Origin of the sequence: Nannocystis sp. RBIL2 (genome assembly GCF_026626745.1) — a bacterium.
In the GTDB taxonomy this organism is placed as follows: domain Bacteria; phylum Myxococcota_A; class Polyangia; order Nannocystales; family Nannocystaceae; genus Nannocystis.
The window spans coordinates 2215001-2330343 of sequence record NZ_JAPNJW010000001.1 but is presented as its reverse complement, the minus strand read 5'-3'; the positions used below and the strand labels follow the sequence as shown (position 1 = coordinate 2330343).

At 71.7% G+C, this 115343-nt stretch carries 74 protein-coding genes (2 of these 74 running past the window's edge); 41 read left to right on the top strand and 33 right to left on the bottom strand.

Annotation, left to right across the window (positions count from 1 at the left end):
• On the bottom strand, nt 1-592 hold the 5' portion of the coding sequence (locus OV090_RS09055) for a non-ribosomal peptide synthetase/type I polyketide synthase (RefSeq protein ID WP_267703138.1). Its footprint begins 8825 nt before the window's first position; only the first 592 of its 9417 coding nucleotides appear in the window; it begins with the start codon at nt 590-592; the stop codon falls past the left edge of the window.
• A gap of 66 nt (nt 593-658) precedes the next feature.
• Nucleotides 659-1819 (bottom strand): zinc-binding dehydrogenase, encoded by a 1161-nt coding sequence (locus OV090_RS09050; RefSeq protein WP_267703137.1) that lies wholly within the window; start codon nt 1817-1819, stop codon nt 659-661.
• Nucleotides 1820-2189: 370 nt separating this feature from the next.
• Here OV090_RS09050 and OV090_RS09045 point away from each other — a divergent pair, with 370 nt between their 5' ends.
• Nucleotides 2190-3047: a PAS domain-containing protein gene (locus tag OV090_RS09045; protein ID WP_267703136.1), complete on the top strand. Its 858-nt coding sequence runs from the start codon at nt 2190-2192 to the stop codon at nt 3045-3047.
• Between the two features lie 158 nt (nt 3048-3205).
• On the opposite strand, the gene OV090_RS09040 is transcribed toward OV090_RS09045, so the two are convergent.
• Both OV090_RS09040 and OV090_RS09035 read right to left on the bottom strand, forming a co-directional pair.
• Nucleotides 3206-3916: a response regulator transcription factor gene (locus tag OV090_RS09040; protein ID WP_267703135.1), complete on the bottom strand. Its 711-nt coding sequence runs from the start codon at nt 3914-3916 to the stop codon at nt 3206-3208.
• A gap of 221 nt (nt 3917-4137) precedes the next feature.
• Entirely contained in the window at nt 4138-5253 is a 1116-nt protein-coding gene (locus tag OV090_RS09035; protein WP_267703134.1) for a 3-oxoacyl-[acyl-carrier-protein] synthase III C-terminal domain-containing protein, read from the bottom strand.
• Between the two features lie 366 nt (nt 5254-5619).
• Here OV090_RS09035 and OV090_RS09030 point away from each other — a divergent pair, with 366 nt between their 5' ends.
• The 7 genes from OV090_RS09030 (at nt 5620) to OV090_RS09000 (ending at nt 14329) form a co-directional block, all read left to right on the top strand.
• Entirely contained in the window at nt 5620-5880 is a 261-nt protein-coding gene (locus OV090_RS09030; RefSeq protein ID WP_267703133.1) for a helix-turn-helix domain-containing protein, read from the top strand.
• A gap of 508 nt (nt 5881-6388) precedes the next feature.
• Nucleotides 6389-7555, top strand: a complete 1167-nt coding sequence (locus tag OV090_RS09025; RefSeq protein ID WP_267703132.1) for a zinc-dependent alcohol dehydrogenase — start codon at nt 6389-6391, stop codon at nt 7553-7555.
• 158 nt (nt 7556-7713) lie between these two features.
• Nucleotides 7714-8403 carry a DJ-1/PfpI family protein gene (locus OV090_RS09020; RefSeq protein WP_267703131.1) on the top strand — a complete coding sequence of 230 codons (690 nt, stop codon included), beginning with the start codon at nt 7714-7716 and terminating at the stop codon, nt 8401-8403.
• Between the two features lie 330 nt (nt 8404-8733).
• Complete coding sequence (ggt, locus tag OV090_RS09015; protein WP_267703130.1) at nt 8734-10614, top strand: gamma-glutamyltransferase; 1881 nt, start codon at nt 8734-8736, stop codon at nt 10612-10614.
• A 33-nt stretch (nt 10615-10647) separates the two neighbouring features.
• Nucleotides 10648-11853 carry a radical SAM protein gene (locus OV090_RS09010; RefSeq protein WP_267703129.1) on the top strand — a complete coding sequence of 402 codons (1206 nt, stop codon included), beginning with the start codon at nt 10648-10650 and terminating at the stop codon, nt 11851-11853.
• 14 nt (nt 11854-11867) lie between these two features.
• Entirely contained in the window at nt 11868-13685 is a 1818-nt protein-coding gene (locus tag OV090_RS09005) for a serine/threonine-protein kinase (RefSeq protein ID WP_267703128.1), read from the top strand.
• Between the two features lie 167 nt (nt 13686-13852).
• On the top strand, nt 13853-14329 hold the full coding sequence (locus OV090_RS09000) for an AgmX/PglI C-terminal domain-containing protein (protein WP_267703127.1): 477 nt from the start codon (nt 13853-13855) through the stop codon (nt 14327-14329).
• Between the two features lie 45 nt (nt 14330-14374).
• Here the strand turns inward: OV090_RS09000 and OV090_RS08995 are convergent, their stop codons facing one another.
• On the bottom strand, nt 14375-15985 hold the full coding sequence (locus OV090_RS08995; RefSeq protein ID WP_267703126.1) for a DUF4832 domain-containing protein: 1611 nt from the start codon (nt 15983-15985) through the stop codon (nt 14375-14377).
• 432 nt (nt 15986-16417) lie between these two features.
• Between OV090_RS08995 and OV090_RS08990 the strand changes: the two genes are divergently transcribed.
• The gene (locus OV090_RS08990) at nt 16418-22795 is read left to right on the top strand and encodes an AAA family ATPase (RefSeq protein WP_267703125.1); all 6378 of its coding nucleotides are present in this window, start codon (nt 16418-16420) and stop codon (nt 22793-22795) included.
• Between the two features lie 25 nt (nt 22796-22820).
• Nucleotides 22821-23612 (top strand): response regulator, encoded by a 792-nt coding sequence (locus OV090_RS08985; RefSeq protein ID WP_267703124.1) that lies wholly within the window; start codon nt 22821-22823, stop codon nt 23610-23612.
• Between the two features lie 120 nt (nt 23613-23732).
• Here the strand turns inward: OV090_RS08985 and OV090_RS08980 are convergent, their stop codons facing one another.
• A complete protein-coding gene (locus OV090_RS08980) occupies nt 23733-24335 on the bottom strand; it encodes a TetR/AcrR family transcriptional regulator (protein WP_267703122.1) in 603 nt (200 codons plus the stop codon).
• An 86-nt stretch (nt 24336-24421) separates the two neighbouring features.
• Between OV090_RS08980 and OV090_RS08975 the strand changes: the two genes are divergently transcribed.
• From OV090_RS08975 to OV090_RS08935, 9 genes are all read left to right on the top strand, one after another.
• The gene (locus OV090_RS08975; protein ID WP_267703121.1) at nt 24422-25672 is read left to right on the top strand and encodes an FAD-dependent monooxygenase; all 1251 of its coding nucleotides are present in this window, start codon (nt 24422-24424) and stop codon (nt 25670-25672) included.
• 228 nt (nt 25673-25900) lie between these two features.
• Nucleotides 25901-27124: a response regulator gene (locus tag OV090_RS08970; protein WP_267703120.1), complete on the top strand. Its 1224-nt coding sequence runs from the start codon at nt 25901-25903 to the stop codon at nt 27122-27124.
• A 139-nt stretch (nt 27125-27263) separates the two neighbouring features.
• On the top strand, nt 27264-33353 hold the full coding sequence (locus tag OV090_RS08965) for an Ig-like domain-containing alpha-2-macroglobulin family protein (protein WP_267703119.1): 6090 nt from the start codon (nt 27264-27266) through the stop codon (nt 33351-33353).
• Between the two features lie 101 nt (nt 33354-33454).
• Nucleotides 33455-34141: a hypothetical protein gene (locus tag OV090_RS08960; RefSeq protein WP_267703118.1), complete on the top strand. Its 687-nt coding sequence runs from the start codon at nt 33455-33457 to the stop codon at nt 34139-34141.
• A 167-nt stretch (nt 34142-34308) separates the two neighbouring features.
• Nucleotides 34309-35706, top strand: a complete 1398-nt coding sequence (locus OV090_RS08955; RefSeq protein WP_267703117.1) for a hypothetical protein — start codon at nt 34309-34311, stop codon at nt 35704-35706.
• 318 nt (nt 35707-36024) lie between these two features.
• On the top strand, nt 36025-36402 hold the full coding sequence (locus tag OV090_RS08950) for a hypothetical protein (protein ID WP_267703116.1): 378 nt from the start codon (nt 36025-36027) through the stop codon (nt 36400-36402).
• A gap of 106 nt (nt 36403-36508) precedes the next feature.
• On the top strand, nt 36509-37411 hold the full coding sequence (locus OV090_RS08945; RefSeq protein ID WP_267703115.1) for a hypothetical protein: 903 nt from the start codon (nt 36509-36511) through the stop codon (nt 37409-37411).
• A 165-nt stretch (nt 37412-37576) separates the two neighbouring features.
• Complete coding sequence (locus OV090_RS08940; RefSeq protein ID WP_267703114.1) at nt 37577-39238, top strand: CocE/NonD family hydrolase; 1662 nt, start codon at nt 37577-37579, stop codon at nt 39236-39238.
• Between the two features lie 365 nt (nt 39239-39603).
• Nucleotides 39604-42738: a hypothetical protein gene (locus tag OV090_RS08935; protein WP_267703113.1), complete on the top strand. Its 3135-nt coding sequence runs from the start codon at nt 39604-39606 to the stop codon at nt 42736-42738.
• A 298-nt stretch (nt 42739-43036) separates the two neighbouring features.
• Here the strand turns inward: OV090_RS08935 and OV090_RS08930 are convergent, their stop codons facing one another.
• From OV090_RS08930 to OV090_RS08920, 3 genes are all read right to left on the bottom strand, one after another.
• The gene (locus OV090_RS08930; RefSeq protein WP_267703112.1) at nt 43037-43510 is read right to left on the bottom strand and encodes a BON domain-containing protein; all 474 of its coding nucleotides are present in this window, start codon (nt 43508-43510) and stop codon (nt 43037-43039) included.
• 135 nt (nt 43511-43645) lie between these two features.
• The gene (locus OV090_RS50575; RefSeq protein WP_267703110.1) at nt 43646-44638 is read right to left on the bottom strand and encodes a 2-oxoglutarate and iron-dependent oxygenase domain-containing protein; all 993 of its coding nucleotides are present in this window, start codon (nt 44636-44638) and stop codon (nt 43646-43648) included.
• Between the two features lie 168 nt (nt 44639-44806).
• Nucleotides 44807-45205 (bottom strand): hypothetical protein, encoded by a 399-nt coding sequence (locus OV090_RS08920; RefSeq protein ID WP_267703108.1) that lies wholly within the window; start codon nt 45203-45205, stop codon nt 44807-44809.
• A 195-nt stretch (nt 45206-45400) separates the two neighbouring features.
• Here OV090_RS08920 and OV090_RS08915 point away from each other — a divergent pair, with 195 nt between their 5' ends.
• Nucleotides 45401-46258 (top strand): serine protease, encoded by an 858-nt coding sequence (locus tag OV090_RS08915; RefSeq protein WP_267703107.1) that lies wholly within the window; start codon nt 45401-45403, stop codon nt 46256-46258.
• A 2-nt stretch (nt 46259-46260) separates the two neighbouring features.
• On the opposite strand, the gene OV090_RS08910 is transcribed toward OV090_RS08915, so the two are convergent.
• Together OV090_RS08910 and OV090_RS08905 are read right to left on the bottom strand one after the other, a co-directional pair.
• On the bottom strand, nt 46261-46638 hold the full coding sequence (locus OV090_RS08910; RefSeq protein ID WP_267703106.1) for a tetratricopeptide repeat protein: 378 nt from the start codon (nt 46636-46638) through the stop codon (nt 46261-46263).
• Nucleotides 46548-48896 carry a serine/threonine-protein kinase gene (locus OV090_RS08905; protein ID WP_267707089.1) on the bottom strand — a complete coding sequence of 783 codons (2349 nt, stop codon included), beginning with the start codon at nt 48894-48896 and terminating at the stop codon, nt 46548-46550. Before OV090_RS08905 ends, OV090_RS08910 begins: the two co-directional genes overlap by 91 nt.
• A 252-nt stretch (nt 48897-49148) precedes the next feature.
• Between OV090_RS08905 and OV090_RS08900 the strand changes: the two genes are divergently transcribed.
• Nucleotides 49149-49766: a sigma-70 family RNA polymerase sigma factor gene (locus OV090_RS08900; protein ID WP_267703105.1), complete on the top strand. Its 618-nt coding sequence runs from the start codon at nt 49149-49151 to the stop codon at nt 49764-49766.
• 12 nt (nt 49767-49778) lie between these two features.
• On the opposite strand, the gene OV090_RS08895 is transcribed toward OV090_RS08900, so the two are convergent.
• From OV090_RS08895 to OV090_RS08885, 3 genes are all read right to left on the bottom strand, one after another.
• Nucleotides 49779-50552, bottom strand: coding sequence for a hypothetical protein (locus OV090_RS08895; protein WP_267703104.1), 774 nt, complete (start codon nt 50550-50552; stop codon nt 49779-49781).
• Nucleotides 50553-50710: 158 nt separating this feature from the next.
• Nucleotides 50711-53647, bottom strand: a complete 2937-nt coding sequence (locus tag OV090_RS08890) for a serine/threonine-protein kinase (protein WP_267703103.1) — start codon at nt 53645-53647, stop codon at nt 50711-50713.
• A gap of 157 nt (nt 53648-53804) precedes the next feature.
• Nucleotides 53805-54908: a hypothetical protein gene (locus tag OV090_RS08885; RefSeq protein ID WP_267703102.1), complete on the bottom strand. Its 1104-nt coding sequence runs from the start codon at nt 54906-54908 to the stop codon at nt 53805-53807.
• Between the two features lie 305 nt (nt 54909-55213).
• On the opposite strand from OV090_RS08885, the gene OV090_RS08880 reads away from it, so the two are divergent.
• The 4 genes from OV090_RS08880 to OV090_RS08865 all read left to right on the top strand — a co-directional run bounded on the left by OV090_RS08880 (nt 55214) and on the right by OV090_RS08865 (nt 58502).
• Nucleotides 55214-55876, top strand: coding sequence for a hypothetical protein (locus tag OV090_RS08880; protein ID WP_267703101.1), 663 nt, complete (start codon nt 55214-55216; stop codon nt 55874-55876).
• The gene (locus tag OV090_RS08875) at nt 55873-56115 is read left to right on the top strand and encodes a hypothetical protein (RefSeq protein ID WP_267703100.1); all 243 of its coding nucleotides are present in this window, start codon (nt 55873-55875) and stop codon (nt 56113-56115) included. The genes OV090_RS08880 and OV090_RS08875 overlap by 4 nt, the downstream gene beginning before the upstream one ends.
• Nucleotides 56116-56151: 36 nt before the next feature.
• The gene (locus OV090_RS08870) at nt 56152-57795 is read left to right on the top strand and encodes a sigma-70 family RNA polymerase sigma factor (RefSeq protein ID WP_267703099.1); all 1644 of its coding nucleotides are present in this window, start codon (nt 56152-56154) and stop codon (nt 57793-57795) included.
• Nucleotides 57796-57857: 62 nt separating this feature from the next.
• Complete coding sequence (locus OV090_RS08865) at nt 57858-58502, top strand: hypothetical protein (protein ID WP_267703098.1); 645 nt, start codon at nt 57858-57860, stop codon at nt 58500-58502.
• A gap of 3 nt (nt 58503-58505) precedes the next feature.
• On the opposite strand, the gene OV090_RS08860 is transcribed toward OV090_RS08865, so the two are convergent.
• The 3 genes from OV090_RS08860 to OV090_RS08850 are packed head-to-tail and all read right to left on the bottom strand — an operon-like array spanning nt 58506 to nt 62035.
• Nucleotides 58506-59540: a spermidine/putrescine ABC transporter substrate-binding protein gene (locus tag OV090_RS08860; RefSeq protein WP_267703097.1), complete on the bottom strand. Its 1035-nt coding sequence runs from the start codon at nt 59538-59540 to the stop codon at nt 58506-58508.
• Between the two features lie 21 nt (nt 59541-59561).
• Complete coding sequence (locus OV090_RS08855) at nt 59562-60650, bottom strand: ABC transporter ATP-binding protein (protein ID WP_267703095.1); 1089 nt, start codon at nt 60648-60650, stop codon at nt 59562-59564.
• A complete protein-coding gene (locus tag OV090_RS08850; protein ID WP_267703093.1) occupies nt 60647-62035 on the bottom strand; it encodes a hypothetical protein in 1389 nt (462 codons plus the stop codon). The genes OV090_RS08855 and OV090_RS08850 overlap by 4 nt, the downstream gene beginning before the upstream one ends.
• A gap of 330 nt (nt 62036-62365) precedes the next feature.
• Between OV090_RS08850 and OV090_RS08845 the strand changes: the two genes are divergently transcribed.
• The 3 genes from OV090_RS08845 to OV090_RS08835 all read left to right on the top strand — a co-directional run bounded on the left by OV090_RS08845 (nt 62366) and on the right by OV090_RS08835 (nt 65111).
• The gene (locus tag OV090_RS08845) at nt 62366-63463 is read left to right on the top strand and encodes a hypothetical protein (RefSeq protein WP_267703092.1); all 1098 of its coding nucleotides are present in this window, start codon (nt 62366-62368) and stop codon (nt 63461-63463) included.
• A 52-nt stretch (nt 63464-63515) separates the two neighbouring features.
• Nucleotides 63516-63656 (top strand): hypothetical protein, encoded by a 141-nt coding sequence (locus OV090_RS08840; RefSeq protein WP_267703091.1) that lies wholly within the window; start codon nt 63516-63518, stop codon nt 63654-63656.
• A gap of 354 nt (nt 63657-64010) precedes the next feature.
• The gene (locus tag OV090_RS08835) at nt 64011-65111 is read left to right on the top strand and encodes an MYXO-CTERM sorting domain-containing protein (RefSeq protein ID WP_267703089.1); all 1101 of its coding nucleotides are present in this window, start codon (nt 64011-64013) and stop codon (nt 65109-65111) included.
• 63 nt (nt 65112-65174) lie between these two features.
• Here OV090_RS08835 and OV090_RS08830 read toward each other — a convergent pair whose 3' ends face one another.
• Complete coding sequence (locus tag OV090_RS08830; RefSeq protein WP_267703088.1) at nt 65175-65969, bottom strand: alpha/beta fold hydrolase; 795 nt, start codon at nt 65967-65969, stop codon at nt 65175-65177.
• Nucleotides 65970-65981: 12 nt separating this feature from the next.
• Nucleotides 65982-67037, bottom strand: coding sequence for a prolyl oligopeptidase family serine peptidase (locus OV090_RS08825; RefSeq protein ID WP_267703087.1), 1056 nt, complete (start codon nt 67035-67037; stop codon nt 65982-65984).
• Between the two features lie 130 nt (nt 67038-67167).
• On the opposite strand from OV090_RS08825, the gene OV090_RS08820 reads away from it, so the two are divergent.
• From OV090_RS08820 to OV090_RS08805, 4 genes are all read left to right on the top strand, one after another.
• Complete coding sequence (locus tag OV090_RS08820) at nt 67168-67962, top strand: MerR family transcriptional regulator (protein ID WP_267703086.1); 795 nt, start codon at nt 67168-67170, stop codon at nt 67960-67962.
• A 354-nt stretch (nt 67963-68316) separates the two neighbouring features.
• Nucleotides 68317-72354 carry a hypothetical protein gene (locus tag OV090_RS08815; protein WP_267703085.1) on the top strand — a complete coding sequence of 1346 codons (4038 nt, stop codon included), beginning with the start codon at nt 68317-68319 and terminating at the stop codon, nt 72352-72354.
• Between the two features lie 49 nt (nt 72355-72403).
• On the top strand, nt 72404-73021 hold the full coding sequence (locus tag OV090_RS08810; RefSeq protein WP_267703084.1) for a hypothetical protein: 618 nt from the start codon (nt 72404-72406) through the stop codon (nt 73019-73021).
• Nucleotides 73022-73634: 613 nt separating this feature from the next.
• Entirely contained in the window at nt 73635-74462 is an 828-nt protein-coding gene (locus tag OV090_RS08805; RefSeq protein WP_267703083.1) for a TetR family transcriptional regulator, read from the top strand.
• A gap of 233 nt (nt 74463-74695) precedes the next feature.
• On the opposite strand, the gene OV090_RS08800 is transcribed toward OV090_RS08805, so the two are convergent.
• The gene (locus OV090_RS08800) at nt 74696-75274 is read right to left on the bottom strand and encodes a BON domain-containing protein (RefSeq protein ID WP_267703082.1); all 579 of its coding nucleotides are present in this window, start codon (nt 75272-75274) and stop codon (nt 74696-74698) included.
• Between OV090_RS08800 and OV090_RS08795 the strand changes: the two genes are divergently transcribed.
• The 4 genes from OV090_RS08795 (at nt 75254) to OV090_RS08780 (ending at nt 78959) form a co-directional block, all read left to right on the top strand.
• Nucleotides 75254-75805: a hypothetical protein gene (locus OV090_RS08795; protein ID WP_267703081.1), complete on the top strand. Its 552-nt coding sequence runs from the start codon at nt 75254-75256 to the stop codon at nt 75803-75805. The genes OV090_RS08800 and OV090_RS08795 overlap by 21 nt on opposite strands.
• Before the next feature lie 86 nt (nt 75806-75891).
• Nucleotides 75892-76899 carry an AraC family transcriptional regulator gene (locus OV090_RS08790; protein WP_267703080.1) on the top strand — a complete coding sequence of 336 codons (1008 nt, stop codon included), beginning with the start codon at nt 75892-75894 and terminating at the stop codon, nt 76897-76899.
• A gap of 376 nt (nt 76900-77275) precedes the next feature.
• Complete coding sequence (locus tag OV090_RS08785) at nt 77276-78241, top strand: hypothetical protein (protein WP_267703079.1); 966 nt, start codon at nt 77276-77278, stop codon at nt 78239-78241.
• Between the two features lie 88 nt (nt 78242-78329).
• Nucleotides 78330-78959: a sigma-70 family RNA polymerase sigma factor gene (locus OV090_RS08780; protein ID WP_267703078.1), complete on the top strand. Its 630-nt coding sequence runs from the start codon at nt 78330-78332 to the stop codon at nt 78957-78959.
• Nucleotides 78960-79062: 103 nt separating this feature from the next.
• Here OV090_RS08780 and OV090_RS08775 read toward each other — a convergent pair whose 3' ends face one another.
• Nucleotides 79063-79791, bottom strand: coding sequence for a hypothetical protein (locus OV090_RS08775; protein WP_267703077.1), 729 nt, complete (start codon nt 79789-79791; stop codon nt 79063-79065).
• Between the two features lie 64 nt (nt 79792-79855).
• Here OV090_RS08775 and OV090_RS08770 point away from each other — a divergent pair, with 64 nt between their 5' ends.
• Nucleotides 79856-80113 carry a hypothetical protein gene (locus tag OV090_RS08770; protein WP_267703076.1) on the top strand — a complete coding sequence of 86 codons (258 nt, stop codon included), beginning with the start codon at nt 79856-79858 and terminating at the stop codon, nt 80111-80113.
• A 375-nt stretch (nt 80114-80488) separates the two neighbouring features.
• Here the strand turns inward: OV090_RS08770 and OV090_RS08765 are convergent, their stop codons facing one another.
• From OV090_RS08765 to OV090_RS08720, 10 genes are all read right to left on the bottom strand, one after another.
• Complete coding sequence (locus tag OV090_RS08765) at nt 80489-81547, bottom strand: MupA/Atu3671 family FMN-dependent luciferase-like monooxygenase (RefSeq protein WP_267703075.1); 1059 nt, start codon at nt 81545-81547, stop codon at nt 80489-80491.
• 34 nt (nt 81548-81581) lie between these two features.
• Nucleotides 81582-82418: an amino acid racemase gene (locus OV090_RS08760; RefSeq protein ID WP_267703074.1), complete on the bottom strand. Its 837-nt coding sequence runs from the start codon at nt 82416-82418 to the stop codon at nt 81582-81584.
• The gene (locus OV090_RS08755) at nt 82402-86985 is read right to left on the bottom strand and encodes a non-ribosomal peptide synthetase (protein ID WP_267703073.1); all 4584 of its coding nucleotides are present in this window, start codon (nt 86983-86985) and stop codon (nt 82402-82404) included. The genes OV090_RS08760 and OV090_RS08755 overlap by 17 nt, the downstream gene beginning before the upstream one ends.
• Entirely contained in the window at nt 86982-88058 is a 1077-nt protein-coding gene (gene sbnB, locus OV090_RS08750; RefSeq protein ID WP_267703072.1) for a 2,3-diaminopropionate biosynthesis protein SbnB, read from the bottom strand. Before sbnB ends, OV090_RS08755 begins: the two co-directional genes overlap by 4 nt.
• Nucleotides 87983-88876 (bottom strand): 2,3-diaminopropionate biosynthesis protein SbnA, encoded by an 894-nt coding sequence (gene sbnA / locus OV090_RS08745; RefSeq protein ID WP_346660359.1) that lies wholly within the window; start codon nt 88874-88876, stop codon nt 87983-87985. Before sbnA ends, sbnB begins: the two co-directional genes overlap by 76 nt.
• Before the next feature lie 186 nt (nt 88877-89062).
• A complete protein-coding gene (locus tag OV090_RS08740; RefSeq protein WP_267703071.1) occupies nt 89063-91843 on the bottom strand; it encodes a condensation domain-containing protein in 2781 nt (926 codons plus the stop codon).
• Nucleotides 91833-93149 carry an MFS transporter gene (locus tag OV090_RS08735; protein WP_267703070.1) on the bottom strand — a complete coding sequence of 439 codons (1317 nt, stop codon included), beginning with the start codon at nt 93147-93149 and terminating at the stop codon, nt 91833-91835. Before OV090_RS08735 ends, OV090_RS08740 begins: the two co-directional genes overlap by 11 nt.
• On the bottom strand, nt 93146-98497 hold the full coding sequence (locus OV090_RS08730; protein ID WP_267703069.1) for a non-ribosomal peptide synthetase: 5352 nt from the start codon (nt 98495-98497) through the stop codon (nt 93146-93148). The genes OV090_RS08735 and OV090_RS08730 overlap by 4 nt, the downstream gene beginning before the upstream one ends.
• The gene (locus OV090_RS08725; protein WP_267703067.1) at nt 98497-103389 is read right to left on the bottom strand and encodes a type I polyketide synthase; all 4893 of its coding nucleotides are present in this window, start codon (nt 103387-103389) and stop codon (nt 98497-98499) included. The genes OV090_RS08730 and OV090_RS08725 overlap by 1 nt, the downstream gene beginning before the upstream one ends.
• A 1492-nt stretch (nt 103390-104881) precedes the next feature.
• Nucleotides 104882-106189: an FAD-binding oxidoreductase gene (locus tag OV090_RS08720; protein ID WP_267703065.1), complete on the bottom strand. Its 1308-nt coding sequence runs from the start codon at nt 106187-106189 to the stop codon at nt 104882-104884.
• Nucleotides 106190-106959: 770 nt separating this feature from the next.
• Between OV090_RS08720 and OV090_RS08715 the strand changes: the two genes are divergently transcribed.
• A complete protein-coding gene (locus OV090_RS08715) occupies nt 106960-108402 on the top strand; it encodes an ethanolamine ammonia-lyase reactivating factor EutA (protein WP_267703063.1) in 1443 nt (480 codons plus the stop codon).
• Nucleotides 108399-110552 carry an ethanolamine ammonia-lyase subunit EutB gene (gene eutB, locus OV090_RS08710; RefSeq protein WP_267703062.1) on the top strand — a complete coding sequence of 718 codons (2154 nt, stop codon included), beginning with the start codon at nt 108399-108401 and terminating at the stop codon, nt 110550-110552. Before OV090_RS08715 ends, eutB begins: the two co-directional genes overlap by 4 nt.
• A 700-nt stretch (nt 110553-111252) precedes the next feature.
• Here eutB and OV090_RS08705 read toward each other — a convergent pair.
• The gene (locus OV090_RS08705) at nt 111253-113355 is read right to left on the bottom strand and encodes a serine/threonine-protein kinase (protein ID WP_267703061.1); all 2103 of its coding nucleotides are present in this window, start codon (nt 113353-113355) and stop codon (nt 111253-111255) included.
• Nucleotides 113356-114047: 692 nt separating this feature from the next.
• Nucleotides 114048-114320, bottom strand: a complete 273-nt coding sequence (locus OV090_RS08700) for a hypothetical protein (protein ID WP_267703060.1) — start codon at nt 114318-114320, stop codon at nt 114048-114050.
• Between the two features lie 12 nt (nt 114321-114332).
• Between OV090_RS08700 and OV090_RS08695 the strand changes: the two genes are divergently transcribed.
• Complete coding sequence (locus OV090_RS08695; RefSeq protein WP_267703059.1) at nt 114333-114551, top strand: hypothetical protein; 219 nt, start codon at nt 114333-114335, stop codon at nt 114549-114551.
• Nucleotides 114552-115343, top strand: partial view of a tetratricopeptide repeat protein gene (locus OV090_RS08690; RefSeq protein WP_267703058.1) — the 5' portion only. 72 nt of this gene lie beyond the right edge of the window; the window shows 792 of its 864 coding nt (coding positions 1-792); the start codon lies at nt 114552-114554; its stop codon lies beyond the right edge, outside the window.

The following is a 115343-nucleotide window of genomic DNA, read 5'->3' as shown; positions in this document are numbered from 1 at the left end:
CCGACGCGCGCAGCGAGAGCGACGTGGTACCGACATTCGCGACGAACACCAGCGCGGCTCCGCCGGCCTCGTCCTCGCCGGCGCGCGGCGGCGGATCGCCGCCCTCGTCGAGCCAGAACGCGAGCTGAAACTCCAGCTCGAGGCCGCGGGCCGCCGCGGCGCGGACGATCGCCGCCGGGTTCGCCGGGCGCTCGGCGCCGTCGCGGATCGCCTGCTGCGCGGCGCGGACGAGCTCGCGGAAGCGGAGCCCCGGCTCGACGCGGCCGCGCGCGGGCACCATCGGGCCTCCGCGGCGACAGTGGGCGAGGACCACCAGATCGGACTGACCGGTGTGGCGCGCCAGGACCAGCCACAGGCCGGCGAGCAGCAGCGCCGCCGGGGGCGCGTCGAGCGTCGTCGCCAGTTCACGCAGGGCCGCGGCGGTCTCGGCGTCGAGCGGGAGCTCGACCTCCGACTGCGCGCATTCACCGGCCTGCCACCATTCGCCCGGCAGCTCCAGCCGCGGCGGGGCGCCGGCCAGCGAGCCGGCCCAGTCGACCGCCGATTGGTGCGAGTCGGCCCGAACTTCGTCCAGGGACTGTCCCGAGCTCATGACGACACTCCTTTTTCGCAATCATCGTGGTACGACGACCACGCGCCTGACGCCGCGGTGCCCCGATCAGACCGGATTGACGCGGTAGACCGGGAAGTAAGAGCGGAGTCGCCCGGCGGCCGCGTCGCGCGCCAGGCGGCCGATCTCCTCCCAGGAATAGATCTCCGACACCTGCGGCATCCACCCCTCGCGCTCGGCGTAGTGCATGGCGGCCGGCGAGTCGGAGTGACGGATGTAGTGCGAATGCACGTGGACGTGGCGGCCGATGCACTCGATCGCGCGGTTCATCGTCATCTGCATGCCCAGCAGCCAGCCGGCGGTCGCCAGCACGCCCTGGCGGGCCAGCGCCTTGACGCTGGCGCGGAACACCGGGGCGCCGATGTAATCGAACACGATCGCCGCGCCGCGCCCACCGGTCCAGTCGCGCACCGTGGCGAGGAACGCCTGTTCGGAGGCGCGGTAGGCCTCGCGGTAGTCGGGGTCGCTGTGATAGCGGGATTCGTCGAGTTCGATGTCGGCGAAGGCCCGACGGTCGATACCGACGATCCCGCTGCGGCCGAGCTCGGCGAGCCGCCCGGGGCTGCCGGACACCATCGCAGTGCGGCTACCCGCCCGCTGGGCCAGCTCGAGCGCCGCGAGGGTCGAGCCGCCGCCCCAGCCGAGCACGAACGGGGCGGGGTCCAGGTGCTCGTCGATCTGCAGGCGATAGGCGCCGAGCGCCACGCGATAATTCGACCAAGCCGTCAAATAGCGCACCGAGAACGCGGCCCACTGCTCGAGGCGGTGCTGAGATTCGAGCGGCAGCGGCAAGAAGTTGCGCGCGGCGATCTTGGTCCGCTTGGCCAAGACGCCGACGGTGCCCGGAGCGTCGTAGCCTTGAACCAAAACTGTGTAACCGAACTCGTCCTGCACATGACCGCCATAGAGAATCCCCACCGCGCCCTCGTGGATTCCACGAACGTCGGCGCCGGCCCGCAGGACTCGCAGGACGCTGCCGTTGCCGATGACGACGCGTTGCTCGCGGCGCTGGCTGCAGATGTCGATCGGCCGCCGCTGAAGCGAATGGGTCATGTTGCCCTCCCAGCTGCCGAACAGCGGTTCGACCAGCAGTTCGTCGCTGGCGGGCGCGGGGAACGAGAATTTCTCGAGGCGAAAGTCGCCGGAATCCAGCGCGGATTGAGTGGCGCCGGACCGCTCGTAGAGCACCCAGGCTTCGGTCTCGATCATGTCAAACCCCCCGTCCTCGACGGCTCGACCCAATGGCTACACCACATGCGCAGCCATTATTCGGATCGTCTATGCCACGCCGATCCGAGCCGCGGAAGGGGGCGCGCGGAAAAGCGGGAGAATGGAGACTCACATCGGTGTTCCGGCGCCGGCTGCGCTCGCACGTGTAGGTGCCGGTCGGATGAACCGCGGGGGGCCGGTGAATTGCCGGGCCGCGAGGGCTCGAAGCTGCGCGGGCGGCCTCCGGGTCCGCCCTGCGGCGGGCGAAACCGCTCTGATATCGCCTATTTGCGGATTGCGTCCGGGGCGACGATACCGCTTCCTGCCGACGGCTCCGGCTGATAGGGTGAACCGTGGAGGACAGGGGCAGATGATGACGAATGACGAGACGGAGATCCGCCGTCTTCTCGAGCGCTACGCAATGGCGGTAGCCGTCTCCGGCGACGGGATCTGGGAGTACCCCGCCATCGATCCCGAGCAAGCGTTCCACCGCAACATCCCCGTGCATTATTCAGAGCGCTTCCCCGAGCTCCTCGGTTACCACGAGCGGGACTTCGCGCCGGTCGCCAGCAGCTGGTGGGACGCGATTCATCCGGACGACGTCGGGACGTCGTCGAAGGCGATCGCCGAGCACCTGATGACGGGAAAGCCGATCTTCGCCGAGTACCGCGTATTGAACCGTCAGCGCGAGGTCCGCTGGTGGCAGGTGTTCGGCGACTCGATGCCCGACGCCGACAACAAGGGCAAGATCCGCGCGATCGGGGTGGTCCGCGACATCACTGCGCTCAAGGTCGCCGAGGAGACCGCGCGCAATCAGCTCGAGCTGATCACGCGGCAGCAGAAGGCGATCCGCGCCCTGTCGACCCCGATCATTCAGCTGTGGGACAACATCATCACGCTGCCGCTGGTGGGCGCGATCAACTCGGAGCGGGCGTCGGAGATCATGGACCGCCTGCTGGCCGAGGTGGTGCGACTGCGGGCTCGCTACGCGATCATGGACATGACCGGCGTCGACGCCGTCGACACGACCACGGCCGAGCAGCTGTATCGCATCATCCGCGCCGTCGCGCTGCTCGGCGGGCAGGTGCGGCTGTCGGGGGTGAACCCTGCGATCGCGCAGACGATGACGAACCTCGGCGTCGACATCAGCCCGTTCATCAGCCACCGCAACCTGCAGGACGCGCTGCAGGCGTGCCTGCGGGACAGCGACCGCTTCGTCACCCACTGACCGCGCGACGCGGAGCTGCAGGCGCGAGATCTGCGGCCGCGACGCCACTGGTGTGCAGCGGCCGATCTGCCCGCGGCCGCTGTTTCGCCGGTACGAGCCCGGGGGCGCCCCCATCGCCCCTTCAGCGCGAGCCCGGGCGCGTCGCGAGCGATGCGGGATCACTCCGGGTCATTGGGGCCCTCGATGGTCTCGGCGAAGCGGTAGCCGACCCCGCGCAGCGTCTGCAGCTGGCCGGCGGCGGGTCCGAGCTTGGCGCGCAGGCGGAGCACGTGGGTGTCGACGGTGCGCGTGGTGACGCTGGGCGACAGGCCCCAGACCTCGGCCAGCAGCGCTTCGCGGGTGTGCACGCGGCCGTGGCGGGTCACGAGGAGGATCAGGAGGCGCAGCTCGAGCGCGGTGAGGGCGAGCTCGCGGTCGTCGAGCCAGGCTCGCTGGGCGCCGGCGTCGACGCGCACGCGGCCGCAGGCGACGCGCTCGGCCGCGGAGGGCGGCTGGACTCGCCGGCGCAGCACTGCGCGGATCCGGAGCACCAGCTCGCGCAGGCTGAACGGCTTCGTCACATAGTCGTCGGCCCCGACCTCGAAGCCGAGCACGCGATCGATCTCCTCTGCGCGCGCGCTCACCATCACCACAGGCAGCGCGCGGGTGATCGGGTCGGCGCGGAGCGCTTGACACACCGCGATGCCCGACATGTCCGGGAGGTTCAGGTCGAGCAGCACGAGGTCGGGCGCGGGCTCGCTGCGGGCCAGCGAGAGGCCCTGCGCGCCGGTGTCGGCGGTGCGGGGCTGGAAGCCCTCGCGCGTGAGCGCGTGACAGATCGCGGACCTTAGATCGCGCTCATCTTCGACGACGAGGATCGAGGCGGGCATGGCGAACGGGGGGCCGTCCGAGCGTACACGCGGGCCCGAAAATACGCACCGACGCGGCGCAGCGGCGAAATTCACCGCGCTGGCGCGCCGCTGTGACGTGGCTGTGATGTTGTCGGAAGGCGGAACGCAGGGGCGCGAACGCGACGTCCGGAATCATCACAGGCGTCCGCGCGCGTCGGTCGCTCGGCTCGCCCTGTGATGATTCGATCGCCGGGGCGCGCTCACAGGTGCACGAGCTGGGCCCCGAGGTGCGCGCCGGCGCCGATCGCCGCGAAGGCCACCAGGTCGCCGCTGCCGAGCGCGACGGTGCCGCGCTCGAGATCTTCGGCCAGCAGGATCAGCATGCCCGCGGAGGAGGTGTTGCCGTAGCGCGCGACGTTGGCCGCCAACTGGTCGCCTCGCAGGCCGATCGAGGCCGCGAAGTGCTCGAGCAGGCGCTGGTTGGGCTGGTGCAGGTAATAGCGAGAGACCGCGCTCGCGGCCGTGCCCGCGCGCGCCAGCACGTGCTCCAGGCTCTGCTGCATGCAGCGCATGTAGCTCTGCTGGACCAGCGCGCCGTTGACGACGTACGCCAGATCGACGGGCCGGGTGCGGTCCGCGTGCGGCGGCAAGAGCGAGCCGCCGCCGGGGCGCAGGACGAGGTCGAGGTGCTCGTTGCCGGCGATCGAGGCGACCACGCCGCGGTCCTGGTCGTCCTCGCCCTGGAGGACGATCGCGCCGGCGCCGTCGCCGAACACGTAGACCGACAGGAACGCGCCGATGCTCTTGTCGCTGCCGTCCAGCGGCACGGATTGGCTGTAGAGGTAGCGATCCACCATCGACGAGGTGAAGTTGCTGCCGACGATCGCGGCGGTCCGGATCGCGCCGGAGGCGATCATCTTGGCCACCATGTCGAATACGTACATCGTGCCGCCGCAGCCGCTGTCGAACACCAGCGCGTAGCAGTCGGCGCGGCAGTCGAGCCGGCGGTGCAGCAGCATCGCGTCCTGGCTGAAGCTCGGGCGGTCGGCGGTGCAGGTGACGACGAAGATCGCGTCGAGGCTGGCGGAGCGCAGCCCGGCCATTCGCAGCGCCTTGCGCAGGGCGATCTCGCTCATGTCGACGCCGGTGGTCGGCGCCTCGCCCGGCGTCGGCTCGATCGCCTTGCCGGTGACGTCGTCGATGTCCCACAGGTAGCGCCGTTCGTGGATGCCGGTGCGATCGGTGATGCGCTCGGGGGTCCACCCGGGGATGAGCGCGGCGATCCGCGCGGTCGACATGCGAATCTCGGGGACATAAGCGCCGGCGCCGATGATGGTCGGGCGCCGGGTTTTCAACTGCGGATAGTCGAAGGTCATAAAAACTCGCGGGAAAATCGCCGGACGGCGAGGCACACGCGGCCGCGACCCCGCACGCGCGCCGGGAGGGCTCCGGCGCCGCGGGGTCGCGGCCTCGCCACCTCGTATGCGTCCGGGCGGCGGACTTCGGATCGCGGCGCGGCAGGGCGTCCGCAGGTGGACGCGCGGAGCGGTGACACCTACCTCGCGCCGACTCGGGCCATTGTGCCGAGAATGTCGAATGGACTGATAATATGAGCAGCTCGCGCCATTCCGAGGGGGCTGACGGCCACACGTCAATGCGCGATCTCGGGCCTCCAGGCGGGCGGTGGGGGCCGCGCAGCCGTGAGTTGTCGCGGTTCGCACCTGGAGGTCGCAGGGATTATCTTGCCCGTTCCTGCGAGTACGGAACCGGAGGTTTCATTGGCCCAACTCATCCTTGACGACTTCAACCTCGAGAAGGCAGAGCGGCGTCTGTGCGCTGAGGCGCTCAGCTCGGCCGGCAACATCGTCGGCGCCGCCGCCTTGCTCGGCATCACTCGCCACGCGCTCAAGCGGCGCATCATCAAGCTGGCGATCGAATGGCCGCCGCGCAATCCGAGCCGGCCGTCCGACGCCGTGAATGCGAGCGCGGGACTCGCTCGCTAGTCCAACCAGATGACGAGTCCAGGACGACCTGGCGGCCACCGCTGCCAGGTCGTCCTCGTCACATCTCGAGCTCGTCGACGGTCGGCGGTCACGCCGAACCATGATGACGAGCGACGGCGCGCTCGATCGCAGTCGCCTGTGCGGCGGTCACGAGCTGCGCCCGCACGTCGGGCCGTGGCGACGAGGATGCAGGTCGACTCTGTCCGCGAGTCGATCTCGCTTCGCCGTTTGCGACCCGTGGTTCGATGGCGCCGCCGAGCCCGACCGCGCGAGCGACGAATCGGCCGAGCCCGCCGCGCTCGCGCGAGGGCGGTGCGCCGGTGGTGGCCGCGGTCCGCAGGTCGGCCGCGCGGAGGCGGCGAGGCCGCCGGGCGCGCGTCCTCGCGGCGGGTCGTTGCATTCGCCTGGGTTGCGACGGCCGCGCGAGCGCCCAGGCTAGCCAGGAGCGGCGACCGGCGCCGGCCGACCTGCCGAGCACGGCGAATCCGCGTCCACCGGAGGACGAGTCATGAGAGCGATCTGCTGGCACGGCCCGCGAGATGTCCGATTGGACAGGGTGCCCGACCCCACCATCCTCGACCCGGGCGACGCGATCGTCCGGGTCACTGCGACCGCGATCTGCGGCTCCGACCTCCACGTGTTCGACGGCTTCATGCCGACGATGAAGACCGGCGACGTGCTCGGGCACGAGGCGATGGGCGAGGTGGTCGAGGTCGGCAAGGCGGTCACGCGGCTGCGCCGGGGCGACCGCGTGGTCGTGCCGTTCGTGATCGCCTGCGGCTCGTGCTTCTTCTGCAAGCGCGGCGAGCAATCCGGCTGCGACGTCAGCAACCCGAACGCGCGCATGGCCCGCGAGATCATGGGCCACTCGCCGGCGGGCCTGTTCGGCTACTCGCACATGATGGGCGGGTTCTGGGGCGGACAGGCCGAGTACCTGCGGGTGCCGTTCGCCGACGTAGGTCCGCTCAAGATCGAGTCGGAGCTCACCGACGAGCAGGTGCTGTTTTTGTCCGACATCTTCCCGACCGGCTATTTCGCGGCGGACCTGTGCGGCATCGAGCCGGGTGACACCGTGGCGGTGTGGGGCTGCGGGCCGGTCGGGCAGATGACGATCCGCAGCGCCTGGATGCTGGGAGCGGGGCGGGTGGTGGCGATCGACCGCGTCCCCGAGCGCCTGCGCATGGCCGAGGCCGGCAGGACCGAGATCGTCAATTTCGAGGAGACGCCGGTCTACGACCAGTTGATGGACCTGACGCGGGGCCGCGGCCCCGACCGCTGCGTCGACGCGGTCGGCTGCGAGGCGCACGGCCTGGGCAGCGCCGACGCGGTGATGGACAAGGTGAAGACCGCTGTGATGGGGACCGACCGCGCCCACGTGCTGCGCGAGGCGATCATGTGCTGCCGCAAGTTCGGCACGGTGTCGATCCCCGGGGTGTACGTGGGCGCGGTCGACAAGCTGCCGATGGGCCCGGCGATGAACAAGGGGCTGACCTTCCGGATGGGCCAGACGCCCGTGCAGCGCTATCAGCAGCTGCTGCTGGCGAAGATCGAGGCGGGGGAGATCGATCCGTCGTTCGTCATCACCCATCGCCTGCCGCTCGAGCAGGGACCCGCGGCGTACCGGACGTTCCGCGACAAGCAGGACGGCTGCATCAAGGTCGTGCTCCGACCGTGATGGCAAAGGCGCGGCGCTCGTCGTCGTGCCGGTATGCATACCTCATGTCGGGTCGAAATGGGTGGGGTGCGACGGATCGGCGCGGCGTGGCGAGAAGTGAGCGGTGTTTGGCGTTCGCGCCACTTGTCGCGCGGCGCCGCGAGTGGGACCGTGATGGCATGAGTTCCACGCTGACCCTCCCCGGGATCGATCCGCTGTCCATCGCCATGCTGCTGTACCCTGGCTTCACGATGCTCGATTTGATCGGGCCGCAGTCGGTGCTCGCCTGGGCGGGCACCACCCATCTGGTCGCCAAGACGCTGGCGCCGGTCGAGAGCGATTCGGGCGCGCAGCTGCTGCCGACCTGCACCCTGGCAGACTGCCCGCGCGACCTCGACGTGCTGTTCGTGCCCGGCGGCTTCGGCACCTTCGCGGTGATGAAAGACCCCGAGGTGCTGGCGTTCCTGGCCGACCGCGGCGCGCGGGCCGGGAGCGTGACTTCGGTGTGCTCGGGCGCGCTGATCCTCGGGGCCGCCGGGCTGCTGCAGGGCTATCGATCGACCACGCACTGGGCGCTGCACGACGCGTTGCCGGCGCTCGGGGCCGTCCCGGTCAAGCAGCGCGTCGTCGTCGATCGCAACCGGATCTCCGGCGGCGGCGTCACTGCCGGCATCGACTTCGGCCTGACGCTGCTGGCCCAGCTGCGCGGCGAGGAGACCGCCCGGCTCGTGCAACTGATGATGGAGTACGACCCTGCTCCGCCGTTCGCCGCGGGCACGCCGGAGCAGGCCGGGCCGGCGCTGACCGAGCGCGCGCTGGCATTGATGAGCGCAGCGGCGCCGGCGGACGCGGCGCAGGCCCTGGCTTGAGGCGCGGGGCGAGGTAGGCGAGCGGTGGGCGCGGTGGCAGGGTCGCCGCGCGCCACGCTGCCGCCGGGAGATCGGCGCAGAGGTGGTCTTGCGTAGGGTCTTCGCGGACGTGCGCCGTTGTCGAGAGGCTCACGCGTTCGCGGCCGCGAATGTCGGCGGCGACCGAGCGGGCGTGGCATCCACCACACGATCGCGGCAAGTGGCGCGCGCCAGCGCTGGCACGTGCCAACTGACGCACGGTCCGCGGCGGCGACTGCGACGACGCGTGTCAAAGTTGGGCGGGCCCGCGGCGCGCGAGCCCGGCGCGCGCGGTCGCGGGAGGGACGGTGTATGTCGATACGTGCTCTCGGCCACTATGTGCATAGTCGCCGCGCCGCGCTCGCAATCGGGCTCGCGGCGGCCGGCGGGTGCGTCGGGGCGGGCGACGCCGCCGAGGCGCTGCCGGACGCCATCCTGCCCGACGACGCGAGCGCGCCGATTGCAGGTCCCAGCCCGGCGTTCCACGGCGGCGTGGTGACGACGACCGAGCGGCTGGCTGCCGAGGCCGGCGCGTCGATCCTCGCGGCTGGCGGCAACGCGATCGACGCAGCGGTGGCGGTGCATTTCGTGCTCAACGTCGTCGAGCCGCAGTCGTCGGGGCTCGGCGGCGGCGGGTTCATGATGATCCACCTGGCCGGCTGGGCGCCGGAAGAGACGGTCGTCGTCGATTTTCGCGAGACTGCGCCGGCCGGGGCGACGCCGAAGATGTTCGCCGGCGATCACTCGGCCGAGGTCAAGTCGTCGAGCGGCTACGCGGTCGGGGTGCCGGGGGCGCTGAAGGGCATGGCGTACGCGCTGCAGCGGTACGGCACGCGCAGCCTCGGTGAAATGCTCGAGCCGGCGCTCGCGGCCGCCGGCCAGGGCTTCAAGGTCAGCAAGCGCCTGGCTGAAGAGACAGGTTCGGAGCGGCTCGAGCTCGAGCTCGGCGACGCGGCCTACGACGAGGCGCGCAAGCTGTTCCGCCCGGGCGGCAACGCCCTCGCCGAGGGCGACCTGCTGGTCCAGGCGGACCTGGCGCGGACCTTCGCGCTGATCCAGCAGCACGGCCTCGCCGCGTTCTACGACTGCGATCACGCGGCGGGGATCGCCCGGGCGATCGTGGCGACCCAGCTGGCCACGCGCTCGGACAACGCCGGCGGCAAGGGCCGCATGACCTGCGCCGACCTCGAGGCCTACGAGGTACGCACGCGCAGGCCGCTCGTCCGCAGCTACCGCGGCTACGAGGTGGTGACGACGCCGCCGCCGTCTTCCGGCGGGGTGGCGGTGCTGCAGATGCTGGGGATGCTCGCGCGCTTCGAGCTCGGCGGCGAGGGGTTCGAGTTCGGCGCCACCGCGACCCTGAACGTGATGATGGAGGCGATGCGACTCGCCTTCGCCGACCGCGCCCTGTGGCTCGGCGATCCAGACCACGCGTACGTGCCCGCGGCGGGGCTCCTGGATCCGGACTACCTCGATTCGCGCTCGGCGCTGATCACCGCCGGCAGGCGACGCAAGCGCGTCTCGGCCGGCGATCCGCGGCCGTTCCAGCCGGGGCCGCCGGGGCTCGCTCAGGCGCTGACGACGCTGACGGCCAGCGCGGAGAGCGAGGGCGCCGACACCACGCACTTCACGGTGATCGACGAGGACGGCAACGCGGTCAGCGTGTCGAGCACGATCGAGCGGCTGTGGGGCACCGGCCTGATGGTCCCGGGCTTCGGCTTCATGCTCAACAATCAGCTGACGAGCTTCAACGACGAGCCGCGGGCCAGCAGCGCGCCTTACGATCCGGGGGCCAACGACGTCGCGCCGGGCAAGCGCCCGCGCGCCAGCATCTCGCCGATGATGCTGTTCCTCGACGGCGAGCTGGTGGCCGCCTACGGCTCGCCGGGCGGGACCGGCATCATCAGCGCGCTGCTGCAGGTGACGCTCAACTTGATCGATCACCGGCGCTCGCTGCAGTCGTCGATCGCGGCGCCGCGGATCGCGCTGGGCAGCGCGAGCAGCTCGGCGGACACCGAGATCGAGGCCGGCTTCACCGGGTCGGTGCGGGCGGCGCTGGAGCGCCTCGGCTACGCGTTCGTCGACGTGCGGGACATCGGCGCGGTCCAGGCGGTGGTGACGTACCCGCTGAGCGGCAATCAGTACGGCGCCGCCGACCCGCGGCGGATCGGCGGGGTCGTCGGCCTGCCGTGAGCGCGCGGCGTCGTGGTATAGGCCGGAGTTGCGATGCCCGGCGCCCGCGACCTCGAGGTCCACCTGCGCGCGCTCGTCGGCGGCCTTGCCCCCGGCGACGAGCTGGCGCCGGGGCTGCGCCTCGTCGAGGTCACCACCGAGTGCGGGCCGCGCCTGACCTTCGAGACAGGCGGGACGCGCGTCCACGTCGAGGTCGCGCGCCTGATCCCCGGCCGCCGCAGCGCGGTGCAGACGCGCCGGCTCGGGCTGTCGTACCGCTTCGACGCGGCGGTCGCGGCCGACGGGCGCGCGCTCGGGGTCGCGGTCTGCCGCGCGGTGGCGACGGCCGCGGCGGCCCGCGAGGAGGCGGTGCTGGCGGCGCTGGCCCACGACGCGGAGATGGCCGAAGAGACAGGTGACGAGCCAGGCGCGCGCGTGCGCCCGGTGACGGTCGAGCGCCTGCTCGAGCGCGCCGAGGGCGGCCGCTACTACACCGTGACGCCGTACGTGGGCTGCCTGATCGGCTGCAAGTTCTGCTACGCGCAGTCGCACGTGGCCGAGACGCGGGCGCTGCTGGGCCTTGCGCCGGCGCCGTGGGGCTCGTACGTCGACGTGCGGGTCAACGCGCCCGAGGTGCTGGCGGCCGAGCTGAAGGCGGTGCCGCCGGCGCCGATCAAGTTCTGCGCGGTGGTCAGCGACCCGTACCATGCGATCGAGCGCCGGCAGCAATTGACGCGGCGCATGCTGCTGGCGCTGCGCGACGCGCAGTGGCAGGCGGGGGTGCTGCTCTTGACCCGCGCGGCGCTGATCGAGCGCGACCTCGATATCTTGCCGGCGATCGCCAATGCGTGGGCGGGGATCTCGATCCCCACGATCGACGACGCCGCCCGGCGCCACTTCGAGCCGCGCGCGGGCAGCATCCCGGCCCGACTGGCGGCGCTCGCGGCCTGCAAGGCGGCCGGGCTGCGCACGTTTGCGATCGTGCAGCCGCTGCTGCCGGGACCGGTGGACGCGCTGGCCGACGCGCTGGCGGAGCGCGCGGGATCGGTGCGCATCGACGTGCTGCACGGGGTCGAGGGCGCGACGCAGGAGTTCGCCGACCCGCGCTGGGCGGCTGCGGGATCCGAGGCGTGGCAGCGCGAGCAGGCCGCGGCGTTGACCGCGGCGCTGCGCGAGCGCGGGGTGCCGCTGTGGTCCGGCGAGCTGCCGCCCGGGCTCGCGGATTCGCACCCAGGGCGCGAGCCGGCGGCGCCGGTCTGATAGCATCCCGGGCGATGAGCCTCGCCACTGCCCCGACCCATCCCGGCGCGCGCTTCGACGACGCGGAGCTCGCCGAGCTGGCGACGGTGCTGGGGCGCGAGTACGCCATCGAGCGCGAGCTCGGGCGCGGCGGCATGGGCGTCGTGCTGCTCGCGCGCGACCTCCGGCTCGAGCGGTCGGTCGCGATCAAGGTGCTGCCGCGCGAGCGGGCCGCCGACGCCGCGCACCGCCAACGGTTCCTCCGCGAGGCCAAGACCGCGGCCAAGCTGTCGCACCCGAACATCGTGCCGATCCTCCACGCCGACGAGGCCGGCGCGCTCGCGTACTTCACGATGACGTACGTCGACGGCGAGACGCTCGCCGAGCGCGTGCAGAGCCGCGGTCGGCCGGCGGCGCGCGAGGTCGTGCGGCTGCTCCGCGAGGTCGCGTGGGCGCTGGCCTACGCGCACGCGCGCGGCGTCGTGCACCGCGACATCAAGCCGGAGAACATCCTCGTCGAGCGCGCGACCGGCCGCGTGCTCGTCACCGACTTCGGCATCGCGTTCGAGGCTCAGGCGTCGCGCCTGACCGGCGACGACCAGATGGTCGGCACCGCCACGTACATGAGCCCCGAGCAGATCCTCGGGCGCGAGCTCGACGGGCGCAGCGACCTCTACTCGCTCGGCGTCGTCGGCTACTGGCTGCTCGCCGGCCAGCACCCGTTCGAGGGCGCGGCGGCGCCGACGGTGCTCGTCAAGCACGCGACCGAGCCGGCCCCGCCGCTGCGTACGCTCGCCCCCGAGGTCCCCGCGGACCTCGCCGCGGTGATCGATCGCTGCCTCGCCAAGGAGCCGGACGCGCGCTGGTCGTCCGCCGAGGCGCTCGCCGAGGCGCTCGCCGGCGTCGAGGGCGAGCTCGCCGGCGTCCCTGCGCGCACCGGCGGCGACCGCCTGCTCGACGAGCGCCAGGTCTCCGCGGTGCTCCAGCGCGCCGCCCAGATGCAGGCGGACGCCGCCCGCCGCGTCGAGGAGCGCTCGCGGACCGGGACCTCGCCGGCGCCGACGACCGCGAGCGCGCTGCGCGTGTCGGAGGTCCAAGCCGCCGCGGCCGAGGCGGGCATCGCCCCCGAGTTCGTGGCGATGGCCGCCGCAGAGATGCCCACCGGCGGCGCGCTCGCGGTCCCGGCGGTCCCGGCGGCCGCGGAGGGCCGCTGGGCCGTGCGCCTGTTCGGCAAGGACGTCCGCCAGCTCGTCGTCTCGCGGGTGATCCGCGCGCCGGCGAAGGCCGTGCTCGACGCGGTCGGGCAGGTGTGGCAGACGAGCCCGTACAGCCTGCGCCTGCAGGACGCCGTCGGCCCGCACCCGCTCGACGGCGGCGTGATGACCTTCCGCGTGCCGAAGTTCATCCACAGCGCCGACGGCAGCGGCTACGGCGGATTTTCCTATTACATGTACGTGCTGACGATCCGCCAGGTCCGCCTGACGATGCAGCGCCGCGGCCGGGACGCGATCGAATGCACGGTGACGGCCGAGCTGCACGAGACGATCGCGTCCGGGCGCAAGCTGTACTATCCCCTGATGGGCGGCATCACGGCGCTCGCCGGCGCCGGGGTCGGCGTGGGGATGTTCTTCTTGATGATGCCGATCCTCGCCGTGCTGGCGACCCTCGGCGCAGTCACCACGATCTACGGCGGCCTCCACAAGGTCAACCAGGTCTTCTTCTCCTACTATTTGAAGATGGGGCAGGAGCAGCTCGAGGCGCTGCTCGCCGACGTCGAGGCCAACCTGCGCGCGCAGGCGGTGTTCGGCAGCCTGCCCGCCCCGCGGCCGGCGCTGCCGCGCGAGGAGGATTGATCGGACATGTCCCTCGGGACATGTCCGAAGGTCCTCCGTCGGCGAGCCTCTGCATGGCACCGGGGCGGGAGACCACCGGCGAGCCGCGCGAAAAAGACCGCGCGCGCGGCGTGAACGGTCGTCCGCGGGCCTTCCGTCGCCCGCGAAAAGGGGAGTAGGATCCACCGATGATTTCCCCCTCGCTCCGGCTCGCGCTCGCCTCGGTCCTGCTCCTGCAAATCGGCTGCAAGAAGGAGGCGGAGTCGAGCCCGCCGGCGAGCGCCGACGCGGGCGACAAGGCAGCGCCCGCCGAGGCCGAGGCGCCCGCGGCCGCCGAGGAGGAGGAGTCGCCGTACCTCGACGTCGCCAACTTCAACCGCAACGTCGAGGCGCACGCCGGCGAGATCGTGGCCTGCTACAAGGACACTGCAGGCAAGGCCCCCGACGCGCCGACCGGGCGGGTCAAGGCGACGATCGTGGTCGACGGCGACGGCAAGGTCAAGAAGACCACCTTCGACCCGCAGCGCAGCACGCTCAAGCACGACGCGTTGTTCGCCTGCATGCAGGAGAAGATCGGCGCCTGGAAGTTCAACATCACCCTGAACGGCGCCGACTCGCCGATGCCGTACACCTTCGACCTGACGTCCGGCGCGCTGCTGCCGTGATTCTTGGCCCTGTCCGCCGGGACAGGGCCTTTCAGGCAGGTGTGATCAATCGACGGTGAAGCTCGCCTCGAACCAGTTGACGCCGTCATTCCACTCGACGCCGGTGTCGTGGGCGAGGCGGATCGCCTGGCGCGGGTCGCCCGCGAGGCTCGGGGCCGGATCGGCGAGGCGCAGGCCGATCCGGTACGTCCCGGACGGGAGGTCGGCCGGCAGGACGGCGTCGACGCACACGGTCTGCGCCTCGCCGGGCTGCAGGGTGCGCAGGTCGAAGTCGACGGCGGGGACGTCGACGCGCGTCGGGCCGTCGAACACGAGCACCAGCGGGCGCGGGTTGACGGGCGCGGCGAAGCCGTCGTTGACGAGCTCGAGCGCGACCGGCAGCGCGCCGCCGGGCACGCCGCTGCCCGACCAGCGCAGCGCGGGCACTGCGATGCGGTAGCCGAGGCGGCAGGCGATCTCGGCGTAGCAGCCGTCCTGTTGCCAGCTCTGCAGGACCTCCACCTTGTAGGCGGTATTGAGGTGCGTCCAGTGGTGGAGCGCCAGCTCGGCCAGCGCCGAGGGGCACTCCGAGCGCGGCGGATTCACGGCGCAGGTCTCGCCGCCGACCGGCACGAACGCGGAGTCGGCGACCGCGTAGTCCTTCTCGCCGGGCTCCTGGTAGGTGCCGAAGTCGTCGTCGGAGGCGAGGAAGCAGTCATTGACGTGACCGACGCGGGCCATGGCGCTGCCGTCGTGGGCGGTGTCCGCGGTCAACGGGCCGCCGTAGGCCTGCTGCTTGAACGAGGGCCGGCGCACCGAGACGGTCCGCTCGGGCGGCAACGCGGCCAGCAGGGCGTCGAGGATCTGTTTGCGCGGACCGGGCGCGTCGAGGCCGTGCATCGAGCCGTGCCACTCGCCCCACAGACCGACGAAGCCGGCCTGCAAAGTGAGGATCACGTCGGCGTGCTCCTGCAGCAGCGGCGTGAGCTGCTCGATGTGTTCGAGGATCCGCTCGAGCTCGGCGTCGGGCTCGCCCTCGCCGTTGGAGTAATGGAAGCGCGGGACGACCTTCATGCCGTGCTCGCGCACGAGGTCGAAGCTGGCGGCGATCTCGGCGAGCACGTCGGCGTCGAGCGGGGCGTCGCGATACTCGGGCAGCAGCACCTGGCCGTAGACGACCGAGAAGCCGCTGTTGCCGTGGTTCGTCAGGATGCCGCCGTCGAGGTTGCGCAGGTTGGTGAAGCCGTGGAAGCCGCGCTCGGGGTTGACGATTGCGCAGGCCGGCGAGTCCGACGGGTCGTCGCCGGCGCCGAACAGCGCCGGGGCGAGCGCGAGCTGCTGCACGCCGGGCTCGTCCCCGAGCGGGCAGGCGAGGCCGGAGGCGCCGGTGTCGCTGTCGGTCGCGGAGGGAGCGGTGCTCGTGGTCGTCGACGCGTCGGTGGTGCCGACCGAGGTCGAGGTCGTCGGGCCGGAGGTCGTGGTCGTCGAGCTCGTCGAGGTGGTGGGATCTGCGGGGCCGTCGGTCGGATCGGTGCTCGTGACGTCCGTCGCCGGCTGCGCCGTGGCGGCGGTGGCGGCTCCCGTCGATCCGTCGGTGGAGCCGTCGCCGCCCTGGCAGGCGGACGAGGTCAGGGCGCCGAGCAGGAGCAGCGAGAGCGGTCGGGGACGCGTCGACATGTCGGGCACGATAGCCGAGTGGCCGCAGCAGTGGGACGCCGGCCCGCGGTCGAGTTCGCCGGCCCACGAGCCCGAGACGCCGGTCGGCGTGGGTTCGTTCGGGTGATGCCGTATGTCCGATGAGACAGGTCGAGAGCGCGCTCGAGCGGGGTACGGCCTGATGACTGGACCGGCGCATCTGGATATGTCTTTCAGGACATGTTCTAAGATCGCCGTCGATCGGAGTGTCCGGGACGACGTCCGTCCAATCGGCGGACACCTGTTACACTCTCGCAATGACGACACCACGGCCGACCCGCGGAATGCCGGGTGCGCGTCCGGGCAGTGCGAGGATGTGGCCGCAGTCGCACCCGCGCAGGCATCGCCGGCCGGCTGAGCCTGCTGGAATGACGATTGTCGCGCTCGACTCCGCGCCGCGGCGATCCTCTGCGCGTGACGGGCACGAATGACGCGACCACGGCGGTCGCCAGGGATTATCCTCAGGGCATGTCCCGCGGCGACGAAGCGGCCGAGGCCACGCTCTTCGAGGGCGAGACCTCGAGGCTCGTGCGCGTGCAGGCCGATCGTCAGGTCCTGCGGCGCGAGTGGCGGGTCCCGGCCGAGCCCGCGCTGTTCGTCGCGCTGGCCCGCGAGGTCGAGCTGGGCCCGCGGTTGCCGGCCGGGTTCTTGAGCCCGCGGCGGATGGTCCGCGAACCCCAGCCTGGCGTCGAGTACGAGGACGTCGGCCTCGATCCGCTGCTCGTGGCGCCGCTCCCGGCGCAGACCGTCTTGCGCGTCGGACTGCGCGTCGCCGAGATCCTCGGCGAGCTGCACGCGCGCGACCTCTTGCACCTCGAGCTGCAGCCCGCGCACATCTTCACCGACGCGCGGCACGCCGACGTGCGCCTGCTCGGCGGCCCGGCGCTGCGCGAGGTCGGCGCGCTGCCGGTCGGATTGTCGGTCGCGGTCGATCACGCCGCGCCCGAGCAGCTCGGCCGCGCCGACCTGGCGATCGGCCCGCACACCGATCTGTACGCGCTCGGCGCGTGCCTCTACCAGCTGCTCACCGGCGCCGCGCCGTTCGCCAGCGCCGACCCGCTCGAGCGCGTGCACGGCCACATGGCGCGCGTCCCGGTCGCGCCCGAGCGGCTCGTCGACGACGTCCCGCCGGCGCTGTCGCAGGTCGTGCTCAAGCTGCTGGCGAAGGCGCCCGAAGCTCGCTACGCGTCCGCGGCCAGCGTCGCGCACGACCTCCGGCGGATCCTCGTCGCGCTCGACGGCGACGATCCGCTCGTCGACTTCGTCGCCGGGCGGCGCGATCGCGGCGGGCGCTTCAGCCTCCCCGAGCGGCTCTACGGCCGCGACGACGAGGTCGCGGCGCTGCGACAGGCCGCCGAGCGGGTCCGCAAGGGGGGGACCGAGGTCGTGCTGGTGCGCGGCGCCGCCGGCGTCGGCAAGACCGCCCTCGTCCACGTCCTGCAGTCGAGCATGCGAGCGCTGGGCGGTCGCTTCTACGCCGGCAAGTTCGATCAGCTGCGTCAGGCCAAGCCGTACGACGCCTTCATCCAGGCGCTGCGGCCGGCGGTGCTGCGCCTGCTGGCCCAGAGCGACGGCCACGTCGGGCGCTGGCGGGCCGAGCTGACGACCGCGCTCGGTCCGCTCGGTCAGCTCGCCGTCGACGTCTTGCCCGAGCTCGAGCTGGTGCTCGGCCCGCAGCCGCCGGTCTCGCCGCTCCCGCCGGCAGAGGGCCAGGCGCGCTTCGAGGCCGTCTTCATCCGCCTGTTGCAGGCGCTCACCTACGACGGGAAGCCGCTCGCGCTGTTCCTCGACGACCTGCAGTGGGCCGACCCTGGCTCGCTCCGCCTGCTGCGCGCGCTGGCCACCGATCCGGCCACGCATCACCTGCTGTTGCTCGGCGCCTATCGCGGCGGCGAGGTCGAGGCCGATCATCCGCTGCGCACCACCTGGTCGCAGATCGAGGCCGCCGGCGCGCGCGTCACGGCGCTCCTCGTCCGTCCGCTCGATCCGTCGCAGATGACCCGCATGGTCGCCGACGCCCTCGGCGATCAGCCCGAGCGCGTCGCCGCGCTGGCCGCCCTGTTGTGGGAGAAGACCCGCGGCAACCCCTTCTTCGCCGGGCAGCTGCTGCGCTCGTTCGCCCAGCGCGGCGCCCTGCGCTGGGACGACGACGCCGAGCGCTGGTCCTGGTACGTGGGCGCGGTCCAGCCGGTCGACATCCGCGACGACGTGGTCGCCTTCCTCGACGGCCGCCTCGACGACCTCGGCGCCGGCGAGCGCGAACTGCTGCAAGTGGCGTCCTGCCTCGGCAACCGCGTCCGCGGCGACGCCCTCGCCTGGGCCATGGGCCTCACGCGGGCCGCGCTGCGGGCCCAGCTCGCCCCGCTGATCGACGCCGGCCTGCTCGTCGGGGTCGACGACGGCGTCCGCTTCATCCACGACCGCGTCCAGCAGGCCGCGCTCGCCAGCATCCCCGCCGACGCGCGCCCGGCCCTGCACCTGCGCATCGGCCTCGCGCTGCACCGCGGCCTCGGGCCGGCCGCGCTCGACGATCGCCTGTTCGAGGTCGCCGCCCAGCTCGGCCTCGGCCTGCCCGCGCTGCCTGACCCGGCCCAGCGGCGGAGCATCGCCCACCTCGAGCTGCGGGCCGCGCTGCGGGCCGCCGCCGCTGCCGCGCACGACTCGGCCCGCGTGTACGCCGAGGCCGCGGTCGCGGCCGCGGGCGAGTCGGCCTGGGCGGATGAACCGTCGCTGGCCCTCTCTTCTCACCTCGCGGCGATCGAGGCCGGCTACGCCACCGGCGACTACGCGCGCGCCGAGTCGCTCGCCGCGGTCGCCCTCGCGCGCGCGCCCGACCTGCTCGGCCGCGTCCGCGTCGCTCGCCAGCAGATCGCGCTCTACGCGATCCAGAGCGATCAGATGCCGCGGGCGCTCGACACTGCGCTGGCGATCCTCGAGCGCCTCGGCGTCCCGCTGCCGCGCACCGCCGACGAGATCGCCGAGGAGACCGCGCGCCTGCAGCGGGAGCTCCGCTTCAGCCCCGCCGAGATCGAGGCCCTCGCCGAGCAGCCCGACCTCGTCGACCCGCGGCTGTCGGCGGTCGTCGAGGTCCTGGGCGACATCATCGGCCCGACCTACTGGACCCGCCCCGAGCTGCTGCGACCGGTCGTCCTGACCATGATCGCGGTCGCCCGCAGCCACGGCGTGTCCGCGCCGATCGCCTACGGCTGCTGCCTCAACGGCCTTTTGCTGTGCAGCGCCCTCGAGCTCGAGGCCGGCCACGCCTTCGGCCGCCTGGCCCAGCGCCTCGCCGCCCGCTTCGACGACCTGCAGATCCGCTGCCGCGTCATCAAGGTGTTCGGCTCGCACATCCAGGTGTGGAAGGAGCCGCTGCCGCGCGCGATCGAGTCGCTGCGCCGCGCCTACGAGCTCGGCCGCGAGACCGGCGCGCACGAGTACGTCGGCTACGGCGGCGCCGAGCTGTGCATCTACACCCTCCTGCGCGGCACCCCGCTGCCCGAGCTGCTCGCCACCGCGGTGCCCGTCGCCGCCGAGATCCGGAAGATCCGGCAGGACCTCGCCAACTTCTATCTCGCGCTCGCCCTGCAGACGGCCGCCAACCTGCGCGGCGAGGCCTCGGACCCGCTCCGCCTCGACGGCGCCGCCATCGACCGCGAGCGCGACCTCGCCGTGTTCGGCGCCAGCAACTACCGCATGTTGCTGTTCTGCCTGCACATGTTCGAGGCCATGCTGGCGCTCTACTTCGGCGACCCGATGGCCGCCGAGGCCAGCAGCCGCGCCGCCGACGAGTACCTCGACGGCGTCGTCGGCATCCTCTACCCGGCGGTGCACCGCTTCCACGGCGCGCTGGCCCGCCTCGGCGCGCGTGCGGCCGGTGATGGGGCCCTCGACGTCGCCGCCGAGCTGGCCGACGACGCCCCGCTGGTGCGCTGGGCCGAGTCTGCGCCCGAGACCTTCGCCCACAAGCTCGCCCTGGTGCGCGCCGAGGCGGCGCGGGTGAGCGGCGCCGACGACGAGGCCAGCCGCGGCTACGACCGCGCGATCGACCTCGCCAGCGCTCACGGCTTCGTCCACGAGGCCGGCCTCGCCAGTCGCCTGGCCGCCGCGCATCACCGGGCCGCCGGGCGTCCGCGGGTCGCCGCCGCCTACGCGCGCGAGGCCAGCGACCGCTACGCCGCCTGGGGCGCCACCGCTTTGGTCGCCGAGCTCGCCGGCGCCTGGCCGGAGCTGCGCCGGGCGTCCGCGCCGGTGGCCTCCGACTCGATCGATTTGCTCGCAGTCATCCGCGCCAGCCAGGCGATCAGCCGCGAGCTCGACGAGGCGCGGATCGTCGACGTCACCATGGCCACCGCCCTGCGGATCGCCGGCGCAGAGCACGGGTGGTTGCTCCGGCGCGAGGCCGAGGGCTGGCGGGTGTGGGCCCGCGGCGGCGCCGAGGCCGAGCACTTCATGTGCGAGCCGAGCCCGCTCGGCGGCGACCCCGGCGATCCGCCGGCGGCGATCATTCACTACACCGCGCGCACCCGGGCCCCGGTGATCGTCGCCGACGCCGCCCTCGATCCGCGGTTCGGCGACGACCCGGTCGTGCGCCTGCGCGGCACCCGGGCGGCCGCCTGCGTGCCCGTCCTCTTCCACGGCGAGCTGGCCGGCGCCCTGCACGTCGAGCACAACTCCTTGCCCGGCGCCTTCACTGCCGAGAGCGTGCGCGTGCTCGAGGTCCTCGCCGCCCAGGCCGCGATCTCGGTGCAGAACGCCCGCCTCGTCGCCGAGGCCCAGCGGCAGCGGCGCGAGCTCGAGGACTACTCGCGCACCCTCGAGGCCCGCGTCGCCGAGCGCACCCGCGAGCTCCTGCTCGCCAAGGAGCTCGCCGAGGCGGCCACCGAGGCCAAGTCGAGCTTCCTGACCACCATGAGCCACGAGATCCGCACCCCGCTCAACGGCATCCTCGGCATGGCCGGGCTGCTCGTCGCGGTGCGGGGCCTGCCGGCGCAGGCGCAGACCTACGCCCAGACGATCAAGAAGTCCGGCGACATCCTGCTCTCGCTCGTCAACGACATCCTCGACTTCTCCAAGATCGAGGCCGGCAAGCTCGAGCTCGAGCACGCCGCCTTCTCGCCGCGCGACTGCGTCGAGGAGGTCGCCGACATCGTCGCCGGCATGGCCCGCGAGAAGGCGATCGACCTCGCGGCGATCGTCGCCCACGACGTCCCCGCCGCGGTCCTCGGCGACCCGGTGCGCCTGCGCCAGATCCTCCTCAACCTCGCCACCAACGCCCTCAAGTTCACCCCGCGCGGCGGCGAAGTGGCGATTCGCTGTGAACCTGTCCCCGGGGACATATTGATATTCCGCGTCCGCGACACCGGCATCGGCATCCCCGCCGATCGGTTGCACCGCCTGTTCCACGCGTTCTCGCAGGTCGACTCGTCGACCACGCGGCGGTTCGGCGGCACCGGCCTCGGTTTGGCGATCTGCCGCCGCCTCAGCGAGGCCATGGGCGGCAGCATCGACGTGGTCAGCGAGCCCGGCCGCGGCTCCGAGTTCCGCGCCCGGCTCCCGCTGCCTCGAACCGCGACCGCCGCCTCGCTCCCGTCGCGCGCAGAGCCCGTGAGCGCCTGGCTGCAGCTGCGCAGCGCCAGCCAGCGCGAGGCCCTGCGCGAGCTGCTGCGGGCCGACGGCGTCGCGGTCCACGAGGGCGAGGATCCGCCGGTGGGTCGTGCGGTCCGCTTCGTCGACGCCGACGGCGGCCCCGCGCAGCCGGGTCTAGTCGCAGTCGATCCGTGGCTGCGCGACGACGCCGACGGCGCCCTGGCTGCGCCGCTGCGGCGGGCCCAGGTCCGGGCCGCCCTGGCGCACGCCCTGGGCGAGCCGCTACCGGCCCGCGCCGACGGCGAGGGCGGTCCTGACGAGCGCGTGCGGGCTGAACGGCGGCGGCGCAAGATCCTCGTCGTCGAGGACAACGCCTTCAATCAAATCGTCGCCACTCATCTGCTCGACCACCTCGGCTACGGCCACGAGGTCGCGGGCAGCGGCGCCGAGGCGCTCGAGAAGGCCGCCGGCACGGCCTACGACCTGATCCTCATGGACTATCAGATGCCCGAGATGGACGGCATCGAGACCACGCGGCGGATCCGCGGCGGCGCCTCGCTCAACGCCGCCACGCCGATCCTCGGCCTGACCGCGGCCGCCTCCGGGGCCGACGCCCGCCGCTGCCTCGCCGCCGGCATGGCCGAGGTGCTCACCAAGCCGTTGCCGATGCACGTGCTCGAGGAGGCGCTCGCGCGTCACCTCGAGGGCCGCGGCGACGCTCCGGCTGTCCCCGCGCCCGCGCCCGAGCCCGCTGCCGTCGCGCCGGCCGTCCCCGAAGCGACGCCCGCCGTTCCGGCGCTCGAGCTCGCCGCTGCCTCGGCTTCCGCTCCTGCGCCCGAGGTCGACGCCGACGAGCTCGCTGGCGTCCTGAGCCAGCTCCACGCCATGGCCGGCAGCGACGCCGACGAGCTGCGCGAGCTGTCGGGCCTGCTGGGCGACTCCCTGCGGCGCGCGAGCGAGGGCCTCGCGGCTGCGCTGGCCGACGCCTCGCGGTCGCAGCTGCGCCTGCACGCCCACACCCTCAAGGGCACGGCCGCCACCGCGGGCTTCGCCGCCATCGCCGAGGCGGCCGGGCGCCTCGAGGCAGCCAGCGCCAGGGCGCCCCTCGGCGATCTGCGCGCCGACATCGACCTCCTCGACACCGCAGTGCGGCGGGCGATCACGGCCCTCCGCGCGCGCTTACCGGACAGGGTCCCGCATGCGTGACAAACCAACCAGCAGGAGCTCCGCCATGCCAGCCAAGATCTTGGTCGTCGACGACGACCCCTGGATTCAGCGCGTCGTCGTGGCGGCGCTGCGCGATCAGGAGTACGCGCTGACCACCGCCAGCGACGGCACGGTCGCGCTCGCCAAGGCCATGGCCGACCCGCCGGACCTCGTCATCTCCGACGTCATGATGCCGGGCATGAGCGGCTGGACCCTCGTCGCGCGCCTGCGGGCCAGCCCGCGGCTCGCGCTGACCCCGTTCATCTTCCTCACAGCGCTCGACTCGGCCGAGGACAAGCTGCAGGGGTTCCGCCTCGGCGCCGACGACTACTTGCCCAAGCCGTTCCGCCCGGAGGAGCTGGCCGCCCGCGTCGCCAGCGTGCTGCGCCGCAGCCAGCACCTGCACGCCGAGACGCGCGACCAGATCCGCGAGGTCGGCCCTTCGAGCGCGCGCGGCTTCAACGGCAACCTCGAGGACATCGGCGTCGCCTCGCTGCTGGTCCTGCTCGAGATGGAGCGCAAGACCGGCCTTTTGGTATTGCACCACCGCGAGCCCGACGAGCGCTGCCGCCTGTTCCTGTCGCAGGGCCGGATCGTCGACGCAGTCATGGACGTGGGCCCGCAGGCGCTGCACGTCGACGCCGTCTACCACGCGCTGCGCTGGTCCGCCGGCCAGTTCGAGTTCCGCGCCCTCCCGGTCGAGATGCGCGACCAGATCGGCACCTCGACCACCGCGGTGCTGATGGAGGGCGCCCGCCGCATGGACGAGTCCAGCCGCGAGGAAGGCATCGACCTGCCCGAGGGCGATCTTCTATAAAGACCTCGGCGGGGCAAGAGATGTCTCTGGGGGCATGTCCTTCGGGTCATGTCATGCCAATCATAAACTGTCTCCGGGGACATGCGCGTTCGCACATGACTCCGGAGACAGGGCGATGCTTCAGGTCGCCCGGCGCGCGCGGCTCTTCGGCTTGACCTTGGCGACGGCGGCCGGGCGGGCAGGGGGCAGGCCGAGCGCGGCGCAGGCGGCCTCGACTGCGGCGGGCTTGATGCGCTCCATCGGCACGTCGGGGAACTCGACGGCGGTGTCGGCCATGCCGCCGATGGCGACCACTGCGCGCACGCGGGCCTCGAGCGGCGGCGCGGGGCCGATGAGCAGGGTCGTCAGGCGGTGGCGCCAGCCGAACATGCGCGTGGTCATATCGAGCTCGGCGAGGATGCTGAGGTCGCGCACCAGCATGACGATGAGGTCGCGGTGGCGCGTGAGAAGGTCGAAGTGGTCGCCGAGCAGGACCCGCGGGTCGGCCGGCGGGGCCGCCTCGAGCGCGGCGAGGTGGGCCTCCATGTCGGCGATGAGCGGCGCGAACATGCTGGCGACCAGCGCCTCGCGCGAGTCGAAGTGGTAGTAGAGCGCGGGCTTGGTGATGCCGAGCCGGTCGGCGATCTGGCGCAGGCTGGTCTGCTGCGCGCCCTGCTGCATGAACAGCTCGCGGGCGACCGCGTGGATCCGCGCCTTCGTGTCGGTGGGCCGGGCTCGCGTCACCGGACGAGGATATCGCCGGAAACGCCGCCGTCGCCTTGAAAGTGCCGGGACCGCGTGCTTACCTATCGGTAAGTAAGGGAGTCGTGATGCAGAAGATCCTGATCAGCGGCGCGAGCGTCGCCGGGCCGGTATTGGCGTATTGGCTGAGGCGCCACGGGTTCGAGCCCACGGTGGTGGAGCGGGCGCCGGGGCCCCGCAAGACCGGCGGCCACGCGGTCGACCTGTTTCGGCCGGCGATGGACATCGTCGAGAAGATGGGGGTGCTGGCGCAGATCCAGGCCCGCGAGACGGGGACCGAGCACCTGACGGTGCTGCGCGACGGGGCGAAGCGGCCGGTCGAGGTCGACGCCAAGCGGGTGATGCAAGTGCTGTCGCGCCGTCATTGCGAGATCATGCGCGACGAATTGGCGGAGGTCCTCATCGGCGCCAGCAGCGGCGAGGTGGAGTACGTCTACGGCGACTCGATCGCGTCGCTGCGCCAGGACGAGGCCGGGGTCGACGTGACGTTCGAGCGCGGCGCGCCGCGGCGCTTCGACCTGGTGGTCGGCGCCGACGGCCTGCATTCGAACGTGCGCCGGCTGGTGTTCGGCGACGAGCGGCAATTCTCGCGCCCGATCGGCGCCTACCTCGCCGTGGCGTCGATCCCGAACTACCTCGGCCTCAGCGACCGCACGATCCTCGTCAGCGGGGTCGACCGAATCGCCGGGGTCTACAGCGCCCGCCACATGGACGACGCCCGCGCGCTGTTCCTGTTCCGCAGCGCGCGCGAGCTCGAATACCATCACCGCGACGTCGCGCGGCAGAAGCAGCTGCTGACGGAGGCGTTCGCCGGCCTGGGCTGGGAGGCGCCGCGGCTGCTGGCGGAGGCCCAGCGGGCGCAGGTGTTCTACTTCGACACGATCACGCAGTTGCGGATGGACACGTGGACCCGCGGGCGGGTGACTCTGGCCGGGGACGCCGGCTATTCGCCGGGGGCGGCCGTGGGCGGCAGCACGAGCCTGGCGATCGTCGGCGCCTACGTGCTGGCAGGCGAGCTGGCGGCGGCCGGGGGCGACCACGTGAGAGGCTTCCGCAACTGTGAGGAGACGCTGCGCGAGTACGTGACGAGCAGCCGCAGCCTCGCGCTGACCGTGGCGAAAAGGCTGATCCCGGGCAGCCCGCTGGGCCTGTGGCTGTTCGCGCAATCGGCGTGGCTGTTCAACCGCGTGCCGACGTCGTGGCTGCGGGCGCTGGCCCGGCTCAGCCGCAGCTCGGTGCAAATGCACGACGCGTTCGTGCTGAAAGATTACGCGGACGTCGGCCGCCCGGCCGCGGCGGCCGCGGCCGTACACGCGTGATTTCGCGGTGTCGCCGGCGAAAGGGGCCGCCCGGAATGTGCATACCTTGATCATACCTTTCACGAATGTGATCGGACAGCTGTACGCGGACGACAGGACATAGGACATGGCCCGTGATCGTTCGGCGGCCGGCTTCGGCGAAATCAGGGATGGACAAGCACGTGGGGACCGACGATCGTCGGTTCGAGCCAACCGGTCATGAATCTCTCCGTATCGTCGCCCGCTCGTATGGCCCGTGTCCTCGTCGCCGACGACGACCCCGTCGCGCGGGCGCTGCTCGTCGGGCCGCTGGAAGACCGCGGCTACGCGGTGACCGAGGCGGAGGACGGCGCGGCGGCGTGGGACCTGCTCAACGACACGGCGCCGCCCCAGATCGTCCTGCTCGATTGGATGATGCCGCGAATGACCGGCCTCGAGGTGTGCCGCCGCCTGCGTGACGCGCCCGCGCGGGGGCCGGCCCACGTCGTGCTGGTGACCGCGAGGAACCGCCACGCCGACATGCTCGACGGATTCGCGGCCGGGGCCGACGATTTCCTCGTCAAGCCGCTGTCGAGCGTCGAGGTGCTGGCGCGCGTGCAGGCGGCCGAGCGCGCGCTGGCGCTGGCGAGCGCGACGCCCGGGCTGAGGCCGGCGCTCGCCGAGGCCCACGCCAGCCCCGGCGGCGATCTGCTGCTGCGCAGCGGCGGCGAGGTCGGGCGGGTGTTCTTCCACGCGGGCCGGGTCGCGTGGGTCCACCTGTCCTCGGAGACAGGCTCGCTGCACGACCTCCTGCGCGACCTGCCCGACGTGCGCGCCGACGACGTCAACGCGGTGCTCGAGGAGTGCTTCACCGCCGGGCGCCACTTCGCCGACGTGCTGATCGAGTGGGAGATCGTCACTGCGCCCGAGCTCGAGGCGCGGCTGCGCCGGTGGCTGGCGGCCAAGCTGCAGCGGCTGTTCGCCCGCCGCCACGACGTGGTGATGTTCGTGCCGCAGCAGCGGCGCTACACCAGCGGCATGACGTTCGCGCTGGCGGAGCTGCTGCCGACGCCGGCGGGGGGGACGATCCCGCCGGCGCCGACGAGGACGCCGGCGCCGGCGCTCGCGATCGACGCGCTGATGCGGAGCTGCCTCGACGAGGCGATGGCGCTGGAGGGCGCCCAGGCGGCCGCGCTGCTCGACAGCGAACGCGGGCACTTCCTGGCCCGCAGCGGGCACCCCCTCGACGACGGCCTGGTGCACGCGTTGACGCGGCTGGTCCACAGCGAGGAGGTCGACGATTGCGTCGACGACATCCTGGTGACCCGCGGGCCCCGGCTGCACCTGCTGCAGCGGACGCCGCGGACCGGCTGCTACCTGTTCGTCGAGCTCGATCGCGCCAGCAGCAGCATGGGCCTGGCGCGCTCGCGGCTGCAATTGCTCGCGCGCCGGCTGGTCCCCGTCGGCGCCGACGTTCGCGTCGGCGACGATTGACAGTCGAGAGTCGCCGCAATCACGCGTCGGCGCCGGGTCGTCGGGCGCCGCGAGGCGCGAGAACAGCCGCCGCCGCCTCGCCCGAAATCGCCCGGCGCCGGGCGTATCGGGGCCGCCTGCGTGCGCATACAATCCCGCGGTGCGCCTCGGCCGTCCGCTCCGAATCGTCTGCGTCTCCAACCTCTCGCTCGCGTTGCTGACGAGCTGTCCGGCGACGAAGGGCTCGGCGGTGGTGGTGCCGGTGAGCGACGAGCCGGTGGCGGCGGAGTCGGGGACGCAGGACATCGATCTGCGCAGCGCCCCGCAGGACGCGCCCGACGGGCTGGAGGTCCGGCTGCGCGCGAGCGAGGCGCAGCGGCCGATCGGCGGGGTCGGGCAGCCGCCCGTCAAGGCCGAGCCGCTGACCGAGGCGCGCGCGGCCAAGCTGCTGGCGCGGCTGCCGGCGCTGACCCAAGAGACAGGTGACAAGAAGACCTTCGCGCTGCGCGAGCAGAGCCTGCCGGCGCCGCGGCCGGGCAAGACCGTGACGCAGGCGTTCCCGCCGCCGGGCGAGGCGCCGGCGCCCGAGCGCGCGGAGGCGGGTCCGCTGGCGGTGACGCGGGCGATGCCCGAGGGCGAGGTCGAGCTGGCGCCGCACCTGTCGGTGTCGTTCTCGCAGCCGATGGTGGCGGTGACGAGCCACGCCGAGCTGGCCAAGCTGAAGGTGCCGGTCGAGCTGTCGCCGCAGCCGCCCGGCGAATGGCGGTGGGTCGGGGCCAAGACTGTGATGTTCGAGCCGGAGGGGCGGTTCCCGATGGCGACCGAATACAAGGTGCGCGTGCCGGCGCAGTCCAAGTCGAGCGTCGGCGGGGCGCTGGCCCAGGCCAAGGAGTGGAAGTTCTCGACCCCGCCGCCGAAGGCGCTGACCATGTGGCCGCAGGGCGGCCCGCACGAGCTCCAGCCGGTCATGGTGGTGCAGTTCGATCAGAAGATCGATGCGAAGGCGGTCCTCGAGGTCATCTCGGTCGAAGTCGGCGACAAGCGGGCGATCCGGCTGGCGACCGCGGCGGAGATCGAGGCCGACGAGGGCGCGCGCCAGCAGGTCACCGCGAGCGAGCCGGGGCGCTACGTCGCGTTCCGCACGGTCGAGCCGCTGCCGCGCGGGACCGGCATCAAGGTGACAGTCGGCCCGGGCACCCCCTCGGCTGAGGGGCCGCGCCGGTCGCAAAACGCCCAGATGTATCAGTTCGCCACCTTCGGGCCGATGGAGCACATCGGCGCCCAGTGCGGGTGGGGCGACGAGTGCCGGCCGCTCATGCCGCTGCAGGTCGTGTTCACCAACCCGATCGACCTCGAGCGCTTCGACCCCAAGACGGTCCACGTCGAGCCGTCGATCCCGGGCATGAACATCAGCGCGAGCGGCAACACGATCACCGTCACCGGCGAGACCGCGGGTCGCACGCTGTATTCGGTCACGGTCGACGCCGGGCTGCGCGACGTGTTCGGCCAGGCGTCCGAGAAGCGGGCGGTGTCGCAATTCACGACCACGCGCGCCGAGCCGCAGCTGCAGGGGCCGAATCGTGACTTCCTGGTGGTCGACCCGGGCGGCGGGCCGAAGCTGTCGGTGTTCTCGATCAACCGGCCGAAGCTGAAGGTCCGGCTGTACGCGGTCACGCCCGAGGACTACGGGCGCTACCTCAATTATCGCCGCGACATGGATTGCCGCGACGGGCGACCGATCCCCGCGCCTCCGGGGCGGCTGGTGTCGACTCAGACGATCAAGGTCGACGACCGGCCCGACGCGCTGGTGGAGTCTGCGATCGATCTGTCGCCGGCGCTGAAGAGCGGGCTCGGCAACGTGATCGCGTTCGTCGAGCCGCCGCGGCAGCCGCGGGACTGCTGGCAGCGGCAGTACGTGATGACGTGGGCCCAGGTCACCCGCATCGGCCTGACCGCGTTCGTCGATCACGGCGAGATGCTGGCGTGGGCGACGAACCTCGCCGACGGGGCGCCGCTCGCCGGGCTCGACGTGAAGATCGCGCCGAGCGGGGGCGCGGGCCGCAGCGGCGCCGACGGCCTGGTGACGCTGCCGCTGGCCGATCGCGGGCAGATGCTGATCGCCAGCAAGGGCGGGGACGTCGCGTTCGTCCCCGAGAACATGTACTACTATTCGCCCGACTCGTCCGGCTGGAGCGCGTACTCGCCGGGCGACGACCTGCGCTTCTACGTGGCCGAGGACCGCGGCCTTTACAAGCCGGGCGAGACGGCCAAGGTGAAGGGGTGGATCCGCAGCGTCGGCGGGGGCGAGCGCGGCGACATCGGCCCGGCGGCGGTCAAGACCGTCTATTATCAATTGTACGACCCGCGCGGCAGCGAGCTGCTGAAGGGCGAGGTGCCGGTCAACGCGGCCGGCGGGTTCGAGCTGACTCTGGCGCTGCCGGGGAATGTCAATACTGGGTCGGCGCAGCTGCGGATCGACGCGGGCGGGCGCAACTACTATCATACGCTCAAGATCGAGGAGTTCCGCCGGCCTGAGTACGAGGTGAAGGTCGAGGCCTCGCCGGGGCCGCACCTGGTCGGCACCAGCGCCGAGCTGACGTTGAGCGCCAACTACTTCTCGGGCGGCGGGCTCGCGGGCGCGGACGTCGACTGGCGGGTGCGCAGCGAGCCGGCCACGTTCACGCCGCCGGGGCTCGACGAGTACAGCTTCGGCTTCACCGAGAGCTGGTACTGGTGGCGCCGCGAGGCGCAGCCGCAGGGGCGCGAGGTCACGTTCAAGGGCCAGACCGACGCGGCCGGCGAGCACCGGATCCGCGCCGACTTCGTGTGGAGCCGGCCGGCGCGCGCGTACACGGTCACTGCCGAGGGCTCGGCGCAGGACGTGAACCGGCAGAAGTGGACCGGCCGCGCGCGCCTGGTGGTCCACCCGGCCGACCTCTACGTCGGGCTCAAGACGCCGCGGCCGTTCTACAACAAGGGCGACAAATTCAGCGTCGACGCGGTGGTCGCCGACCTCGACGGCAAGCTGGTCGAGGGCCGCGCGGCGACGGTGCTGGCCCAGCAATTCGAATGGGTGCAGGAGCGCGGGCAGTGGAAGGAGAAGATCGTCGACACCCAGTCCTGCCCGATCAGCTCGAGCAAGGGCGCCTCGCATTGCGACTTCGTGGCCCGCCGCGGCGGCACCCTGCGCCTGGAGGCGACGGTGGCTGACGCCCGCGGGCGCGCCAGCGTGACCCGCACGGACGTGTGGGTCGCGGGCGGCGACACCCCGCCGAGCCGCTCGATCGAGCAGGAGAAGGTCGGCCTGCTGACAGACAAGAAGGAGTACGGGGCCGGCGACGTCGCCGAATTGCTGGTGGTGTCGCCGTGGCCGCGCGCGGAGGGGGTGATGACGATCCGCCGCTCGGGTCTGGTGCGCAGCGAGCGGTTCAAGGTCGAGGACGGCGCGGCCAAGCTGCGGGTGCCGATCGAGGAGGGCCACGTGCCGAACCTGCACGTGCACGTCGACCTGGTCGGCGCGGCCCCGCGGACCCGCGACGACGGGACGGTCGATCCGAACCTGGCCCCGCGGCCAGCTTATGCGGCGGGCGCGGTCAACCTGCGGATCCCGCCGCGCAAGCGCACGCTGCAGCTGACCGCCAAGCCGCGCGACGAGGAGCTGCCGCCGGGCGCGGAGACCGTCGTCGACGTCGAGCTGAAGGACGCCGAGGGCAAGCCGGTCGCCGGCGGTGAGGTGGCGCTGGCGGTGGTCGACGAGGCGGTGCTGTCGTTGACGGGCTACAAGTGGCCCGACCCGGTGGCGACGTTCTACGTCGACCGCGACGGCGGGGTGCGTGAGCATCACCTGCGCGAGCTGCTGCTGCTGGCGCGGCCCGACCTCGCCTCGCTGCAGAGCGCCGGGCCGAGCGGAGGCTCGCGCGACGACGGCGGCTACGACCGCGCGGAGGCCTCGCCGAAGCGGAAGAGCAAGGCGAGCCCGGGCATGGCCGCACCGGCGCCGCCGATGGCCCCCGAGCCGGTGGTGGAGCGCGAGAACAACAAGAAGGACGAGGCCAAGCCCAGCGACGGCGACGACGACAGCGGCGCGCAGGAGGACGCCGCGATCGCGCTGCGGACCGACTTCAGCGCGCTGGCGCTGTTCGCCGCGGCTGTCCCGACGGACAGCAAGGGAAAGGCGCAGGTCAAGCTCAAGCTGCCCGACAACCTGACGCGCTACCGGGTGATGGCGGTGGCGGCCGGCGGGGTCAACGCGTTCGGCAGCGGCGAGGCGACGGTGACCGCCAGCCGGCCGCTGATGGTCCGGCCGTCGCCGCCGCGCTTCCTCAACTTCGGCGACAAGGTCGAGCTGCCGGTGGTGGTGCAGAACCAGGGCAAGAAGGCGCTGACGGTCGAGGTGGCGGTCCGCGCGGCCAATGCGAAGCTGATCGAAGGGACAGGTCGTAAGGTGCAGGTTCCGGCCGGCGACCGGGTCGAGGTGCGGTTCCCGACGACCACCGAGATGGCCGGCACCGCGCGGTTCCAGTTCGCGGTCGCCAGCGGCAAGCACTCCGACGCGGCCGAGCTGTCGCTGCCCGTGTGGACGCCGGCGACCACCGAGGCGTTCGCCACCTACGGCACCCTCGACAGCGGCGCGGTGGCCCAGCCGGTCAAGGCGCCGGCGGGCGTGTGGCGCGAGTTCGGCGGCCTCGAGGTGACGACGACCTCGACCGCGGTGGCCGGCCTGACCGACGCCCTGCTGTACCTGGTCCGCTACCCGTTCGACTGCGCCGAGCAGGTGTCGTCGCGGGTGATGGCGATCGCCTCGCTGCGCGACGTCCTGACCGCGTTCGCCGCCGAGGGCCTGCCGCCGCCCAAGGAGCTCGAGGCCAGCGTGCGCCAGGACCTGCTGCGCCTCGCCAAGCTGCAGAACTACGACGGCGGCTGGGGCTTCTGGCGCTGGGGCGAGCGCTCATACCCGTACCTGTCGATCCACGTGGCTCACGCGCTGGCCCGCGCCGACGCCAAGGGCTTCAATGTCCCCAAGGACATGACCCAAAAGGCAGTCCACTACCTGCAGTCGATCCGCTACCGGATCCCCGAGTCGTACGGGCCGGTCGAGAAGCAGGTGCTGCGGGCCTACGCGCTCTACACCCTGCGCCAGCTCGGCCGCGGCGACCCGACCGAGGCGCGGGCGCTGATCAAGGAGGCCGGCGGGGTCGAGAAGATGGGGCTCGAGGCGGTCGCGTGGCTGTACTCGGCGCTGCAGGGCGACGCGGCCTCGACCGCCGAGCTCGAGGCGATCCGCCGCATCGTCCGCAACCGCGCCGAGGAGACCGCGGCCGCGGCCCACTTCGTCACGTCGTACAGCGACGGCGGGCACGTCCTGCTGCACTCGGACCGCCGCGTCGACGCGTTGATGCTCGAGGCGCTGATCGCCGACCAGCCGAAGAGCGACCTGATCCCCAAGCTGGTCGAGGGGTTGATGGCGCACCGCAAGGCCGGGCGGTGGAGCAGCACGCAGGAGAACGCGTTCGTGCTGGTAGCGCTCGACCGGTACTTCAACACGTACGAGAAGACCACGCCCGACTTCGTGGCCCGCGCGTGGCTCGGGCCGCGCTACGCCGGCGAGCAGAAGTTCGTCGGCCGCCAGACCGATCGCAAGCGCATCGACATCCCGATGGCCGACGTGGCCGAGGTCGGCTCGGGCGATCTGATCCTGCAGAAAGAGGGCAAGGGCCGGCTGTACTACCGGATCGGCATGCGCTACGCGCCGAAGGACATGCGCATGCCGCCGACCGACCACGGCTTCGTGGTCGACCGCGCGTACGAGGCGATCGACGACCCCAAGGACGTGTCGCGCGACGCCGACGGGACCTGGCGGATCAAGGGCGGGGCGCGGGTGCGGGTGCGGTTGACCATGGTGGCGCCGACGCGCCGCTATCACGTGGCCCTGGTCGACCCGCTGCCGGCCGGGCTCGAGCCGCAGAACCCGGCGCTGATGACGACTGGCTCGCTGCCGGAGGACCCGCAGGCGATGAGCAAGCAGTCGCCGTGGTGGTGGTGGAACCGCCCGTGGTTCGAGCACCAGAACCTGCGCGACGAGCGAGCCGAGGCGTTCACGTCGCTGCTGTGGGAGGGCGTCCACACGTACACGTACGTGGCGCTGGCGACGACGCCGGGCGTGTTCGTGGTGCCGCCGCCGAAGGCCGAGGAGATGTACCACCCGGAGACGTTCGGCCGCGGCTGGAGCGCGAAAGTGATCGTCGAGTGAGGGGCGCAGTGAAGTCAGCGATCGGCGACAATGCTGCGGTGCGCGGCGGCTTCGTGCTCTGCCTGCTCGCCGCGTGCGCCGCTCCTGGTCCCGGACCGACGATGCAACCGCCCTCTGCGCCGCCGCTTCCCGCTCTCCCACCTGTCTTCGCGGCCGCTCCGGCGGTTCGCACGACGCTGGCCGCGAACGAGCGGCTGCCGCTCGGCGGCGGCGTCACGGTGCATTTCAAAAATGTGACCGTCGAGTCGATCGAGGCGAGCCCCGACGGCAGCTATCCGGCCGGCAGCGGCATCACCCTGGCGCTGGTGTTCGAGGGCATGGGGGCGCCGGTGAGCCGCGAGATCAGCCTGCTCTCCGCGGGTTATGAGTCGGTGCGCGAGGCGTGGTTCGAGCGCTATCGCGTCGAGGTCGTCGAGGTCGAGGACCCGACGCGGACGCCGCGGCTCGTGGTGGTGGCCGAGCAGGTGACCGACCGCGTGCGCCCCGGCGAGCCGAGGGCGGTACGGGTCGAGCGAGGCGGCGAGGTCGAGCTCGGCTCGACGCGGATGCGGTTCCTCGGCCACTCGACCAAGCACATCGACGCCGGCGAGTCGCCGCCGCTGCTGGTCGCGGTCGAGTACCAGCCATTCAGGGCCGAGCCGGAGCGCTTCGAGACGAATGTCGGCACCGAGGAGAGGCCGCAGCGGTGGCGCTGGCGCGATTATCTGTTCACCGTCGAGGCGCACGCGTACGACGCGTGGATGCAGCTGTCGATCGCGCGCCTCGAGCTCGCGCCGGTGCGGCGCTGAGCGGTGGACGTCACCTGTTCTTGGGGACATGTTATTGCAGTCTTCGGTGAGGACGGGGAGCGCCTGGCGCGCCGCGGCAGGGCCGGGAGCGAGGTCGGATCCGGGTCCGATGGGGCCGGGGGGCGAGGTTCACGGGTCGGCGACGCAGGCGGGAAATCACCGGGCGTATGACCAGCCACGAGTTTTCCCCCATCCGCGTGCGCCTCGGCCTCCTCGCCGGCGCGCTCGTCATTTCCGGTTGTTTGAACGTGCACGGCGACCTCGGAATATTCACCGAGGGGGGCAGTGATTCGAGCGGCGGCGCCGGCACCGACACGGTCGCGGGCACGTCCGGCGACGGCGCGACCACCACCTCGGGGGGCGCCGACCCGTCCGCCAGCGACCCCACGGTCGTGCCGACCACGGCGGCCGACACCGAGGAGGCCCCGGGCGAGCTCCTCTGCCCCGAGAATCTCCCGCGGTTCGATGCGATGTGGTCCCGGCATCTCAGCCTCGACCCCGACCTCCACTTCCTGCAGAAGTCGTTCGCGGCGCTCAGCGACGGCCGGATCGCCGTCGGCGGCGGCCGCTGGGGCGGCGCCGAGGGCCCCAACAACGGGGTGTTGTGGGTGGAGTGGCACGGCGAGCAGAAAGACTGGTCGTTCGGCCCCGACGACCAGCCCGGTTACAACCCGCTCGGGGTGCGCCGCGGGGCCGACGATTCGGTGGTGGCGCTCGGCTTCGACATCCTGGACGGACAGCACCTCATGCGAATCACGCGGGTCCCCTCCGACGGGTCGCCCGCGACCGTGGTCGACGCCGACCTGGGGCACGTGGCCTGGCCGGCCGACTTCGAGGTCCTCGGGGACAGCGTGGTGATCATCGGCCGCGGCCCCGAGCTCGACGCGCCGCCGTTCGAGCTGTGGGTGGCGCGGGTCGATCTCGCCACCGGCGCGCTCGAGTGGGAGGTCGAACTGCCGAGCGTCCATCCTGTCGTGGGCCTGCATGTCGCGGTCGGCCCGAACGGCGAGATCCTGGCGGCGCACGGTGAAGCGGGCGACCAGGACGAGTTCAAGGTGTGGCGGCTCGGCGACGACGGCAGCGTGCTGTGGACCGCCGATCTGCTCGACCCGCCGGTCCGCTTCAACGAGCTCATCGATCTGGTGGTCACGCCCGGCGAGCAGGCGGTGGCGATCGTGCAGCACGTCTGGCCGGCCGAGGTCACGGCCCACGCGATCGGGCTCGCAGACGGCGAGGCGCGCTGGCACACGCAGGTGGCGATCGAGGACGACTCGGGCTCGCCCGGCTTCGGCGCCGCGCTGGTCGACCCCGACGGGTTGTCGCTGCCGATCGGGCGCGGGCCGACGCCGTATTTCAAGGGGGAGAGCGCCGATCCGCTGACGGTGTCGCTGGTGCGGCTGGGGTTCGACGGCGCGATCCTCGAGGACACGCCGTTGACGCTCCCCGACTTCACCGCCGGCAGCCGGACGTTGATGCCGGCGCGCGGCAAGTGCGGCGATCTGTTGCTGCTGCACGTCAACGGCGGCGAAACGGCCAAGCACCACCTGTGGTCGTTTGCGCCGTGAGGCGCGGGCCCGTCGCCCTCGCTCGAGAAGAGATCGAACGGCGGCCGCAGGTCGGAGTACGACGAGTCGACCCGCGCTCGCTGACTCGTGCGGTTCGCCAGGGCCGCCGACATGAGAGAAAGGAGCGGGGTCATGCCCGATCGTTCGCGCGTGCGCGTGGCGGACTTCCATGGGTGCAGGCGAGGTGACGCCCGGTCACTCGCGGCCACTGGCTGTTTCACCCAGAACGCACCATCTGGTGCGCTCGCGGGCTTTTTGCCATCCTCGGACCATGCGATTCGGGATTGTGATGGCGTTGTGCAGCCTCAGCGTCGGCGCTTGCGCGAAGGAGGGTCCGCAGAGCAGCGAGACCCCCGGCAGCACGTCGACTGCGGCGAGGTCGTCTGCGACGCGCTGCCGCCTGATTGTCCACCCGGGACCCTGCCTGGGGTCAGCGACCAGCTCTGCTGGACCGGCGCCTGCGTGCCCGTGATCTCGTGCTGGACAGTGCCCTCGTGCGGCCTCTGCCCCGAATCGTTCATCTGCGTCAATTACGACAGCGTCTTCGGCGGCGACCGGAAGTGCCTGCCGCGGCCCGCGGCCTGCGACGGCGAGGTCGACTGCGAATGCGCCGGCGATGCCTGCGAGGGCGAGTATGACCTGTGTGTCGGCCCAGGAGACGACGCCGACCTGGTCTGCGATTGCCCGAACTGCTGAGGCGCGCTCCGACGGTGCCGGGGACGGCGACGCCGGCGTAGGACGGATCGGCCGCGCTCTGCGGGGGTGGCGCGAGTGGTCCGGGTCGCCACGGTTTACTGCGTTCATGCGACCTTCGGGCGCAGCGAACATCTCGTCACGCGACCTGCGAGTGGGTTATCTTTTCCTGGTAGTGCTGGTTCACGTCTCGGCGAAGTTGCTGAAGTTTCCGCATCGTTGCGCGTGCTGCGGCGGCGTGCCCGATACGGAATTCACCGCGGCGGCGGTTCGAGTCACGGGCAAGCGGGTGATTCGCACGGATAAGCGGACGTGGGGCATCCCGTACTGTTCGGCCTGCGTCGCCCACGTCCGCCTGCTGCCGGGCCCCTGGGGCTGCCTCACGTGGCTGTTGGCGCTGCTGACCTGCGGATTGTGGCTCGTCGTGCAGCTCGTCCTCGACGAGGGGACCAGGGCCCGAGCGCGCGCGATGTGCTCGCCGAATTGCGCCTGCCCGAACTGGGCCGCCGAGTATCGCGGCTGGGATGGGAGCATCCAATCGTTCGAGTTCACCTCCGCCGATTATGCCAGGGCGTTCGCGCTCGCCAATCACAAGTCGCTCATCAATGTATCCCCCGGGCTGCGAGGACTGCTCGAGGCCGCGGTGGAGGAGGAGCAGCGAGCGCGCGAGGTCCAGCGCCTGAACGAGGCCGCGGCGTCCGAAGAGGCGCTCGTGACCGCGACGCTCGCCGACGTCGAGAAGGCGCGCGGGCCGGCTTCGCGGCGCGCGGCGCTCGAGCGCGGCCTGAGCCGCGTCACGCGGGTGGACCTGCGCGAGCGGCTGCTGCTCGAGGCGGCCCGGATCGAGACCCGGGCGGTGCTCGAGAAGGTGGATTCGCTCAAGAGCAAGGCGGCGAAGCGTCGCCACATCGAGGACGGACTGGCCGCCCTCCGCAGCGATGCCGTGGCCGATGAATTGCAGGTCCGCGAGATCGCTGTGCTCGAGGCCGCGTTGCGCGAGCTCGGCGATTGACCGCGGCCTGGCCGGTCGCTGTGGCGGTTCTTCGGGACCTATCGGCAAGCTCGGCGGGAGCCGACTACGCTCGCCCGGGCCGAGATCCGACCCGCGCGGCATGGAGATGGGTTACGCTCGGCTCTTCCAGTCACCGGTCGATCCCGGCAGAGTTTCGGAGGTCCCATGTCGCTCTCGTCGCGCCTGATCGATCGTCTCGCCAAGCTGCCGCCGCCGCTCACCCGCGACGTCCAGGTCGAGCGCGGCGTGACCGTGCCGATGCGCGACGGCGTCGTCTTGCACGCGAACATCCACACGCCGCGCGGACCGGCGATCGCCACGACCTCGCTGCCGACTGTTTTGGTGCGCACGCCGTACGGCCGCCGCGGGTTCGCCGAGCTGTCGGCCGCGACGCCGCTGGCGCAGCGCGGCTTCCGGGTGGTCGTGCAGGCGGTCCGCGGCACCAACGGCTCGGGCGGTGTGCTCGACCCGTTCGGGCAGGAGGGCGCCGACGGGGTCGACACTGTGCGGTGGATCGAGCAACAGCCGTGGTTCGACGGCCGGCTCGGGACCTTCGGCGCGAGTTATTACGGCTTCACGCAGTGGGCCCTCGCGCGCGAGGCCGGGGCGACGCTGAAGGCGCTGTGCCTGCAGGCGACCGCGTCGCAGTTCCGCGACCAGACCTACGCCGGCGAGGGTTACTCGCTCGACGCGACGCTGTCGTGGACGCAGCTGATGTCGGTCCTGATCGCGCGGCGCGGCGTGCTCGCCATGCAGCTGTTCGGCGCTCGCCGCCGCCGCGAGGTCTTTGAAATGCTCCCGCTGACGGGCCTCGATCACGCGCTGACCGGTGAGTGCGTCGATTTCTGGCAGGCGTGGCTCGCCCACGACGCGAAGGACGATCCGTACTGGACCAGGGCCCGCGACTTCAGCGAGGACGTCGCCCACGTCGCCGCGCCGGTGCAGATCGTGACCGGCTGGTACGACATCTTTCTCCCGTGGACCCTGCAAGACCACGCCGCGCTGGTCGCAGCCGGCCGGTCGCCGCAGCTCTACGTCGGTCCGTTCGCGCACGCGGACGTCGGCCTGATGGCGGCCGGGCTGCGCGAGGGCATCGGCTGGCTGCGCGAGCACCTGCTCGGCGAGCGCGGGGCGGCCCGCGCGGGCGTGGTGCGGGTGTGCGTGATGACCCACGGCACGAACGGGGTGGAGCGTGAATTTTCGGCCTGGCCGCCCGCCGGGGCGCACGAGCGGCGGTTTCACCTGCAGCCCGGGGGCGCGCTGGCCGAGGCGCCGCCGCCGGCCTCGCAGCCCGATCGCTTCCGCTACGACCCCGTCGATCCGACCCCGAGCGTCGGCGGCGTGCTGCTCGGCCGCGAGGCGGGCGCGCGTGACAACCGGGCGCTCGAGGCCCGCGCGGACGTGTGCACGTACACCAGCGCGCCGCTGGAGCGCGACCTCGAGATCGTCGGGCCGGTGCGCGCGGAGGTGTTCTTCTCGTCGAGCACGCAGTGGACCGACGTGTTCGTGCGCCTGTGCGACGTCCAGCCCGCGGGGCGGTCGCTCAACGTGTGCGACGGGCTGCTGCGATTGACGCCCGGCCGCGTCGAGAAGGACGCCGACGGGGTGCTGCGCGTGCCGGTCGAGCTGTGGCCGACTGCGTATCGGTTCCCGCGCGGGCACCGGCTGCGCGTGCAGGTCGCCAGCGGGGCGCACCCGCGGTTCGTGCGCAACCTCGGCACCGGCGAGCCGCTGGCCAGCGGGACGCGGATGGTGGTCGCGGAGCAGCAGGTCCACCACGACCCGGTCCGCCCGTCGGCGATCGTGCTGCCGGTGCTCGAAGGGTGAGGCGGCGGGGCACACGTTCGCCGCGACGAATCACCGTATGTCTTAAAAGACATGTGCAGGTGAAATCAGCCCACGGTCGTTCATCGCCCATCGTCAAAGACATGTCTGAATAAACATGTTTCCGAGGTCATGTCGCTGCGGTCGTGGTGCGGTCGATGCCGTCGCCCTGCCCGCATTGCCTTCACCTGCGGACGGGCCGACTGCAGCCATTCGCTGCGAGGTTCGAGGGCTGGGGGCGGGCCGCGGGGTCAAGCGGCGACAGGGTTCTTCCCTGTGAGCACGCGCTAGACACAAACATACCTCCAGGCCCTTGCGTTTTGGTAGGGTGGCAACGTGGTGCGCTCTGGCGCACCCGCGGAGGACCGATGAGACTCGCCCACGGAATTGCCACCCTCACCGCGGCCACGATCCTGGCCGTCAGCCCGACCGCGAGTGCGGTTCAGACTCCTGCCGAGCACGCGCGGCGGCCCGTCCTGGAGGTCGCCCAAGGCGCTCCCGTACGCGTGGCCGGCGACCTCGCGTGGCATCGGGTCCCGGCCCGGCACGCACGAGCCTGGACCCGGCTGCTCGCCGAGATGGGCCCGCAGACGTGGGCGGTGTGGGACCGCGATACCGACGTGGTCAGGCGGATCTGGGGCGCGGGGATCGCGGCGCCAGGCAGCGCGTCCTCGCCGGTCGCGGCCGAGCGGATCGCGCGGGCGTTCCTGAGCCGCCACGTGGCATTGCTGGCGCCCGGGGCCGCGGCGGGGGACTTCACATTGGTGGCGAATGTCGAGAGCGGCGGGATGCGCACTCTCGGGTTCGAACAGCGGGTCCGCGGCGTCGCGGTCGAGGGCGGGCAGGTCAGCTTCCGCTTCCGCAACGACCGCCTGTTCATGATCGGCTCGGAGGCGCTGCCGCACGTGGCGGCGCCGGCGGTCCGCTCGGTCGGCGCAGCGCAGGCGCGGGCCGCCGCGAGCGATTGGCTGGAGCGCGACCTGTCCCCGGGGACAGTCACCTTCGAGGCCGCGCACGAGGCGGTGGTGCTGCCGCTGGTGCGCGCGGGCAAGGTCGACTACGCGACGGTGGTGCCGGTCGAGCTGTCGACGACCGCGCCGCGCGGGCGCTGGCGGGTCTACGTCGACGCGGCCACGGGCGAGCCGGTGGCGCGCAAGCAGACGCTGCTGTTCGCCAGCGGCAAGGTCGCCTACGACGCGCCGCTGCGCGAGCCCGGCGGCGAGCGCCAGGACTGGCCGGCCAACCGCGCGGCGCTGACGGTGGGCGGGATGAACGTCACCAGCACCGAGGCCGGCGACGTGACGTGGAACGGCAACAACGCGACGACGGTGACGACGCGGGCGTCCGGCACGCAGGTGACGGTCAACAACGACGCGGGCAACCCGGCGACCGGCAACCTCAACCTGCAGCCGAACCAGACGGCGGTGTGGGGCGCGCCGAACGACGAGCAGGTCGACGCCCAGATCAGCACCTTCGTCCACGCGAACGTCGTGATCGAGTACGTGCGCCAGATCGACCCCGGCTTCGGCTGGCTCGGCGAGCAGCTCCAAGCGACCGTCAACATCAACGAGAGCTGCAACGCCTATTACGACGGCAACATCAACTTCTTCCGCCAGAGCAACCAGTGCAACAACACCGGCCGGGTCGCCGACATCGTCTACCACGAGTACGGCCACGGGGTGCATGACCACGCGATCATCCAGGGCGTCGGCAACTTCGACCCGTCGCTGTCGGAGGGCGTGAGCGACTACCTGGCGGCGACGATCGTCGACGACCCGGCGATGGGCATCGGCTTCTTCCTCAACGACCCCGGGCCGCTGCGCCACATCGACCCGAACGGCAGCGAGGCGGTGTGGCCCGACGACATCGCCGGCGACCCCCACACCACCGGCCTCATCATCGCCGGGGCGCTGTGGGACCTGCGCAAGGCGCTGATCGAGGACCAGGGCCCGGGCGGGGTGGCCCACGCCGATCACCTCTACTACGAATCGATCCGCCGCGCGGTCGACATCCCGAGCATGTACTTCGAGGCGCTCGCGGCCGACGACGACGACGGCGACCTCGCCAACGGCACGCCCAACCAGTGCCTGATCAACGCGGCGTTCGCCAAGCACGGGCTGTTCAAGCTCGACGTCGACGTCGAGGCGCCCGGGGTGGCCCTGCCGCAATTGGCCGAGTACACGGTGTCGGTCGCGGTCGACGGCGCCGGCGGGCAGTGCAGCGGCGGGATGATCGAGTCGGCCGAGCTGACCTGGCGCCTGCGCGAGCAGCAGGACGTCGGCGGGGTGATCGCGATGGACATCGCGCCGGACCAGATCACCGGGCAGATCCCGCAGCAGCCGGCGGGCAGCGTGGTGCAGTACCAGGTGAAGATCACGTTCCAGGACGCGACCGCGCTGCAGTACCCGGAGAACCCGGCCGACCCGTTCTACGAGTTCTTCGTCGGCGCGGTCGAGGAGATCTACTGCACCGACTTCGAGTCCGACCCGGCCGCCGACGGCTGGACGCACGGGCTGACGATGGGCATGCAGGGCGAGGGCGCCGACGACTGGATGTGGCAGGAGCCGCTGTCGCCGACGGCGTCGGGCGACCCGCAGGCGGCGTTCGACGGCTCGCGGGTGTTCGGCAACGACCTCGGCGGCGGCAACTTCAACGGCACGTACCAGTCGGACAAGACGAACTTCGCGCAGTCGCCGGTGATCGACACGACCGGCTATTCGCAGGTGCGCCTGCAGTACCGCCGCTGGCTCAACATCGAGGACGGCCACTTCGACCGGGCGCGGATCTACGCCAACGACGCGGAGGTGTGGACCAACTTCGCCAGCCCGAACATGAACGACGCGACGACGCACCACACCGACCGCGAGTGGCGCTTCCACGACGTCGACCTGACGTCGTCGGTGATGAACGACGCGGTGACGCTGAAGTACGAGCTGCGCAGCGACGGCGGGCTCGAGATGGGCGGCTGGACGCTCGACGCGCTGTGCGTGGTCGGGGTGGTCGACGCGCCGGCGGCGGTCTGCGGCGACGGGATCGTCAGCGTCGGCGAGGAGTGCGACGACGGGGCGAACAACAGCGACTCCGAGGCGGACGCGTGCCGCACGGACTGCACGTCGGCGAGCTGCGGCGACGGGGTGGTCGACGGCGGCGAGGACTGCGACGACGGCAACGACACGCCGGGCGACGGCTGCGAGGCGAACTGCATCGGCGGCGGCGAGCCGACCACGAGCGGCGGCGACACCGACTCCGACGGCTCGAGCGGGCAGGTGCCGACGACCGACGGCCCGGGCGAGACCGGCGCGCAGCCCGGCTCGGACACGGACGAGGGCAGCGACACCGAGGCCAGCGACTCGAGCGGGACCGCCGGCGACACCGACAGCGACTCCGGCGGCAGCGCAGCCGACGAGAGCGGCTGCGGCTGCCGCCAGGACGGCACCGGCGGGGCCGGGCTGTCGGCGCTGACGCTGCTGCTGCTGACGCTGCGGCGCCGGCGTTCGCGCTGAGAGGCAAGAGCCGCCGACGCACGCAGCGTCGGCGGCTCTTCTTTTTTCTTTTCGAAAAAAGATTGAGGCGCGAGTGGCCCACGTGGGCCTCGCGGCTCGCTGGCGACCGCCGGAGGGGTCGCGCTCTGTCGTCAGGCAGCGACCGCTCGAAGCACCGAGGGGCTCGAGATCGCGCGGTGAAGCCGAGCTGTCTTGAAGGACAGCCAGTATTGGCGCTGGCTTCGTCTGTCCCGAAGGACAGCCGCCGCCGGCCCGGAGATCGCTGCTTCAGCTGTCCCGAGGGACATTTTTTTTAAAGTTACGCGCTCGAGGCCTTGCCGCCGCCGATGCTCATGCGGTCGTCGAGCTCGGCCACGCCGGCCGTCTGCAGCGCCAGCTCGACGATCAGGCGCCGCGTCTGTGGGTCGTAGACGAGGCCGGTCAACGTGACGTTGCCGCGTTCGACGGCGACCTCGACCTCGCTGGCGTCGATGTCGGGGTGCCAGGTGAGGGCCTCGTTGATGTCCTCGGCGATCCGCGCGTCCGACCGGCGGTAGCTGCGCGGGCCGCAGCCCACGTAGCGGCCTCGGCCGGACTCCGACGCGGCGAGCGCGTCACCCTCGCGGGCGCGCGGCGCCGAGGGCCACGGCTGCGGCTCCCGGTCCGGCCAGGTCACCTCCCCGTAGAGGCCGCGCGAGCGGAAGCCGGGGTCGATGAACTCCTCGAACGGGGCCTCCGCGTCGGTGTTGCTGCGCGTGTCCTCGCGGTCCTTGGTGTGGCGCTTCGCACTCATGGCTGTTCCTCCGCGAATTGACACCGTAGGGAAACACCACTGAGCGACCACTGTACATTGTTCAATGTCGCGTGCAGGCAATGGGAGCACGGCAGAGGCCGGCGGCGGCGTCCGGCGGCGGGGTGGGCGCCTGAGTCACGCGCCGGGTCGCACTGCCGCGTGCAGGGCGGGGAAGACGCGGGCGACCTTGGCCAGCAGGTATTCGCCGTAGGTCCCGCGGAAGGCGTGGACGCTGGCGCGATCCCAGCGCTCGGCGGCGTCGTCGGAGATGTCGGCGGGGCGGCGCGGTAGCGGCACGATCTCGGCGTCCCACGCGGGATCGAAGAAGAACGGGAACGACAGGCGATCGCGACTGGCCGAGCCGCGCACGCGGTGGGGCGTCGAGCGGTACCAGCCGCCGGTGAGGCGGTCGAGCATGTCGCCGATGTTGCACACGAGGGCCCCGGGCAGCGGCGGGGCGTCGATCCAGCCGCGCGGGGTCTTGACCTGCAGGCCGCCGACGTCGTCCTGCACGAGCAGCGTGAGCAGGCCGTAGTCGGTGTGTTCGCCGACGCCCCAGCCCGTCTGCGGGGTCGCCGGGTAGTGGAAGATCCGGAACAGCTGCGTCGGGTCGCCCGTGTAGTGGCCCCGGAAGTAGTCCGGCGGGAGGTCGAGGCTGCGGGCCACGCCCGTGAGCAGCAGCTGGGCGGCGTCGGCGAGCTGGGCCATGACTGCGAGCACCACCGGGCGCAGCTCCGGCAGCCACGCCGGCCACAGGTTGGCCCCGTGCAGCGGGGTGCCGGCGCGCACGCGCGGGTGGTCGGCGGGCAATTCTGTCCCGAAGTACAGGCCCTCCTTGAGGTCGGGCTGGCCCGAGGTGAGCTCGCCGCCCAGCGGGAACCACCCGCGCCAGGCGCGGCCGCCGTGGTGCATCGCCAGGGCCTGCTTGTCGGCCTCGGGGGCGGCGAAGAACCGCCGGCTCAGGGCCTCGAGGCGGGCCTGCAGCGCCGGATCGAGGCCGTGGCCGACGACGTAGAAGAAGCCGCTGTCGCGGCAGGCCGCAGCGATGGCCCGCGCGAGCGCGTCGCGGGCAGACGGGTCGGCGCCCTGGCGGAGCGGCGTGAGGTCGAGGACCGGGAGCGCGGACACCGGCGGATGCTAACAGCTCGGCGAGGCGGGCGCGACGCTGCCTGGCGGAAAGGCCAGGTGCGGTGGGAGGCACCCGCGGCCCCGGTCTTCGCGGACCGCATCGAGCGGCACCTGGCGGGGAGGCCAGGTGCCGCTCGCGTCCGGCGGCCCGAGTCGGGCCGGGCCCGTTTACGCTCGGCGCACGCGGGCCTTCATCTTGAGCGCGACCGCCGGCGTGAGCCCGCCGAAGCCCCACGACCACTCCTGGTTCACCGTGCCGGGCGCGGTGAAGGTGAGGGTCGTGACGGGGCCGCTCTGATTCCAGCCCATCACGCCGCCGTGCGGCGACGGCAGCTCCTGCGGGTCGCTGCGGCTCTCGTCGAGGGAGTAGCCTTCATTCTGCGGCGATAGCGTGATCGTGACCGGGCCGGTGCTGTCGACCTCGGCGAGCACCTCGGTGATGATCTCGCCCACGGCGTAGTAGGGATAGCCGCTGTTGTTGAAGTAGAGGGCGAGGGTGCCGGTCGAGGTCGGCTGGGTGGTGAGGTTCGCGCCCGAGGCGTCCTTCAAGGTCCATGTGACTGCCATGACGATGCAACTCCTGTCGCGCGTCGGGCCGGCGGGCATCGCCGACCCCGTCGCGTCGTACAACCGGTAGTGTCCAGGGCCGGCCGAACCGGTCACCTCGTCGCGACGATGATCGATCGGGCCGTGTAGATGCACGGAAGAGGGAGCGCGTGCCACTATCGTCCGAGGCGCGAGGCCGAGGGAGCGATGCAAACGATGACGTCTCAGGACACCCTGGAGAGCCACGAGGTCGGATCGTCGACGGCGTCCGCCGAGCCGGCACCGGCGCAGACCGTCGAATTGTCGGGGCTGGAGCTCGTGAGCCAGTGGTTTCCGTGCCCGCTCACGGTCCGCGCCGGGACCTTCTCGCTGCCGCCGGAGCCGGCCTGGCAGGTCGTGGTCCGCGCGGCCCGGCCGCAATTGGAGGCGATGCTCGGGGGCGTCGGCCGGCTGGAGTGCCCCGAGCTCGGTCCGCTGATGCAGTGTGGCACGGCCTGGTTGGTCGGCGGCGGCATCGCCGTGACGAATCGGCACAACATTTTGTCGCTCCTCGACGACCTGCAGCGCGGGGTCAAGACGCTGCGCGTCGACCTGTGCGCCGAGGCGGGGGCGCCGGCCGATGGACGTTGTCGGGTCCGCCGGATACTGCACGTCGACCCGATTCACGACCTCGCGTTCCTGCAGATCGACCCGCAGCGGGCGCCGCATGCCGGCCTCGCCCTGGTCGACTCGATCGTCCCCGATCACCCATTGGCGGTCATCGGCTTCCCGGCGCACGCGGAGGGCGCGTACCCCGAGGCCGAGTACAAGCATTGCTTCGGTGACGGCTGGTTCGACAGCGACGGCCGCGGCTACAAGCGGATCTCGCTCGGCCGCCTGGTGGCGACGTCGGGGGCGCAGCTCGAGCACGACTGCACCACGCTGGGCGGCAGCTCCGGCGGAGCGATCGTCGACCTGGTTCGCGGCGCAGTGATCGGCCTCAACTACGGCGAGTCACGGGACCGTCGCACCAACCTCGGGGTGCCGGGCTGGGTGGTGCGCGAGAGGCTGGCGCAGCTCGAGCGCTGGGGCTGACGTCAGTTCGCCGACTCGAGCTCGGCGGCGCGCCGCCGCAGCTCTCGGGCCCGCTGCGGCTTGCTTCGGAGCGCCGTGTGTGCGTCTGCCAGTGCGCGCATCGTCTCGATCATAATCTCCCTTAAACCGAGGCGTTCGAGCGGCGCCTGCTCGAGGATGGCCAGCGCTCGCTGGAGCAGCATGACCGCCATTTGGGGCTCGTCCTCCGCGAGGGCCACCAGCCCGAGCCCTCGCAAGGGGAGCGCCTTCATCGCCGGTTCGGACGATGTTTCCGGGGATTTCAGCCCGATCAATCGAGAGAAGTAAGGCAGCGCCTCGGCGCATTGGCCGAGGACGCAGAGGGCGTCGCCGATGTTGGCGAGGGTGGCGAAGAGATCCACCGAGCTGTGCGCCGGATCCGCGTCATGGATGTCGAGGAGCTCGCGATAGGCGGCGAGGGCTCCCGGGTCTGGCCGTTCATTCGGTGTGCTTCAGCCAGGACGATGAGCGCGGTGATTCGCTCGGCGTGGGTCGGGGGGACGAGGACCTCGTAGGTGGCCATTGCCGCGTCGAGCCGCTCGATGGCCCGCGTGATCGCGTCATCGTCGAGGTCGAGCTGCGCGAGCGCGACCTCGGTCTTGGCGACCCAGAGGTGCCTCTCGCCGTAGGTGGTCACCAGGGCGGTGCGCGCGTGCTCCAAGGCCTCGCGGGCCGCGGCAGGCTGCTCGAGTTCGTAGAGGTCGAGGCCGAAGTTCAGCTCGACGCGCGCAGTCAGGGGGTGCTCGCGGCCGTACTCTCGCTGTAAATCGGAGAGGAGTTGCCGGTGCATCTCATGTGCCTCCTGCAGTTGCAGGGCTTCGCCCAGAGCGGCGGCGAGGGACAGGCGGGCGAGCATGACATCCGGGTGATCTGGAGGGCAAAGCGCCTTCAAAGTGGCGAGCGCCTGTCTGCGAAGTGCCACCGCATCCAGAGGCCGACCCTCGGCGATGAGGACCTCGCTCTCGGCGGTTGCGATCGCGGCCGCCGCTGTCTGTGGATCCGGATGACGCTCGGACTTCGCGTGGTCCAGGCACGTTCGCGCTTCGCCGGGCGCGTCGAACACGAGGGCCTGGACTCGTGCGAGCTCGTTCCAGATCTCCCACTTCAGAGCCGAGTAGTCGGCGGCATTCGCCCGATCATAAGCCTCGCTCAGGATCTTCGCCGCGCCGGGCCCATCGCCGAGCAGACGTCCCTTCGCCCGACCGAGCAACAAGAGCGCCTCGGCCTCGCCTGCGACGTCGGCGTGGCTGCGGATCTCCGCCAACGCTTGGTCGAGAAAAGTGACGGCATCACGACCTTCATGCGAGATGGTGAGGAGATTGCCGCGATCGAGCAGCTCGCGCACGCGTGGGTTCGTGGGCGCGTCGGGGCCGTCCACGAGCTGCATGGTCGGAGATACGCGGCATTGCTCGGGCCGAGACAGGCCGGCCGCTGCTTTGTCGGCGCTGGCCACGAGGGTGCTGTCGGCGGCGGCGAGCTCGTGGAGCAGCGTGGTAAAGGCTTCGCGCTGGCGGCCGAGGCAGGCGGCGCTCTGCGTGAAGTAGCGCTCCAGGGGTTGCGCCGCGAGTTGCCGCGCCTCGCAGTCGCTCACCGCGGTGTCCGCCCAGTCTTTCGCGTACGCTTCGAGCATGCGACTCGTACGTTGCCACGACTGTTCGGCGTACGGCAGTCCGGTCGCCACGAATGCGGCGTGAATGGATTCTTTGCGCTCGTCCCAGGTCGCGGTGATGCGGCCCTCGTATTGTGAGCACTCTGGCCGAGCGGTTTCGGTGAAGAGCGTCGCCCCGAGGGCGGTCGAGCCTGCCAGCGCCACGACCAGGCCGGCCGCGAGGGCGCCGCGCTTGCGGCGTTTGGGCGTCTCGACCAGCACGTCGATCAGCGCCGCCATCGACGGGAAGCGGTCGGCGGGGTCGAGGGCGAGGGCGCGGGTGAGGGCTTGGCGCAGCCATTGCGGCGCGGGGGGGTCGGCCGGCAGCGCCAGGGCGCCTGTCCGAGCGGCCAGGCGCTCGATGGCGGGCGGCGGCGGGCGGCGGAACAGGGCCTCGGTCAGGGCGACCGCGAACGAGTATTGATCGCTGCGGGCGTCGCAGTCGCGGCCGCGGACCTGCTCGGGCGACATGTACGTCGGCGTGCCGGCGTGCTTGCTGGTGTGGCCGGCGGAGGTGGACCCGGCGGTGCGCTCGGGCTCGGTCTCTTGCTGGCTCTGGTCGGCGACGGCCAGGCCGAAGTCGGCGATCCGGACCCGGCCGTCCTCGCCGACCATCGCGTTGGCCAGCTTGAAGTCGCGGTGGACGATCCCGGCCTGATGGGCCGCCGACAGGCCTCGGGCCGCCTCGACGAATCGCTCGAGGATCGCGGCCAGCGGGCGCGACTCGCGGTCCAGCCATTCGCGCAGCGTGGCGCCCTTGACCAGCTCCATGACGATGAACAGGCCGCCGTCGGATTCGCTGACCTCGTGGATCTGCACCACGTTGGGGTGGGACAGCTTGGCCTGCATCTGGGCCTCTCGCAGGAGGCGCGCCCGGTCCTTCGCGCCCTCGCGCAGGCGGTCGTCGCGGATGACCTTGATCGCGACCAGGCGGCCGAGTTGCAGATCCTGGGCCGAGTAGACCACGCCCATGCCGCCCTGGCCCAGGGTCTGCACCACCCTGAAGCGGCCGATCTGGACCGGCGGATAGGCCTCGTCGAACAGCTTCGATTTGAGGCTGCGATACATCGCCTCGTCCGCGAGGTCGCGCTTGTCGGACCCGAGCTGTTCGAGGTCGGGCCAGGTGTGCTCCTGCTGCGGGTCCATGGCCGGGGTAGTGTCTCCGAGGCCCGGGTCCGTCAGCCAGCGGGTTTCGCGGCCCGGGCTCCGTGGTAAGGTGGCGCCATGAAGAGCGACCAGGAGCTCCTCACCGCCTGGCGGGACGGCGATCGCCAGGCGGGCAGCGTCTTGTTCGACCGCCATTTCGACGCCGTCCGCAGGTTCTTTCGCAACAAGGTGGAGCACCAGGCCGAGGACCTCGTGCAGCGCACCTTCATCGGCTGCGTCGAGGGCCGCGACCGGTTCCGCGGGGACGCCTCGTTTCGCACGTACCTGTTCGCCATCGCCCACAACATCCTACGCGACCATCTGCGCCGGAACCGGCGGCCGCCGGAGGAGCTCGACCTCGAGAAGATGTCGCTCGTCGACCTCGGCGCGAGCCCGACGTCGCTGCTGGCGGCGCACGCGGAGCAGCGGCTGCTCCTGCACGGTCTGCGCAAGATCCCGGTCGCGTCGCAGGTGATCCTCGAGCTGTATTATTGGGAGCGCATGACCGGGCCGGAGCTCGGGGCGTTCCTCGGGGTGCCGGAGGACACGGCCCGCAGCCGCCTGCGCCGGGCCAAGCAACAGCTCGAGACGGCGATTCGCGGGCTCGAGGCGAGCGCGTCGGAGATGGAGAGCACGATCTCCGGGCTCGAGCAATGGGCGGCCGGGCTGCGGGCGCAGCTGGTGGCGACGCGTTGAGGCAAGCGCGGATCATCGCGACAGTCGCTCGATTCGCTCGCGCACGAGCCAGCCGGGCACCGATTCGTGGCCGCCGACGGTGAGGCCGATCGCCTGCCCTGACGCGAGGTCGAGGAGGACGCCGCCGGGCCGGCCGGGGCAGTCGTGGCGCAGCAGCGCCGACGAGACCTCCTGGACCCGGCCGGGCACCAGGCGCAGGTCGCCGGGCTCGGCCCCGGGCGGCTCGTTGCGGTCGATGGCGGCCAGCTCGTGGCCGTGGGCGACGCCGGAGGCGAGGGCGATGAAGCTCGCCTGCGGGGCCACGCGCAGCAGCGCGAGGTCGCAGTCGGGCGCGAGGTAGAGGACCTCGCGGACGGCGACGGGGCCGCTGCCGAGGTCGAGCTGCAGGGTCCGCTCGCCGCGGGTCAGCGGCGCGAGGCAGGACAGCAGCGGCTTGCGCGTCGTCACCGCGAGGTCGGGGCGCACGAGCCAGGCGGTGGCGAGGGGGGTGGCGCTGCCGGAATCGATGGCGTCGAGGCGGCCGACGCAGGCGCTCGCGGTCGCGAGCGCCCGCTCGAGCGCGGGGTCCCGCGGGCGGCTGGGCGCGGTCGGGGGCGCAGGAGGGGCCACCGACGCGGCGGGCGGGGGCGGGGACCAGAGGTGCCGCAGGCGGGTCGCCACGGCGTCGCCGCTCGCGTCGGCCAGCAGCGCAGCGAGGCCGGCCAGCGCGATCTCGTCGCTCTCGGCCGCCGCCCAGGCGGCGAACAGCGCCCGCACTGCGCCCTCGTGCTGCTCGGACTGGGCCATCGTCTCGATAGTAACCAGGGGCGGTCGATCCGTCACCGCGATCGGAATAGCGCGATTGCCGCGACTCGGCCGAGGCCGGATCGCGCGGCTGCAAGGATTGCCGGCAGTGGTGGCAGGGCCTGCGCGGCGCTATCAATATATGCAGTCGATGTCGTGAATCAGCGGTGCGCGGCCAGCCATGATTCGACCTCGGCGCGCTCGGCGGTGAAGCGCTCGCCGGCGGCGGAGTAGTGAGCGAGGGCCTGGCGGGCCGCGTCGGCGGCGGCCTTGTCGCGCGACTGCTGGCGGGCCTGGGCCTCGACGAACCGCAGCGCCCCGGCTTCGTGGGCCAGGCCGCCCGGCTGCTCGCGGATGGCGAGCGCGCGGGTCAGCAGCGGGAGCGCCTCGGCGGGCTTGCGCTCGCCGACGGCCGCGCGGGCGAGGCCGCCGAGCGCGGTCGCGGCGGCGATGTCCTGCGGGCCGTAGGTGGCCTCGGCGAGCTCGAGCGCGCGCTGGAAGTGGGCGCGGGCGTCGGCGTATTCGCGGCGGGCCAGGGCGACCTCGCCGAGGGCGCACAGCGGCTGGATCTGGCCCGGCTGGGCGGGGCCTTGCACGCGCGCGTGCAGGGCCAGCGCGCGCCCGGCCAATGCCTCGGCGTCGTCCCAGCGGCGCTCGAGCGCGGCCAGCTCGGCGAGGCCGCCGAGCGGCTCGGCGACCTCGAAGTCGTCGGCGCCGAGCGCCTTCTCGGTGATTGCGAGGGCGCGCTCGTAGTGCGCGTGGGCGGCCGCGAGGTCGCGCTGGGCCGCGGCGACGCTGCCGAGGTTGCACAGGGGGATCGACAGGCGCGGGTGCTCGACGCCGATGCTGCGCTCGTAGATCGCGAGCGCGCGCTGCAGCCGCTCGCGGGCGCCGGGCAGGTCGCCGCGCTGCTGCGCGACCATGGCGAGGTTGTTGAGGGTCTCGCCGACGGCGAGGTTCTCGGGGCCGAGCAGCGCGGCGAAGAGGTCGAGGCTGCGCTGGTAAATGCGCTCGGCCGCGGCGAGGTCGCCCTGGGCCAGGTAGACGCCGCCGAGGTTGTGGGCGACCGTGGCGAGGTCGAGGTTGTCGGGGCCCTCGTCGGCCTCGGCGAGGGCCAGCGCGCGCTCGAGGTGCTCGCGGGCCTCGGGGTACTTGCCCCACCGCTCGAGCACGCCGCCGAGGCCGGTGTGGCGGGTGATCTGCAGCTGCGGCGGGGCGCCGAGCCGCTCGAGCAGCATGGCGGCGTGGCGGTCCCACAGCATCGCGTCGTCGTAGCGGGCCTGCTCGACGCCGTAGATGAAGGTCAGGGCGAGGGCGGCGTCGGCCTGGACCTCGTCGTGTTTGACCGCGCCGGCCATGAAGTACGCCTCGAGCATCGCCTCCTCGGCGCCGGCGGGGTCGCCGGCGTACTCGAGCAATTGGGCGTGGCGCGCCAGCACCTCGGCGTGCAGCGGGCGGTAGCCGATCGCGCTCGTCTCTTGCAGGATCTCGTCGGCGAGCGAGCGGATCGCCTCGTACTGCCCGAGGTTGCCGCGCACGCGCACGCGGGCCAGCTTGGCCCGCACGTCGGCGACCCGCGCCGCCTGCTCCGGATCGTCGGGCGGCGGCAGGGTGGCCATCAGCGCCTCGGCGTCGGCGCAGCGATCGAGGCGGCCGAGGTTCATGGTCGCCTGGACGGCGCGGCCTAGCATCGCCGCGTCGGCGGCGGCGAGGCTCTGCACGAGCACGTCGATTTCGGTGCGGCGCAGGCTCAGGCACTCCATGCGGCGGTCGAGCAGCTGCGGGGATTGTTCGCCGCGCACGTGGGTGGCCTCGCAGGCGGCGGTGTGCATGGCGATCCAGTCGGCGGCGTAGGCGTCGAGGCGGGCCTCGACGCGGCCTGCGACGTCGTCGGCGCCGGCGGCCCCGGTGGCGCGCAGGGCCTGGCGGAGCTCGGCCTTGCGCGCGTCGTCCCACACCCCGGCGAAGCGGGCGGGCGCGTCCTTGCAGAGGCTTTGCGGGGCCGCGGCGGGCGGGGTGAGGCCGTAGCCGAGGCCGGCCGCGAGCCCGGCGATGCCGACGCCGGCGAACCACTGGCGGGCGCGCTTGCCCGGCTCGCGCGCGAGCTCGGCGAGCAGGGCCTCCATCGACGGCCAGCGGTCCTGCGGGCGCGCCGACAGGCCGCGCAGGGCGATCCGGCGCAGGCGCGGCGGGACCCTGGGGCCGCGCGGCGGCTCGCTGCGCTGGAGCGCCTCGATCTGGGCCAGGAGCTCGTCGGCGGTGCGCGCCTTGAAGGGCCGCGCGCCGTGGAGGCCCTCGTAGAGCACGACGCAGAAGCTGAACTGATCGCTCTCGACGCCGATCGGCTGCAGCGCGAATTGTTCGGGGGACATGTACGGCGGCGTGCCGACCAGAGTGCCGGCCTCCGTCAATGGTTCGCTGAGCGAGCCGGTGCTGTGGGTCACCGGCGCGAACAGGCGCGGGTCGGCGCCGAAGGTCGCCTCGCCGGCCTCGACGGCGCGGGCGAGGCCGAAGTCGAGGACGCGGACGAAGCCGTCCTCGGCGACCATGACGTTGTCGGGCTTGAAGTCGCGGTGGACCAGGCCGGCCGCATGGGCGACCGCGAGGCCGCGGCCGGCCTGCTGCAAGATCGCCAGGACCTCGCGCCACGGGTGCGGACCGCGGCGCAGCCACGCGCGCAGCGTCTCGCCCTGGACGTACTCCATGACGATGTACACGCGGCCCTCGAACTCGCCGACCTCGTAGACGCGGGCGATGTTGGGGTGGGCCAGCTTGGCCATCGCCTGGGCCTCGCGCTGCAGGCGGGCGCGGCCGAGGCTGTCGCCGTGCGACGGGCGCATCAGCTTGATGGCGACCTTGCGATCGAGCTCGTCGTCGAAGGCCGAGAGGACCACGCCCATGCCGCCCTGGCCGATCTGGCGCAGCACCGTGAAGTGGCGGATCCGCGTCGGCGCGGGCGGCTCGTCGGGCACGCGGGGGTGCGAGCGCGTGCGGCCGGGCCGGGCCTGCACGATCGGCGGGTCGGGCGGGACCTCCCGCGTGCGCGCGTCGGCGACGTGGCCGTCGTCGTCGGGGACCTGAGGCGGGGGCTCCGTCACCGCCGGCGAGCATACCAATCGCGGGCCCGGGTGGCGGACGCGTGAAATCGCGCATCGGCCCGCGCCTGGCCTCCGCTGGTGCAGAAGCGGGGCGCACGAAGGTCGCGGGGCCTCGCGGCGCCGCGACCTCGGGTCATTCGTCAATGGGCGGGTGAGGCTATTGCTTGTAGTGCTCGAGCAGCCACGAATAGATGTCGTGGCCGGCCGAGAGGTCGTACGTCTTGGTCCACGAGTCGTGGCCGACGCCCGGGTAGATGACCATCTCGACGTCGGGCTTGGGGTCGCACATCTGCAGGCCGGTGACGGGCTCGATGGTGCCGCTGACGTTGACGGTCGGATCCTGGTCGCCGTGGAAGGCCCAGATGGGGACGCGGCCGAGCTCGCACTTGGCCTTCATGAAGGCGCCCTTGCCGTCGCCGGCGATCGCGACCAGTGCCGCGATCTGCTCGTCGAGGAAGTCGCCGATGTAGCCCCACGAGCCGATGGCGCCGCAGCTCAGGCCGGTGAGGTAGACGCGGGCCGGGTTGATGTCGTAGTGCGTCATCGCGTATTCGATGAACGAGTGGACCTCGCCCGAGCCGGGGCAGCCGCCGCCGGGGTGCTGCGGCGAGAGCACGACGAACGGCAGGGTGGTGTCCCACTGGTTGTTCTTCTGCAGCTTCGGCGGGCCGTTGTTCGGCACCTTGTCGAGCTCGCTGTCGCCGTTGCCGTTCTCGCCGATGCCGTGGAGGAACACCAGCAGCGGGTACTTCTCGCCGCCGCCGTAGCCGGGCGGGGTGTACTCCCAGTAGCCCTGCGCGGCCTCGGACATGCCGAGCGGGATCTTCTTGAAATGGGCCGACGAGGGCATGCCGTCGTCGGGGATCTCGGGGATGTCCTCGGGGCCAGGTTCGACCGGACCGGTGGTGCCCGTGGTCGTCGTATCGTCGGTGGTGGTGCCCGGCTCGGCGGTGGTGCCCGGGGCTTCGGTGGTGCCCGGGGCGTCGGTGGTGCCCGGGGCGTCGGTGGTGCCGGGCGCGTCGGTGGTGCCGACCGTGGGATCGACGGTCGTCGTGCCGTCGGTGGTCGGGGTGTCGGTGGTGGCCGGACTGCTCGGATTGCTCGGTTCGTCGGTGGTGCCGGGCGTCGTGGTGGCGTCGGTCGTGGCGGGCTCGGTCGTCCCGTCGGTGCCGGTGCTCCCGGTCGTGGTGCCGCCGTTGTCGCCGCATGCGGCGAGGAGCGTCAGTGAGGGCAGGACGAACCACCAATTTCGCAGTGTCATGGCCATGGCAGCGGCCTTATCATCGCGCGACAAATAGCGTCAAGGCGTCGATTCGCGCGCCATACAATCGCAGTTTGGCGGCCGCAGATGGGGCCTGACGGCGAGGAGCGGTGACCCCAATGGTGTGCCCTCGGGTGCTCGTAATCGATGGACGTCGCCCGCGAATCATCGGGGGACACACGCGCGCGGCTGAGTGCTTCGCCGAGCGACGCGGCTTCGCAATGTGGAGGGCCCGCGTCTGCCGGTCGGATCCGCGCCGGCGTCCGGGGAGCGCCGACTCGCATTCGCGGGCATACTGTTGCGAAGTGCCCTCCGCCGCGCTCGCGCTGCTCCTCCTCGCCGATCCGGGCTGGCTGGAGCTGCGCTGGCCGGAGGTGGTGGGGTGTCCCACGGCCGCCGAGGTCGCCGCGGCGGCCGAGCGCCTGGCGGCCGTCGGGAGCCGCCGTCCGGTCGTCGCCGAGGCCGTGATCACGGTCGACGACACCGGCTATTCGCTCGCGCTGGCGGTGCAGACCGCCGACGGCGTCGAGGAGCGGCGCGTTCACAATGCCCGCTGCGAGCCGCTCGCCGACGCGACCGCGGTGATCGTGGCGGTGGCGGCCGAGCCGGCCGGGAGCGGGACGAGCCGGCCGGCGCGCGACGAGGAGATCCCGCCGGGGCTGCGTCGGACGCCGCCGCCGGAGGTGGGCGTGCGGCCTGCGGTCGGTGCATTCGTGGCGGCGGTCGGCGCGGTCGGTCCGCCGCGCTCGCCGGCGCCGGGGCTGCAGGCCGGGCTGCTGGTGCTGTGGCCGCGGGCGCGCTCGAATTGCGGTTTCACCACACTTTCGCGGCGCCGCTGCGGCTGGCGGAGATGCCCGCGGCGGGGGCGGAGCTGCAGCTGTCGGCGGCGGCGGTCCGCGGCTGCCCGCGATGGTCGCGGCGAGCGTGGTCGCTGCATTTGTGCGGCGGCCTGGAGGTCGGAGCATTGACCGCGCGGGGGTTCGGCTTCCCCAGCAATGCTCGCACCACTGGATTGTGGGCAGCGGCGGTGGCCGGTCCCGGGGCGCAGTGGCGGCCGCTGCGGTGGCTGGCGCTCGGGGCCGACGTCGAGGCGGTAGTCGCGTTCACGCGGCGGGGCTACGCCGCGGCCGACGAGCGGGCGTTGCTGTACCGGGTGCCGCCCGTGGGCCTGCGCTTCGGGGCGTCGGTGGCGGTGTTTTTTTTCTGACGAGGGTCGCCCCTGCCGGAGATTTCACCTCCAGCCATGCTCTCCTGCCCGCCCGACCGGATCGCCGCGTTCGCCGCGTTCTTCCGCGCCCACTTCACCTACGTCCACCAGAACCTGCGCCGGCTCGGGGTCCCGCCGGGGGCGGTCGAGGACGCGGCGCAGGAGGTGTTCTTGGTGGTCCTGCGCCACGCCGACGCGCCGATCACGAACGTGCGCGGCTGGCTGTTCGGCATCGTCCGCAGGATCGCCTGGCGCTTCCGCCGCGGGGCGTCGCGGCGCGACCGACTGGTGCAGGCGTTGACCCACGAGCCGCTCGTGGTCGGCGACGACGACGCGCAATTGCTGGAGCGCGAGGCGGCCGAATTGCTGGAGCGGTTCCTGGCCCGGCTCGACGACGACAAGCGCGCGGTGTTCGTGCTCGCCGAGCTCGAACAGCAGACTGCCGGCGAGATCGCCAGCGCCCTGGGGATCAAGGAGAACACGGTGTATTCGCGGCTGCGCGCGGCCCGGCAGGAGTTCGATCGCAGCTGCGCCCGGCTGCGCCTGCGCGACCAGCGGGAGGCGCTGCTCGGCCGGGGCCGCCGGGCCCACGCGCCGTCGCCGGCGACGCGCGAGCGGGTGCTGGCCGCGTTGCTGGTGCCTGGCCTTTGGGGCATGTCCGCGGGGGCAGCCGCGGCGACGCCGGCGACGCACGGCGGGGGGGTGTTCGCGGGGCTGTCGGCGGTGGCGAGCGCGCCGCAGGTCGCCACGCTGACTGCAGTGCTGCTGGGCGTGCTCGGGGGCGCGACTGCGCTGCTCGATGCGGGCCGGGCGCGGGCGGGGGCGGCGGAGGTGAGCGCGGTCGAGGGGCGGGGAGGCGGCGAGGACGAGGATGTTCTTTGGGACAGGTTGGTGGCGGGAGCCGAGGAGAGGGCGGTCGCTGGGGGTTGGGGTGGGAGCGAGGGAAGAGAGGCCAGTCCGGACAGGTCGCGGGCGAGCGCGGCACGGGCCGCAGTTCTGCAGGGCGAAGCGGATGACGGTCGTTCGAGCAGGTCGCGGGCGGTCGCAGGGAAACAGGGCGGGGTCGAAGCGGATGCGGGGCGTCCGGGCAGGGCGCGGATGGGCGCAGGGGCGCGGGAGGGTGGCGCGGAGCGAGCGGGCCGGCGAGGCCGCGCGGGGCAGGCTGGCGGGCGCGGGGAGCAGAATGTCCGGGCGACGACGGGCGCCGCGCCGACCGTGGGAGCAGGTGTCCCAGGGGACAGGTCGGAATCCGGGGCGATCACTGGCGCCGTGGGCGTGGCAACAGAGAAATCTGTCGCCGAGGACATGTCCGCCGTGAGCGCCGCGCCCCGGTCAGACGAGCTTGCCCCGGCCGACGCGACGACGCCGGGGGCCCGCGGGAGCGAGGACCTCGCGCGCGAGGCCGGCCTCATCGCCGAGGCGCGACGGGCGATCCGCGAGCGGGCGTGGGACCGGGCGATCGCGCTGCTCGCCGCGCACGCGCGCGAGTTCCCGGGCGGGACGCTGCGCGACGAGCGGTGGCTGTCGCAGATCGTGGCGACCTGCGCTTCGGGACAGGTCGAGGCGGCCCGGGCCGAGATCGAGCGACTGGCGCGCGAGCGGCCGGCGCTGGCGCGCAAGGCGGCGCCGCTGTGCCCGGGCGGGGCGCTGCCGCGGCCGGAGCCGGCCCCCGGGGAATAGGGTGACGGGTCGGCCGACGATTTTTCGATGACGAGGGCGGGGACCGGAGATTTGAAGACAGCATGACCCACTGCACACCGCTCCTCCCCACGATTTTTCTGCTGCTGGCCGGCTGCGTCCTCACCCCCGAGGTCGTCGGCGAGAGCCTTTCCACGGATGGACCCGTATCGAACTCGACGCCCGGCACCGAGGGCGCGACGACGGATCACAACGTATCGGTCGGCACCGAGAGCTCGGTGACGAACGTCAGCGCGACGTCCGGGATCGTCGAGACGGGCGCCATCGAGCCGGAACCCGGCGAATACGGCGGCCCGTGCGAGCTCGCTTTTGACTACCCGATCGAGGCCAAGGCAGTGACGCCGCAGCCGGACTGCGACGGCGGCATCTGCCTGTTCATGTGGGCCCAGGATCCACCCGGATGCGCGGACGACAGCGATTGTCCGGCGCCGTGGGCCACCTGCGGCGGGACGCACTGCATCCTCGACCAGGACGTCGTGGCGTCGGAGTCGCGCTGCACCCAGACGTGCGACGAGGACCTCGATTGCCCCGTCATCCCGGGCTGCGCGGAGGGGCCCGCCTGCGTGCCGGTGACGCGGCTCGGCGAGCTGTGCTGCGTGAAGATGTGCGCCTGCCGCGACCACCTGAGCGTCGGCGAGTGGAAGTCGCTCGAGCAGCAGTGCCAGGAGCCGGGCTCCTGCGACCCGTGACGCTCACGCGCGGCGCAGCTCGAGCCACAGCTCGTCGACGACGGCCTCGGTCCCGCCGAACCAGTTCTCGGACACGAACAGCCTCTTGCGCGTCTCGGCCGACGGGTACAGCGCGGGGTCGCCAGCGTCGGCGACGAGGCCGCGCTGGACGGCGGCGAGGTTCGGGGTGGCGAAGCGCAGCGCGTTGGCGTTGAGGGCGGCGATCTCGGGGTCGAGCAGGAAGTCGATGAAGCGCACCGCGACCCCGGGGAGCGGGGCTGTGGCGGGGATCGCCAGATAGTCGATCCACAGCACCGCGCCCTCCTCGGGGATGACGTAGCGCAGGCTCGGCCGCTGCTTCTGGGCCCGGAACAGGTCGCCGCTGTCGATCTGGGCGATCCACGTGTCGCCCGCCGCCAGCGCCCGCGCGGGGTTGCTGTCGTACGCGCGCAGGAGCTCCTTCTGGGCCCGCAGCATGGGGTAGACGCGCTCGCGGATGGCGGGCTTGTCGGTGCTGTTGATGTCCATGCCGGCGGCGAGCAGGGCCTGGTCGAAGACGTCGCCCTTGCTGTCGATGACGCTGATCTTGCCGGCGTGGCGCGGGTCGAACAGGGCCTTCCACGAGGTCGGCGCCTCGACGTGGTCGCTGTCGTAGCCGATGCCGGTGGTGCCCCACAGGTAGGGGACGGCGTAGATCTGGTTGTCGGCGGCGATCCACGGGCCGAACTGCGGGTCGAGGTTGGCGAGGCCGGGCAGCTTGTCGCGCGCGAGCGGGACCACGAGGGCGCGCTTGCGCATGCGCTCGAGCACGTAGTCGATCGGGAACACGACGTCGTAGGCGGCGCCGCTGGCCAGCTTGGCCACCAGCTCGGCCTCGGCGAGGTAGTAGTCCTGGGTGGCGCGGAAGCCGGTGGCCGCGGTGAAGCGCTCCAGGACCTCGGGCGCGAGGTAGTCGCCCCAGTTGTAGAGCGCCAGGCTGGCGCCGCCGCCGGAGCAGGCGGTGGCGCACGCGCCGGCGCCGAGCAAGCGGTGGAAGGTGCGGCGGCTCAGGCCCGGCATGGCCGGCACCATGCCACAAGCTCAGGCGTCCGGCGCGGCGAACCGCAGCACGCGCTGCCGGTCCCAGACCAGGCCGACCGACTGGCCGGGCTCGCAGGCGGGCGCGCCGGGGACCCGCGACAGATGGACGCGCCCGCCGATCTCGACCTCGACCTCCCAGCGATCGCCGAGGCAGGCGACCGCCCGCACCGTGCCGACCGCGCGGGCGGCCGGGCGGTCGGCGCCGGCTGTCTCGCGGGTCAGGTTGTCGGGTGAATGAGATGTCTCCGAGGACATGCTCGGATGGGCATGACCGATCGGACAGGTATCCGGGGACATGTCCTCGGAGGCGCGCGGGCGGGGTGGTTCGAGCCGCAGGTGTTCGGGGCGCAGCCAGCCGTCGCCGGCCGGCTCCGGGGTGACCTCGCCGAGCAGGCGGGCGACGGTCAGGGACGGCGGGGCCGCGTACAGCTCGGCCGGGGCGCCGGCGGCCAGGAGGCGGCCGCCGCCGAACACGAGCAATCGATCGGCCAGCGCGAGCGCCTCCTCGGGGTCGTGGGTGACGTGCAGGCAGCCGAGGCCGCGCCGGCGGGTGACGTCGCGCAAGAGGCGGCGCAGGCCGGCCCGCAGCGGGCGGTCGAGGGCGGCCAGCGGCTCGTCGAGCAGCAGCCAGCGCGGCTCGCCGGCCAGCGCGCGCGCGAGGGCCAGCCGCTGCTGCTCGCCGCCCGACATGGCGGCGGGCTTGCGTGTCTCGAAGGACATGTCCAATCCGACATCCGCGAGCAGGGCCCGCACGCGCGCGGTCAGCTCGGGGCCGCGGACGCCGAGCAGGCGCGGGGCGAAGGCGACGTTGTCGGCGGCGCTGAGGTGGGGGAAGAGGGCGTAGTCCTGGAACAGGGTGTGGACGGGGCGGCGCTCGGCGGGCAGGCCGTCGAGCGGGCGGCCGTCGAGCAGCACGCTGCCGCGATCCTGGCGCTCGAGGCCGGCGACGATCCGCAGCAGCGTGGTCTTGCCCGAGCCCGAGGCGCCCATGATGCAGGTGTAGGCGCCCGCGGGCAGCTCCACGCCGACGTCCGCCAGGGCGAGGCGGCCGGCGTAGGACTTGGTCAGCGCGCGCAGCGACAGGGTCATCGCCGGCGCAGGAGAGCAGCTAGCGCGGCCGCCAGCAAGGGGACGAGGCCGAGGCCGAGGGCCCAGCGAGGGACTGCGCCGAGGTCGGCGCCGCGGCCGAGGATCTCGAGGCCGACCGCGAGGGTGCTGCCGCCGGGGCCGGAGGTGAAGGCGGCCGTGCCGGCGTCGCCGACGGCCTGCGCGAAGGCCACCAGCGCCAGGGCGGCGCCGACGGGCCAGGCCAGCGGCCACCACAGCCAGCGCGCCCGTGCGGCCGGTCCGGCGCCGAGATCGCGGGCAGCGTCGGCGAGCGGCCCAGCGCCGGCGAAGGCCGCGGTGGCGCCGGCGTGGGCGATGGCGACCTGTCCCGGGAGCAATGTCACAAGGGTCAGGCCGGCGCCGGGGCCCCAGCCGAGCTGCTGCGCGGTCACCAGCCAGGCGGCGCCGTAGACGGCGGGCGGCAGGGCCAGCGGCAGGAGCAGCGCGGGGCTCCAGCGCGCGGGCGCGGCGAGGCCGGTGACGCAGCCGAGCGCGGCGGCCAGGACGGCCGAGGCGCCGGCGGTGGCGAGGGTGGCGGGCAGCTGGGCCAGGAGGAGAGAGTCGCCCTGTCCCAAAGGCCATGTCACCGCCGGGACCACGAGCGCGGCGAGCGGCGCGGCGCACAGGGCGAGGATCGCCAGGCCCGCGCGGCGTTCTGGCGGCTCGCGGCCCTCGCGGTTGCGCCCGACCGCCCGCAGGCCGCGAGCGAGGGCCCAGGCGCACGGGAGGGCGATCGCGGCGAAGACTGCGGCGATCGCCGCGGCCCGCCGCGGGTGGGCGTCGAGCAGGACCGCCTCGCGCAGGGCGAGGCCGAGGGTGTAGCGCTTGCCGCCGCCGGCGACCGCGGCGAGGGTGGCGTCGCCGATGGCCAGCAAGGTGATGCACACCGCTGCCAGCAGGTAGGCGGGGCGCAGGTGCGGCCACTCGACGGCGAGGAAGCGCCGCCACGGGCCGGCGCCGAGGTCGGCCGCCGCGTCGAGCCAGCTGCGCGGGCGCGTCCGCAGGCGCGCGCGCAGCAGCAGCGCGGCGAGCGGGACGTCGCCGGCGAGCCGGGCGAGGGCGACAGCACCTGTCCCCGGGGACAGGCCCAGCGCGAGCGCCCCGAACGCGCGCGCGAGCGGGGCGACCATCACGAACAAGAGCAGCCACGGAGCCGTGACCGCGCGCGCGAGCGGGTAGGCGAGGGCGAGGGCGAGGGCGGTGAGGCCGGCGGCGAGGAGGAGGCTGTCGGCGGCGATCGCCAGCAGGGCGGGCCACTGCACGGGGATGCCCGACTCGGCCGCGGTCAGGACGATGCCGACGACAGGGGCGGCCAGCGCGAAGGTCGCCCACAGGGCGAGCCAGAGCGAGGCGTGCAGGCGCGGCACGGCGGCGAGAGTACGCCAAAGAGCGCGCGGCGGCGAACGGGCCGCCCCGGCTGGCGCGGGCTCGCAAGAGCCGGCGAGAGGGGCGCCGAAGGATGGCCCAAGGGACAGGAGGTCAGACGCCAAAGCCAGGATGTCCCTTGGGACAGAGGACGTTGGCGACACCGCAGTCATCGGGGCGCCTCGTACATGCCGGGGCGCGGGCGTCCGGGGCGACGTAGCGACAGGGGCAGCGGCGCCATGCGGCACGTCACCCGGGACCCCGTGATCCGGTGCAACCTGCGAAGATCGCTGCGATCGCGCCCGGAGCCCCTGGCTTGCAAGGCGGCCCGCGTGCTGTCGAAGTCCCCCTGTCTCCGTCGCCTCGTGCAGGGCACCGCGCTCCTCGGCGCGTGTGCCCTCTCTGTTTTGGTCGCGCGCCCGGCCGAGGCGTGCGACCCCGGCGAGCCGTTTTTGCAAGGCACCCTGCCCGCTGACGGCGCCACCCATCCGGGCAACGCGGCGCTGCTGTTCGACGGCTTCAATATCAGCATCGCCGCACTCACGGTGACGGTCGACGAGCTGCCGGCCGCGCTGGTGCCGGCGGACTTCGACGACAACCTGTCGGAGATCGCGGCGTTCGTCGAGCCGGCGCCGAACGACGGCCAGGTGGTCGTCCTGTCCGGGCCCTTCTGCGACGGCTGCGAGCCGGTCACGATCACCTATACCGCCGGACCGCCCGACGTCACCGCGCCGGCGCCGATCGTCGAGTCGTCGTTCTTCGCCCTCTACGACCACGCCGATTTCGTGTCGGGCGGCGGCGACTGCATGAGCGACAGCGACCTGACGCTGTACGTCCACCTGAGCCAGGAGAGCCCGGCATCCGGCGATCCGTCGCTGTTCAGGGTGGGGTGGGACCCCGATGGCGAGGGCGATGCGGGCTTTCACCGGACGGTGCGCGTCGACGGCGAGTCGCACGTGCTCGCGCTGTCGCTGGTGAGCGAGCAGCTCGGCGGCAAGGACCCGCTGACGGAGGTCTGCCTCGACATCACTGCGCTCGACCTGGCCGGCAACGCGGCGGAGACGTTCCAGCTGTGCCCGGCCTGCTTCGCCCGCACCGACGAGATCGAGCACGGGATCGAGACGCCGGCAGAGCCGGCCTGGACGGAGGCTGACGGGGTGCCCGGGAGCCCATGCGCTGGCGCAGAGCCGCAGACGACCGGCGAGGAGCCGACCGGCACCGACACCGCGCCGACCTCGAGCGGCGGTGACAGCTCGAGCGATTCGTCGAGCGACAGCTCGAGCGACACCGACAGCGGCGGCGCCACCGGCGGCGGAGACGGCGACAAGGGCTGCGCGTGCAGCAGCAACGGCGGCGACCCCGGCGACGTCGGCCGCTTCCTGCTGTTCGCGCTCGGCCTCGGGCTGGCGCTGATCAAGCGCCGCTCGTGACCCTCAGGACATGTGTTATAGGGCATGTCCTCAAGGGCATGCTCGATCGGGCATGTCCAATGCGTCAGGGACAAAGCTCGCGGCAGCTCGGGCCTCTCGGCGCGTGCGCAGCGACGGCGGCGACCCGGGCGCCGGCCGCTTCCTGCTGTTCGTGCTCGGCCTCGCGCTGGCGCTGGTCAAGCGCCGCTCGTAACCATTGGGCATGCTTGTAAAGCAAATGGTAGGACATGCTCGAAAGAGCATGTACCTTCATGATATTCCGCCCTCGCGGGCGGCGCGTGACCGGCGACCTGTTCTGCAGCCAGGGGGCGGTCCTCGTGGGCGCGCACGCGCGCGCCGTTCGTTTTTATTAAAGAATGTCTCGTCGGACAGGTCGGGGCGAACGGGGGAATCGCTCTCGGGCGCGCCCGCGATGTCCGGCGTGCGGGTAGCGATCGGGACAGCGGCGCCATGCGGCACGTCACCCGCGGGCTCGTGATCCGGGCGCAACCAGCGAAAATGTCTCGGATCGCGGCGGGTGCTCGGTCCTTGCAGCGTGGCCGGCATCATGTTCAAGCGCTCACGGATCCGTCGTCTGGTCGAGGGCACCGCGCTGGTCGGCGCGTGTGCCCTTTCTGTTTTGGTCGCGCGCCCGGCGGAGGCCTGCGGGGTGCCCGAGTCGGGCCTCAACAGCTCGGTGCCGGAGGACGGCGCGATCTATCCGCGCAACGCCGCCCTGCTGTTCGACGGTTGGGGGATCGGCCTCGACGGCATCACCGTCACCGTCGACGGCGAGCCGGCGGAGCTGCTGCCGGCGGCGTTCGACGACTTCGTGGCGGACCTGGCCGTGGTCGTCGAGCCGACGCCGATGACCGGTCAGACCGTGGTGGTGTCCGGGTCTTTCTGCCCGGACGAAGACTGTGAGCCAGTCACGATCACCTATACCGCCGGGCCCGAGGACGCCGAGGCCCCGCAGCCGCTCGTCGAGGAGTCGTTCTTCGCCGTCTACGATCACGCGGACTTCATGTCGAGCGGCGGCGACTGCATGAGCGACAGCGACCTGACCCTCTACGTCCACCTCAGCCAGGCGATCCCGGCGCCCGGCGAGCCGTCGCTGTTCACGATCGCCTGGGATCCTGACGGCGAGGGCGAACTCGGCTTCCGCAGGACCGTGCGCGTCCCGACCGGGGCGAGGGTGGCCCCGCTGTCGCTCGTCACCGAGCAGCTCGGCGGCAAGGATCCGCGGACCGAGGTCTGCCTCGAGGTGACGGCCTTCGACGCCGCGGGCAACGCGGCCGACACGTTCGAGCTGTGCCCCGCCTGCTTCGCCCGCGAGGACGCGCTCCCGCGCGAGACCGAGACGCCCCCCGAGCCGGACTGGACCGAGGCCGACGGCGTGCCCGGCAGCCCGTGCGCGGGCGAGCAGCCGCTGACGACCGGCGAGGAGCCGACCGGCACCGACACGTCGCCGACCTCGAGCGGCGGTGACAGCTTGAGCGAATCGTCGAGCGACAGCGTGAGCGACACCGACAGCGGCGGCGCCACCGGCGGCGACGGCGGCGACAAGGGCTGCGCCTGCAGCACCCACGGGGGCGACCCAGGCGACGCCGGCCGCTTCCTGCTGTTCGTGCTCGGCCTCGGGCTGGCGCTGGTCAAGCGTCGCTCGTGACCGCGAGGACATGTTCGAACGGGCATGTCATCATGGACATGCTCGTTCGGGCATGTCCCGAGATTACAGGCAGAACTCGCGCAGGAGCGCCGCGATCTCGCGCGGGCGCTCGGCCGGGATGTCGTGCCCGGCGCCGGGCAGCAGCTCGAGCCGGGCCCCCGGGATCACGGCGGCCAGGGCGTGCGAGCAGGCGACGTCGATCAGGCGGTCGGCGTCGCCGCTGATGACGAGGGTCGGCGCGGCGATCGTGCCGAGGCGGGCGCGCGTGTCGTGGCGCAGGACGGCGCCGAGCTGGCCGATCAGCGCGCGGCGGCGGGTCGGGAAGCGCTCGGCGAGCTGCTGCCACTCGCCGACGATCTCGGGGTGCTCGCGCAGGAACTCCGGCGACAGCACCAGCGGCGTGGTGCGCTCGAGCGCGCGGGCCTCGGGCAGCCACAGGCCCGACAGCAGGGTCAGGACGGTCGAGAGCCGGGGCGGCGGGCCGTCCTTGCCGCTCGCGCGCGTGCAGCCGAGCACCAGCCGATGAACTCGCTGCGGGTGACGCAGCACGAATTGCTGGGCGATCGCGCCGCCCAGGGAGATGCCGAACACCGCGGCGCGCTCGATGCCGGCGTGCCCTAGCACCGCCGCGGCGTCGTCGGCCATCGTCGCGGTCGAGTAGATGCCGAACGGCTTGTCGCTGTGACCGACGCCGCGGTTGTCGATGGCGATGGTCCGAAAGTCGGCGCCGAGGTCGTCGAGCAGCGGGCCCCAGTGCTGGATCGTGCGCGTCAGGCCGCGCAGCAGCAGCAGCGGCGGACCGTCCTCGCGGCCGCCGAGCTCGTAATAGATGCGGGTGTTTTGATTGCGGGCGAACATGGGCGAGTTGGATCAGGGGTGGCCGTCGAACCAGGCCAGGACCTCGGCGGGCGAGGCCGCGATCCAGGCGTGGCCCTCGCCGGGTTCGGTGACGAGCCGCGCGTCGACGCCGGACGCCAGCAGCTCGTCGTAATAGGCCTCCGCGGTGACGAGCGGGACGGTCAGATCGACCTCCCCGTGGAGGAACAGCGTCGGCGGGTGGTCGGCCTCGAGGTCGGGCACGTTGCACAGCGGGCCCGAACAGGTGGCGTACGAGCCGGCCGCGATCGCCAGGGCGCGAAACTTGCCCGGGTAGGAGACGGCCATCCGGCTGGTCATGTAGCCGCCGCTCGAGATGCCGGTGGCGAACAGACGCCCGACGTCGAGCGGGCCGAAGGTGCCGTCCTCGATGCCGGCGAAGATCAGCAGCATCAGCTGGTGATCCTCCGACGACTCCCAGTTGAGCGAGTACGGCGGGATGTTGGTGTCCCAGAAGGTGCCGCCGTCGAGCTTGGCCTCGGGCGTGATGACTGCGTAGCCGTGGTCGAGCAAATGCTTGACCACGTGGGTCTGATAATAGGCGCCGAACGGCAGGTCGTCGGTGGCGATCCAGGTGATCTCGGCGGTGAAGAACGAGCCCTGGAACATCAACACCACCGGCCAGCCGCCCGCCGGCGGCTCGCCCAGCGGCACCTGGTAATGCACGTCGCGCTGCCACGGGCCGAGCTCGACGGTGATCTTCGGGCAGGTGATGGTGGTGGCCGTCTCCTCGCAGCGCGAGCCCGGGACTGCGCCGGTGTCGTCGCCGGCGGTGGTGCTCGTGTCGGCCTCGGTCGTGGCGGCCGTGGGGTCGCTGGTGCTCGCGGTCGAGGTGGTCGCGTCGGTGGTGGTCGTGGTGGTGCCGTCGCTCGCGGTGCCGACGTCGGACGCGGTGGTCGGGGCGTCGGGGCCGGTGGTCGTCGTGGTGGCAGGGTCGGCGGTGGAGCTGTCCCCGGAGACAGGTGAGCCGTCGGTCGTCGCGCCGCCGGTAGACCCGCAGGCGACGAGGGCGAGGGCGAGAGACCACGACGGCCGCGCAGAGAACTCCATAAAAGGAAGCTATCACGGTCGGCGTATACTGGCAACAGCGTGCCTTCCGTGGCCGGTAGGGGGCCGAATTGTGTTATGCAAAATCGCCGGTCGTGCAATACAAAAAGGGCGTTCGAGAGGGGGCGGGAGGATGAAGATCGCCGAGCTTTCCCGGGTCAGCGGCACGCATCGCTCGACCATTCACCACTACCTCGACCTCGGTCTGCTGCCGCGGCCGGAAACTCTGGGTCCGCGGCTGCACCACTTCGGCGACGAGCACGTCGAGCGGCTGCGCGAGATCAAGGCGCTGCGGGCCCAGGGGCTCGGGCTGGGGGAGATCCGCCAGCGTCTGGCGACCCGCCTGCGGCCGCGGACGCCCCACAAGCGGCCGCGACGGCGACGGGACGGCGCGAGCGACCGGCGCGCGGCGCTCCTCGAGCGCGGGTTCAAGGGCGCCCGCGAGCTGTGGAAGCTCGGCCGGTCGTCGCGCCCGCGGGCCGAGGAGGCGCCGCCGGTCGTGTCGCGCGGGTGTGCGATCGACGGGCGTTGCTGCCGCACCGCCGAGGCACGTGCTGGGTGTGCGGGGTCTCCCGGCGTTCTCGCTGTACCGCGACGGCCGGGTGATCAAACGCCGGCGAGCGCCACGGTCGCCGCGGCGTCTTCACCTACCGCCTCGGTCCGCATCGGGCCGCGACGATGCTCGACGCGAGCGGAGTCGGCACGGTCACAGGCAGGCGTCCTGGACGAGCGAGCCGACGCCGCAGGACTGCACTCGCTCGCCATCGAGGCCACCGTGGTCGCCGGGTCGATGGCCCTAACAGGCCGCCGACTCCAACGTCTTGTGCTTGTTGCAGTGGGCGAACTGGCAGGAGAACAGGAGCGCACCGCCGACGAGTCGCAGCGTGCCGAGCAGCCCGCCGCCCGCGTGGGCTCGAGCGCATGGTGACGGTCAAGCGCGAGTTCGCGGGAAAGGTCGACGGATGAGGGTTGATGGCTTGCCGGGACGGTGATCCTCGACCAGCGTTGCCGCGCGAACTGGACGCTTCGACGACCTGCTCGGCGCGAGTCCGGGCACGAGTGCGAGCGGAGTTGCTCTCTTCGCCGTGTCAACGACGTGCCGGTCGCAGCGCGACGCCCGGGCGCGGCTTCGCCGAGCATGGGGTGCACCGACTCGCACGCAGCCTTCGCGGGAGAATGGACGAGCAAGAAGACGTGGGCGGCGATGCCTGCACCGAGTCCACCGGCCGACCGGGCGCGACGTGTCTTGACATGCATCCCGTCTTGCGATGTGTTTCCTCGCGTGTACATCGAGGAACAGTGCGGCAATCAGCGGTTTCGCGCGTGCATCGGCAAGGGCGTGATCGTGAGGCCCTGGGTTTGTCCGAACTGCAGGGCCGCGCTGCCGGCCTATTGTGAGGGGTGCTTCGCGCGTGAGAACTGGGCGTGCCGTGCCTGCGGCCACGTCGGCGCGTTGTACGCGTTCCGGCGGCTCGGCGGCAGCAAGCGCTTGCTTCGCAGGTTCGCGTCCCACCCTGAATACATCGAGATGGCCCTGTCGCGCCTCCTCGAGCGGCACTCGGAGCGGCTCCTTCTCGAGAAGTTGCGCAAGCGCAGGGGTCCGCCGGTCCGAAAGAAGCGGCACGTCGCCCGGCACGTGATCAACGTCCAGAATGTGGTGCGCCGTGTACAGCTCTACGCGTTCCTGAGCAGCGTCGAACACCACGACGACGGCGGACAGACCCTCGTGTTTCAGTGCACCACGCGGGAGTGGATCGAGAAGGTGTGGGAGCAGCTCGAAGTCGTCGGAGTGCGGGCTCGCCTGTTGTCGATCCTCGGGACGCTGAATTTCACCGGTGATTTCCACGGCTCGTACAAGAAGCTCCGCCCCGACGATCGGAACTTCCTTTACCAGCTTCATCTGTTCTTCCTGGCACGCGTGCTCCAGCGAGGCGACGAGAGCCCGGTGCTCACGTTCGACTGGGCCATGGGGCCGCAGGACCTGCTGCTCGGCCAATTGGGCGAATCGCGCTGGTTCCTCCTCGAGCTCGAGAATCAACCCGTGCTGGTCGGCAGCCCCGGCTACGGCGCGCTGGTCGAATTCGGCCTCGACCCCTCCGCCGACCGCGACCTCGGGAGATGGTGGATCACCGCCGCGGGCCTCGTGGTGGTCCCGGAGACCCCGCCCACGACCACCATCCCTCCGCACCGCGCGCTGCGGATGTTGCACTTCCCCCAGTCCCCCGCGCCCGAGCCGCAAGCGCCGCAGCAGTCCACGGGATCGCCGCTGGACAGGGACACGACCAGCGTCATGGTGTCGGGGTACCATGCGAGCGCCCCCCACTCGCCGGGGAGCGGACCGAGCGCCTGGCTCGCGCACGCGGCACAGGCGGTGAGCGAGGGGTGGCGCCGTTTCAGCGATGCCATCGCCGACTGGCTCGGCCCCCTGGACGGCGGCCCGCCACTCGCGCCCGCAGGAGTGCCGGCTGGCTGGTCACCACCACGACCCTCTCCACCATCCGAACGCTGCCCGTCGCCCCGCCCCGCCCCGATGTACTACGTGGGCGGCTCGGACGGAACGGCGCAAGGACAGCCCCAGGTGCCAAACCCCATGGTTCGTGGCGCCGGAGCCTATCAGCCGTTCGTCGGGGTGATCGACGTGGGCCAGGGCAATTGCAATGTGCTCTTCGACCACGCGGGCCGCGCGACCGTTTATTATGACTTCGGCTATCGAAAGCTAGGGGCTCACCCGGCGGGCGGGCCGCCTTCGGTCTGCTTGTGCCATGATCCGCTGATCGTGCTCTCTCACTGGGACGGCGACCACATCTTACTGGCGCGCTACAACCCGCGCGCCTATCGCTGCACCTGGCTCGCGCCGCAACAATACATGGGCAGCGTCGACACGCGCGAGCTGGTCGCGCGGGTGGTCCGCGCCGGCGGCACGTTCCACCTCTGGGAGGACCTCAACGGGCACATGGTGTTCCCCTGGGGCTTCCTCGTGCGGGCGCGCGACCCCAACGCCCAGAACGATGAAGAGGGCAAGAACAACACCGGCCTCGCCATCTATGCCTGTGTGCGCGACGACAGCGTGAACCGGACGACCGCTGCGCCTGGTGTCGCCATCGCCAGCGCGTGCACGCAGCTCGTCGGCTTCACGTCGGACGCGCAGCTCGACGCGCTCGCCACGTCCCTAGACCTCACCGCGCGAGAAGTCAGCGACGAGCTGAAAGCCGCCGCGGTTCACGGGAACGTGTTCCGCTACGCGCGCGCCGCGGCGAACGAGGCGAAGACGAACGCCGCCGCCGCCGTGGTGGTGGCGCTCTCGATGGGTGTCGCCATGTACCTCGCGCTCCAGGGCCCCCCTCACGCGTACCCGCCTCCGCTCGGCCAGCGCCGCCGGATCGCCGAGCTCGTCGTTGCGGCCTTGCAGGCCGCGCCAAGGGACATCGATATGGCCGCTGTCGCGGGGTCGCTGGGCCACCGCCATCAGGGGCTGCCGATCGTCGACGCCGTGACTGCTGTGCAGACGGCGATGCAGGCGGCGCGCCTCGGCGGCGCGAGTACGGGGACGGTGCAGGGCGCCGTGACGACCGCTGCCATAGCGAACGTGACGTTCCAGATCGCGCAGGACGTGGCACAGATCGCGTTGGACACGGTGGGCGCGCACACGTTTTTCGCCACGAACCGCCCGCGGGCGCAGTGGTCGTCCGAAAATGCCGCAGCGGCGGCCCTGAACACCGACCAGGGCGCGGTCTTCCACACGCTCGACAGCGCGATCTACTACGCCGAGGACGTGATCTCCGCGGTCGTGACCCACCACGGCACGGCCGTGGAGGGCGTCGAGGCGATCGCTGCGCGCGCGTTCCGGGACGACGGCGAGCAGCGCAAGATCGCGGCGGTCCTTCGCGATGCCCTCGCCATGTCCAACGCCTTCAACCCGGCACGCGTGGCGCTGCCGCCCATCCGGACCAACGTCGCCTCGACGCACCCTCCGACGGACGACACCGAACGCTTTGTCCTGTCCACGGGCGACGCCATGATCCAGTTCGTCCCGTCGCAGGCTTTCGTGAACCGCCCGCTTCTGGTCGGGGTGGTGGCCTGTCACCACGGATCCAACGAGGCGAGCGGAGCGACGATGGACCCGCGCCACATGCCGTGGGCCGCGGGGTCGCTCGCCGCGCGGGCAGTGGGCCTCGCGCGGGGCGGGCCCGTGGCTTCGACGATGGCGACGGTCGCCGCGGCGCTGGCCCTCGGGACTCACGGACCTGCGGGCGAATTGGGGATCTTCGTCGCCGCGGTCGGCGACGCGCTGCAGCAGGGCGCGTCGCCGTTTGCGGCGCTCGTGGCCGGCGCGATGGAGGTCGTCCATCGCGGTCACGGCACGCTGCTCACCACGCTGCGCGCCATCGTGGAGACCGCGCTGGGCGGCGGTGTGAACGTCGCCACCCCGGCGCACACGATGGTCACCGCCACGCAGGTCGGCGGCCTAGCCCTGGTCAACACGCTGGTCTACGAGGCTATCGCCGGGATCGCCAGGGACGCTCGCTTCGAGCCGCCGGACGCGCTAGCGAATGCCGTCCCGGCGCTCCCGAACGTGGCGGAGGTGGCGGCCGACACCGTCTTCCCGCCCGCGGGCCTGACGACCCCGCGGGGGAACGCGCGCGTTCACGACATCTCCACGCTCGTTGGGCCAGCCCTGGTCGCGCAGGCGAACTGGCCTCGTCCGTCGCAGGTGCGCGCGGCGATGAGGGCCGCTTCGGGGGGGGTGCTCAGCCCGCACATCCTGGACGAGTACGCCCAGACGTTCTACGCCCTGCTCGTGGCGCGCGCAGCCGAGCAGCAGGCGAACCTGCTGACCGTCGCAAGGGGACTCAACGCGACGACGGTCGCCGCCACGAAGGTCGCGGTCATCGGCGCCGGCGCCACGCTCGGGCGCGTCATGGCGGGTCTCGCCAACCAGCACGATCTCGTCGCTGCGCGCGCCACGATGGGCACCCTGGCGCACGCGCACGCCACCGTCGCCGACGAGGCCCACTTCGCGGCGCAAGCCCCCAGGGTCCACGCCGACGACGACGGCCGCATCGTGTACCCGTACGGCGCGCTCAACAGCTACCATCACCCGATGGAGCGCGCGCAACGCAAGTGGCGCGCGCACGGGTGGACTTCGGAGCAGGCCACGGCCTCGGCGGGGCGAGCCAAGGCGATCGGCTGGGAGATCGCCACGGATGCTTTCGGGGCGACGACGTACGAGGGTCCGCTCCGTGGTGATGCCCCACCCACCCAGACGCTCGATCGGTCGGTCGTCTGCGCTTGCGGCGGCGTCAAGACCTTCGACTGCTGAGGCAAGAACGAGTATGGCGCGGGATCATGTGGTGAAGGATGGCGAGTGCATGGCGAGCATCGCCGTGGAGAACGGTTTCCGCATGGAGACGCTTTGGAACCACCCCGACAACGCGCGGCTGAAGGCCCTGCGGAAAGATCCGTACGTCTTGGCCCCGGGCGACGTCGTGCGGGTGCCCGCGTTGCGCCCGCGGATCGAGAAGGGCGAGACCGATCGTGTTCATCGGTTCCGCAGACGCGGGGTCCCGGAGAAATTCCGCATGCGCTTCCTCGACGAGGGGAGCCCGCGTGCCGACATCCCCTACGTCTTCGAGGTGGGCGGCGAGCACCGCAGGGGCCAGACCGACGCGGACGGCTGGGTGGAGCAATGGATCCCTCCGGGTGCGCTGCAGGCCACGCTCACGCTGACGCCACCCGCGCCCGAAGATGGGGAGCCCCTCGAAGACGAGGTCTACGATCTACTCCTCGGTGCCCTCGATCCCGAGGACACGGAACGCGGCGCGCGCTCACGGCTGCGAAGCCTCGGCTACCTCACGTTCGAGGACGAGGACGAGGACGACGCCTACGCCCTGGCGCTGTACACGTTCCAGCTCGACGAGGATCTGGAGCCCACCGGCACGCTGGACGCCCCGACGAGTCGCCGGCTGCGCGCGGTCTACGGGTCGTGAACGCCCTCCACGCGGGGGAGCCGAGCGTGTCGTACACTCCGGTCGGCGGGCGAGGTCGTCGGCCACCGATGCGTCGAGTCAGCAACGGCGTAGCCCGGTCGAAAGTCTTGCTGTGCCCGCGGCAAAACGAGCACCAGGAACGACTTCCAAACGAGCGGCAACGAGGAGCAATCGAGTAGTCGAGGCGGGGCCTCCGTGAAGACGTGCGAGCTCCTGCTCGCCGTTGAGGATCATCCGCACCTCGATGCCCTTCGTGTCCATGTCGCCGACGTACCTTTGGTTGTGCGACGGCGCTGCCTCGTAGGCGACGCGTAGGGCCTCGCGTCGCGCGTTGGTCGGATCTTCGACGTAGGCGGCATGGGCCGCGCGGCAGCGCTGCACCGGGTGCAGGGGCGCCCGTTCGGGAGATGTGATCAATCAATTTCGCCGACATCTGCGCGAGGTACGGGACCTGCTCGGCGCCCGCCGCGCGGAGAACTCCACGCAGCCAGGCCATCATAGTCCGCAGAAATGAATAAGAGATGGCGCTGGAAGGCCCTGGGTTGGGTAAGTTGTGTTATGCAAAATCGCCGGTCGTGCAATACAAAAAGGGCGTTCGAGAGGGGGCGGGAGGATGAAGATCGCCGAGCTTTCCCGGGTCAGCGGCACGCATCGCTCGACCATTCACCACTACCTCGACCTCGGTCTGCTGCCGCGGCCGGAAACTCTGGGTCCGCGGCTCCACCACTTCGGCGACGAGCACGTCGAGCGGCTGCGCGAGATCAAGGCGCTGCGGGCCCAGGGGCTCGGGCTGGGGGAGATCCGCCAGCGCCTGGCGACCCGCCTGCGGCCGCGGACGCCCCACAAGCGGCCGCGACGGCGACGGGACGGCGCGAGCGACCGGCGCGCGGCGATCCTCGACGCGGCGGCCCGGCTGTTCCTCGAGCGCGGGTTCGAGGGGGCCGACGTGCAGGCGATCGCGCGCGCGGCCGGGGTCGGCAAAGCGACCGTCTATCAGCACTTCGTGGGTAAGAGCGAGCTGTTCGTCGAGTGCCTCGATCGCCTGCGCTTCACTCTGGTGCCGGCGACGACGCGGGCGCAGATCGAGGCGAAGATGCCGCTGATCGACGAGGCGCGGCTGCGGGCGCAGGCGGTGCTGTCGCGGTTCGCCGGCTATCGCACGATGACGAACCTGCTCGGCGCTGCCGCCCACGGGCGCGACGCCGAGGTGGCCGCGCGCGCCCGCGATGCGCTGCACCGCATGGTGACGAACGCGGAGCCGAGCCTGCGCCGGGCGATGGCCGCCGGCGAGCTGCGCCGCGGTGACACGGAGCTGTGGGCCTACATGCTGTGGGGGGCCCTGATGGCGCTCGGCGACCGCCTGGCGCTCGACGACCGCTACTCTCAGGCCGAGGCGCTGGCGGCGTACGTCGACTTCATGCGCCGGGCGACCGCGCCGTGAGTCGTTGAATCACTGGCGCCCGCGGCGACGCGCGGAGCGTCGTGCGAGCGCGTCCGAGGGAGACGCGTCATGCGTGCGTTCGCGGTGACCCGCGCGGCCGCGGCCGAGGACAACGCGTCATGTGAACGCTCGCGGTGACGACCGGAGCGCCGCGCGGCCGCGTCGGGGGCGACGCGACCGCCCGCAGCCTTCGGCGCTCACGGTTGAAGTCGCGTGAGAGCGGGGGGCAGCGCTCACGTGCCAGAGAAGCCGCCGCGGCGATCCTTGCGCGAGCAGGTCTCCTGGCCGGTGTTGAGGTTGCTGGCCTCGAGGTCCTCGAAGTCCTGGCCGACGGTCATGTCGCGGCGCAGGCCGCCCAAGTCGTCGCGCCTGCCCGAGGCGCGGTTCATGCCGCCGGCGCCCTGCAGCTCGCGCTTCTCGACGCGGAGGTTGTTCTGCACGTCGCGCACGCCCGAGACGTCCTCGATCAGGTCCTCCACCAGCCGCTTGATGAAGCGGTCGTCGACGATGCCGGTCACGACGACGTCGCCGCTGTCGACGCGGATCTCGATGTCACTGGCGTCGATGTGCGGGCTGTAGGTCAGGGCCTCGTTGATGTCCTCGACGATCCGCGCGTCGGGGCGCATGTAGCCCCGCGGGCCGCGGCCGGAGAAGCGCCCGCGCCGGTGCAGCGGTCGCCCGCGCACGCCGGTGGGCAACAATTGGGGGTAGTACGATTCGGGGCTCGGGGGCCACGGGGTGCCGCGGCCCATGAACTGCCACGGCCACACCTGCGGCGACGGGATGAAGCCGTGCGGGACCTCCTCGTGCATGCGCTCGCGCTGACGCCGCTGGCCGCCGCGCCGCAGCTCCTCGATGTGCTCGAGCCGCTGCTGACGTCGCTCGGCGCGCGCCTGAAGCCGGGCGTCGCGACGGCTGCGCTTGCCGTCGAGCCTGAGCCGAGAGGAGGCATCCTCGTCGCCGAACCACGCGCGCACGCGATCGATCGCCCGCGCCAGCAGGCCGCGCGTCTCGCCCAGATCTCGCCGTCCCTTGTGCCCGTGGCGGCGCCCGCGGTGGTGAAGATTGTCGTTCTGCATGGTTCTTTCCTCCGCGGTCGGCAAATTGGGGCGAGAAACGACGTGAGCCACGATCTTTCGCCCGTCGCGCCGCGGCGCAGGTCGTCGCTGCGCCTGAGGTTCCTTGCGCACGGCGAGGTGCGTAGTGACCGCAGCGAGCCGAGGCGTGAGGGGTTGCTGGAGCGTATGCGCATGAGGACATGTCGCACAGGGCATGTCGTCAAGGGCATGTCTTTTGAGGCATGCGATCAGAGGATCGCCGACCGAAGGGTCTGCGGGAGGTGATGGGCGCGCTCGGCGGCGCGCTCTGGGGGCGGGGGCCCGGGGTGATTGACGGCCGCGCGCCGGGGCGGTGAAAGTGGGGGCGGGACATGACCCCGTCCACCGCGTGCATCAAGGCGATCCGGATCTGCGTCCTCGGCGCGGCGCGCTTCGGCGTCAGCCCGGACGAGCTCGCTCGCCGGCTCGAGTTCGATCGGTCGCTGCTCGCCGACCCGCATGTGCGGGTGCCTCATGCCCTGTTCCTCCGCGCGTGGGAGGAAGTGCCGGCGCTGTGCGGCGATCCGAGCTTCGGCCTGGGCGCGGCGGAGCTGCTGCGCGACGCGCCGTTCGACGTCGTCGACTACGTGTGCGCGCAGGGGCCGACGCTGCGGCAGGCGATCGAGCGGATGCTCCGCTATCAACGGCTGCACCACGACGACGCGGAGCTGACTCTGGCGATCACGGGCGGGGAGGCGCGGCTGCAGCTGCGCCTGCGCGGGACGGCCTGCGCGCCGCGGCATTTTTCGGAGTACGTGGTGACGACGTGGTTCTTGCGAGCGCGGGCGCTGGTCGGGCCGACGTTCGCGGCGCGGCGGGTCGGGTTCCAGCACGGGCCGCCGGCCGACATCGAACCGCACCGCCAGATCTTCGGCGCGCCCCTGGCCTTCCGCGAGGTCGCCAGCGGCTTCGACTTCCGCGCCGAGCTGCTCGACGCGCCGGTTCGCGGGGCCGACCCGTCGCTGGCGGCGTTGCTCGAGCGCCACGCCGACGAGCTGCTGGCCCGCTTGCCGGCCCGCGACGATCTGGTCCAGCGGGTGAAGACGCATGTGGTCCGCGCGCTGCCCGGCGAGGTGCCGTCGCTCGAGGCGACCGCGAAGGCGCTGGCCACCAGCACGCGCACGCTGCAGCGGGCGCTGCAGGCGGAGGGCACGACGTTCCAGGCGTTGGTCGACGAGGTGCGCCGCGATCTGTCGCTCGGCTATCTGCGCGAGGGCCAGCGCACGGTCTCGGAGATCGCGTTCCTGCTCGGCTTCACCGAGGTGGCGACGTTTACCCGCGCGTTCCGCCGCTGGACCGGGTCGGCGCCGTCGACCTGGCGGCAGCGCGAGGGCGCGTGAGCTCGAGTGACGGATGATGACAGTCGTTGGCGCGCGGCGTCGAGGCGCGTGAGCCCGATGCGTGGCGACGAATCGTTGGCCGCGATGTCGAGGCGCGGGCACGTGAGTCCGAGCGATGCGTGGCGACGAATCGTTGACCGCGATGTCGAGGCGCTTGAGCCCCGAGTGATGGGTGACGACCCGTCGTTGTGAGCGACGGCGCGGGCGGGTGAGTCGGAGTGACGCGTGACGACCAATCGTCGGCGCGCGGCGTCGAGGCGGGGCGACGGCGCGAGGGCCCGTGAGCTCGCGTGACGCCTGACGACAAGGGGTTGGCGCGCAGCGTCAAGGCGCGGCCGACGGCGCGGATGCACCATGGGGTCACGGAGCACGAGTCATGACGTTTCTGATTCCCACCCACGACCAGGCCCGAGCCGGCCTCCGCGCCATGAAGACCGTACTGACGGCAGCCGGGCCGCTGGCGCCGATCCGCCGCGAGGCGCTGGCGGCGATCCAGCAGCACCTGCTGCGGACCGACTTTGACCTCGACGCGCTCGGGCCGATCACGCCCGAGGAGCTCGCGGCCGCGGTCGATGACCCGGCGCTGCGCACCCAGCTGATCAGCGGCATGGTCACTCTGACGTTCGCCAGCGATACCATCGCGGACGAGGAGCAGGCGGCGATCGAGCGCTTCGCCACGGGCTTCGCGGTCGCGTCGGTCACTCTGGAACAGCTGCGCAAGTTCCAGACCGAGCGGCTGATGGAGCTGCGCTTCGACGTGGTCCGCCGCAGCCTGGCCGGCCCGGCGTTCAAGCAGCTGTACGAGAACCAGGGCTTCCTCGGCATCGTCAAGAACCTCGGCAGCTTCGCCGGCCTGTGGGAGAACAAGGAGGTGGCCGAGCGCTACCGCGGGCTGGCCGACTACCCCGACGGCTCGCTGGGCAAGGAGCTGTGGCGCTTCTACGTCGCCAACGACTTCAAGTTCCCCGGCGAGAAGCACGGCGCGCCCGAGGGCCTGCTGACGCACGACCTGTCGCACATCCTCGGCGGCTACGGCACCGACTTCCAGAGCGAGGGCCTCGTGCTCGCCTTCCAGGCCGGCTACAAGCGCCAGGATTCGTTCAGCGTGCTGGTGTTCCTGCTGCTCAACGGCCAGCACGGTCTGCGCTTGACCGCCTTCGCCGACGCGGCCCGCGGCTACTACAACGACAAGCCCGGCGCGATCGACGACGTGGTGCGAGCGTTCGCCCGCGGCGCGCGCGTGACGGTCGACCTCACCGACCACTGGGACTTCTGGGCGGTGATGGATCGCCAGGTCGAAGATCTGCGCCGCGAGTACGGGATCGAGCCGGCCCTCGCGTGAGGTCGGCGAGGACGCGGCCGAGCGCCGTCGACGGCACGTCTGCCGGCGGTGACGCGCGTCCGCGGGCGCCGCTATACTGCGGCGGACCATGACGAGCGACGAGGAGCTGCTGACGGCCTGGCGCGCGGGCGATCGCGCGGCCGGCGACTCGTTGCTCGCGCGCCACTTCGACGCGGTGTGCCGTTTTTTCTACTACAAGGTCGGCGAGGAGGCGGCGGCCGACCTGATCCAGCAGACGTTCCTGGCGATGTGCGAGGGCAAGGAGCGGTTCCGCGGCGAGTCTGCGTTCCGCACCTACGTGCTCGGGACTGCGCGCCTGGTGCTGCTGGCCCACCTCCGCCGCAAGCGCCGCGACGCCGAGCACCTCGACCCGATCGAGCACTCGCTGGCCGGCTTCGGGCCGTCGCCGACCAGCGCGCTGGCCCACCGACGCGAGGAGGCGATCCTGCTGCAAGCGCTGCGCGAGCTGCCGATCGATCTGCAGATCGCGTTCGAGCTGTATCACCTCGAGGGCGCCACCGCTGGCGAGCTGGCCCGCATGTACGGGCTGTCCGAGCCGGGCATGTACGGCCGCCTGCGCAAGGCCAGGCTGCTCGTGGTGGCCGCCTGCGAGCGCCTGGCGGAGACGCCGGCCCTGCGCGCGTCGACGGTCGACCGCCTCGACGACTGGGTCCGCGAGCTGTCGGCCCGCGGGCTGCCCCGCGGAACCAGTACGTGAGGACATGCTCTGAAGGGCATGTCTTCTGCGACATGTCGTCTCGAACATGGCGTTCCGGGCATGCTCGAAAGGGCATGCTGCGAGTGGCGGATCCGCGGATGCCTCAGCAGTCCTCGGCGAGCGGGTCGTTGGTGTCGCAGATCTTGATGCCGCCGGGCTTGCCGACGACGGGCTTCTCGCCCGGCTTGGCGGTCGGGCGCGCGGTCGGCCGCGGGCGCGGCGCGGGGGCGGCCGCGGGGAGCTCGACGGTCGGGGCCGTGGCCCGCGCGAGGGCGTCCGCGAGGGCGCGGCGGTCCTCGTCGGTCTGACGCTCGATGTCCTCGATCCCGGCGCGGAGGTCCGCGATCGCCTGGCGGGCGTCGTGGAGCGAGGTGTCGGCAGGGGCGAGGGCGGGCGCGGGCGCGGCCATGGCGGGGCCCCGCAGCAGCACCGCGAGGCCCAGGCCGACGAGGCCGAGCGCGCCGGCGGTCCACAGGCCGACGGCGCCGCCGGAGCGCGACCGCCGGGTGCGGTCGTCGAGCTCGGCCTGCACCTGCGCCAGGTGGGCCGCCTGGCTCGCGCGCAGCCGGCCCTCGATCTCGGCCGCGCGCAGCCGCGCCTCGTGCTCCCGGCGCTCCTCGGCCAGGCGCGCGGTCTCTGCGGCCTCGGCCGCGGCGCGGGCCCGGGCATCCTCTTCGGCGCGGGCCCTGGCCGCGGCGGCCTCGCGGGCAGCGGCCTCGGCGGCGTCACGGGCGGCCGCGGCGGCGCGCTCGCGGTCCTGTCGCTCGCGCTCCATGTCGACGAGCGCGCGGATGGCGATGAGACCCGATGGTTCGTGGCTGGTGGTAGGCATGGTCTTGAGTCCTCGGGCTATGGGTGTCGAGACCGGGCCGAACCATCACGGCGTTGATGCGCGCGTGGGCGAGCGACCGCTCGAGTTCCAGCGCCTGTTCGCGGAGGTCCGCGGGCGGCTCCTCGGCGAGCCGGCGCCGGCGCTGCGGCTCGGGCGCTACGTGGTGGGCGAGCGGATCGGGGCCGGCGGCATGGGGGTCGTCTACGCCGGCGTCGACCCGGAGCTCGGGCGCAGGGTGGCGATCAAGCTGGTCCGCCCCGACCGCGTCGGGGCCGGTCTCCCGGCCGTCGGCGTCCAGCTCGATGGGGCCTCTCGGCGGTGAACTGCTCGGTCGCTCCGCCCGCCTCCACCGCGACAGGTGTCGCCCGAACTCGCGCAGTGTTCGTGTTCGCGGGCGTGGCGACGCTGCTGCTGGGGCTGACTGCGTGGGGCCGCCGCGACGATCTCGAGGCGGTGCACGAACCCCGATCGATCGCGGGCGCGGCCACCCCATCAGGGACCTTGAGGGCGCGAGCCTCGGGACGAGCTCGTCGCGGAAATTCCCCGGTGGCTCATTGTGGCCAGGGTCGATCGGGCCGAGGTATGATCATACCGGGACGACAGCCTCGATTCGCCGCGGCCCAAGTTCAAAAGCGTCGAGGAGCCCGAGGCGAGCGGCGAGCTCGATCTGCGGCTGGTACGAGCAGCTCGCAGTCGCTCACGTCGGGTCGAAACGCTCTTTGAGCTGGCGCAGGGAGTCTAGCCCCTCGAGCACGGTCGACGGGGTCAGACCGAAGTCGATGAGGCAGGCGATCTCGTCGACGCCGGCCGCCGCGAGCGCGTTGACCTGGCGCGCAGCGGTATCGATGGTGCCCATGCACGAGGCCTGCTCGTAGTAACGGTCGAAGGTCATGTCGAGGAGCTCCTCGACCAGGTCGGGGGGGATCTCATCCCCGGCCATGCGCAGCCCGCCGCTCACGGTGCCTGCGCGCTGGGCGGCGGCGACCTCGAGTTTCACCGCCGAGCGCAAGTATTCGCGAAAGCTGGGCCTGACGATCCGCCGGACCGTCTCGTCGGAGTGTCCGATGAAGGTGTGCAGCATCAGGCTCACGATCCCGCCCGCGGGCGGGAGCCCCGCCTGCGTCCGCTCGTTGCGGTACAGCCGGATGTGCTCCGCCAGCTGTGTCCGATCCTGCATAATCATGTGAGTGAGAACGTTCGCGCCGAGCCGGGCCGCCGACCGATAGGTCTCCGCCGAACCGGAAGTGGTCAGCCAGATCGGGAGTTCCCGCTGTCGGGGCTTGGGGAACAGCTCCAGCTCGGCTGGACCGGTGGGCGTCTGGCGCGTGCAGCGTTCCCCGCGCCACAGTCGACGAAGCTGATGGATCTGCTCGAGCATCACTTCCTGGCGACGGACGTATCGCTCGGGGAAGAACACGAAATCGTTGGCGTTCCACCCCGAACCGAAAGAGATGGCGGCCCGTCCACGCGAGAGTTGGTCCACCATCGACCACTCCTCGGCGATGCGGATGACGTCGTGAAGGGGGGAGATCAAGCTGCCCGAACGGAGCTGGAGGCGCTCGGTGACCATCGCCAAGGCGGCACTGGTGAGCGCAGGATTGGCAAAGGCGCCTCCGAAGCGATCGAAGTGACGCTCCGGCGTCCAGACTGCAGCAAACCCGTGGCGGTCGGCGAACTTCGCCGCCTCGAGCATGAGCTCGTACGGGTTGTCCCGGGTGCCGGCGTCGGACGAGAAGAAGAAGAGTGCGAATCGCATGGGTGCTCCATTCCAGCGGCAGTCGCCGACGAAATCACTCATCGTATCGAGCGGCGCGTGGCCATCGGTCGGGCTCGGGTCGTCGATGCTGCGCGAGCCCTGCGCCGGCGAGCCGCGGCTCGAATGCGAGATCCAGCGTCACGCGGGCGGCGATGTCGAGCGGGTCGGTCCACGGCAGAGCGAGGCGCCGTTCGGGTGACAGGCTGGCGAGCGCCGCCGAGAGCTCGGTGCAGCCGGCGATGACCCGCGTCGCTCCTCGCTCCTTCAACCAGCTGACGGCGGCGACGAGCGCGTCCTGGGCCTCCTCGCTGACGTCGATGCCGGTCGCCTTGACGCCCCAGCGAGGAGAATAGATGGCGTCCATCACGCGGCACTGGACCTCGGAGCCGATGACGGGGACGACCGCGGGCAGCCCGAGCTTGCCCAGGCTCTCCTGGTACAGCCGGGCCGCGAGGGTGCCGTCCGTGGCCAGGATCCCGACTCGCTCGCTCCCCGCGTCGTCGCGGGCGATCGCCTCGGCGGTGCGGTCGATCGAGTGAATCCAGGGAATCGACAGGTGCGCCTGGACCGATCGATGAAACGCATGCGCCGTGTTACACGCGACGACGAGGAAGTCGGCGCCGGCCTCCTGCAAGAGTCGGCCATAACGCACGAGGGAGCGGGTGCATCGCTCGGCCGCGCCGGCCAGGCTCTCGGTGCGGTCCGGGACATCCGTGGCGCTGACCAGGAACCAGATCGGGTGGTCCTGGTCGCTGGCGGCGCCGCGGCGGGCGCTCTCGGCCAAGAGCCGCCGCTCGAAGGCGATGTGCGCCAGCGGCCCCAGCCCGCCGATGATGCCCGGAATCGCCGCCTGTCTAGATGTCGTTCGCATGTTCGTACCGCCCGCCGAGCGCGCTCGGACCCGAGGCCGTGCCCCAGATCCGAGCGAGGCGCGCCTCGGGTGCGGCGACGAGCTCGCCGACCAGCGCCTCGAACGTTCGCACCCACTTCAGGCCGGCCGCTGGAGATTCGCCGGCGGAGACGAAGGTGCCCTCGAGGTGGCCGCCGCGCTCGCGGATCCGCAGCGTCCGCGCGGCCGGGCCGTCGGTGTGGCCGGCCTCGATCACGTCCCAGCAGGTGTGCCGGGCGCGGATGGGCAGCGGCGGCGGCTCCACGACGAGCGCGAGGTCCAGGGACCGCGCGAGCGGGCCACCCGTCCTGGCGAGGGCTTCAAGGAGCGCCGGGCCGGTGTGAGCGTGCGCCTCGAGCTCCTGTCGTCGCGTCCGCCGCAGGAGCTCGACGAAGCTTTCCTCGCCGGTCGGCTCGGCGCGCAGCGGAACCGAGACAGCATGGGCGCCCACCGCGTGTCGCTGCCACGGAAGCGGCCGGTTCTCGAGGACGATCTCGATCGCGAATCGAGGCCGTCCGGTCATCGAGCGAAGCACCACGCCGGTCGCGGCAAACAGGAGGGTGTGGAGCGAGACCGCCTCGGCCCGACACAGGGCGCGGAGGGCTTCGGTGACCGTCGCACGGAGGGCGAAGCTCGTGGTTGCCCGGTTGTCGGCTGGCCGGCGTGGCGCGGCGTTTCGACTCGAGGGGGCCTCCGGCCCGCCGGCCCACTGTCGGCCCCAGAAGGAGAGAGACTGCTGCCGGGTCGCTTGCACGCGGCCGGTCTGCTCGGCGGCCACGCGGCTCGCATCTTCGGCGTCCGGCTCCGGCAGCAGCACGACCTGACCGTGCGCGCAGGCGTCGTGGAGCAGGGCCAGCTCGCCCAGGAGCACGCGCAGCGAGCGAGCGTCGGCGACCACCCGGTGGGCGGAGAGCCCGAGGACATGGCACTCGTCGCCCACACGGGTCACGCTCGCACGAAGGAGCGGCGCGTCACCCAGCGGGAAAGGTCTCGCCGCCTGACGGGCGCACAGCTCCAGGGCGAGGTCCTGGCTGGCGCTGGCCGGCAGAATGTCCAGGGTGGTCGCCCTGGCGGCCGGGCCGAAGCGGGCGGCAGGTGGCTCGTCCATGGTCCCAGGGAGGAGCGTGGTCCGCAGCGCGGGGTGCCGGTGGCCGACATGTTCCACGGCGGCGGCGAGAGCCGCGAGGTCGAGCGGCCCGCGGATCGCCACGGCCACGCGCTCGCTGCTGCGCTCGAGCGCCTCGCGGCCGCGGGCGGTGAGTATGAGGAGCTCCTGGGCGACAGACGGCGCCGAGAGGCCGCAGGCACGCGGAGGCGGGCGCGAGAGCGCGGCCCCGGGTGCGATGCCCAGCCGGCCCGCGGCAGTGCCGGCGAGCTCGCGGACCGTGCGGGCGCGCAGAACCTCGTCGGTCGCCAGGTCGACGCCGAGGACGAAGCGCAGGCGCACGGCCGTGTCGAAGGCGGCGACCACATCGGTGCCGAGCTCGGCCAGGGGCGCGTCGAGCCCGACGGTCTCGCGTCCAAGGATGTTCGCCCACACGTGACACACGATTTCTTCGACCGGGGTTCGCGGGTGCGAGTCGTCTTCGGGGGGCGACGCACGGCGATCCTCCAGCGTCCGTCGGGCGAGGGCCCGTCGGTCCACCTTGCCGCTCGGAGTGAGGGGCAGGGCGTCGACGCGGTGGATGTGTGCGGGCAGCATGTAGGGCGGCAGCCGCTCGGCCATGTGCGCGGCGAGCTCCTCCGCCGTCGCCCGTCCGCGCGCGGTCCAAAATGCGACGAGCTGCGGCTCGCGGGTGGCGTCCCGGCGCACGACGACAGCCGCGTCGCGCACCGCCGCATGCGCGGCGAGGGCGGCGCTGACCTCGTCCAACTCGATGCGATATCCGCGGATCTTGACCTGATCGTCCCGGCGTCCGAGGAAGATCAGCTCGCCACGGGCGGTGTAGCGCACGCGGTCTCCCGTGCGGTACAGGCGGCCGCGGCCGGCGAGCGGATGGTTCAGGAACGCCCGGGCGGTCTCGCCCGGGGCCCCCAGATATCCCCGGCCCACGCAGACGCCCGCGACGCACAGCTCGCCGGCGACGCCGATGGGGACCGGCGCGAGCTCCGCATCCAGGACGTAGAGCCGCGTATTGTGAAGTGGGCGGCCGATGGGCACTTCGGGGCCGGTGAGGTCGCTCGCGGCCCGCACTGTGTGATGGGCGACGTCGTCCGAGCACTCGGTCGGGCCATACGCATTGACGAGGGGGATCCGCGGAAAGAGCTCGAGCCAGCGTCGGCACAGCTCCGCCGACAGGGCCTCCCCCGTGGCGAGCAGCCAGCGCAGCGAGGCGAGCTGGTCGGGGCCGACGCCGGCCGCGGTCGCGTAGTCGAGGAGCGCGCCGAGCTGCGACGGCACCACTTCCAACACCGAGATCTTGCGATCGCGTACGAGTGACAGCAGCGCGGCGGGGTCGCGCGCCTGCTCGTCGGCGACGATCTCGACTCGCGCGCCGGCGAGGAGCGGGGCGAGGAATTGCCAGATGGCGATGTCGAAGCTCTGGGCGGCGCTCTGCGCCACCACATCGGCTCCGCCGAGGCTCAAGGAGTCGATCTTGGCGTGGAGATGGTTGACCATGCCCCGCTGCTCGACCATCGCTCCCTTGGGTGCCCCGGTGGAGCCGGAGGTGTAGATGACGTAGGCCAGGTCGGTCGCGGCGGCGCCAGCGGACCGGCAGCCTTCGTACCCCGGATCGTCCTCCGCGTGCTCCGCGAGGAACTCCGCCAGCGGGTAGATTGCGGTAGCGAGTCGCTCGCCTGGCTCGACGCCTTCCTCGAGGCCGGCGGCCGCGGCCGAGCCGACGATCAGTACCGGGCACCCGCTCGACCGCACGATGTGGCGCTGGCGTGCCGGCGGCAGCGCCGGGTCGATGGGCACATAGGCGCCGCCGGCTTTGAAGATGCCGACGATGCACGCGAGTAGGTCGACGCCTCTCGCCATGAGGAGGCCCACCGTGTGGTCGCGCCCGATGCCGAGCGCGCGTAGTCGGCGTGCGATCCGGTCGGCCAACCGATCGAGGGCGGCGTAGGTGAGCGATCGCTGGCCGGCGCTGACCGCAATGCGCCCGGGCCCGCGGCGCACCTCCGCCTCGAAGAGGACGTGGAACGGAGTGTCGATCGGGGCCGGGCGCCGGGTGTCGTTCCAGCTGTCCAGGAGGAGCCGGCGTTCCTCCTCGCCGATGAGCGGCAGGCGTGCGACGGGGGTCGCCGGCGCAAAGGCGGCCGCGCGGAGGAGAAGCGCGAAGTGCTCCCCCATGCGCGCGCCCACGGTCGGGCTGACGCTGCCGGGTCGGTAGACGAACAGGCCGCCGAGGCCGCCGCCGGTCACGGGGCCGAAGCCGAGCCGCAGGTCGTGGGCCGAGCTGCCCTCGACGGATCCGTCGGGCATGAAGACCCGCGCGCGCCAGCGCGTGCCGGCGACCTCGATGTCGTCACCGACGGCGGGAGCCCAGACGAATCGCGCGGGAAACAGATCGGCGCCCCGCGCCGTGCCCGGTCCGAGCCATCGCACGATGTCGTCGAGGGCGTCGGAGGCGTGCGGTTCGGCGGTGTCGAGCTCGCGGGCGACCTGCCGGGCCAGCGCGGCGAAGGGCAGCTCGCGGGTGAGCCGGCAGCGAATCACGGCAGTCCGCGCCGAGCATCCGGCGGCGAGGCCAGAACCTGGCCCCGGCAAGAGCGCCGGAATTGCGAGATCCGTCTGCGCGGTGTAACGGTGGAGCAGCGCGATATAGGTGGCCATCACCAGCGCGAGCGGCGAGACGCCGAGATCGGCAGCCGTACGCTCGAGGGCCAGGCTCAATGCGGGCGAGCAGTCGATGGCGGAGGTGCTGGCATCTCCGCCGCCGGCCCTGGAGAGACCCTCGCGTGGCAGCGAGAGCTCGTCGAGGCCGGCCAGTCGCTCGCGCCAAAACCGCTGCGCGCCGGGCTCGTCCACCAGCCGCGCCGTGGCAGCGCTCGGGCTCGCGGGGGCATGGACGCCTGGTTCGGGGCAGTACGATTGGGCAAGATGCATCATCTGCGGGTGGATGGACCAGGCGTCACACATTGCGCCGTGCTGCACGACGACCAGGGCGTGGGCGCTCTCCGCGTTGTCCCAGACGAGCGCGTTCCGCCAGGGAAAACCGCGGGGATGGTCGAAGCGGGTGCTGGCGAGATCGCGGGCGAATCGGGCCAGATCGTCGACCTCGGTGACCGGCGCCGCCGAGCGCTCGAAGGTGACGGCGCTCGCGTCGTAGGTGACCTGCTCCAGCCGGCCCATGTGCTCGCGCAGGACGGAGCGGAGCGGAGTGGAGGCGAGCACGAGTGCCTCCCATGCGCGCTGCAGGGCGGCGACGTCGACGGGACCGCGGATGCGAACCGCCCAAACGAGGTGTGAGGCCGCCGGTGAGCACACTGCCTCGTCGGCGCAAGCCCGCCGCTGGGCCGCGCGGGCGGGGCGCACATCCTGGATGGCCTCGTGGAGGAGGCGAGCGCGCACGAGCTCGCTTGCGCGGGTTTCGCGGTTCATCGGGTCATCTCGTGGAAGAAGTCCGGCACCGGGTTCAGGTCCCCGGTCTCGCGGGCGCGCTCGGCGATCCATCTGCCGAGCGCGACGTCGAGGATGCCGAGGCCGAAGGGGGAGAAGATGCGCGGGCGGGCGAAATCGGGGGCTACCGCGCCCGACATGACGTCGGCCAGGGTGCCGCTCACGAGCTCGAGGGCCGGCGCCTGGCGGGCAGCCAGTTCGAGCGAGGTCGCCGCAGTCAATGCGTGGCGCGCGTCATCCACGATGTTCTGCGCCGCGACCATGACCCGGGGGCCGAGGTCGCGCAGGGACAGATGCAGCACCGTGGGACAGTGCTCCAGCGCCGCCGGGTCGTCCGCGTGGGGCGTGGCCGTGGTCGTCGCAAAGAGGCACAGATCGCAGGCCGCCAGGAGCGCGTCGACGCTCGGGGCGAGCCGTACTGCCCGAGGGTGACGCCGGCTGGCCGCCTCGCGAAAGCGACGGCACTCGGCCTCGCTCCTGTCGAAGAGCCACAGCTCGTCCACCTCCCAGCCGAGCGCGAGGAGAAAGGTGTGTACGTAGCGAGCGATGTAACCGGTGCCGACGATGCCCAGGGCGCGCGCCTGCTTGCGGCCGTGCAAGAGCTCGGCGCCGAGAGCGGCGGACGCGGCGGTGCGTGCCGCCGAAATCACCGAGGCCTCGAGGCAGGCGAACGGATAGCCATTGTCGGCGCGGTTGAGGATCAGGACCGCCGATGCGCGCGGGATGCCGCGCTCGAGGTTCTGCGGGTAGCTCGCTATCCACTTGATGCCGGAGACCGCGTCGGGTCCGCCGAGGTGTGCGGGCAGCGAGATGATGCGGGCGTCGGGGCGGTCGGGAAAGCGGAGGAACGCGCTGGGAGGGTTGACCGTGTCGCCGAGCCGATGGGCCAGGTAGGCCTCCCGGACGATCTCGAGGCAGCGAGGGATGTCGTCGTGAATGACGCGGTGGCAGGTCTTGCCGGAGATGGTGGCGAACTCCATCATGCGTCCCTCCGCTCTGCGGACCAGAGGTCGCCATAAACGTTGTGGAAGTACGCGCTGCCGCGGTCGGCGCACAGGAAGAGGACATCCGGGCGCCCTCCGCGGTGGCCGGCGAAGCGGCGTTCGATGGCTGCGAACACGCTGCCGGTGGAGCCGCCGGCGAACAGGTGATGCTCGTGGAGGAGCCGCTTGCAGCAAGCGATGGTCTCCTCCTCGGTGACGATGACGACATCGTCCACCAGCGCCTCCTTCAAGAGCCCGGGGACGATGCTGGAGCCGATGCCGGGGATCGTTCGCCGGCGCGGCGGGCCGCCGAAGATGACGGAGCCCTCGACGTCCACCGCGACCACGGTGAGCCCCGGGAACCGCTCCTTCAGCCGGCGCGACAGACCGGCCAGGGTTCCGCCGGTGCTGACCGCGACAAAGAGGAAGTGCAGGCGCTGGAGCTGCTCCGCGATCTCCTTGCCGGTCAAGTCGAAGTGTCCCATCCACGCGTCGGTGTTCTGGTACTGGTTCGGCCAGAAGACGCGGGGCAGCTGACGGCGGAGGGTCTGGACGACAGACAGACGCGCCTTCAGGTAGCCGCCGCAGTCGTCGGCCTCGCTCACCTTCTCGACTCGCGGACACAGGCAGCGAAGGGTCGCCTCGTAGAGGGGCGAGATGACCGGGTCGACGACGGGGACGAATCGGAGGCCGAGCAGGCGGCTGTAGACCGCCAGGGCGACGGCGAAGTTGCCGGAGGACGACTCGACCACGGTCGTCTCGGGGTCGATCTCGCCGCGTTCGATGGCCCGCAGCAGGATCCACAGGGCCGAGCGGTCCTTGATGCTGTGGGACATGTTGCAGTACTCGAGCTTGGCGAAGAGATTCAGGTGCGGGTGAGAGAGCTGCACGATCGGGGTCTCTCGTACCGAGCGAACGAGCTGGCGGATCCGCGAGACGAGCACGCCGCTCGGCTCGCGTCGCGCGACCCCGATTTCTGGAGGATGAAGAGCGATTCGATGCACGACTGCACTCCGGTGGATCGGTCCGGTAGGTCTGGCGAGGCGGAAGCGGGCGAGCGCGAAGACCCCATGCGACTAGGCGACGCCGAGGTGGCGATCCGCCGCACGCAGATGTCGGGAGAGGCGCTCGCTCAGGGTTGCGACCTGCGGCGGCGCCATGAGGGTCACGTGGTCGCCGGGGACGACCTCGACCTGGACAGGGCCCCGCGCGAGCGCGTCCCAGCCGAGCTGGTCGTCGCCGTGAAACTGGCTGATGCCCTGGCCGCGCCGGCTGCGTTCGATCTCCTCTTCGGCGCGGAACAGCACGATGGCGAGGGCCGCCCCTCCCGCCGGTCGATAGGCGTCGCTCGCTCGTGTGGTGGCGCGGCTGACCTCGAGGAAGTTGCGTAGGCGGCTCTCGTCGTCTCCCTCCGCGAAGATGCCGGCGGCGCGCAGGCTCTCGGCGAGGACGCGGAGCTGTTCGTCCACGGGTCGCTGGAAGACCTCCGGGCCGATGTCGACCGCGCGGCCGAAGAAACGCTCGAGGATGCTGGTCAGGTTGCGCAGGCGCCAGGCGTCGTCGTTACCGGCCAGGCGTGCGCCCGTGCCCACCGGAGCGTCGCCGTCGAAGATCGCCAGGAGCGGCACCTCTTCGCCGGACGCCACGAGGCGCTGGGCCATCTCGAACGCCACCCTTCCGCCGAAGGAGTGACCGGCGAGGAAGTACGGGCCGTCGGGACGGACGGCCCGCAGCGCCTCGATGTACGAGCGCGCCATCTCCTCCACCGAGGTGTGCGGCGGCTGCCGGCCGTCGAGCCCCACCGGTTGGAAGGCGTAGAAGGGGCGCTCAAGGCCGAGATGACGGACCAGATGGGTGAACTCGATCGCGTCCATCGCTCCGCCCGGGACCGCGAAGAGCGGGATGCCCGCGCCCTGCTCCTGTAGCCGTACGAGCGGCGACGCCGGCAGCGGGGCGCGGGTCGGCTGCAGCGCGCGCGCGAGCAGGTTCACCGTCGGGTTCTCGGTGATGGTCACCAGCGGGAGATCGACGGCGAACTGACGGCGGATCTCCGCCATCAGGCGGACCGCCAAGAGGGAGGTGCCGCCGACGTCCCAGAAGCTGTCGTCCATGTTGAGCTCGCGCAGCCCGAGGACGCGCAGCCACAGCTGGGCGAGCTCGAGGCGAACCGCGCCAGAGGCCGCCGGCCGGAGCACGGCCGCCGGTTCGCTCGGCTGGCGCGTGAGCTCGGCCGCACCTGCGGCGACCCTCGGCACGGCGTCCACGGGAGTGTCGGGATGATCGACCGCGATGCGCAACGTGGCGGTCAGCGTCTCGACCACCGACGCGATCGTGTCCTCGTGGAAGAGAGCGGCGTCGTAGTGGCACGTGAAGACCAGGCCGCCGGCGGCGTCGCGCGCGTCCCAGGCCATGAAGTTCAGGTCGAGCGGGGCGAAGCAGGGATCGATGGGCAGGTGAGTGAGCGTGAGCCGGTCGCTCAGGGCGACGCGGGCGGGGTAGTTGTGCAGGATGAGCCCGACGTTGTAGAGCGGGTTGGTGTGGGCGATCCGCGGAGGATTCACCGCGCGCACGATCTCCTCGAACGGGAGATCCTGGTGGGCATAGGCATCGAGCGCCGTCCTGGCGGTGGCTCGGATCAGACGCGCGAGCGTGTCGCCGGGGACGAGCTGTCCGCGCAGCGGCAGAAAGTTCACGAAACAGCCGAGCAAGGGCTCGAGTTCCAGGAGGTGCCGCCCGGCGACGACGGTGCCGATGACCAGGTCGCGCTGTCCGGTCCAGCGGCCGAGCACCGCCTGGAGGCAGGCGGCGACCACGGCGAAGAGGGTGGTGCCGGTCTCGTTCGCCAGGCTGCAGAGCGCACGGTGGAGCGAGCCGGGCAACCTGACCTGGTGCGTGGCGGATCGGTGTGTGGACTGGAGTGGCCGGGGTCGGTCGAGGGGCAGCTCGATCCGGGGCGGCGAGCCGCGCAGAGTGTCCCTCCAGTAGTCGCGCTGAAGCACCAACTGCTCGCCGGTCGCCTGTTCGCGCTGCCAGAGGGCGTAGTCCCGGTATTGAAGGGGCAGGGGCGGCAGCCGCGGCGCGGTGTTCCGTTCGTACGCGCGGTAGAGTGTCGACAGCTCGGCCAGGAAGACGCCCAAGGACCAGCCGTCGGCGATGAGGTGGTGCATCGTGAGCGACAAGACATGCTCGTCGGCCGCGAGCCGCTGGAGGAGGACCCGCGCCAGCGGGCCGCGCTCGAGGTCGAAGGGCGTCGCGCGATCCTTCGCGGCGCGCCTGCGTGCCTCGTGCAACCGCCGATCCGACGAGACCTCCTCGAGGTCGCCCACGGAGAAGGGCAGGGGCAGATGCGGTCGTGCGACCTGCATCGGCACGCCGTCCTCGACGCGGAGCACGGTGCGCAGGATGTCGTGGCGACCGGCCAGGTCGTCGAGTGCACGCCGAAGGGCGTCGACGCAGAGCGGTCCGCGCAGGTGAACAGCATCCGTGATGTGGTAGGTGGCAGCGTCGGCGCCTTCCCACTGGTCGAGCACCCAGAAGCGCTCCTGCGACCAGGACAGGGAGGCGGGCAGGTGTCGGGCGGCAGGCTGGGCTCGAATCACGGCGGGGGCGTTGCCTTCGCTCGCGCGCAGGTAGCCCAGGATCTCGTCCTTGCGCCCGACCAGTTGGGCGCGCAGGGCCGCATCGAGGGCGCCGGCGGGTGCTTCGCAGCGGAGCCGCCCGTCCGAAGCGGACAAGACGGCGCCGCGGGCGGCGAGGTCGGCGAGCAGGGCGCGCAGCTCGGAATCCAGCGGAGCCTGGGGGAGCGCCGTGCCAAGCTCGTGCGCGAAGGGGACAGGCAACAGGTGGTCAGCAGGCATCGGGAAGCTCCTCCTGAATGCAGCGAAGGGGCCGGTAGCGAGCGGCGGCCAGCGTCGCTGCGACCGTGAACGCTCCGACCAGGAGCAGGAGCAGCGCGCTGCCGCGGCCGGGCCCGGTTCCGATGACGGACCCGATCGCGGGCGCGACGTCGGTGCGGGTCATGAGCGGCTCGAAGACGCGTTCGGCGAGGAAACCGGCCAAGAAGTAGCCGGCCGGCCGCGAGAGGATGGCCAGGCGGCGCAGCGCGAACACGCGACCGTGGAGATGCGCCGAGACCTTGGTCTGCCAGATGGTTTGGGTGCAGCCGTTGATGACCGGGATGGTGAAGAGCGCCACGAACCCGGCCGCGGCCAGGAACCACACGGCCGTGTGGAGGCCCATGAGCGCTACGTGCATCCCCAGCGCCGCCTGGGCCACGACGATGCCGGCGATTCGATTCTTCGGCCCGCCCCAGATGCTCATGGCGAGGCTGCCGAGGAGCATCCCGCCGCCGGCGAAAGAGCGCACAGTGCCCAGCGCCGCCGGCGACGCGAACGAGAGCACGATGGGGGCGCTGAGGATCTCGAGGAAGCCGACGCCGAGGCTCATGACGCAGGACAGGGCGACGAGGCCGACCAGGCCCGGACGCGAGGTGATATACGCCCAGCCCTCGGCGGTCTCCCGCCACAACGAAGGGGTGTCGAGCGCACCGGGGCAAGGGCGCGGGACGGAGGGCACGCGCGTGGCGAGGAGGGCGGTCAGGGCGACGACGAACGTGGCGAGGTCGAGGAGGACGACGCCCGACAAGCCGACGGAAGCGAGGAGGAGGCCGCCGAGGGCCGGTGCGATCAGCTGCGCCGACGATTCGGTCGCCTGCACCGCCCCGCTGAGCCGGCCCCAGTGCTTCGCCGGCACGAGCCGCGAGGTGGCCGCGACATAGGCCGGCCAGTGGAACGCGGTGAACGCCGAGCTGACCGCGGTCGTGACGTAGAGGTGCCACGGCGCGAGGCGATCGGTCAGGAGCAGGATGGCGACCACGACGGTGACCAGGGCGGCGGCGCCGTCGCTGAGCAGCATCGCGGAGCGCAGGTTCCACCGATCGATCAGGGTCCCGGCGACGGGAGAGAGCAGGAGACCAGGCAGCGCCGCACACAGAGCGACGAGCGCGAGCTGCACGGTGGAACCGGTGCGCTGGAAGACCCACACGCCGAGAGCGAAGGAGGTGGTCCCCGAACCGACCAGGGACACCAGCTGGCCGCCCCAGAGGGCCCAGAAGTGCGCCGAGGTGCGGAGCGGAGCCTCCGCTCCGATCTCGAGGAGGCTCATAGCTCGACCGTCTCGATGCCGCCGGCGCTGCCGCCGGCCTGTCGGGTGAGGACGAGCGCCAGGGCGCGCTCGCGGGCACGGGTGTCGGCGTCGATGCGCGCGCTCAGGCCGGCGACAGTGGGCGTCTCGAACAACGAGCGGAGGTGCAGGTCCACGCTCAGGGCCCGGCGCAGTCGCGCGACCAACTGGGCGGCGAGCAGAGAGTGGCCGCCGAGCTCGAAGAAGTTGTCGTGAGCCCCGATAACCGTGACTCCGAGGAGGTCCCGCATGTACTCGGCGACCAGCGTCTGGGTCGGCGTCTCCGGAGCGAGCGCGGCGGGACGGTCGCTCGCCTCCGCGTCCATGGCGAGCAGCGCGGCCGCGTCCACCTTCCCATTTGGCAGGAGCGGGAGCCGCTCGGTGAAGTGGATGCGAGCGGGTAGCATCGACTCGGGCAAGTGCTGCCGCAAATATGTCATCACATCCGCCCGGGTGACGGCCGGCCCTGCTAGTGCGGAAGGCTGCACGACGAGGAAGGCGAGGAGCCGTCTGGCGGGGTCCTCATCGCCCTTGCCCGCGACCTGCACCGAGGCCTGACCGATCGCCGGGTGGGCAGCCAGCACGCTCTCGAGCTCGCCGAGCTCGATGCGGACACCGCGTAGTTTGATCTGGCGATCGGCGCGGCCGAGGATCTCCAGGTCGCCGTCGGTCCGATAGCGCCCGCGATCCCCGGTGCAGTACAGAATGTCGTCTTCCTCCGAGCGGAATGGATTGGCAACGAAGCGCTTCTGTTGCTCCTCGGGGGCATCGAGGTAACCGCGCGTGCGATAAGGCGTGCGCAGGACGATTTCGCCGACCTCCCCGATCCCGCATGGCTGCTGGTCCGGGCCGAGCACCAGGGCCTGGGTGTGTGGCAGGGGCAGCCCTGCCGGTTGAACCCCGGGCCGCGGCTCGTCCGGCACGCGATAATAGCACTTGACCATGGTGGTCTCGGTCGGGCCATAGAGGTTGATGATTTCGACCGACGGCGCGAGGTCCTGCCACCGGCGGACCAATTCGGCGTGGAGCGGCTCTCCCGCGAAGAAGACCAGGCGCAGGTCCGGCAGGGTGTCATCCGGCCCGGCCTGCGCGACCCAGTGCCGGCCGAGGCTCGGAACGGTATGCAGGAGGGTGATGCGCTGGCGGCGGAGCCACTCGCGCGCGGACGACGGGGCGAGGAGGTCGTCCGCTTCCGGGAGGCACAGGGTCGCCCCGCTGGTCAGAGGCAGAAAGAGGTCGCGCAGCACCGCGTCGAACGAGAGCCGAGTGGCCAGCGCCACTCGGTCCTGCGGCCCGACGTCGAAGGTCCGACGCTGCCAGTCGACGAAGTGCGCCAGACCGTCGTGTGTGCCGAGAACTCCCTTCGGCGTGCCGGTCGAGCCGGAGGTGTAGAAGATGTACGCGGCATCCGTCGGCTCGCTCGACGGATCGGCCGACGCGCAGGAGAGGCCGGAAGTCGCGAGCGGAGACACCCAGGCTCCGCTCTCTCGATCGACCTCCCAGGTCGTGAGCGGCTCGCCCGGACTCGACGGCTCGCTCGGACCGATCCGGATGAGCCGTCGCGTCCTGGCCTCTCGCAACATCAGCGTCCGCCGGCGCTCGGGCAGGTCGGGGTCCACGGTCAGGAGGACGCGACCGGAGAGGAGGATCCCGACGATGCCGGCGACGAGGCCGAAGCTGGGAGCGCCGGTGATGGCGACGACGTCGCCCGGCTGGCCGAATCGCGCGAGTCGGTCGGCGATGATGTTCGAGGCGCGGCAGAGCTCTCCGTAGCTCCAGGACCGCTCTCCCTGCCGGATGGCGGGCTGCTGCGGACACGTCTCGGCCAGGCGAGAGAGCGACGCCGTGACCCGGGGGTACTCGGGTTTGGCCAGCGCCGCCCGCGGGTCCGGCAGCTGCGCGGCGGCTCGGGGCGTCACCAGCGAATAGTGGGAGAGCGTATGCTCTGGCTGCGCCACCACCTGCCTCAGCAGGTGCTCGAACTGGTCGCCCAGCTGCTCGATCGTCGACCGGTCGAACAGCGCCTCGTTGTAGATCCACTTGAGGACGAGCCCCTGGCCCCGCTTCTGCACGAGCAGGCTGAGATCCAACCGGGTCGGGGTGTCGGCCTGCTCCGCGAGCGGCTCGACCTCGAGCTCCTGCAGGCGGAATGCAGTGGTCTCTGCGTCGAGGTCCACGTTGAACCAGACCTGGAAGAGCGGGTGGCGCTCGGGCGTGCGCTCCGGCTGGACCGCTTTGACGATCTCCTCCAAGGGCACGTCCTGATGGGCATAGGCGCCCACGGTGACCTGTTGCACCTGGCGCAGCAGGTCCGTGAACCGGCGCTTTCGCTCGAGTCTCACGCGAAACACGAGAGTGTGGAGGAAGAGACCGATCACGGAACGGAGCTCCGCGCGAGGCCGAGTCACCACCGGTCCGCCGATCAGCAGATCTTCCTGGCCACCGTATCGGCCGAGGTGCAGCGCGAAGATCGCGAGCAAGGTCATATGAAGCGTCACGTGGGACGCCCGGGCGAGGGCGCGTAGGGCGTCCACGAGCTCCGCATCGAGCGCGTGCGTGTGGGTGACGCTGCGAGCGGTCGCGGCCGCGTGACGAGGCCGGTCGGTCGGCAACGACAGGGCTGCCGGCGCGTCGCGGAGCTGCTCCTTCCAGTAGAGGAGCTGGGCGGCGAACCCCTCTTCGCCCACCCTGGCGCGCTGCTCTCGCGCATAATCGGCGTACTGCAGGGGGAGCGCGGGCAAGGGGCACGGATTTCCGTCGCCCTCGGCCTGATACAGGGCCGACAGCTCGCGGACGAACAGCCTCAACGACCAGGCGTCGCCGACCAGGTGGTGCAGCGTGGCGAACAGCACCCATTCGCTGCGCCCCATGACGATCAGGGTGACGCGGAGGAGTGGGCCGCGCTCGAGGTCGAACGGGCGGCGCGCTTCCTGATCGACCAGAGTCGCTAGCGCGCGCTCCTGGTCCTCGGCCGACCGATCCTGCCAGTCGCGGGTGTCGAGCGCAAATCGGAACTCGGGGAGCGGCGTGATGCGCTGCCGAGGTCGACCGTCCTCTACCTCGAATCGAGCCCGCAAGATATCGTGTCGTCGAACGATCGCATGCAACGCGCGCTCGAGGCGTGGGACATCGAGCCGGCCGCGTAGCCGAACCGCGCCCGGCATGTTGAAGGTACCAGTCCCGCTCTCGAGCTGGGACTGCAGCCAGACCCCCTCCTGCGCCCACGACAGCGGTGCCGGCTCCGGTGGTGCGGGACAGGTGGCCGGCGTCGCTTGCAGAGCGCCGGGCACGACCAGGAAGCCGCCCTGACGGAGCTCGGCGATCGACTCGCGCGCCGCCGCGATCACCCGCTCCACGTCCTCGTCCGTGTGGGCGGTGGACAGAAAGCCGGTGCGACCCTCCCAGAAATAGATCCCCTTGGCGATCATGTGGTGATAGAAGAGCCGCAGCTCGAGCGGCTCGTAGAAGTACGAGGTCTCGCTCGGCTCCTCGCTCCGCGCGAGGCGGAAGATCGAACCACAGCGGACCGCCGAGAGCGGCGCGCCCTCGGCTCGAAACAGCTCGTTCAGGCCGCTCGTCAAGCTGCCGGCGCGGGCGTCGAGCGCCTGGTACAGCGCCGGCCCTTCGGCTTCCAGCGCGTGCAGGACTGCCAGGGCCGCGGCGACGGCCAGGGGGTGCTTCGAGAAGGTGCCGGCGAAGAACGTCGGCTCGACCGGCGGGTAGCTGTCGTCGCCGAAGCTCCACGAACCCCCGTCGATCCGGTCCAGGTAGGCGCGCCGGCCGGCCACGACCCCGATCGGCATGCCGCCGCCAAGAAGCTTTCCGTAGGTGGCGAGGTCGGCCTCGACGCCGAAGTAGCCCTGGGCGCCTCGCGGGTGGAGCCGGAACCCGGTGATGACCTCGTCGAAGATCAGCGCCGCGCCGAGCTGGTGAGTGAGAGCGCGGAGCTCACGGAGGAAATCCCCGGGCTGAAGCTCCGGGCGGCGGCTCTGGACCGGCTCGACCAGGACTGCGGCCAGCCGGGGGCCGTGCGCTCGGAGCGCTTCGAGCGCGCTTGGATCTCCGTATTCCAGGACCAGCACGTCGTCGACCGCGGCCTGCAACACGCCGAGCGCCATCGGCAGCGATCGCAGGCGACCATCGATTCGCCGTCCGAGCGCCAGCGTCCCATCGGAATGGCCGTGGTAAGCGCCCTTGAACAGCGCGATGGTGTAGCGACCGGTGGCCGCTCGCGCCAGGCGAAGCGCGGTCATCACCGCTTCGGTCCCCGAGTTGCAGAAGACGACGCGCTCCATGCCGGTGAATTTGCACAGCGCCTCGGCCAGTTCACCGGCGAGCGCGCATTGCGGTCCGAGCTGCACGCCCTGGTCGAGCTGACGGTTCAGGGCGGCGGCGACGAAGGCGGGTCGATGGCCGAAGAAGTGGACGCCGAAGCCCATCGAGACGTCGATGTACTCGTTTCCGTCCACGTCCCACAGCCGCGAGCCCTTGGCCGAGGCGCCGACGATCGGATAGAGGAGCTCTTTCGTGTGGCGCGCAAATCCCACGGCCGCCCGACGGTCGGCGAGGACGCTCCGGTAGCGCTGTGCGTGTGCCTTCGATGCCCGGGTGCGTGCGGTGTACCTGGCGGTGAAGTCGAGGATGTAACGCTTTTGCGATTCGCCGAGCGGCTCGGGCCCGACCCGTCCCGCCGGCGGTGGCCGGGAGAGAGGCGCCTCGTCTCGGTCTTTGTGAGAAGGGGGCGGGACCGGCGCGGCGCTCGAGGGCCGTCCGGCGGCCGGATCGATCACGGCCGGCTGGTTCGCAGGTGGGTCCACACCGAGCAGACGAAGCTGCCTGGACATCAGCTCGAGCTGCCCGCGTATGAGCCGTTCGATCGAGTCGGGTGGCAACTCCGCACCCGCCGGGAGTGCCTCGTCGACCGGCTGCAGGCGGGCGGAGAGACGGTCGTCGGATTCGACACGATCATTCTCGGCCTCGGCCTGGTCCCCGGGGCCTCGGTGCCATTCGGCGGACACGACCGCATCTCGCCCGCGAGCGTCCTCGACCGTATGGCGAGTGACGAATTCGGCCAGCGCGTCCAGGTGGGTGAGCTCCTCGAAGAGCTGGTGCGGGGCCACCTGCACGCCGTAGCGACTATCAATCCAGTGCGCCACCTCGATGAAGACGATCGAGTCGGCGCCGAGCTCGAGGAACGAGCGCGCCGGGTCGAGCTCGGCCGCGGGCATTTGCAGCTGTCTCGCCAGGACGTCCGCCAGCGCGGCCGCGACCGCGGGCTTGCCGGCGGCCCTGGTCTGGTCGCCGTCGGGGCGTGAGTGTCGGTGCGGCATCAGTTGGAATCCTTCGGGATGCGAGAGGTCGATGACTCGGGGCGGCCGGCGCTCGCCTGAATCAGCCGCAGCTGTTCGCGCATCAGGTCGAGCTGCTCAAGCGTGATCCTCAGCGCGCGGGCGGACATCTGCTGGCGGCCCGCCAGCGGTGCGTGCTCATCGCCGTGCGCCGACGGGGGCGACGCGACCCGGGCGGCCGGAGCGAGCACCGGCGCGGCGGGCTCGGGAGCGTCGATCCAGTAGCGGCGGTGTTGCCAGGGGTAACCGGGAAAGGCGACGCGGCGGCGCGTTCGCTCGAACAGCGACCGCCAGTCGACGTCGACTCCGCGCTCGTGGAGCGCAGCCACCGCCGCGAGCAGGGCCCGGTCCTCGCCGCACCCACGCCGTGCGCAGGGTTGGAAGCAGCGGTCCGCGGGCGGGAGGGCGCGATGGGCCAGGGACAGCAGGTTGGGTTGGGGCCCGAGTTCGACCAGGATGTCGACCTCGTCGTCGACTGCCGCCATCGCCTGAAGAAACCGTACCGGTGCGCGGACGTGCTCGATCCAGTAGTCGGCGCCGGCGAGCTCGCGGGAGGCGACCGCCCCGGTGACCGTGCTGATGAACGTGGCCTCCGGGACTCGATAGCGGATCGCGCGGGCGCGCCGGGCGAACTCCTCCACCATCGGCTCCATCAAGGGCGAGTGAAATGCGTGGGACACGGGCAGGCGGACCGCCGTTCGCCCCGCCGCCGCGAGCTCCTGCACCAGGCCGGTGATGCTGTCTTCGCGGCCCGCGACGACGACCTGCCGCGGTCCGTTGACCGCCGCGATCGCTGTCTCGGGCCATCGGCGCAGGGCGTTCCTGACCTCGTCCTCGCCGGCGTCGAGGCTGTACATCGCGCCGCCGGGCGGCAGCTGCCCCATGCCCCGGCCTCGCGCCGTGACCAACTCGAAGGCGTCTTCGAGCCCCATGACGCCCGCGGCGCAGGCGGCAGCGAACTCGCCGACGCTGTGGCCGATGACCAGATCGGGGACGACGCCGAGCGAGCACCACAGGCGAGCGAGGGAGTACTCGAAGGCGAACAGCGCCGGCTGGGTGTATTCGGTCCGATCGAGCAGCTCTGCGCCGGGGGCGTCGGACGAACACCACATCACCTCGCGGAGGCCCTTGGGCAGCCCCGAGGTGGCCGAGAAGAGCTCGTCGCAGCGGCGGAGAGTATCGGCGAAGACGGGCCAGCGCTCGGCCAGGTCGCGCCCCATGCCCGGGCGCTGCGCGCCCTGGCCGGTGAAGAGAAACGCGAGTTTCTTGCTCGAGCCGCGCCGTCCGCGTGATCTCGTGATTGCGGCGAGCCCTGCGCGGAGTTCATCGCCGGTCCCGGCCACGACGGCGGCGCGATACGGCAAGTGGCTGCCGGATGTGGCCACGGTGAATGCGAGGTCGGCCCAGGCGCGGTCCTTCGAGTGGTCGTCGAGGTGGTGCTCGAGCTGTCCGATGCGCGCCAGGAGAGCCTCGCCGTTGTGAGCGGCGAGCGGGAAGATCTGCGGTGTTCCCTCGGTCCGGTCGTCGCCCCGCGGGTCGCTTCGCGGCGCCTCTTCGAGGACGACATGGGCGTTGGTGCCACTCATGCCGAAGGAGCTCACTCCGGCGAATCGCGGCGCGTCGCCGGCCGGCCAAGGGAGGCTCTGGTTCACGACGGCGATCGGCGACTCGGCCCAGGGGAGGTGCGGGTTCGGCGTATGGAAGTGCAGGTTCGCGGGCAGGCGCGCGGCCTCGAGGGCCAGCGCGGCCTTGATGAGGCCGGCGACCCCGGCCGCGGCCTCGGTGTGGCCGATGTTGCTCTTGGCCGAGCCGATGCGCAGGGGCCGGTCGACCGGTCGGCCGGGGCCGAACACGGCCGCGAGAGCCTCGACCTCGATCGGATCGCCGAGGGCAGTGCCCGTCCCGTGAGCCTCGACGTAGCCGACCTGGTCCGGACGGACGCCTGCGCCGGCGAGCGCCTTGCGGATGACCGCCTCCTGCGCGGGGCCGCTGGGCGCAGTGAGCCCGTTCGTACTGCCGTCGTGGTTGATCGCGCTGTCTCGAATGACTGCGACGACCGGATCTCCGGCGCGCCGGGCGTCGTCGAGTCGCTTGAGCAACACGACGGCGCACCCTTCGCTGCGCACGTACCCGTCGGCGCTGGCATCGAACGCGGCACATCGGCCGGTCGGCGATATCGCATGCATGGCGCCGAGGTACAGGTGTCCTTCGGGCGACAGGATGAGATTGACGCCCCCGGCCAGCGCCTGGTCGCATTCCCCCGCACGCAGGCTCTGGCAGGCCAAATGGACGGCCACGAGCGACGAGGAGCACGCGGTGTCGACGACGAGGGTCGGGCCGACGAGCCCGAGGGCGTGGGAGATCCGGCCGGCGGCAATGCTCGTCGTGTTGCCGGTGATTGCATAGCGCGGATCGAGCGCGCCGGCTCGCTCCTGTCGCCGGTAATAGTCGTTGCTGCTGATGCCGATGAAGACGCCGGTCGGGCTGCCAGCGAGGTCCCGGGTGGCGAGGCCGGCCCGCTCCAGCGCCTCCCACGAGACCTCGAGCAAGAGCCTCTGTTGCGGGTCGAGCGATTCGGCCTCGCGCGGCGAGATCGCAAAGAAGGAGGCGTCGAACTGGTCGACGTCGTCGATGAAACCGCCGAAGTGGCTGGCGACCGGGGCGTGGGCGCCGGCGTGCTCGCGATCCCAGCGGCTCTTCGGCACGCCGCCGATGGGGTTGCGACCGTCGCACAGGAGCTGCCAGTAGGATTGGGGCCCATCGATCCCTCCGGGGAAGCGACAGCCGATGGACACGATGGCGATCGGCTGCCGTCCCAGCGACGGCGCGGGGACTGCGGCGGCGGAGTGTGCCGCCGTCTCGGTGCGGCTCAGGTGCGTGCAGATGGCGTCGATCGTGGGGTGGTCCCACACGAGGGTCGCTGGTACGCGGCGGCCCAGCGCCGCTTCCAGCTCACCGGCGAGTTCCACGCTGGTCTGCGAGTCGAGCCCGTACTCCACGAGCGGGCGCCGCGTGTCGATGTCGCCCGCCGGCAGCTTGGTGCGCCGGCTCAGCGCCTGGCACAGCCATGTTCGCAGTCGAGCGGCCGATTCGATGGGCGGGGGGCTCTCCACGGGCCAGCCTCTCGCATCGTGCACCGCGTCATCCGCCCTCCAGTGGGCCAGCGTTTCGATGGACCCATCGGCGACGCCGTCGCGGCAGGCCCCGCGAGTCAGCTTGCCGCTCGACGTCTTGGGCATGGCGCGCGGGGGCAGGAGGGCCACCTCGGCGACGGCCACATCATGGGCGGCAGCGACGGCGCCGCGAATCGCCGCAGTCACGGCAGCCAGATCCTCGCGGGCTTCGTCCTGCACCTCGGCAGCGATGGCCACGCCGTCGGCGCCACCGGACGAGGCGGCAAAGGCGGCCACGCAGCCGGGGCGAATGGCCGGATGAGCCGCGGTGACGGTGTACTCGATGTCCTGCGGGTAAAGGTTGCGGCCGCGCACGATGATGAGGTCCTTGCGCCGCCCGGTCACGTAGAGCTCGCCCGCGACGACGAAGCCGAGGTCTCCGGTGCGCGCAAAGGGGCCAGCCTCCGGCTCATCCGCGAGCCTGGCCGAAAACGTGGCCTCGGTCGCGTCCGGCTGGTTGCAGTAGCCCGGAGAGACACTCGGGCCCGACAGCCAGATCTCGCCCACCACGCCGGGACCGAGCCGGATGCAGCGGTCCGGATCGACGATCTCCAGCCGCTGGTCGGCTGCCGGAGTCCCGCACGACACGAGCTCGTGGGCCGACGCGTCGTCCTTCGCCGGTGCGAAGCGACCGCGCGCGAGCTCGTGACAGTCGGCGCGGACGCGGGCCGGCCAGGCCGTCGGATCGCCGCCGGTAGCGATGAGCGTCGCCTCGGCGAGGCCGTAACAGGGCCAGAACGCGCGCCCATCGAAGCCGTGGGGGCCGAACACCGCGGTGAAGCGATCGAGCGTCTGCGGATGGATCGGCTCGGCGCCGCTGAAGGCGACACGCCACGAGCTCAGATCGATCGCCTCCGATCCGGGGTGGAAGCGGCGAGCGCACAGGGCGAAGGCGAAGTCCGGGCCTCCGCTGGTCGTGGCGCGAAACCGGGAGACCGCCTCGATCCAGCGGGTCGGGCGCTTGAGAAAGTCGAGCGGCGACATCAAGGTCATCTCGAACCCGACGTGGAGCGGGTGGATGATGCCGACGATGAGACCCATGTCGTGGTAAGGCGGCAGCCAGAGCATCCCGCGGCTGTCGGCGTTGTGGCCGACTTTGATGCGAATGAGCTCGGAGTTGTGGACGATGTTTCCGTGGGTGACCATCACGCCTCGGGGATCCGAGGTGGAGCCCGACGTGAACTGGAGATAGGCGAGCGCCCCTTCCTCACGATCGGCGACCGACAGCCAGTCCGCCCGACTCGGCGGCGCGCGCAGGTTGTCGGTGCATAGCCAGGGCACCCGGCCGAGCGATGTGCCCTGCACGACCGACTGGGCTGCCGCCGCGATCGCCGAGGCGGTCACGACCGCGTCGATACGCGCGGCTTCGGCGATGGCCAGCAATCGGCGCAGGCAGGGCTTCCGGGGCGAGGGATCCGGCGGATAGGCCGGGATGGCCACGGCTCGGGCCATGAGGCAGCCGAAGAACGTCGCTATGTAGTCGAGGCCGGGTGGGTAGAGAAGAAGGACGCGCCTGTCCTGCAAGCTCTTCTCGCACAGGAACTCGGCGACGCCGGCACTGCGGGTATAGAGGTCCGCGAAGCTCCACTCCTCCGTCTCCCCGCTCGGCTCGCCATGGACGAGATACCGGTACAAGAGGTGGTCCGGTTTCGTTTGCAGGTGATGGTCGAAGGCTTCGAACAGGGAGCGCGGTTGCCTCATGGAGAACCCGTTTCCTCGGCATCGATTCGGCCCGTCGCTGAATCAGTCGTGAACGGCCTCGGCCAGGTCGAGCACGAGCTCTTGCCCGGCGCTGGGCGGCGGAACGACGACATCAAGGCCGCGCTGGCGCGGCAGTTCGCCCCGCAATCGCCCGGCCTCGGCGATGTTTCATTCGAACTCCCGGCGTATGGGTCGAGCCTCGTTCGTGAAGGTCCAGCGGTCTGCACGATAGGCGGATCCGTGGGACCTGTCGCTCGCTCACAAACTGTCGCTCGCCCTTGCATCCTGTTTAGCATCTCGGGTCATCCGGTTGAAAAAATCGCTGTACGTAGTGTCTGGTGCGTTTGGCGCAGCAAATAATTTTGTCGTTAGTTTTGGATCATCGTTCGTTTGTCCGATAGTGAGGTGCCATGGCACTCGCCCTGGCGGCGCGGCTCTCGCTGAAGCCCGGAGACTGCCGCCCGCCTCGTGGAGCGACCGCAGAAGCGGTCAGGGCGCCTCATGCCAAAGTCGGCCCGTCGGCTGGTGCGATGCTGCGGTTATTCCTGATCCTGTCGCCGGAGAATGGGTGTGTCGCCGGGGTCCAAGTGCAGTCGCCAGCTTGCGCGTTTTAAGGTCCTGTTCCAAGCTGAAAGCAGGGGAAAATTCCATGATTCAAACGATGGTACCCGCTGTGATGATGTTGATTCATGCCCCGGGCGAGCTCGAAAGAGACGCGGAAGGAGAGGGCGAAACCGCGGGCTCAGTCGCAGATCGCAGCCCGAAAGGCGAGTCTGAACCTGAAGTCGCCGGCGAGCCCGGCAGCGCCGAACGTTCAGCAGAATCAGCAGAGGGCGGTGACAGGGCTTGTACGCCGCAATATCAGAAGTGCAACGAACCGACAAACCCCTGCTGTCCGGGGCTTATCTGCCTGATGGGATTTTATGGGACGCCTGCACTTTGTGTGCCTCCAATCGAGAGATCGATCGCTCGGTGAGTGCCTGGATGAACTGCGTATTTCGGCCATCGTGATAGGGGCAGTCCCGCAGGAATGTCGAAAGTAGGAATTTCTTGGCGGTGATCTCCGGGCTAATGCTGGGCTTCGATCTGTCGGCGGGGGATGCGACGCCGCTGCGGGCCAAGCACAGCGGCAAAGTCGGCTGCGACCGGTGGAACAAGTTCTGACCCATCCTCGCCGAAAGCCCCTCCGCTACCCAAATGCCGCGGATCTCCACCCGGAGGGGCTTTGGCGGGGAGGGCGACTTGCCACGGTTTGCCTCTGGGTGCCTCTGGTTGCCACAAATCTGCCCCTAAACCCGGACGATTTCGGGTAATCGTCCCGGCTGGCGATCCCCTGCAGTCGTCACGCTGGGCGGAGGGGCGGGGACACGTCCAGGCGGGTCGCAGGGCCGTCCCGGGCCACCTACGTGCCGCGGGCGGAGCCCCGAATTCGGTCGCGGGAGCGAGGTGCAGGCCGACGAGCGAACGCTGCACGCAGGCGGCCAGCGTGGGATCAACGTCGAGGTCGCCATGGGCGCTTACACCGGGATGCTCTGCGCGAAGTGGAACAAGTTCTCCGGGTCCCACTGGCGCTTGACTTTGACCAGGCGAGGGAAGTTCTCGCCGTAGTACGCCTGCGGCCAGTCCTCGATGTCGGTGTCGCAGTAATTGAGGTAGGCGCCTCCCGTCTGCCACGGCAGCATGGCCCGGCGAAAGCCCTCGACCCAGGCCATGGAGGTTTGGGCCTGGCTGGGGGTGGTCCAGTAGACCTGGTACTGCAGCGAGGCCATCGCGTGACGTCCGTGACGGGTGAAGTCGTGAGCCAGTGGGTCATCATCGACAGGCCTTCGGCCGGGATCGGTTTGAGGATGTACCCCGAGGTGTTCTTGAACGGCTGACCGGCCTGATGGATGTGCACTCGCCACATATTCCGGTCGGGCTTCACGCCGCCGAACCGGCGGACAGCTTCGATGTAGGGGAGCTCTTCGAGCATCAATTGCGGCGTACCGACGGCGAGCAGCGGTTCGAGGATCGACAGGAGGGCGCCCTTGTCGCCGACGTATTGCCCGAGCGACGCGATCATCCCCTTCTGCTCGACGTAATTCTGTAGGATGCTGACCAGGCGTCTGTCGGTGCCCGGCGCCCAGGCTTGCCACGCCGCGGTCACCGCCTGAATCTGCTCCCATGGCCACTGGATCCGATAAATGGCGACGGGTCCGATGGGTGCGGCCCGGAACGTGAACGAGGTGACGACTCCGAAGTTCCCGCCGCCGCCGCCGCGCAGCGCCCAGAACAGCTCGGAGTTCCGGGTCTCGCTGGCGAGCACGATGCCGCCCTTCGCGTCGACCATCTCCACCTCGACCAGGCTGTCGCAGGTCAAACCGCGGGAGCGCCCGAGCAGGCCGAAGCCTCCGCCGAGGGTCAGACCGGCGATGCCGACGGTCGGGCAGGAACCGCCGGGGATGGTGACGTTGCGGTGAGCGAGGGCCTCGTAGATGGGGAGCAGCTGGGCACCGGCGCCGATCTTCGCCAGCCCGGTGGCGTCGTCGTACTCGACGCTGTCGAGGCTGCTGACATCGATGACGATGCCGTTCTCGACCAGCGAGAAGCCCTCGTAGCTGTGCCTGCCGCTGCGCATGGCGGGGGGGACGCCGTTCGCTCGCGCCCACGCGACGGCGCTCTGCACGTCGAGAGGCTGCTGAGCGAATACGATGGCGCTGGGGCGGACGCCGATGCGCAGGTTGTAGTCGCGCCGCGCGGCGGCGTAGTCGGGGTCGCCGGGGTAGACGACGCGGCCGGTGAGATTTCTGTGGGTGAACATGCTGGTCTACTCCAACCGTGAAAGAAGTCGGAGATGGTGATGGGAAGGTCGGCCGCGAGGGCCCGCTGGTGGAGAAATCTGGCGACGGCGAGAGCGCGCCTAAGAAGTTCGAAGCGGGGATTCGGCCGGGCGGCTGGGTACGGGAGGGTCGAGGACCTGTCCGGGAGGCGGCGGGCGAGGCGGAGCGCGGGCCCCACGGAGGGCGCGGGTGACCGCGTCGGGGCCAATGGCGACTTCGAACACGCGCACCCGCCCGCCACACTCTCGGTAGATGGTGATGTCAATCCCAAACACGCGGGCGAGAAGCTTGGCCCAACCGATGCGACGCGGCCAGGACGGAGTCTCCGGAACGTCGTCCGACTTCACGCTCGTGAAGCCCGCGCCGGCGAACCCAAGCGCGAGCTGCTGCTCGGGGGCCGGTGTGTCGGGCACATCGGCGCCGCATTCTTCGCGCGACCACGCCGGCGTGCAGCGGGGCCACCGAGGCGAGGTCGTGCAGACCGTCGATGGCCTGCAGGCCGACGAGGACGGCGCCCCGCTCATCCTCGCCGGGGGCCAGGCCGCGCTCGAGCTCGGCGACACCATCGTCGTCACCGCGCGGCCGATGACCGCGGCCGGCTACGACCCGGAGACCCGGACCCCCGACACCTACCCGTTCGAGCTACGCGTCGAGCCGCTGCCCTGGGACCCCTCAAGACGGTCCATCACGGCGCTCCCGGCGATGTCCCCGCCCGCACCGGTGGGCGCGCCGGTGAAGTCGTGCGACGATATTGGTCACGCCCCCCGTCAAGCTCATCGGCCTCGATTTCGGCACCACCACCTCGAAGGCCCTCATCGTCGAGGCCCGCTACCGCAGCGATCCGCTCAGCGGCCGCCCGGAGATCCAAGAGCTCGGCGCTCCCTATCGTTCGGACATCGTCTTTACCCCGTTCATCGGCGATCGTATCGACGACGCGCGCATCCGGACGCTGCTCGACGGCTGGCTCGCGGCCGCCTCGGCTCGCCCCGAAGACATCGCCGGCGGCGGCGCGATCATCACGGGCCTGTGCGCGCGTCGGAGCAACGCCGCCGATCTCGCCGCGCTGATCCGCGCCCGCATCGGCGGCGCCGTGATCGCCACCGCCGACGACCCCGGCCTCGAGGCATTCTTGGCGTTCATGGGCAGCGCCGCCGCCCTCTCGCGCGCCCGTCCCGGCGTGCCGTTATTGAACCTCGACATCGGCGGCGGCACGAGCAACCTCGCCCTGGGCGTCGACGGCGAGGTGCTGCAGGTCGGCTGTCTCTTCGTCGGCGCGCGGCACATCGAGGTGGAGCCCGGCAGCTATCGCATCACGGCGCTATCCGGGCACGCGCTCCGCCTGCTCGCCGGGCTCGGGATCTCCGCGCGCCCGGGTGATAGGCTCGCCCCGGAGCAGGTCGCGGCGGTGCTCGCGTTTTATATCGAGCTCCTGGAGGCCGCCGTCACCGGGCGTGAGGCCCCGTTTCAAAGCGAGCTCGGCCGGTCTCACGTCGATATACCCTTTCATCTGGCCCCGGCTCCGGCCCCGGATCTGGCGCCGCCCTGGCTGAGCCTCTCAGGGGGCGTGGGCGAGCTGGTATATCAACGCCTCCAGGGTCATGCCTCACCGGCGACCACCACGTTCGGCGACCTGGGCATCGACCTGGCCGCGAGGATCCTGGCCTCGCCCGTGCTCTCCGCGCGCCTGCTCGTGCCCGAGGGCGGAGGCCGCGCGACCTCGTATGGCCTGTTGCGAAGCCTGACGCGCCTGTCCGGCTCGACGCTCTATTTGCCGCAACCCGAGCTGCTCCCCCTCTCCGACCTGGCTATCTTCGGCCGAATCTCCGCCACATCCACCGACGAGCAGATCCACGCCGCCCTCGCGCTCGTGCGTCGCAGCGCGCGCGGAGGCTGCCTCACCGTCTCGCTCGCTGGACGCGCACCCGGGGCCGTGAAGGCGCTCGGCGGCCGCATCGGCCAGGCTCTGCAAGACCTCGATTTTCCGGCCTCGCTCCCGCTGGTATTGCTCGTACCCGACAATGTGGGCAAGGCGCTCGGCGCCTACATCACCGGCTGGGGGCGCCTGCCCGTCACCTTGATCGTGCTCGACGAGCTCGCCCCAAAAACCGCCCGCTTCGTACAGATCGGCCGCATGGTCGAGCAGGTCGTGCCAGTCTCGTTCCACGGGATGGGCCAGGCAGAGGAGGCATCATGAAGGACCTGAGACCCCTGTCCGAGATCCCGGCGCCCGCGCCCCGGCCGGACGAACTTTATACCATCGACGTATTTGGCGAGCAGGTCGCATTCCGGGGTCTCAAGCGCCTGCTCGGCGCCGCCGACCACAGCAAGGCTGGCGAGCGTCACGCGGGCCTCGCCGCCGCGACCGAGCGCGAGCGTGAGGCGGCCCGCTGCACGCTCGCCTCGCTCACCCTCCAGCACCTTTTCGATCGACCCCTGACCACCGCGGCGGGGCAGATCGACGAGGTGATGCGCGTCAACTACGACATCGACCTCGAGGTGTTCGCCGAGATCGCCGACCTCACCCTGGGCGAGCTGAAGAATCGCCTGCTGCGCGCCAACGGCCGCGAGCTCCTGCGCATCGGCGCCGGCCTCACGGGGGTGATGGCGGCCGCCCTCTGCAAGCTGTGCGACGTGCACGAGCTGGTATTGCTCGCCAGTCGCATCTCCTGCCCGACCAGAGCCCGCACCCGCCTCGGCGCGCCCGGCACTCTCTCGTCGCGCCTCCAGCCCAATCACCCGACCGACGACCTGCGGGGCGTCACGCTACTCGTATACTGGGGCCTCTCCATCGGCGCCGGTGATGCATTGCTGGGCATCAACCCGGCCATCGACACCGTCGAGAACGTCAGCGCATTGCTCCACCACCTCGACCGGCTGCGCCGCAAGACCGGCGCACCCACGCAGATCTGCGTGCTCGCCCACGTCAAGACCCAGCTCGCCTGCCTCGAGCGCGGCGCCCCGGTGGAGGTCCTTTTCCAGAGCCTCGCCGGCACCGAGACGACCCTGCGCGACGAATTCGACGTCAGCGTCGACCTGCTCGATCGGGCCTATCGCACGATGGCCGAGAGGGGCGCTCTGAAGGGCGAGGCCGAGCAATTCATGTACTTCGAGACCGGTCAGGGCAGCGAGCTCACGTACGGCAAGCACGAGGGCATCGACATGACCACCACCGAGGCCCTCTGCTACGGCCTCTGCCGGCGCTGGGACCCCTTCATGGTCAACAACGTCACCGGCTTCATCGGCCCGGAGACCCACCTCGATAACTTCGAGATGATCGTCTCCAACCTCCAGGACCACTTCATGGGCAAGCTGCTCGGCCTGCCGATGGGCATGGCGCCCTGTTATACCCTGCACTCGAAGATTTCGATCGAGGGCCAGCAGATCGCCACCCAGCTGCTCACCGCGGCCGGCGCCAACTATTACATGGACGTCTGTCTCGGCACCGACCGAATGCTCGCCTACTTCGACACCAGCGGCCACGACGATCAGACCCTGCGCGAGATCCACGGCAAGCTGCCCGGCGCCGAGCTGCTCGCATGGGCGCTGGCGATGCACATCTTCGCACGCGACGAGCACGGCGCGATCGTTCGTGGCCCGCGCTGGGGCGATGTGCGGCGCTTCTGCGACTCCGACGCCGAGCTCGCGGAGCTGATCAAAGCCACGCCTGCGGTCCATGGCTTCGCCACCGCCGGGCCCCGGCCCGCCGACGAGGTGAGCCGCGTCGTGCGGCTGCATCAGGCCGCGGCGCGGGAGGCCGTCGCCTGCGAGCTCGGCGAGGACCAACTCCAGGCGATCACGCCGCTACGGTCATTGCACACCGCCGCATCGAGTAAAGACGCCCACCTCGGCGATCCTTCGCTCGGCGCACGCCTGTCCGCCGCCAGCCTGGCCGCGCTAGAAACCGAGCCGGCCACGGTGCAGATCCTGATCTCGGACGGGCTCAGCGCCGAGGCCGTGCACCATAACCTGCCCGCGCTGCTGCCGATTTTAATCGATGGCCTCGCCGCCTGCGCGATGCCGGTCGGCGTGCCCCTGCTCGCACGTTATGGTCGGGTGAAGCTCGCCGAGCCGGTCGCCGAGCGGCTCGGCGCCCGGGTGGTGATTCACCTCATCGGCGAGCGCCCCGGCGGCGACGCGCTCGCCTCGTGCAGTCTATCCGCATACCTGCTCTATCGCCGCGAAGACGGAGAGCCCGGCCCGCGCCACGAATACACAGTGATCTCGAACATCCACGAGGGCGGGCTGCCGCCGCTCGAGGCCGGCGCCGTTCTCGTCGAGAAGGTGCGCCAGATCCTCGAGCACCGCGCCGCGGGCAACCGACTCGAGTCGCTCGTCGACCCCTGAATTCTCCCCAGTCGCGGTCCCCCTCCGGCCGGGCGCCGGTGTACCCTGGGCGCCCTATCTTTACCTCGATCCTTCGCCTGCCCTTATCTTCACCTCGCCGGACGCTCACCGTCGACGCTCCTGTGCTCGTCTCCTGCGGTGATTTGGACGCCGCAACCGCCACCGACGGCCAGAGCTTCACAACCATGGCGTCGAGCAACTGCGCCTGCTGCCCGACTCGGGCGACGCCGTCGGGTACAAGCTCGAGCCGAGCCGCTGGGCCGAGACGATCCGCGGCGTACTGGCGAGTTGTCGGAGCCTGCTCCTGTGCGGCCTTCTCCTGCGAGCCGAGCGGAGTACGCGGCGAAGGTGGGATCCATCCGGGGACGCTGGCGGGGTGGAAGTCGAAGCTGGGCCGGCGCCACGCGTCGCAGAGGATGTTCGCGCGATGCCGCGTCGTGCAGGGCCGGGATCGTCCGCAGCAGGCCGACCACCAGCCGGCGAACGCGTCGCCTCCGCCGTTTCGCGGAGTTGTCCGGGCGCTTTACGCCCGGCAGAAAGCCGATGCGGCAGCAACCAAAGTCGTGCCAATGTGTGCTGGCTCGAAATGGCAATACCAGGCCGCGCGCACCGTGGCCGGCGGCCGACGGCAGGAAGCTGATGCGGCAGGGAGCCAAGTGGTGGGCCTCGGCCTGCGAAGCCCGGGACTCGTCGAGCTCTGTTATGGGCCCGACGCCAGCGCGTCGAGGCGGGCCTGCGTCTGCGCCGTGTCCGGATGCGACGCGCCGAGCGTACGGCGGCGGATCTCGAGCGCGCGCACCAGCAGCGAGCGCGCCGCGGGCAGCTCGCCGGCCTCGGCGCGCAAAGCCGCCAAGTGGCCGACCACCGTGGCCACGCCGAGGTGATCGGGACCGAGGGTCGCCTCCGCCAACGCCAGCGCTCGCTCGAGCTCGCAGCTCGCCGCCTCGCGGTCGCCGCGGCGGGCGTGGACCAGGCCGAGGGCCGTGCGCAGGCGGACCTCGATCGGGTCGCCGGTGTCGCGGCCGAGCGCGTTGAGGGCCAGCGCGCCCCAGCGCAGCGCCTCGTCAGTGCGGCCCTGGCCGTAGCCGATCGCCACCACCAGCTCGGTCCGCGCCCGCACCAGTGCGGACGGGTTGTTGCCGCGCTCGGCCGTCAGCGCCGCCGAGAACAGCGTCGCCTCGGCGGTAGCGAACTCGCCGGCTTGCGACTGCAACGAGCCGAGCAGCACCAGCGCCTCGGCGGTCGTGAAGTCGTGGCCGAGCAACTCGGCCTGGGTCGCCGCCTCGCGGGCGCGGGGCAGTGCGCGCGCGACCTCGCCAGCCTTGAGCAGCGCGGCGATCTCGTCGAGGCGGCCGGCGAGCGCCTGCACCTGCACGGCCACCGCCGGGTCGCTCGGTGCGATTTGCAGCGCCAGCTCGGGCCGCTCGCGGCAGGTCGCCAGAGGTCGCAGCCGGACCGCCGCCTTGACCGCGTTGCCGAGCACGCCCTCGGCGTCCTCGGTGAACGCGACCACCAGCGCCCGCAGCTCGCCGAGGCTGCGGTCGAGGCAGGCCAGCTCGAGGTGCGCCTGTTCTTTGGGACCTGTCCTTTCGGCGTCGTTGGCCGCCCGGCAGGCCGCCTCGCGCGCCTCGACCCACTCGCCGGCGTAGGCGTCGAGGCGGGCCGCCACCTGCGACCAGGCCTCGACGGCCTCGGGCTTGCCGGTGGCCAGAAACGCCTGGCGTACCGCCGCCCGCCGACCCTCGCCCCAGATCTTGGCCGCCTCCGAACCTGCTCCTGCACACAGGTCTTCTTGGACATGTTCTGCGCGCCAGGCCCATCCGACCAGCCCGGCCGCCAGCGCCGCGCCGACTGCCCATAGCGCGGCCCCGCGGCGCCGGCTCGCCCGCTCGAGCGCCGCCAGCAGCGCCGCCATGTCGGGCCAGCGGCGGGCTGGCTCGACCTGCAGGCCGCGCAGGAGGATCCGCCGCAGCGCCGCCGGCACGCGCGCGCCCTCCGGCGGCGGCGCTATCGTCCCGGCCAGCGCGCGGCTGCGCAGCTCCTCCGCGGTCGCGCCGACGAATGGCCGCTGGCCGTGCAGCGCCTCCCACAGCGCGACGCAGAAGCTGAACTGATCGGAGCGGGCGTCGACCGCGGTGCCGCGGTGCTGCTCGGGCGACATGTAGGGCAGCGAGCCGACCAGCGCGCCCGTCGCGGTCGAGCTGCCCCCGAGAACCTGTCCTGACGACAATGTCCCGCGGGCCATGGAAGCGACCGCCTCGGCCGCCGCGTGGGCCAGGCCGAAGTCGGCCACCCGGGCGCGGCCATCATCGCCGACGAGCACGTTGTCCGGCTTGAAGTCGCGGTGGATGAGCCCGGCCTGGTGGGCCGCCCGCAGCCCGCGGCCGGCCTGGATGAACACCTCGATCACCTCGCGCCAGCGGCGGGGCCCCTCGCCGAGCCACTGCGTCAGCGTGGTCCCGGCCACGAGCTCCATGACAATGAACACCTGCTCGCCGTAGGTTCCTGCCTCATAGACCGTGACTGCGTGTGGACTGGAGATCTGCGCCATCGCCTGCGCCTCGCGCAGCAGGCGGTCGCGGCCCGCGCTGCCGACCCCGACGCGGTCGGGCCGGACCAGCTTGATCGCCACCTTGCGCCCGAGCTCCGGGTCGAGGCCGGCGTAGACCACGCCCATCCCGCCGGCTCCGATCCGCTCGCCCACGAGGTAGCGGCCGAGTCGCAGCGCTGGTGCCGGCTCGCCGAGGAGCCGCCCGCGGACCTCAGCGAACAGGCGCTGGAACTCGAGCGGTCGTTCGCCCACACGAGCATCAACGTCGTGATGTTCGGCCCGGTCTGGACACCCATAGCGCGAGGACTCAAGACCATGCCTACTACGCGACGACCCGGCGACGGCGAGCGAGGCCGCCCTTCCTGGCCCACGCCGGGGTGGCGGCGTTTCCGCCGCGTTTCCACCGACACCCGTTTCCAGCCCGGGTGTCGGCTTGCGGCGGCTCATGGCGGCAAAGCGAAACCCTCGCAGACGACCGTTCCGAGCCAGAAAACGCGGGAACCGGGGTTGGGGGGTCGTCTGCGAGGGTCGCGCAGAACTCGGTCATGGAGTTCGTCGCCGGGACCACCTCGACCCAGTGGCTGGGCGAGGTGCCGCGGCGCTGGCGAGAGGTGGAGGTGTTCTCCCAGGCTGGCCGCGGCTTGTGGGCCGCGCATCAGGCCGGGCTCATTCACCGTGACTTCAAGCCCGACAACGTGCTCGTCGGCGACGACGGCCGCGCCCGCGTCGCCGACTTCGGCCTGGCCTACGCCGTCGCGGGCCTCGCCGGCGCAGCCGCGGATGTCCTTGCCTTCAGGACATGTCCTCGGGGCCAGCTCGACCGTGACCGGCGCGCTGGTCGGCTCACTTCCTTATATGTCCCCCGAGCAGCACCGGGGCGCGAAGGTCGACGCCCGCAGCGACCAGTTCAGCTTCTGCGTCGCCTTGTGGGAGGCGCTCCACGGTCAGCGGCCGTTCGTCGGCGCTTCTCCCGAGGAGCTGCGCAGTCGGACCCTGGCCAGCGAGATCGCGCCGCCGCCCGAGGGGGCGCGGGTGCCGGCAGCGCTGTGGCGAATCATGCTGCGCGGGCTGCAGGTCGACCCGGCCCGCCGCTGGCCCGACATGGCCGCCTTGCTGCGGCGCTCGAGCGTGTCGGGCGCGGCCGCGGGCGGGCAGGGCTGTGGGCCGCCGGAGCGGCGCTGGCCGTGGGTCTGGTCGGGCCCTGGCGCTCGGAACATGTTCAAGAGGACATGTGCGCAGGCGCAGGCTCGGAGATCGCGTCGGTGTGGGGGGAGGGCCGGCGGGCAGCGGTGCGACAGGCGTTTCTGGCGACTGGGCGGGCGGAGGCGGGCGAGGCGTGGTCGCAGGTGGCCTCCCGCCTCGACGCCTACGCCGAGGAGTGGGCCGAGGCGCGCGAGGCGGCCTGCTGCGCAGCGAACGAGGCTGAAGGGACAGGTACGAGGGAGTAGATGCACCTCGAGCTCGCGTGCCTCGACCGCGGCCTCGGCGAGCTGCGGGCGCTGGTGGTCGCGTTCACGGAGGACGCCGAGGGCGTGCTCGCCAACGCGGTCAAGGCCGCGGTCAAGCTGCGGCCGCTGGCGGTCTGCCGCGAGCGCCCCGAGCTGGCGCTGCAGATCGCGCCGAGCGACCCGGCAGTGGCGGTCCAGGTCCAGGCGCTGGGCAGCCGCCTCGACGAGATCGCGGCGCTGCTGAAGGCAGGGGAAGTCGAGCGGGCGCTGCCGCGGGCCCGCGAAGCGGCGACCCAGGCCGAACTGCTGGGCCACGAGTTCACCACCGCCGAGGCGCTGGTGCTGCTCGGCTCGCTGCAGTCCCATGCCGGCGACTTCGCGGCAGCCGAGGCGACGCTGTTCGCGGCGGCGCTGACGGCCGAGCGCGGCAACAACCTGTCGACGCTCGTGCGGGCGCGGACCGAGCTCGTGGTGACGATCGGCTACGGCCAGGGTCGCTGCGAGGAAGCGCTGCGCTGGGGCGCTCTGGCGCTCAACGCGCTCGGCCGCGACACCGGCGATCCGATGGAAGTCCGCCTGCGCACGGCCATGGGGTTAGTTCAGGCTCGCCGTGGCGACCGCGAGGCGGCTGTGAACGAGCTCGAGCGGGCCCTCGCCCTCGCCGAGGCGACCCTCGGTCCCGACCATCTCGGCGTGGCCACCGTCGTCGGCCACCTTGCGGCCCTGCGAGTGGAGGCAGGGGAGCTGGATGCGGCGCGTTCGCTGTTGGTCCGCGCGCTCGAGATTCGCCGG

Coding starts and splice junctions, on each gene's coding strand:
- OV090_RS09050 (WP_267703137.1), bottom strand. CDS start 1,819: ATGATCGAGACCGAAGCCTGGGTGCTCTACGAGCGGTCCGGCGCCACT.
- OV090_RS09045 (WP_267703136.1), top strand. CDS start 2,190: ATGATGACGAATGACGAGACGGAGATCCGCCGTCTTCTCGAGCGCTAC.
- OV090_RS09040 (WP_267703135.1), bottom strand. CDS start 3,916: ATGCCCGCCTCGATCCTCGTCGTCGAAGATGAGCGCGATCTAAGGTCC.
- OV090_RS09035 (WP_267703134.1), bottom strand. CDS start 5,253: ATGACCTTCGACTATCCGCAGTTGAAAACCCGGCGCCCGACCATCATC.
- OV090_RS09025 (WP_267703132.1), top strand. CDS start 6,389: ATGAGAGCGATCTGCTGGCACGGCCCGCGAGATGTCCGATTGGACAGG.
- OV090_RS09020 (WP_267703131.1), top strand. CDS start 7,714: ATGAGTTCCACGCTGACCCTCCCCGGGATCGATCCGCTGTCCATCGCC.
- ggt (WP_267703130.1), top strand. CDS start 8,734: ATGTCGATACGTGCTCTCGGCCACTATGTGCATAGTCGCCGCGCCGCG.
- OV090_RS09010 (WP_267703129.1), top strand. CDS start 10,648: ATGCCCGGCGCCCGCGACCTCGAGGTCCACCTGCGCGCGCTCGTCGGC.
- OV090_RS09005 (WP_267703128.1), top strand. CDS start 11,868: ATGAGCCTCGCCACTGCCCCGACCCATCCCGGCGCGCGCTTCGACGAC.
- OV090_RS09000 (WP_267703127.1), top strand. CDS start 13,853: ATGATTTCCCCCTCGCTCCGGCTCGCGCTCGCCTCGGTCCTGCTCCTG.
- OV090_RS08995 (WP_267703126.1), bottom strand. CDS start 15,985: ATGTCGACGCGTCCCCGACCGCTCTCGCTGCTCCTGCTCGGCGCCCTG.
- OV090_RS08985 (WP_267703124.1), top strand. CDS start 22,821: ATGCCAGCCAAGATCTTGGTCGTCGACGACGACCCCTGGATTCAGCGC.
- OV090_RS08975 (WP_267703121.1), top strand. CDS start 24,422: ATGCAGAAGATCCTGATCAGCGGCGCGAGCGTCGCCGGGCCGGTATTG.
- OV090_RS08970 (WP_267703120.1), top strand. CDS start 25,901: ATGGCCCGTGTCCTCGTCGCCGACGACGACCCCGTCGCGCGGGCGCTG.
- OV090_RS08960 (WP_267703118.1), top strand. CDS start 33,455: ATGCAACCGCCCTCTGCGCCGCCGCTTCCCGCTCTCCCACCTGTCTTC.
- OV090_RS08955 (WP_267703117.1), top strand. CDS start 34,309: ATGACCAGCCACGAGTTTTCCCCCATCCGCGTGCGCCTCGGCCTCCTC.
- OV090_RS08945 (WP_267703115.1), top strand. CDS start 36,509: ATGCGACCTTCGGGCGCAGCGAACATCTCGTCACGCGACCTGCGAGTG.
- OV090_RS08940 (WP_267703114.1), top strand. CDS start 37,577: ATGTCGCTCTCGTCGCGCCTGATCGATCGTCTCGCCAAGCTGCCGCCG.
- OV090_RS08935 (WP_267703113.1), top strand. CDS start 39,604: ATGAGACTCGCCCACGGAATTGCCACCCTCACCGCGGCCACGATCCTG.
- OV090_RS08930 (WP_267703112.1), bottom strand. CDS start 43,510: ATGAGTGCGAAGCGCCACACCAAGGACCGCGAGGACACGCGCAGCAAC.
- OV090_RS08920 (WP_267703108.1), bottom strand. CDS start 45,205: ATGGCAGTCACATGGACCTTGAAGGACGCCTCGGGCGCGAACCTCACC.
- OV090_RS08915 (WP_267703107.1), top strand. CDS start 45,401: ATGACGTCTCAGGACACCCTGGAGAGCCACGAGGTCGGATCGTCGACG.
- OV090_RS08905 (WP_267707089.1), bottom strand. CDS start 48,896: ATGGGCGTGGTCTACTCGGCCCAGGATCTGCAACTCGGCCGCCTGGTC.
- OV090_RS08900 (WP_267703105.1), top strand. CDS start 49,149: ATGAAGAGCGACCAGGAGCTCCTCACCGCCTGGCGGGACGGCGATCGC.
- OV090_RS08895 (WP_267703104.1), bottom strand. CDS start 50,552: ATGGCCCAGTCCGAGCAGCACGAGGGCGCAGTGCGGGCGCTGTTCGCC.
- OV090_RS08885 (WP_267703102.1), bottom strand. CDS start 54,908: ATGACACTGCGAAATTGGTGGTTCGTCCTGCCCTCACTGACGCTCCTC.
- OV090_RS08870 (WP_267703099.1), top strand. CDS start 56,152: ATGCTCTCCTGCCCGCCCGACCGGATCGCCGCGTTCGCCGCGTTCTTC.
- OV090_RS08865 (WP_267703098.1), top strand. CDS start 57,858: ATGACCCACTGCACACCGCTCCTCCCCACGATTTTTCTGCTGCTGGCC.
- OV090_RS08860 (WP_267703097.1), bottom strand. CDS start 59,540: ATGCCGGGCCTGAGCCGCCGCACCTTCCACCGCTTGCTCGGCGCCGGC.
- OV090_RS08855 (WP_267703095.1), bottom strand. CDS start 60,650: ATGACCCTGTCGCTGCGCGCGCTGACCAAGTCCTACGCCGGCCGCCTC.
- OV090_RS08840 (WP_267703091.1), top strand. CDS start 63,516: ATGTCCAATGCGTCAGGGACAAAGCTCGCGGCAGCTCGGGCCTCTCGG.
- OV090_RS08835 (WP_267703089.1), top strand. CDS start 64,011: ATGTTCAAGCGCTCACGGATCCGTCGTCTGGTCGAGGGCACCGCGCTG.
- OV090_RS08830 (WP_267703088.1), bottom strand. CDS start 65,969: ATGTTCGCCCGCAATCAAAACACCCGCATCTATTACGAGCTCGGCGGC.
- OV090_RS08825 (WP_267703087.1), bottom strand. CDS start 67,037: ATGGAGTTCTCTGCGCGGCCGTCGTGGTCTCTCGCCCTCGCCCTCGTC.
- OV090_RS08820 (WP_267703086.1), top strand. CDS start 67,168: ATGAAGATCGCCGAGCTTTCCCGGGTCAGCGGCACGCATCGCTCGACC.
- OV090_RS08810 (WP_267703084.1), top strand. CDS start 72,404: ATGGCGAGCATCGCCGTGGAGAACGGTTTCCGCATGGAGACGCTTTGG.
- OV090_RS08805 (WP_267703083.1), top strand. CDS start 73,635: ATGAAGATCGCCGAGCTTTCCCGGGTCAGCGGCACGCATCGCTCGACC.
- OV090_RS08800 (WP_267703082.1), bottom strand. CDS start 75,274: ATGCACGAGGAGGTCCCGCACGGCTTCATCCCGTCGCCGCAGGTGTGG.
- OV090_RS08790 (WP_267703080.1), top strand. CDS start 75,892: ATGACCCCGTCCACCGCGTGCATCAAGGCGATCCGGATCTGCGTCCTC.
- OV090_RS08785 (WP_267703079.1), top strand. CDS start 77,276: ATGACGTTTCTGATTCCCACCCACGACCAGGCCCGAGCCGGCCTCCGC.
- OV090_RS08780 (WP_267703078.1), top strand. CDS start 78,330: ATGACGAGCGACGAGGAGCTGCTGACGGCCTGGCGCGCGGGCGATCGC.
- OV090_RS08775 (WP_267703077.1), bottom strand. CDS start 79,791: ATGCCTACCACCAGCCACGAACCATCGGGTCTCATCGCCATCCGCGCG.
- OV090_RS08765 (WP_267703075.1), bottom strand. CDS start 81,547: ATGCGATTCGCACTCTTCTTCTTCTCGTCCGACGCCGGCACCCGGGAC.
- OV090_RS08760 (WP_267703074.1), bottom strand. CDS start 82,418: ATGCGAACGACATCTAGACAGGCGGCGATTCCGGGCATCATCGGCGGG.
- OV090_RS08755 (WP_267703073.1), bottom strand. CDS start 86,985: ATGAACCGCGAAACCCGCGCAAGCGAGCTCGTGCGCGCTCGCCTCCTC.
- OV090_RS08740 (WP_267703071.1), bottom strand. CDS start 91,843: ATGCCTGCTGACCACCTGTTGCCTGTCCCCTTCGCGCACGAGCTTGGC.
- OV090_RS08735 (WP_267703070.1), bottom strand. CDS start 93,149: ATGAGCCTCCTCGAGATCGGAGCGGAGGCTCCGCTCCGCACCTCGGCG.
- OV090_RS08730 (WP_267703069.1), bottom strand. CDS start 98,497: ATGCCGCACCGACACTCACGCCCCGACGGCGACCAGACCAGGGCCGCC.
- OV090_RS08725 (WP_267703067.1), bottom strand. CDS start 103,389: ATGAGGCAACCGCGCTCCCTGTTCGAAGCCTTCGACCATCACCTGCAA.
- OV090_RS08720 (WP_267703065.1), bottom strand. CDS start 106,189: ATGTTCACCCACAGAAATCTCACCGGCCGCGTCGTCTACCCCGGCGAC.
- eutB (WP_267703062.1), top strand. CDS start 108,399: ATGAAGGACCTGAGACCCCTGTCCGAGATCCCGGCGCCCGCGCCCCGG.
- OV090_RS08700 (WP_267703060.1), bottom strand. CDS start 114,320: ATGTTCCGAGCGCCAGGGCCCGACCAGACCCACGGCCAGCGCCGCTCC.
- OV090_RS08695 (WP_267703059.1), top strand. CDS start 114,333: ATGTGCGCAGGCGCAGGCTCGGAGATCGCGTCGGTGTGGGGGGAGGGC.